This is a genomic window from Marinomonas sp. CT5, from assembly GCF_018336975.1.
Lineage (GTDB): Bacteria > Pseudomonadota > Gammaproteobacteria > Pseudomonadales > Marinomonadaceae > Marinomonas.
This window is the reverse complement of the sequence record NZ_CP025572.1, coordinates 2,198,384-2,313,726: the sequence shown is the minus strand read 5'-3', so window position 1 is coordinate 2,313,726 and position 115,343 is coordinate 2,198,384. Positions and strand designations below refer to the sequence as shown.

At 41.2% G+C, this 115,343-nt stretch carries 115 protein-coding genes (1 of these 115 cut by a window edge); 35 read left to right on the top strand and 80 right to left on the bottom strand.

Going from position 1 to position 115,343, the window contains the following annotated elements:
- Together cysD and C0J08_RS10810 are read right to left on the bottom strand one after the other, a co-directional pair.
- Positions 1-281 carry the beginning of a sulfate adenylyltransferase subunit CysD gene (gene cysD / locus C0J08_RS10815; protein ID WP_212656140.1) on the bottom strand. The gene continues 625 nt to the left of window position 1, outside the view, so 281 of the gene's 906 nt are visible here — the first part of the coding sequence; its start codon is at positions 279-281; its stop codon lies off the left edge, out of view.
- Between the two features lie 228 nt (positions 282-509).
- Positions 510-1,433 (bottom strand): hypothetical protein, encoded by a 924-nt coding sequence (locus C0J08_RS10810; protein WP_212656139.1) that lies wholly within the window; start codon positions 1,431-1,433, stop codon positions 510-512.
- A gap of 159 nt (positions 1,434-1,592) precedes the next feature.
- Between C0J08_RS10810 and C0J08_RS10805 the strand changes: the two genes are divergently transcribed.
- Complete coding sequence (locus C0J08_RS10805; protein ID WP_212656138.1) at positions 1,593-2,177, top strand: superoxide dismutase; 585 nt, start codon at positions 1,593-1,595, stop codon at positions 2,175-2,177.
- A 72-nt stretch (positions 2,178-2,249) separates the two neighbouring features.
- Here the strand turns inward: C0J08_RS10805 and C0J08_RS10800 are convergent, their stop codons facing one another.
- Both C0J08_RS10800 and C0J08_RS10795 read right to left on the bottom strand, forming a co-directional pair.
- A complete protein-coding gene (locus tag C0J08_RS10800) occupies positions 2,250-2,702 on the bottom strand; it encodes a tellurite resistance TerB family protein (protein ID WP_212656137.1) in 453 nt (150 codons plus the stop codon).
- Positions 2,687-3,166, bottom strand: a complete 480-nt coding sequence (locus tag C0J08_RS10795; RefSeq protein ID WP_212656136.1) for a DUF6942 family protein — start codon at positions 3,164-3,166, stop codon at positions 2,687-2,689. The genes C0J08_RS10800 and C0J08_RS10795 overlap by 16 nt, the downstream gene beginning before the upstream one ends.
- A gap of 213 nt (positions 3,167-3,379) precedes the next feature.
- Here C0J08_RS10795 and C0J08_RS10790 point away from each other — a divergent pair, with 213 nt between their 5' ends.
- From C0J08_RS10790 to C0J08_RS10775, 4 genes are all read left to right on the top strand, one after another.
- The gene (locus C0J08_RS10790; RefSeq protein ID WP_212656135.1) at positions 3,380-3,778 is read left to right on the top strand and encodes a YeeE/YedE family protein; all 399 of its coding nucleotides are present in this window, start codon (positions 3,380-3,382) and stop codon (positions 3,776-3,778) included.
- 12 nt (positions 3,779-3,790) lie between these two features.
- The gene (locus C0J08_RS10785; RefSeq protein ID WP_212656134.1) at positions 3,791-4,210 is read left to right on the top strand and encodes a DUF6691 family protein; all 420 of its coding nucleotides are present in this window, start codon (positions 3,791-3,793) and stop codon (positions 4,208-4,210) included.
- Positions 4,211-4,476: 266 nt separating this feature from the next.
- The gene (locus C0J08_RS10780) at positions 4,477-5,643 is read left to right on the top strand and encodes a type III PLP-dependent enzyme (protein WP_212656133.1); all 1,167 of its coding nucleotides are present in this window, start codon (positions 4,477-4,479) and stop codon (positions 5,641-5,643) included.
- 127 nt (positions 5,644-5,770) lie between these two features.
- Positions 5,771-6,613 (top strand): MOSC domain-containing protein, encoded by an 843-nt coding sequence (locus C0J08_RS10775; protein WP_212656132.1) that lies wholly within the window; start codon positions 5,771-5,773, stop codon positions 6,611-6,613.
- Between the two features lie 78 nt (positions 6,614-6,691).
- Here C0J08_RS10775 and C0J08_RS10770 read toward each other — a convergent pair whose 3' ends face one another.
- Complete coding sequence (locus C0J08_RS10770; protein ID WP_212656131.1) at positions 6,692-8,278, bottom strand: ABC-F family ATPase; 1,587 nt, start codon at positions 8,276-8,278, stop codon at positions 6,692-6,694.
- 299 nt (positions 8,279-8,577) lie between these two features.
- Between C0J08_RS10770 and C0J08_RS10765 the strand changes: the two genes are divergently transcribed.
- Positions 8,578-9,072 carry a Crp/Fnr family transcriptional regulator gene (locus C0J08_RS10765; protein WP_212656130.1) on the top strand — a complete coding sequence of 165 codons (495 nt, stop codon included), beginning with the start codon at positions 8,578-8,580 and terminating at the stop codon, positions 9,070-9,072.
- 68 nt (positions 9,073-9,140) lie between these two features.
- On the opposite strand, the gene C0J08_RS10760 is transcribed toward C0J08_RS10765, so the two are convergent.
- From C0J08_RS10760 to C0J08_RS10715, 10 genes are all read right to left on the bottom strand, one after another.
- Positions 9,141-9,497, bottom strand: a complete 357-nt coding sequence (locus C0J08_RS10760) for a RidA family protein (protein WP_212656129.1) — start codon at positions 9,495-9,497, stop codon at positions 9,141-9,143.
- A 107-nt stretch (positions 9,498-9,604) separates the two neighbouring features.
- Entirely contained in the window at positions 9,605-10,213 is a 609-nt protein-coding gene (gene cobO, locus C0J08_RS10755) for a cob(I)yrinic acid a,c-diamide adenosyltransferase (protein WP_212656128.1), read from the bottom strand.
- A gap of 78 nt (positions 10,214-10,291) precedes the next feature.
- On the bottom strand, positions 10,292-14,026 hold the full coding sequence (metH, locus tag C0J08_RS10750; RefSeq protein ID WP_212656127.1) for a methionine synthase: 3,735 nt from the start codon (positions 14,024-14,026) through the stop codon (positions 10,292-10,294).
- A gap of 159 nt (positions 14,027-14,185) precedes the next feature.
- Complete coding sequence (locus C0J08_RS10745) at positions 14,186-15,769, bottom strand: coiled-coil domain-containing protein (protein ID WP_212656126.1); 1,584 nt, start codon at positions 15,767-15,769, stop codon at positions 14,186-14,188.
- A 182-nt stretch (positions 15,770-15,951) separates the two neighbouring features.
- Complete coding sequence (gene pepN / locus C0J08_RS10740) at positions 15,952-18,585, bottom strand: aminopeptidase N (protein WP_212656125.1); 2,634 nt, start codon at positions 18,583-18,585, stop codon at positions 15,952-15,954.
- Between the two features lie 8 nt (positions 18,586-18,593).
- The gene (locus C0J08_RS10735; RefSeq protein ID WP_212656124.1) at positions 18,594-19,418 is read right to left on the bottom strand and encodes a DUF2797 domain-containing protein; all 825 of its coding nucleotides are present in this window, start codon (positions 19,416-19,418) and stop codon (positions 18,594-18,596) included.
- Positions 19,418-19,699: a YeaC family protein gene (locus tag C0J08_RS10730; RefSeq protein ID WP_212656123.1), complete on the bottom strand. Its 282-nt coding sequence runs from the start codon at positions 19,697-19,699 to the stop codon at positions 19,418-19,420. Before C0J08_RS10730 ends, C0J08_RS10735 begins: the two co-directional genes overlap by 1 nt.
- A gap of 69 nt (positions 19,700-19,768) precedes the next feature.
- A complete protein-coding gene (locus tag C0J08_RS10725) occupies positions 19,769-20,638 on the bottom strand; it encodes a rhomboid family intramembrane serine protease (RefSeq protein WP_212656122.1) in 870 nt (289 codons plus the stop codon).
- Between the two features lie 57 nt (positions 20,639-20,695).
- The gene (locus C0J08_RS10720) at positions 20,696-21,577 is read right to left on the bottom strand and encodes an NAD(+) kinase (protein WP_212656121.1); all 882 of its coding nucleotides are present in this window, start codon (positions 21,575-21,577) and stop codon (positions 20,696-20,698) included.
- 126 nt (positions 21,578-21,703) lie between these two features.
- Positions 21,704-22,639 (bottom strand): 1-aminocyclopropane-1-carboxylate deaminase/D-cysteine desulfhydrase, encoded by a 936-nt coding sequence (locus C0J08_RS10715; RefSeq protein ID WP_212656120.1) that lies wholly within the window; start codon positions 22,637-22,639, stop codon positions 21,704-21,706.
- A 150-nt stretch (positions 22,640-22,789) separates the two neighbouring features.
- Between C0J08_RS10715 and ydiJ the strand changes: the two genes are divergently transcribed.
- Together ydiJ and C0J08_RS10705 are read left to right on the top strand one after the other, a co-directional pair.
- The gene (gene ydiJ / locus C0J08_RS10710) at positions 22,790-25,864 is read left to right on the top strand and encodes a D-2-hydroxyglutarate dehydrogenase YdiJ (protein WP_212656119.1); all 3,075 of its coding nucleotides are present in this window, start codon (positions 22,790-22,792) and stop codon (positions 25,862-25,864) included.
- Between the two features lie 82 nt (positions 25,865-25,946).
- Entirely contained in the window at positions 25,947-26,687 is a 741-nt protein-coding gene (locus tag C0J08_RS10705; protein ID WP_212656118.1) for a spermidine synthase, read from the top strand.
- 84 nt (positions 26,688-26,771) lie between these two features.
- Here the strand turns inward: C0J08_RS10705 and pgm are convergent, their stop codons facing one another.
- Both pgm and C0J08_RS10695 read right to left on the bottom strand, forming a co-directional pair.
- Positions 26,772-28,415: a phosphoglucomutase (alpha-D-glucose-1,6-bisphosphate-dependent) gene (pgm, locus tag C0J08_RS10700; RefSeq protein ID WP_212656117.1), complete on the bottom strand. Its 1,644-nt coding sequence runs from the start codon at positions 28,413-28,415 to the stop codon at positions 26,772-26,774.
- 131 nt (positions 28,416-28,546) lie between these two features.
- On the bottom strand, positions 28,547-29,671 hold the full coding sequence (locus C0J08_RS10695) for a beta-ketoacyl-ACP synthase III (RefSeq protein WP_212656116.1): 1,125 nt from the start codon (positions 29,669-29,671) through the stop codon (positions 28,547-28,549).
- 273 nt (positions 29,672-29,944) lie between these two features.
- Between C0J08_RS10695 and C0J08_RS10690 the strand changes: the two genes are divergently transcribed.
- Complete coding sequence (locus C0J08_RS10690) at positions 29,945-31,090, top strand: patatin-like phospholipase family protein (protein WP_212656115.1); 1,146 nt, start codon at positions 29,945-29,947, stop codon at positions 31,088-31,090.
- A 4-nt stretch (positions 31,091-31,094) separates the two neighbouring features.
- On the opposite strand, the gene murI is transcribed toward C0J08_RS10690, so the two are convergent.
- The 8 genes from murI to C0J08_RS10650 are packed head-to-tail and all read right to left on the bottom strand — an operon-like array spanning position 31,095 to position 37,676.
- Positions 31,095-31,904 (bottom strand): glutamate racemase, encoded by an 810-nt coding sequence (murI, locus tag C0J08_RS10685; protein WP_212656114.1) that lies wholly within the window; start codon positions 31,902-31,904, stop codon positions 31,095-31,097.
- Positions 31,904-32,974, bottom strand: a complete 1,071-nt coding sequence (gene murB, locus C0J08_RS10680; protein ID WP_212656113.1) for a UDP-N-acetylmuramate dehydrogenase — start codon at positions 32,972-32,974, stop codon at positions 31,904-31,906. Before murB ends, murI begins: the two co-directional genes overlap by 1 nt.
- A gap of 8 nt (positions 32,975-32,982) precedes the next feature.
- Positions 32,983-33,459: a low molecular weight protein-tyrosine-phosphatase gene (locus tag C0J08_RS10675; RefSeq protein ID WP_212656112.1), complete on the bottom strand. Its 477-nt coding sequence runs from the start codon at positions 33,457-33,459 to the stop codon at positions 32,983-32,985.
- Positions 33,456-33,653 carry a Trm112 family protein gene (locus tag C0J08_RS10670; RefSeq protein ID WP_212656111.1) on the bottom strand — a complete coding sequence of 66 codons (198 nt, stop codon included), beginning with the start codon at positions 33,651-33,653 and terminating at the stop codon, positions 33,456-33,458. The genes C0J08_RS10675 and C0J08_RS10670 overlap by 4 nt, the downstream gene beginning before the upstream one ends.
- Positions 33,646-34,686 carry a tetraacyldisaccharide 4'-kinase gene (gene lpxK / locus C0J08_RS10665; RefSeq protein ID WP_212656110.1) on the bottom strand — a complete coding sequence of 347 codons (1,041 nt, stop codon included), beginning with the start codon at positions 34,684-34,686 and terminating at the stop codon, positions 33,646-33,648. Before lpxK ends, C0J08_RS10670 begins: the two co-directional genes overlap by 8 nt.
- Entirely contained in the window at positions 34,683-35,105 is a 423-nt protein-coding gene (locus tag C0J08_RS10660) for an ExbD/TolR family protein (protein WP_212656109.1), read from the bottom strand. Before C0J08_RS10660 ends, lpxK begins: the two co-directional genes overlap by 4 nt.
- Complete coding sequence (locus C0J08_RS10655; protein ID WP_212656108.1) at positions 35,102-35,728, bottom strand: MotA/TolQ/ExbB proton channel family protein; 627 nt, start codon at positions 35,726-35,728, stop codon at positions 35,102-35,104. The genes C0J08_RS10660 and C0J08_RS10655 overlap by 4 nt, the downstream gene beginning before the upstream one ends.
- Before the next feature lie 13 nt (positions 35,729-35,741).
- Positions 35,742-37,676 carry a ComEC/Rec2 family competence protein gene (locus C0J08_RS10650; protein ID WP_212656107.1) on the bottom strand — a complete coding sequence of 645 codons (1,935 nt, stop codon included), beginning with the start codon at positions 37,674-37,676 and terminating at the stop codon, positions 35,742-35,744.
- A gap of 44 nt (positions 37,677-37,720) precedes the next feature.
- Here C0J08_RS10650 and C0J08_RS10645 point away from each other — a divergent pair, with 44 nt between their 5' ends.
- Positions 37,721-38,239, top strand: a complete 519-nt coding sequence (locus tag C0J08_RS10645; RefSeq protein WP_212656106.1) for a DUF2062 domain-containing protein — start codon at positions 37,721-37,723, stop codon at positions 38,237-38,239.
- Positions 38,240-38,302: 63 nt separating this feature from the next.
- On the opposite strand, the gene C0J08_RS10640 is transcribed toward C0J08_RS10645, so the two are convergent.
- From C0J08_RS10640 to dapA, 5 genes are all read right to left on the bottom strand, one after another.
- A complete protein-coding gene (locus C0J08_RS10640) occupies positions 38,303-38,989 on the bottom strand; it encodes an ABC transporter ATP-binding protein (protein WP_212656105.1) in 687 nt (228 codons plus the stop codon).
- Positions 38,982-40,226 (bottom strand): lipoprotein-releasing ABC transporter permease subunit, encoded by a 1,245-nt coding sequence (locus tag C0J08_RS10635; protein WP_212656104.1) that lies wholly within the window; start codon positions 40,224-40,226, stop codon positions 38,982-38,984. Before C0J08_RS10635 ends, C0J08_RS10640 begins: the two co-directional genes overlap by 8 nt.
- Positions 40,227-40,294: 68 nt before the next feature.
- On the bottom strand, positions 40,295-41,011 hold the full coding sequence (gene purC, locus C0J08_RS10630) for a phosphoribosylaminoimidazolesuccinocarboxamide synthase (protein WP_212656103.1): 717 nt from the start codon (positions 41,009-41,011) through the stop codon (positions 40,295-40,297).
- A gap of 41 nt (positions 41,012-41,052) precedes the next feature.
- The gene (locus C0J08_RS10625) at positions 41,053-42,126 is read right to left on the bottom strand and encodes a hypothetical protein (protein ID WP_212656102.1); all 1,074 of its coding nucleotides are present in this window, start codon (positions 42,124-42,126) and stop codon (positions 41,053-41,055) included.
- Positions 42,123-43,004, bottom strand: coding sequence for a 4-hydroxy-tetrahydrodipicolinate synthase (gene dapA / locus C0J08_RS10620; RefSeq protein ID WP_212656101.1), 882 nt, complete (start codon positions 43,002-43,004; stop codon positions 42,123-42,125). The genes C0J08_RS10625 and dapA overlap by 4 nt, the downstream gene beginning before the upstream one ends.
- A 217-nt stretch (positions 43,005-43,221) precedes the next feature.
- Between dapA and bcp the strand changes: the two genes are divergently transcribed.
- Positions 43,222-43,671 (top strand): thioredoxin-dependent thiol peroxidase, encoded by a 450-nt coding sequence (bcp, locus tag C0J08_RS10615; RefSeq protein ID WP_212656100.1) that lies wholly within the window; start codon positions 43,222-43,224, stop codon positions 43,669-43,671.
- A gap of 54 nt (positions 43,672-43,725) precedes the next feature.
- Here the strand turns inward: bcp and C0J08_RS10610 are convergent, their stop codons facing one another.
- Positions 43,726-44,706, bottom strand: a complete 981-nt coding sequence (locus tag C0J08_RS10610) for an aldo/keto reductase (RefSeq protein WP_212656099.1) — start codon at positions 44,704-44,706, stop codon at positions 43,726-43,728.
- A 109-nt stretch (positions 44,707-44,815) separates the two neighbouring features.
- Between C0J08_RS10610 and C0J08_RS10605 the strand changes: the two genes are divergently transcribed.
- Both C0J08_RS10605 and C0J08_RS10600 read left to right on the top strand, forming a co-directional pair.
- Positions 44,816-45,703, top strand: a complete 888-nt coding sequence (locus tag C0J08_RS10605; RefSeq protein ID WP_212656098.1) for a LysR family transcriptional regulator — start codon at positions 44,816-44,818, stop codon at positions 45,701-45,703.
- A 42-nt stretch (positions 45,704-45,745) separates the two neighbouring features.
- Positions 45,746-46,630, top strand: a complete 885-nt coding sequence (locus C0J08_RS10600; protein WP_212656097.1) for an AEC family transporter — start codon at positions 45,746-45,748, stop codon at positions 46,628-46,630.
- A gap of 69 nt (positions 46,631-46,699) precedes the next feature.
- Here the strand turns inward: C0J08_RS10600 and queF are convergent, their stop codons facing one another.
- From queF to C0J08_RS10585, 3 genes are read right to left on the bottom strand one after another with little or no spacing between them, the layout of a single operon-like run.
- On the bottom strand, positions 46,700-47,515 hold the full coding sequence (queF, locus tag C0J08_RS10595) for an NADPH-dependent 7-cyano-7-deazaguanine reductase QueF (protein WP_212656096.1): 816 nt from the start codon (positions 47,513-47,515) through the stop codon (positions 46,700-46,702).
- A gap of 11 nt (positions 47,516-47,526) precedes the next feature.
- Positions 47,527-48,300 carry an ABC transporter permease gene (locus tag C0J08_RS10590; protein ID WP_212656095.1) on the bottom strand — a complete coding sequence of 258 codons (774 nt, stop codon included), beginning with the start codon at positions 48,298-48,300 and terminating at the stop codon, positions 47,527-47,529.
- Positions 48,301-48,304: 4 nt separating this feature from the next.
- On the bottom strand, positions 48,305-49,219 hold the full coding sequence (locus tag C0J08_RS10585; protein WP_212656094.1) for an ABC transporter ATP-binding protein: 915 nt from the start codon (positions 49,217-49,219) through the stop codon (positions 48,305-48,307).
- Positions 49,220-49,278: 59 nt separating this feature from the next.
- On the opposite strand from C0J08_RS10585, the gene C0J08_RS10580 reads away from it, so the two are divergent.
- The gene (locus tag C0J08_RS10580; protein WP_212656093.1) at positions 49,279-49,686 is read left to right on the top strand and encodes a PA2817 family protein; all 408 of its coding nucleotides are present in this window, start codon (positions 49,279-49,281) and stop codon (positions 49,684-49,686) included.
- A 41-nt stretch (positions 49,687-49,727) separates the two neighbouring features.
- Here C0J08_RS10580 and fabF read toward each other — a convergent pair whose 3' ends face one another.
- From fabF to C0J08_RS10545, 7 genes are all read right to left on the bottom strand, one after another.
- Positions 49,728-50,972: a beta-ketoacyl-ACP synthase II gene (gene fabF / locus C0J08_RS10575; protein ID WP_212656092.1), complete on the bottom strand. Its 1,245-nt coding sequence runs from the start codon at positions 50,970-50,972 to the stop codon at positions 49,728-49,730.
- Positions 50,973-51,076: 104 nt separating this feature from the next.
- On the bottom strand, positions 51,077-51,310 hold the full coding sequence (gene acpP / locus C0J08_RS10570; RefSeq protein WP_012069834.1) for an acyl carrier protein: 234 nt from the start codon (positions 51,308-51,310) through the stop codon (positions 51,077-51,079).
- A gap of 132 nt (positions 51,311-51,442) precedes the next feature.
- Positions 51,443-52,177 (bottom strand): 3-oxoacyl-ACP reductase FabG, encoded by a 735-nt coding sequence (gene fabG / locus C0J08_RS10565; RefSeq protein WP_212656091.1) that lies wholly within the window; start codon positions 52,175-52,177, stop codon positions 51,443-51,445.
- A 57-nt stretch (positions 52,178-52,234) separates the two neighbouring features.
- Positions 52,235-53,158 carry an ACP S-malonyltransferase gene (gene fabD / locus C0J08_RS10560; RefSeq protein WP_212656090.1) on the bottom strand — a complete coding sequence of 308 codons (924 nt, stop codon included), beginning with the start codon at positions 53,156-53,158 and terminating at the stop codon, positions 52,235-52,237.
- Entirely contained in the window at positions 53,155-54,102 is a 948-nt protein-coding gene (locus C0J08_RS10555; protein ID WP_212656089.1) for a fatty acid synthesis protein, read from the bottom strand. The genes fabD and C0J08_RS10555 overlap by 4 nt, the downstream gene beginning before the upstream one ends.
- Positions 54,103-54,113: 11 nt before the next feature.
- Positions 54,114-54,293 carry a 50S ribosomal protein L32 gene (rpmF, locus tag C0J08_RS10550; RefSeq protein ID WP_212656088.1) on the bottom strand — a complete coding sequence of 60 codons (180 nt, stop codon included), beginning with the start codon at positions 54,291-54,293 and terminating at the stop codon, positions 54,114-54,116.
- Between the two features lie 18 nt (positions 54,294-54,311).
- Positions 54,312-54,854, bottom strand: coding sequence for a YceD family protein (locus C0J08_RS10545; protein ID WP_249344618.1), 543 nt, complete (start codon positions 54,852-54,854; stop codon positions 54,312-54,314).
- A gap of 113 nt (positions 54,855-54,967) precedes the next feature.
- On the opposite strand from C0J08_RS10545, the gene C0J08_RS10540 reads away from it, so the two are divergent.
- Complete coding sequence (locus tag C0J08_RS10540; protein WP_349304786.1) at positions 54,968-55,570, top strand: Maf family protein; 603 nt, start codon at positions 54,968-54,970, stop codon at positions 55,568-55,570.
- A gap of 5 nt (positions 55,571-55,575) precedes the next feature.
- Here the strand turns inward: C0J08_RS10540 and C0J08_RS10535 are convergent, their stop codons facing one another.
- From C0J08_RS10535 to dinG, 9 genes are all read right to left on the bottom strand, one after another.
- Positions 55,576-56,499, bottom strand: a complete 924-nt coding sequence (locus C0J08_RS10535) for a patatin-like phospholipase family protein (protein WP_212656087.1) — start codon at positions 56,497-56,499, stop codon at positions 55,576-55,578.
- A 12-nt stretch (positions 56,500-56,511) separates the two neighbouring features.
- The gene (locus C0J08_RS10530; RefSeq protein WP_212656086.1) at positions 56,512-57,306 is read right to left on the bottom strand and encodes a DUF4892 domain-containing protein; all 795 of its coding nucleotides are present in this window, start codon (positions 57,304-57,306) and stop codon (positions 56,512-56,514) included.
- A gap of 38 nt (positions 57,307-57,344) precedes the next feature.
- Complete coding sequence (locus C0J08_RS10525; RefSeq protein ID WP_212656085.1) at positions 57,345-58,208, bottom strand: alpha/beta fold hydrolase; 864 nt, start codon at positions 58,206-58,208, stop codon at positions 57,345-57,347.
- Between the two features lie 41 nt (positions 58,209-58,249).
- Positions 58,250-58,729: a phosphohistidine phosphatase SixA gene (sixA, locus tag C0J08_RS10520; RefSeq protein WP_212656084.1), complete on the bottom strand. Its 480-nt coding sequence runs from the start codon at positions 58,727-58,729 to the stop codon at positions 58,250-58,252.
- Complete coding sequence (locus C0J08_RS10515) at positions 58,716-59,000, bottom strand: DUF4389 domain-containing protein (protein WP_212656083.1); 285 nt, start codon at positions 58,998-59,000, stop codon at positions 58,716-58,718. The genes sixA and C0J08_RS10515 overlap by 14 nt, the downstream gene beginning before the upstream one ends.
- Entirely contained in the window at positions 58,993-60,021 is a 1,029-nt protein-coding gene (locus C0J08_RS10510) for an NAD(P)H-dependent glycerol-3-phosphate dehydrogenase (protein WP_212656082.1), read from the bottom strand. Before C0J08_RS10510 ends, C0J08_RS10515 begins: the two co-directional genes overlap by 8 nt.
- A gap of 40 nt (positions 60,022-60,061) precedes the next feature.
- On the bottom strand, positions 60,062-61,483 hold the full coding sequence (locus C0J08_RS10505; protein WP_212656081.1) for a protein adenylyltransferase SelO: 1,422 nt from the start codon (positions 61,481-61,483) through the stop codon (positions 60,062-60,064).
- A gap of 26 nt (positions 61,484-61,509) precedes the next feature.
- The gene (locus C0J08_RS10500) at positions 61,510-62,844 is read right to left on the bottom strand and encodes a DEAD/DEAH box helicase (RefSeq protein ID WP_212656080.1); all 1,335 of its coding nucleotides are present in this window, start codon (positions 62,842-62,844) and stop codon (positions 61,510-61,512) included.
- A gap of 265 nt (positions 62,845-63,109) precedes the next feature.
- On the bottom strand, positions 63,110-65,233 hold the full coding sequence (gene dinG / locus C0J08_RS10495; RefSeq protein ID WP_212656079.1) for an ATP-dependent DNA helicase DinG: 2,124 nt from the start codon (positions 65,231-65,233) through the stop codon (positions 63,110-63,112).
- A gap of 69 nt (positions 65,234-65,302) precedes the next feature.
- Between dinG and lexA the strand changes: the two genes are divergently transcribed.
- Positions 65,303-65,926 carry a transcriptional repressor LexA gene (gene lexA / locus C0J08_RS10490; RefSeq protein ID WP_212656078.1) on the top strand — a complete coding sequence of 208 codons (624 nt, stop codon included), beginning with the start codon at positions 65,303-65,305 and terminating at the stop codon, positions 65,924-65,926.
- A 96-nt stretch (positions 65,927-66,022) separates the two neighbouring features.
- Here lexA and C0J08_RS10485 read toward each other — a convergent pair whose 3' ends face one another.
- From C0J08_RS10485 to topA, 3 genes are read right to left on the bottom strand one after another with little or no spacing between them, the layout of a single operon-like run.
- Entirely contained in the window at positions 66,023-66,283 is a 261-nt protein-coding gene (locus C0J08_RS10485) for a hypothetical protein (protein ID WP_212656077.1), read from the bottom strand.
- A gap of 2 nt (positions 66,284-66,285) precedes the next feature.
- The gene (locus C0J08_RS10480; RefSeq protein WP_212656076.1) at positions 66,286-66,753 is read right to left on the bottom strand and encodes a DUF6586 family protein; all 468 of its coding nucleotides are present in this window, start codon (positions 66,751-66,753) and stop codon (positions 66,286-66,288) included.
- A complete protein-coding gene (gene topA, locus C0J08_RS10475) occupies positions 66,750-69,380 on the bottom strand; it encodes a type I DNA topoisomerase (RefSeq protein WP_212656075.1) in 2,631 nt (876 codons plus the stop codon). Before topA ends, C0J08_RS10480 begins: the two co-directional genes overlap by 4 nt.
- A gap of 190 nt (positions 69,381-69,570) precedes the next feature.
- Here topA and C0J08_RS10470 point away from each other — a divergent pair, with 190 nt between their 5' ends.
- Positions 69,571-70,320, top strand: a complete 750-nt coding sequence (locus tag C0J08_RS10470; RefSeq protein ID WP_212656074.1) for a DNA topoisomerase I — start codon at positions 69,571-69,573, stop codon at positions 70,318-70,320.
- A gap of 20 nt (positions 70,321-70,340) precedes the next feature.
- Here C0J08_RS10470 and C0J08_RS10465 read toward each other — a convergent pair whose 3' ends face one another.
- Positions 70,341-70,826, bottom strand: coding sequence for a hypothetical protein (locus C0J08_RS10465; protein ID WP_212656073.1), 486 nt, complete (start codon positions 70,824-70,826; stop codon positions 70,341-70,343).
- Between the two features lie 64 nt (positions 70,827-70,890).
- Between C0J08_RS10465 and C0J08_RS10460 the strand changes: the two genes are divergently transcribed.
- The gene (locus tag C0J08_RS10460; protein ID WP_212656072.1) at positions 70,891-71,331 is read left to right on the top strand and encodes a universal stress protein; all 441 of its coding nucleotides are present in this window, start codon (positions 70,891-70,893) and stop codon (positions 71,329-71,331) included.
- Between the two features lie 67 nt (positions 71,332-71,398).
- On the opposite strand, the gene cysS is transcribed toward C0J08_RS10460, so the two are convergent.
- The 5 genes from cysS to C0J08_RS10435 all read right to left on the bottom strand — a co-directional run bounded on the left by cysS (position 71,399) and on the right by C0J08_RS10435 (position 76,614).
- Positions 71,399-72,781 (bottom strand): cysteine--tRNA ligase, encoded by a 1,383-nt coding sequence (gene cysS / locus C0J08_RS10455; protein ID WP_212656071.1) that lies wholly within the window; start codon positions 72,779-72,781, stop codon positions 71,399-71,401.
- Between the two features lie 4 nt (positions 72,782-72,785).
- Positions 72,786-74,459: a glutamine--tRNA ligase/YqeY domain fusion protein gene (locus C0J08_RS10450; protein ID WP_212656070.1), complete on the bottom strand. Its 1,674-nt coding sequence runs from the start codon at positions 74,457-74,459 to the stop codon at positions 72,786-72,788.
- Between the two features lie 119 nt (positions 74,460-74,578).
- Positions 74,579-74,908, bottom strand: coding sequence for an AzlD domain-containing protein (locus C0J08_RS10445; RefSeq protein WP_212656069.1), 330 nt, complete (start codon positions 74,906-74,908; stop codon positions 74,579-74,581).
- Entirely contained in the window at positions 74,905-75,633 is a 729-nt protein-coding gene (locus tag C0J08_RS10440) for an AzlC family ABC transporter permease (RefSeq protein WP_212656068.1), read from the bottom strand. Before C0J08_RS10440 ends, C0J08_RS10445 begins: the two co-directional genes overlap by 4 nt.
- 9 nt (positions 75,634-75,642) lie before the next feature.
- The gene (locus tag C0J08_RS10435) at positions 75,643-76,614 is read right to left on the bottom strand and encodes a bifunctional helix-turn-helix transcriptional regulator/GNAT family N-acetyltransferase (RefSeq protein WP_212656067.1); all 972 of its coding nucleotides are present in this window, start codon (positions 76,612-76,614) and stop codon (positions 75,643-75,645) included.
- Positions 76,615-76,843: 229 nt separating this feature from the next.
- Here C0J08_RS10435 and queC point away from each other — a divergent pair, with 229 nt between their 5' ends.
- The 4 genes from queC (at position 76,844) to C0J08_RS10415 (ending at position 79,646) form a co-directional block, all read left to right on the top strand.
- Complete coding sequence (gene queC / locus C0J08_RS10430) at positions 76,844-77,503, top strand: 7-cyano-7-deazaguanine synthase QueC (RefSeq protein WP_212656066.1); 660 nt, start codon at positions 76,844-76,846, stop codon at positions 77,501-77,503.
- Positions 77,504-77,675: 172 nt separating this feature from the next.
- Positions 77,676-78,326, top strand: a complete 651-nt coding sequence (gene queE / locus C0J08_RS10425; RefSeq protein WP_212656065.1) for a 7-carboxy-7-deazaguanine synthase — start codon at positions 77,676-77,678, stop codon at positions 78,324-78,326.
- Between the two features lie 49 nt (positions 78,327-78,375).
- Entirely contained in the window at positions 78,376-78,870 is a 495-nt protein-coding gene (locus C0J08_RS10420) for a peptidylprolyl isomerase (RefSeq protein WP_212656064.1), read from the top strand.
- Entirely contained in the window at positions 78,870-79,646 is a 777-nt protein-coding gene (locus tag C0J08_RS10415) for a UDP-2,3-diacylglucosamine diphosphatase (RefSeq protein WP_212656063.1), read from the top strand. The genes C0J08_RS10420 and C0J08_RS10415 overlap by 1 nt, the downstream gene beginning before the upstream one ends.
- A gap of 87 nt (positions 79,647-79,733) precedes the next feature.
- Here the strand turns inward: C0J08_RS10415 and C0J08_RS10410 are convergent, their stop codons facing one another.
- Positions 79,734-80,048, bottom strand: coding sequence for a hypothetical protein (locus C0J08_RS10410; protein WP_212656062.1), 315 nt, complete (start codon positions 80,046-80,048; stop codon positions 79,734-79,736).
- 110 nt (positions 80,049-80,158) lie between these two features.
- Positions 80,159-80,770 (bottom strand): MiaE family protein, encoded by a 612-nt coding sequence (locus tag C0J08_RS10405; protein WP_212656061.1) that lies wholly within the window; start codon positions 80,768-80,770, stop codon positions 80,159-80,161.
- 88 nt (positions 80,771-80,858) lie between these two features.
- Between C0J08_RS10405 and C0J08_RS10400 the strand changes: the two genes are divergently transcribed.
- Positions 80,859-82,610, top strand: coding sequence for an SUMF1/EgtB/PvdO family nonheme iron enzyme (locus C0J08_RS10400; RefSeq protein ID WP_212656060.1), 1,752 nt, complete (start codon positions 80,859-80,861; stop codon positions 82,608-82,610).
- A gap of 394 nt (positions 82,611-83,004) precedes the next feature.
- A complete protein-coding gene (locus C0J08_RS10395; RefSeq protein WP_212656059.1) occupies positions 83,005-85,806 on the top strand; it encodes a bifunctional aconitate hydratase 2/2-methylisocitrate dehydratase in 2,802 nt (933 codons plus the stop codon).
- Positions 85,807-85,986: 180 nt separating this feature from the next.
- Here the strand turns inward: C0J08_RS10395 and hpf are convergent, their stop codons facing one another.
- From hpf to leuC, 6 genes are all read right to left on the bottom strand, one after another.
- Complete coding sequence (gene hpf, locus C0J08_RS10390) at positions 85,987-86,379, bottom strand: ribosome hibernation-promoting factor, HPF/YfiA family (protein WP_212656058.1); 393 nt, start codon at positions 86,377-86,379, stop codon at positions 85,987-85,989.
- Positions 86,380-86,705: 326 nt separating this feature from the next.
- Positions 86,706-87,359: a YoaK family protein gene (locus C0J08_RS10385; RefSeq protein ID WP_212656057.1), complete on the bottom strand. Its 654-nt coding sequence runs from the start codon at positions 87,357-87,359 to the stop codon at positions 86,706-86,708.
- Between the two features lie 138 nt (positions 87,360-87,497).
- On the bottom strand, positions 87,498-88,616 hold the full coding sequence (gene asd / locus C0J08_RS10380) for an aspartate-semialdehyde dehydrogenase (protein ID WP_212656056.1): 1,119 nt from the start codon (positions 88,614-88,616) through the stop codon (positions 87,498-87,500).
- A gap of 78 nt (positions 88,617-88,694) precedes the next feature.
- On the bottom strand, positions 88,695-89,774 hold the full coding sequence (gene leuB / locus C0J08_RS10375) for a 3-isopropylmalate dehydrogenase (RefSeq protein ID WP_212656055.1): 1,080 nt from the start codon (positions 89,772-89,774) through the stop codon (positions 88,695-88,697).
- 29 nt (positions 89,775-89,803) lie between these two features.
- Positions 89,804-90,454, bottom strand: a complete 651-nt coding sequence (gene leuD / locus C0J08_RS10370; RefSeq protein ID WP_212656054.1) for a 3-isopropylmalate dehydratase small subunit — start codon at positions 90,452-90,454, stop codon at positions 89,804-89,806.
- Between the two features lie 11 nt (positions 90,455-90,465).
- Positions 90,466-91,893, bottom strand: coding sequence for a 3-isopropylmalate dehydratase large subunit (gene leuC / locus C0J08_RS10365; protein ID WP_212656053.1), 1,428 nt, complete (start codon positions 91,891-91,893; stop codon positions 90,466-90,468).
- A gap of 93 nt (positions 91,894-91,986) precedes the next feature.
- Between leuC and C0J08_RS10360 the strand changes: the two genes are divergently transcribed.
- Positions 91,987-92,868, top strand: coding sequence for a LysR family transcriptional regulator (locus tag C0J08_RS10360; protein WP_212656052.1), 882 nt, complete (start codon positions 91,987-91,989; stop codon positions 92,866-92,868).
- Between the two features lie 7 nt (positions 92,869-92,875).
- On the opposite strand, the gene C0J08_RS10355 is transcribed toward C0J08_RS10360, so the two are convergent.
- The gene (locus tag C0J08_RS10355) at positions 92,876-94,036 is read right to left on the bottom strand and encodes an MFS transporter (RefSeq protein WP_212656051.1); all 1,161 of its coding nucleotides are present in this window, start codon (positions 94,034-94,036) and stop codon (positions 92,876-92,878) included.
- A 190-nt stretch (positions 94,037-94,226) separates the two neighbouring features.
- Between C0J08_RS10355 and C0J08_RS10350 the strand changes: the two genes are divergently transcribed.
- On the top strand, positions 94,227-95,852 hold the full coding sequence (locus C0J08_RS10350; protein WP_212656050.1) for an alpha-amylase family glycosyl hydrolase: 1,626 nt from the start codon (positions 94,227-94,229) through the stop codon (positions 95,850-95,852).
- Between the two features lie 64 nt (positions 95,853-95,916).
- Here the strand turns inward: C0J08_RS10350 and C0J08_RS10345 are convergent, their stop codons facing one another.
- Together C0J08_RS10345 and C0J08_RS10340 are read right to left on the bottom strand one after the other, a co-directional pair.
- The gene (locus C0J08_RS10345; protein WP_212656049.1) at positions 95,917-96,978 is read right to left on the bottom strand and encodes an AI-2E family transporter; all 1,062 of its coding nucleotides are present in this window, start codon (positions 96,976-96,978) and stop codon (positions 95,917-95,919) included.
- Positions 96,979-96,991: 13 nt separating this feature from the next.
- Entirely contained in the window at positions 96,992-97,237 is a 246-nt protein-coding gene (locus C0J08_RS10340; RefSeq protein ID WP_212656048.1) for a sulfurtransferase TusA family protein, read from the bottom strand.
- 33 nt (positions 97,238-97,270) lie between these two features.
- Between C0J08_RS10340 and C0J08_RS10335 the strand changes: the two genes are divergently transcribed.
- Positions 97,271-98,692, top strand: coding sequence for a M48 family metallopeptidase (locus tag C0J08_RS10335; protein WP_212656047.1), 1,422 nt, complete (start codon positions 97,271-97,273; stop codon positions 98,690-98,692).
- 54 nt (positions 98,693-98,746) lie between these two features.
- On the opposite strand, the gene C0J08_RS10330 is transcribed toward C0J08_RS10335, so the two are convergent.
- Positions 98,747-99,019, bottom strand: a complete 273-nt coding sequence (locus tag C0J08_RS10330; RefSeq protein WP_212656046.1) for a hypothetical protein — start codon at positions 99,017-99,019, stop codon at positions 98,747-98,749.
- Between the two features lie 53 nt (positions 99,020-99,072).
- A complete protein-coding gene (locus tag C0J08_RS10325) occupies positions 99,073-99,345 on the bottom strand; it encodes a hypothetical protein (RefSeq protein WP_212656045.1) in 273 nt (90 codons plus the stop codon).
- A gap of 333 nt (positions 99,346-99,678) precedes the next feature.
- Here C0J08_RS10325 and C0J08_RS10320 point away from each other — a divergent pair, with 333 nt between their 5' ends.
- On the top strand, positions 99,679-100,926 hold the full coding sequence (locus tag C0J08_RS10320) for a tyrosine-type recombinase/integrase (RefSeq protein ID WP_212656044.1): 1,248 nt from the start codon (positions 99,679-99,681) through the stop codon (positions 100,924-100,926).
- A gap of 23 nt (positions 100,927-100,949) precedes the next feature.
- Here the strand turns inward: C0J08_RS10320 and C0J08_RS10315 are convergent, their stop codons facing one another.
- The 3 genes from C0J08_RS10315 to moaC are packed head-to-tail and all read right to left on the bottom strand — an operon-like array spanning position 100,950 to position 102,129.
- Entirely contained in the window at positions 100,950-101,399 is a 450-nt protein-coding gene (locus C0J08_RS10315; protein WP_212656043.1) for a molybdenum cofactor biosynthesis protein MoaE, read from the bottom strand.
- A complete protein-coding gene (locus tag C0J08_RS10310; RefSeq protein WP_212656042.1) occupies positions 101,400-101,654 on the bottom strand; it encodes a MoaD/ThiS family protein in 255 nt (84 codons plus the stop codon).
- Positions 101,647-102,129 (bottom strand): cyclic pyranopterin monophosphate synthase MoaC, encoded by a 483-nt coding sequence (moaC, locus tag C0J08_RS10305; RefSeq protein WP_212656041.1) that lies wholly within the window; start codon positions 102,127-102,129, stop codon positions 101,647-101,649. The genes C0J08_RS10310 and moaC overlap by 8 nt, the downstream gene beginning before the upstream one ends.
- Positions 102,130-102,291: 162 nt before the next feature.
- Here moaC and C0J08_RS10300 point away from each other — a divergent pair, with 162 nt between their 5' ends.
- From C0J08_RS10300 to trmJ, 3 genes are read left to right on the top strand one after another with little or no spacing between them, the layout of a single operon-like run.
- Complete coding sequence (locus C0J08_RS10300; RefSeq protein ID WP_212656040.1) at positions 102,292-104,802, top strand: EAL domain-containing protein; 2,511 nt, start codon at positions 102,292-102,294, stop codon at positions 104,800-104,802.
- Positions 104,803-104,851: 49 nt separating this feature from the next.
- On the top strand, positions 104,852-106,156 hold the full coding sequence (locus C0J08_RS10295) for a J domain-containing protein (protein ID WP_212656039.1): 1,305 nt from the start codon (positions 104,852-104,854) through the stop codon (positions 106,154-106,156).
- Positions 106,157-106,209: 53 nt separating this feature from the next.
- Positions 106,210-106,995 carry a tRNA (cytosine(32)/uridine(32)-2'-O)-methyltransferase TrmJ gene (trmJ, locus tag C0J08_RS10290; RefSeq protein ID WP_212656038.1) on the top strand — a complete coding sequence of 262 codons (786 nt, stop codon included), beginning with the start codon at positions 106,210-106,212 and terminating at the stop codon, positions 106,993-106,995.
- 62 nt (positions 106,996-107,057) lie between these two features.
- Here the strand turns inward: trmJ and C0J08_RS10285 are convergent, their stop codons facing one another.
- From C0J08_RS10285 to C0J08_RS10275, 3 genes are all read right to left on the bottom strand, one after another.
- Positions 107,058-108,947: a methyl-accepting chemotaxis protein gene (locus C0J08_RS10285; protein WP_212656037.1), complete on the bottom strand. Its 1,890-nt coding sequence runs from the start codon at positions 108,945-108,947 to the stop codon at positions 107,058-107,060.
- 264 nt (positions 108,948-109,211) lie between these two features.
- The gene (gene efpL, locus C0J08_RS10280; protein WP_212656036.1) at positions 109,212-109,784 is read right to left on the bottom strand and encodes an elongation factor P-like protein EfpL; all 573 of its coding nucleotides are present in this window, start codon (positions 109,782-109,784) and stop codon (positions 109,212-109,214) included.
- A gap of 161 nt (positions 109,785-109,945) precedes the next feature.
- Positions 109,946-111,100, bottom strand: a complete 1,155-nt coding sequence (locus C0J08_RS10275; RefSeq protein ID WP_212656035.1) for a M14 family metallopeptidase — start codon at positions 111,098-111,100, stop codon at positions 109,946-109,948.
- Positions 111,101-111,137: 37 nt separating this feature from the next.
- Here C0J08_RS10275 and C0J08_RS10270 point away from each other — a divergent pair, with 37 nt between their 5' ends.
- The 3 genes from C0J08_RS10270 to C0J08_RS10260 all read left to right on the top strand — a co-directional run bounded on the left by C0J08_RS10270 (position 111,138) and on the right by C0J08_RS10260 (position 113,624).
- Positions 111,138-111,653 carry a hypothetical protein gene (locus C0J08_RS10270; protein WP_212656034.1) on the top strand — a complete coding sequence of 172 codons (516 nt, stop codon included), beginning with the start codon at positions 111,138-111,140 and terminating at the stop codon, positions 111,651-111,653.
- Between the two features lie 101 nt (positions 111,654-111,754).
- On the top strand, positions 111,755-112,240 hold the full coding sequence (locus C0J08_RS10265) for a putative 4-hydroxy-4-methyl-2-oxoglutarate aldolase (protein WP_212656033.1): 486 nt from the start codon (positions 111,755-111,757) through the stop codon (positions 112,238-112,240).
- A gap of 325 nt (positions 112,241-112,565) precedes the next feature.
- A complete protein-coding gene (locus C0J08_RS10260; RefSeq protein WP_212656032.1) occupies positions 112,566-113,624 on the top strand; it encodes a 2,3-butanediol dehydrogenase in 1,059 nt (352 codons plus the stop codon).
- Positions 113,625-113,675: 51 nt separating this feature from the next.
- Here the strand turns inward: C0J08_RS10260 and C0J08_RS10255 are convergent, their stop codons facing one another.
- Together C0J08_RS10255 and C0J08_RS10250 are read right to left on the bottom strand one after the other, a co-directional pair.
- Complete coding sequence (locus C0J08_RS10255) at positions 113,676-114,287, bottom strand: MarC family protein (protein WP_212656031.1); 612 nt, start codon at positions 114,285-114,287, stop codon at positions 113,676-113,678.
- 147 nt (positions 114,288-114,434) lie between these two features.
- Complete coding sequence (locus C0J08_RS10250; RefSeq protein ID WP_212656030.1) at positions 114,435-114,899, bottom strand: GNAT family N-acetyltransferase; 465 nt, start codon at positions 114,897-114,899, stop codon at positions 114,435-114,437.
- A 186-nt stretch (positions 114,900-115,085) separates the two neighbouring features.
- Between C0J08_RS10250 and C0J08_RS10245 the strand changes: the two genes are divergently transcribed.
- Positions 115,086-115,343, top strand: a 258-nt coding sequence (locus C0J08_RS10245) for a helix-turn-helix domain-containing protein (RefSeq protein WP_212652675.1), incomplete at its 3' end; no start/stop codon positions are given.

The following is a 115,343-nucleotide window of genomic DNA, read 5'->3' as shown; positions in this document are numbered from 1 at the left end:
TCTTGGTTTTGGTGAACGATTAATTCCAAACCAAGCTTGGCAACTAATTCATCACGGAAGGAGATCATTTCTTTAAACTTCCAGCCTGTATCCACGTGCATTAGAGGGAACGGTGGTTTGCCTGGATAGAATGCTTTCATAGCAAGGTGCAGCATTACCGCTGAGTCCTTACCAATAGAATAAAGCATTACAGGGTTATCAAATTCAGCAGCAACCTCACGTATAATGTGAATACTTTCGGCTTCTAGCTGTTTTAAGTGAGTAAGTCTTGCCTCTGTCATAATCTCTCATCTCTGTTGTCAGGCTTCAGCATTTTTTGAACTATAGCATGCCTTTAGGTTATAAAAACCAACCTATCTAGACTTTAGTAGAATATGCATATTAAAAAAGGCTTATAACTAAAACCTTTATACGAATAAAAGAGAAAGATCTTAAAGTTCTAACTAAAGGAATACAAAACAAAAAAAGGCCGATAAATCGGCCTTTTAGAATCTCTCAGAAAAAATAGATTACTGGGAGTTTAGCTGCTGCTCCAGCATGAGCTGATTAATCTGCTTACGTAAACGAATAATTTCACCATTAACTTGAATTCTGAAGGCATCACTTGAATCAATTGCATCTTGGTGCTTGGCGAGTGTTTTCTGAATACTCTCTACATCAGCAGATCCAGTATCACTAACCTTTTTATCAAGTGCATTCACTTTCTTTTGCAGAACACTTAAATCTTGTAGAACTTGATCCAAGCTCAGAGCCTGTGCCTCATTTTGTCCCACTTGCTTAGCTATTGTATTTTCAGCCGACTCTAATTGCTTAGCTTGAGCATCTTGAGTAGATGCCAGCGCTTTAACAGTTTGATCAATAGAAGCAACAGTAGGTACCAATTTGTTATACCCTGCCTCTACTTCATTAAACGCCTCCGCTTGGACCGCAATACGTTTTGACTGAGTGGATACTGAGTCTCGCAATAAAGAAAGCTTCTTTTGTAGCTCTTTAATCGCATCATCATTTCTTGCTATCGATTTTCTATTCGTATCGTAAGAGACACCCCAAAGCTTTCTGATTTCACTATCGTGATTCTTCAGTGTTTCTTCTAGAGTTTCACCCTGTTTATTTGCTGACACATCCGCTGCTAAGAGCTGATGGTCTAAATTCTGTATCTCACTTTTAGCACCATATAACTCATTACGTAATTGCATATTCTGTTGCCATAACCAATACATGGCACCAGCAGAAGCAACCAAAATGAGTATTAATAAAATATAAATGCCCGCTAGGTTAGGTTTCTTGTGAACAATTGTGGGAGCATGAGCCGGTTTTGTAGGTGTTGGATTAACGGGACCTTTCGGGGCCGCTGCACTTACTGGCTTTCTTTCGCTGACTTCATCTTGATCCAGAGTCAGGCTTGGGATCTCAATATCATCGTCTCTACGCATGGATAATCTTAATATAGTCGCTATTTATAAAAATTATGGAAAATCATTAGTGAACACACCTAAATAATATTATCTTAGGTTGTTCAGTGCTACTATATAAGCACCATTAACTGCTTGATAACAAGCATTTTTCGTTAATACAAAGCAAGGAGAAAAGAAATGGCTTTTGAATTACCCGCTCTTCCTTACGCTAAAGACGCACTTGAGCCTCACATGTCTGTTGAGACTCTTGAGTACCATTACGGCAAGCACCACAACACCTATGTAACTAAATTAAATGGTCTTGTTCCTGGTACTGAATACGAGAACAAATCTTTAGAAGAGATCATTACTTCTGCTCCAGCTGGTGGCGTATTTAACAATGCTGCTCAAATCTGGAACCACACTTTCTTCTGGAACAGCCTAAGCCCTAACGGCGGTGGCGAGCCTACTGGCGCACTTGCTGATGCAATTAACGCAAAATGGGGTTCTTTCGCTGAATTCCAAGAAGCATTTAACGACAAAGCAGTAAACAACTTCGGCTCTAGCTGGACTTGGCTAGTAAAAAATGCTGATGGTTCTCTAGATATCGTGAATACAAGCAACGCTGGTACTCCAATGACTGATGGCCAAACAGCTATCATCACTGTGGATCTATGGGAACATGCTTACTACATTGATTACCGCAATGTACGTCCAGATTACCTTAAAGGTTTCTGGGCTCTTGCAAACTGGGAGTTCGCAGCGGCTAATTTTGCAGCATAATTTTACTGCTCTATTGGTTTAGAGCAGCAAAAAAGACCAGTCATAAAAAAACGCGGCTCTTGCCGCGTTTTTTTATTGAGACTTCTCAGATTTAATCTCTTCTTGTACAAATAATTTAGCCTGAATAAACTCAGAATGTGGCATAAAAAGAAGCTCACTAATTCGTCTAATGCGATGCTCCTCGTGTGAATCAACATCACCATCAGAAAAGGCCACTCGCCACAACGCCTTTAATAACAACATTTTTTGTTCTAACGATGCCGTGTCGTTAATGACTTTAGTAAATTGATATAGATCGTTGGCATCTTCTACACCGGAACGTGCTTCTTCATAAATAATATCAACATCATCTCCCAACTCACTAACTTCACGGAGAAAGCTTTTCACCTCATACTCTTCTTTCGCATCCACTTGGTAGTCGGCCAACATAACCTCCATCAATAGTGATGCTACGGCTTTTTGATATGATATCTGTTCCCCTTGCTCAACAGGCAAAGTAAAGAGATTTTTTAAAGCTTTAAACATTCTTTCTCCAAAATATGCTCACGTAGAGCTTCAATTAAAACATTAGGAAATTGTCGATAATCGAGGTAGGGGCACCAAATGAAAGGTAAACATGCATGGGCAACATGCTTCTCCCCTACAACTTTAGCTGAGCTAAATACTGGACAAACATCACGAAATCTATTGCCAACAATAAAAACAACACCTGAATACTCTTTAATTTGCTCTTCTGAAAAGACGACACCAACACTCTTAAATAAATCGGCATCACGAAACGCCTTCCAAGAAGGGTAATTAGGCACTGTCAATTTTGCCATAATAGTCAATATTTTACGCCAGTGGTTGCCATTCAACTCGACTAAACTAAACACATTAGGCTGCTTTAAAAATGCACTATCATAATTACTGGGCAATATCGGTTTATTTGGCAGCACAAAGATATATTCAGCTTGATCAGCATTGGCTCCCAACCACAATTCATTCATTACAATCTCCTTCATAAGTTACAGAATACAGTGAAGGTATTTTTATTTCTGCTATATCTAGGGTAAAAAGTGTGTAAGTCACCTTAGATCTATGATTTTACAAAACAAACAATCATTTAAAACCATCAAAATTAAGAAACTAGATAATTATATTAGATATTTCTAATTAACTTATATTAGAATAGCTTTATATACACTATGAGGACTCCCAATATGGAAACTATTTTTAACCCCTTAGTAGGCGGGTTGTTAATCGGACTTACTGCTACGTTCTACTTACTTAGTCTAGGTAAAGTGATTGGAATTAGCGGTATTTTATCGCAATTACTCTTTAACAAAGAACGCTTACTACCGTTTTTATTTATTGCAGGACTAATTATTGGCGGCAGTGCTTACGGTACCTTAACCGAACAAACCGTAGCATTTCCGGAAACACGAAGCCCACTTCTTTTAATCCTCTCTGGATTATTAGTTGGTTACGGAACAAGACTAGGTGGTGGCTGCACAAGTGGCCATGGGGTCTGTGGTATATCTCGACTCTCTCCTCGTTCCATTACTGCCACGATAATCTTTATGGTAGCGGCCATTGCTACTGTTGCCGTTGTTAATTAGAGGGAAATATATATGTACGCAATTATTACACTCGCTGCAGGATTATTATTTGGCTTAGGCTTAGCCTTCTCTGAGATGACAAATCCAGCTGTTGTTATTGGTTTTTTAGATATTTTCGGCAATTGGAACCCATCTTTAATCATTGTCATGGCTTCAGCCATTGCAGTGGGTATGGTGGGTTATGCCATTAAGAAAAGAAGCTTAAAGCCGCTTATAGCAAGTAAATGGCAAGTTCCTACCATTCGCCATATTGATTCCAAACTTATCATTGGATCGGTGCTTTTTGGCATTGGTTGGGGGATTAGCGGCTATTGCCCAGGCCCAGGATTAACGGCTCTGGTGAATAATCCAAGTGAAGGTTTTTACTTCGTTGGTGCGTTAATTATTGGTAGTGGAATTCATCATATTCAGACACGCCTGACGCAAAATTAGTTGAGCAATAGACCTCATAAAAAGGAGACTTTTATAGTCTCTTTTTTTTGTTTTAAAATAGTAAAAAAATACTTGACCTGTAGTTCATTGAGCCTTAAATTTCGCCCGCGTCATTGCTGAACATAATCCGCACCGCTTCAACTGCTGCGCTAGTCGCTTAAGGCCTAAGGCCGGATAAGTAACAGCCATAAGTAGGACGGGAAAAGGTAAAGACGTTTACTATTTTAATCGGTTTATGTTTTGCATAATTAAGGAGCTTCGCGCCCATGACTATTGACGTCAATTCTTTTTACACGCCTGAACGTTTTGCACGCTTTAAAGCGTTTGCAGAGACCAAAGAAACCCCTTTCGTTGTCATTGATACTGAAATCATTGATGAAGCTTATAGCGAGCTAACAAAGGGCTTTCCTATTGCGGATATTTTTTATGCGATAAAAGCCAATCCAGCACCAGAGATTCTGACTTTGCTTCGTGATCGTGGGTCTAATTTTGATGTGGCATCACGCTATGAGCTAGACAAACTTTTTGCCATTGGCGGTGTTTCTCCAGAAAGAGTGAGCTACGGCAATACCATCAAGAAAGCAAAAGACGTTCGCTACTTTTATGAAAAAGGCGTTCGCATGTTTGCCACTGACTCTGAAGCCGATTTGCGCAACATTGCAAAAGCCGCTCCGGGGTCACGGGTTTATGTACGAATATTGACGGAAGGGACGGTAACAGCAGACTGGCCTCTTTCTCGTAAATTTGGCTGTCGTCCTGACATGGCTATGGATCTACTTGTATTAGCAAAAGAACTTGGCCTAGTACCATATGGTATTTCTTTCCATGTTGGCTCCCAGCAGCGAGACATCGGTGCATGGGATGCGGCGATAGCGAGTGTTAAAGTTATTTTCGAACGCCTTAAAGAAGAAGATGGCATTGTTTTAGAAATGATCAATATGGGCGGAGGATTCCCGGCCAACTATATTGCCCGTACAAATGACTTAGCAACGTATGCAGAAGAGATTACCCGTTTCTTAGAAGAAGACTTTGGTGCAGAATTGCCACGTATCATTCTAGAACCTGGTCGCTCTTTGATCTCAAACGCCGGCGTTCTAGTAAGTGAAGTAGTTTTGATTTCTCGTAAATCACACACGGCATTAAACCGATGGGTATTTACTGACGTTGGCAAATTTTCTGGCCTGATTGAAACGCTTGATGAATCCATCAAATACCCAATTCATGTCGATAAGGGCGGAGAATTAGAAGAGGTTATTATTGCCGGTCCAACTTGTGATAGTGCCGATATTATGTATGAAAACTACAAATACGGTCTGCCACTAAACTTGGCCATTGGTGATCGTATGTATTGGCTTTCTACCGGTGCTTATACAACCACCTACAGTGCGGTTGAATTTAATGGCTTCCCTCCATTAGCTTCTTATTACTTATAAGACTCACGCTAAAATAGGGTTGAAGCGAAAGCCTCAGAAATTCTCTTTCTGAGGCTTTTTTATTGGAATCGGCTCTACTCTCAGTAATAATACCGTCCAACTAATATAAGCTCTAAAAGGGAATTTTATGTCGTATACCCTAAGTGATCTCTTTATCTACCCAATTAAGTCGATTCAGGGCATCCCTCTAGCCACCAGCCAAGTCGAATTAGCCGGACTTTATAACGATAGACGCTATATGCTTGTAAAGCCCGATGGAGAATTCATTACGGGACGCACGCACCCTAGTCTTACACTCGTTTCAGCTAAGCGTATTGACGAAGAATGTTGGCAACTTTCTCACCCAAACCAGCCAAAGACACTGACTATCTCCCCTGCCTCTTTCTCTCCTAACCATGCTGACGTTTTGATTTGGGATGATTATGTCAATGCTCAACTCGCACAAAAAGACGCTAACACTTGGTTTAGCGAAGTAGCAGGTGAGCCACTAAAACTGGTTTACTTTGGAGAAACCGCGGAGCGTTATACCAGCAGACGCCCAGAAGTGCCTGTCGCTTTTGCCGATGGCTACCCTTTTTTATTGACCACAGAAGCGTCTCTTTTTGAGCTTAATAGAACCTGTCCGAAAGAAATTAAAATGGCGCAATTTCGCCCTAATTTAGTCATTAAAGGCAACGTACCTTTTGAAGAAGACAGCTGGAAACGCATTCGCATAGGTGAAGTGGAGTTTGAAAATGTTAAACCTTGCGTACGATGCATTTTCACGACATTAGACCCCAATACAGCAGAACGTATCGGAAAAGGCGAACCACTAAAAACGCTCGGAAAATTTCGACTCTTAGAGCATCAAGGTGTTACCTTTGGTATTAATATGATTGCGCTAAACACTGGTAACATCCATGTAAATGACTCAGTTGAAGTCTTAGAATATAAAGAACCAGAGGTCTATTCAGATCGACGCAAAGCTTAATTAGCTAATGAGCAGACATAAAAAAAGAAGGCTCATGGCCTTCTTTTTTTAGCAAAAATATACGGCGGTTAGCTTAACTTACGCTTCGATTTTCGCTAAGTATTCATCATACGTTCCGTGGAAGTCGACAATACCGTCACTCGTCACTTCGACAATACGAGTCGCCAATGACGAAACAAACTCACGGTCATGACTGACAAAAATCAAAGTGCCCGGATAATTTTCAAGAGCCAAGTTCAATGATTCGATGGACTCCATATCCATATGGTTAGTTGGTTCATCCATAACCAGAACATTAGGTTTTTGCAGCATTAACTTACCAAACAGCATACGACCTTGCTCACCACCAGACAGTACTTTGACCGACTTTTTGATGTCACTTTGCGAGAATAATAAACGCCCCAAAGTACCTCGAATCACCTGCTCGTCGTCACCTTCCTGACCCCATTGCCCCATCCATTCGATCAGATCCACATCTTTTTCGAATTCGTGTGCATGGTCTTGAGCATAATAACCAATATTTGCATTTTCAGACCATTTAACCTCGCCTTTCGTTAAGTCGGTATCGCCAACCAAACATTTAAGCAAAGTTGTTTTACCAATACCGTTTGGACCGATAACCGCAATGCGCTCACCCACTTCTACCATCATATTCAAACCGCTAAAGATCTCTTCGTCATAGGATTTAGCAACGTCTTCAATTTGAACGGCCATACGATGTAGTTTCTTTTCTTGCTCAAAGCGAATGAATGGGTTCTGACGGCTTGAAGGCTTAACTTCTTCAAGTTGAATCTTATCAATTTGCTTAGCACGAGAAGTGGCTTGTTTGGATTTTGACGCGTTAGCAGAGAAGCGACTAACAAAAGATTTTAGCTCATTAATTTGCGCTTTTTTCTTAGCGTTATCTGATAACAAACGTTCACGAGCTTGAGTGGCCGCCGTCATGTATTCATCATAATTACCAGAGAACAGGCGTAACTCACCGTAGTCTAAATCGGCCATATTGGTACAAACAGAGTTTAGAAAGTGACGGTCATGGGAAATGATGATCATAGTGCAGTTACGCTCAACCAAAACACCCTCTAACCAACGAATCGTGTTGATGTCCAAGTTGTTTGTTGGTTCGTCTAGTAACAAGATATCTGGATCAGAAAACAACGCTTGAGCCAGCAAGACTCGAAGTTTTAAACCTGGAGCAACTTCACTCATCAATCCGTAATGCTGCTCAGTAGGGATTCCTACACCCAGCAATAGCTCACCGGCACGTGCATCGGCTGTGTAGCCATCCATTTCTGCAAATTCCGCTTCAAGATCACCCGCTCGCAAGCCATCTTCTTCCGTCATTTCTGGGTTAGCATAGATGGCATCTTTTTCAGACTTGATCGCCCAAAGTTCTGTGTGCCCCATGATAACGGTATCAATAACAGAGTATTCCTCATAGGCGAATTGGTCTTGCTTTAGTTTACCAAGACGCTCATTTGGATCTTTTGAAACATTGCCTGAACTTGGCTCTAGATCACCACCAAGGATTTTCATGAAAGTGGATTTACCACATCCATTCGCGCCAATAAGACCGTAGCGCTTTCCTTCTCCGAATTTAACAGAGACATTTTCAAAAAGGGGTTTTGCACCAAATTGCATGGTGATATTGGCCGTCGTTAACAAAGTATTCTTCCGTTTTTCATGAGGTAAAAATTGCGCTCTTCGAAGACTAAATCATCAGAGCAAGGTAGATGCGGGCATTATCGCACAAATTGGCTCTACTCTTTAAGGGTGAAAGCCATTATTACCAAAAAAAGCCCAACTTCCTTTAACATACAACATCATAAACACATAAATAGAATACAAAACTATACTGTTGTTTTTGTTGGAATAGGCCTAATACTAAGATATGCCATCTAGCTATTCAGAAAATAAAACTTTGGCCGATGACGTTAATACGAAGCAACTTGATGGAGGTTGCCATGAATACCGTCCTAGCAAAAGAATCAACATACGATATATCGCCAGCCCACTTGAAGGAAGGCTCTATTTTTGGTGCTTTATCAGAGGCGTCCATTCTATATTTATTGGAACATGGCGAACTTCATGAAGTGGCCAAGGGCGAAGAAATTTTTTCTTATGGCTGCAAGGGTGAAAGCTTTCACGCTGTATTACATGGCGTATTAGACTTTTACAAACAACACGGCAAAAAGAAAAGAAAAACTAGAACGATACGCTTTGGCGAAGCAATTGGCTTCGTATCTATGATTGCTTTGCATAAAAGAGTCGGTAGCGTGTGTGCTGTTGAGGACAGTCTATTATTGGAGATATCCAGCCACTTATTCAGCGATTTTCATGACCAATACCCATTCGATTTTGGTATTTTATTGATGAATCTTTCACGAGATATGGCAAGAACCATTAGAGTGTTGAGTAATGCCTTAGTAGAAAACGATGATGTAGTTAGTAAAGATTAAATCTACAAATAAGAAAAACAGAATTTGAAAAAGTAGACTGAAACCATCTGCTCCAGTCTACAACGAATTTAAGATTTTAAAGCGGCAACAACCGATATTTCGACCAATAGTTCAGGTCTAGCCAGTCTTGCTTCAACACAAGCTCTAGCAGGAGCATGCCCTTCTGGGATCCAAGAGTCCCAAACGGCGTTCATTGCAGCGAAGTCCTTCATATCGCGAAGGTAAATGGTAGCGGATAATATGTAGGATCTATCTGTACCTGCCTGATCCAATAGCACGTCCACTTTATCTAACATGGTACGAGTTTGTTCAGTAATGTCCGTATTTGCGTCTGCACCAACTTGGCCGCAAAGGTAGACCGTCTCATTGTGCTTAACGATACGACTCATGCGCTGACCAACTTCCATGCGCTCAATAGTAGCCATAAAAACCCCTGTTTTATTGAGAGTTAAAAAACATAAATTTATTATTAGAATGTGCTCTTTAGGATTCCGTTAAAATCGCTAGCGGACCAATATAAAACAACAAGACCTTAAAACTCCAGCCCTTTTTGAGCTTTAATGCCGCGCTTAAAAGCATGTTTAATTTCTTTCACCTCACTAACCGTATCCGCTAGCTCGACCAGACTTTCTGATGCACCGCGCCCTGTGACCACAAGATGCTGATTCTCAGGGCGATTCATTAGCGCATCAACTATCTTATCTTCTTGTAGATATTCGTAATGCAATAGATAGGTCAATTCATCTAGTACAACCAAATCAAAGCTTGGGTCAGCCAGCATTGCCTCCGCTTTTTCCCATGCTTGCTCAGATGAAGCGATATCCGATTCACGATTTTGAGTTTCCCATGTAAAGCCTGCGGGCATAATTTCCCACTGCACATTAGGCTGCCTTTTAAAAAAATCAATCTCTCCTGTGTTCCACTCGCCTTTCAAAAACTGTACGACACCAACTTTCATTCCATGCCCCAAACCGCGAGCAACCATTCCCAAAGCAGAACTAGACTTTCCTTTACCATTGCCTGTCAGCAAGACAAACGTACCTTTATCTTCTTGTGCTTTCGCAATGCGCTTGTCGACATGTGCTTTAATCGCCTGCATGCGCTTTTTATGCTGATCTGGATCTTTAATGTTCTTTGACATATCAACTTCCTTAAATAAAAAAACCTAATTTGCCCTGAATGATTAGGACAAATTAGGTTCTATAATTAATCGAACGATTTAAATTCTATCGTCCTCAGGATCATATCCAAGATTGGGCGCCAGCCATCTCTCCGCATCATCTTTACTCATTCCTTTGCGGTCTGCGTAATCATCCACTTGATCTGGACCAATTTTACCAATACCAAAGTAAGTCGCATCGGGATGAGCAAAGTACCAACCACTTACCGCTGCAGTTGGCAGCATGGCGAAGCTCTCAGTAATCTCCATATCGATTCTTTCTTTCACACCCAGTAATGACCACAATTTAGCTTTTTCTGTATGGTCTGGACAAGCTGGGTAGCCAGGCGCAGGACGAATACCTTGGTACTTCTCTTTAATAAGCTGCTCATTGGTTAATGCTTCATCTTTAGCATAACCCCAAAACTCCTTACGCACTTTTTCGTGGAGGAATTCTGCTGTTGCTTCTGCTAAGCGATCTGCCACCGCCTTAATCATAATAGAATTATAATCATCATGGTCCGCTTCATACTTCGCCACCAACGGATCTATACCAAAACCGGCTGCACACGCAAAGGCTCCAATATAATCCGCTACACCACTTTCTTTTGGCGCAACAAAATCCGCTAAGCTGTGATTGTATTTACCCGGTGCGGTCAGTTCATTCTGGATTCTTAAAAAAGCCAAGCTCTCTATTACATTACTACGTGATTCATCCGCATAAATTTCGATATCATCATGATTCACCTGGTTGGCTGGAAATAAACCAACAACAGCCCGTGCTTGCAAGCTCTTGGATGCAATCACTTCATCCAACATTTTTAAGGCATCTTGGTAAACTCGAGTCGCTTCAACACCGACAATTTCATCCGTTAAAATGCGTGGGTAAGCTCCAGCTAACTCCCAAGTTTGGAAGAATGGCGTCCAATCGATGTAATCTTTTACTTGATTCAGATCGATGTCGTTCTCCGTTAGAACGGTAATGCCAAGCTTCTTGGGTTGAACCACATTCTTATTGAATTCAATCGGCGCTTTATTCTGACGCGCCTTATCAAGCGAGACTCGACGCCCTGCTTTAGCTCTGTCTTTGTATCGAATACGAGTTTTTTCATAGTCTGCTTTAATTTCATCAACAAAACTCTGACGACGCTCTTTATCCTTACTCAGCAAGGCACTTGCCACCCCAACACTTCGTGACGCATTGGTAACATGCACGACCTGATTGCGTTTGTAGTTTTGCTCGATTTTAACCGCTGTGTGGGCTTTTGAGGTGGTTGCACCGCCTATCATAACGGGCAAATCAAATCCTTGACGCTCCATTTCTTTTGCCACATGAACCATCTCATCGAGAGACGGCGTGATCAAGCCAGACAAACCGATCATGTCCGCCCCTTCTTCTTTGGCTGTGCGCAAGATCTTTTCCGCTGGAACCATGACTCCAAGGTCAATCACTTCAAAATTATTACATTGCAAAACAACGCCAACGATATTCTTACCGATATCATGAACGTCACCTTTTACGGTCGCCATGACGATTTTGCCATTACTAGATGACGCTGTGTCCATGTTAAGACGTTTCTCTTCCTCGATGAAAGGCATCAAGTAAGCAACGGCTTTTTTCATTACGCGAGCGGATTTTACCACTTGTGGCAAGAACATTTTGCCAGAACCAAATAGATCACCAACGATGCCCATTCCATCCATTAATGGACCTTCGATCACTTCAAGAGGTCGAGCATAGGCTTGGCGGGCTTCTTCTGTATCTTCATCAATAAACTCGGTAATCCCTTTTACAAGAGCATGACTTAATCGCTCAGCAACAGGTAAACCGCGCCACTCTTGTGTTTCTTTCTCTGCGACTTCACCCGTACCAGCAAATTCACCAGCAATGGCAAGCAAGTTATCGGTGGCATCAGGCGTACGGTTAAGTACGGCATCCTCTACTGCATCACGTAATTTAACAGGAATATCTTCATATAACGCCAACTGACCAGCGTTGACGATACCCATTGTCATACCTTGTTTAATGGCGTGATATAGGAACACCGCGTGAATGGCTTCACGAACAGGGTTGTTACCACGAAACGAGAAGGAAACGTTAGAAACGCCACCGGATACCTTGGCATAAGGCAATTCACGGGTAATATCGCCTGTTGCCTCGATAAAATCCAACGCATAGCGGTTGTGTTCTTCTATACCTGTGGCGATGGCAAAGATATTAGGATCGAAGATAATGTCTTCTGGTGGGAATCCCACCTCGTCGACCAAAATATGATAAGAACGTCGACAAATCTCTATTTTGCGTGCGCGAGTGTCCGCTTGGCCAACTTCATCAAATGCCATCACGATGACAGCAGCACCATACTTCATCAGTTTACGAGCTTGCTCGCGAAATTTGTCTTCGCCCTCTTTCATACTGATAGAGTTAACAACACCCTTACCTTGAATCCATTTGAGACCTGCTTCTAATATTTCCCACTTAGAAGAGTCCAGCATAATTGGCACACGAGAAATATCTGGCTCAGAGGCAATCAGCTTAAGAAAACGCTCCATGGCCGCTTGCGAGTCCAACATGCCCTCATCCATGTTGATGTCGATAATCTGCGCGCCGTTTTCAACTTGCTGGCGGGCCACATCCAAAGCCGTATCGAAATCCCCTTCTTTAATCAGGCGTTTAAACATGGCAGAACCAGTAACATTGGTGCGCTCACCAACGTTCACAAACAGGCTATCACCATCGATATTGAACGGCTCTAGGCCAGATAAGCGACACGCTTTTTCAATCTCTGGAATAACCCTTGGTGTTGAATCTGCAAAGGCTTTTGCGAACGTGGCTATATGTTCTGGTGACGTACCACAACAACCACCAATGATGTTTAAAAAACCAGACTCTACCCAGCCTTGAATCTCTTCCAGCATTTCTTCTGGGGATTCATCATATTCACCAAAGGCATTTGGCAATCCAGCGTTCGGGTGAGCGGAAACATGTGTATCGGCAATGCGCGAAAGCTCTTCGACATACTGACGCAACTCTTTTGGACCAAGGGCACAATTTAAACCAACAGAAAGAGGCTTAGCATGAGAAATAGAATTCCAGAACGCTTCCGTAGTTTGTCCGGATAAGGTTCGTCCTGAGGCATCCGTAATGGTGCCAGAAATCATTATCGGATAACGCACACCCGTTTTTTCGAAATAATCCAAGACAGCATAAATAGCGGCTTTGGCGTTCAATGTATCAAAGATGGTTTCGATCAGGATGATATCCACCCCGCCTTTAATTAATCCGTCCACAGCCGTGGTATAAGCATCTACCAACTCATCAAAGTGAATGTTTCGAAAACCAGGGTCGTTAACATCAGGAGAGATTGTACAAGTACGACTGGTTGGCCCTACTGCACCCGCCACAAACCGTGGTTTATTTGGGTTCTGCTGAGTAAATTCATCTGCGGCTTCTCTAGCCAAACGAGCGGACTCAAAGTTCAGCTCATAGCTCAAGTCTTCCATGTGGTAATCCAGCATGGAGATATAGTTGGCGTTAAACGTATTGGTTTCAATAATGTCCGCGCCAGCATCAAGGTAGCTAGAGTAAATGTCTTTAATTATCTTGGGTTGAGTCAAAGAAAGCAGGTCATTATTGCCTTTTAAATCACTTTCCCAATTCGCAAAGCGTTCGCCACGATAATCTTTTTCTTCTAATTTATAGCCTTGAATCATGGTGCCCATAGCACCATCTAAAATTAATACGTTCTCAGCTAAACACTTCTCAATTATCGAATACGAATCAGACTTGACCACTCTCACCACCTCAAAAAAGAATATGCACAAGTACTATACCGAAAAGTTACGTTTGTCACGTTGAAAAAAAGTAATGCGGAGTTGAATGAACCGAGGAATAAAAAGCCCTAAATCCATTTTAAACTATGAATTTAGGGCTTAAGTGTTTTCTAATTTTATTTAACTATTAATATCTAGATTGTTTTTACCTTTATTGAGTCGACCAACTAAGAACCCACCCAATAAGCCAAGCAAAATAGCGATTCCCCAATAGCCATATTTCTCAAAAAGATTCGTATTAATAAGAGATAAGGCTTGGTTACCACGATACACTTGCCTTTGTATTTTCTGATCTTGGAAATTTATCTGCTGACTTACAAACAAATTCAACTGTGCTTCAGGCTTTTCATTTAACCCCGAAACACGCCAACGCCATTGTAAGAGGCCATCCTGAACCACCGCAGTAGCTACGGCATCGCTAATCATTTGGATGTCGCTGTCTGTAACCAATTCAGCCAAATACGTTTGTCCAGATAAAGATGGCTGTACGGTAGCCGAAACTAAAATTTCGAAGTTATTGTGTAAGGCTATTTCATTAGGAAGCTGCCATTGAATGTTCTCTAAAGCAGTAGCAAATTGAGATTGCAGCGATTCTATTTGAGCAGTGATTGAAATGCCGTTATTTTCATTTAGCTGCAAGGCTTGTTGAGTTTTATCTAGTTGAGCTGACAAATTCTTAATTTCATTTTGTTTGGCCGTTAACTCTGACTCAATAGCACCAATTTTTGCTGTTAACTTCGCATTTTCCTGTTGAGCTTGGGCGAGTTTTATATCTAACGCCTTCCATCTCGCTTCATAGTCCGCACCTTCATCTAAAGCCGCCTCTAACTTCAAAATTTCATTTTGATATTCTTCAATACGCTGCTTTTGATCTGACATCTCATTTTGCAGGGAAGCTAGCTCCATTTGAAGTTGAACATCATTATCCTGGAAATTAGCTGTTTCATTGCTTTCGGAAGAAATGGCTGGCTCAATAGGTTGATCTGGTAGCTCAGAACTCGTGGCTTTATCATCACTTAATGCGCGAATTTTATCCCATAACACTTGATGCTGAGCACGAGCATCCGATAATGCACCACCCAATATGAGATTTTCTTTTTTTAATTCTGCCAAGCGCTTTTGACTGGCTTGATTATCCGCTTCTAAATTAGCGTACTGACGTTTTAATTCAGTATTCTCACCCAGCAATGTCATATAGCTTTGCTTAAAATCATCTTGTGCTGTCGGCATACTCTCTAAATTAGAAACCAGCTGTTTTAAGGCCGTATTCTCATTTTCAAGCTGGTCAATACGGCGTAACAATAGATCATTATTTAGTTTTAACGCTGCGTAACGTGATTCAAGTGATTCGCGGATTTTTTTCTGCTCTTCTAATACAGCCAAAGATTCTGCGCTAGAAGATTTCTGTAACTTAGCAATAAGCGCATCTTTCTCATCTAGAGATTGATTAAGTAAAGCAAGTTGCTTTTTGTTTTCCGTTAATTCTTGTTGCAAAGAATCGATCAGTGAATTTTTTTCTTCTAGCGCTTTCTCAAGCTCAGCCTCTTTTGCATTTGATTGACTAACAGGTGTCGTAAGCGCTCGCTCACTCACACTAGCAGCCGGCTCTATGACAGAGCTGGTTTGTTGACTAGATGAAGTACTGCAGGCAGACACCATCAAGCCAAGGGTAAGAGGAATCAAAACCGTCGTACGTACTTTCATTTTTCGCTCCTTAATAAACTCAAGGTCGACAATAAGTTACCTCTCTTATGCCAGATTTACGTTTAGATTGCAAAGAACCAGTAAAGACACTTTGTAAATAGTAATACTAACAATATAAAAAAAGCCTTTGTAAAGAATTCTACAAAGGCTTTCAATATTACAAAAATAACGAATTAGGCTATTTAGGCAAGACTTTTAGAAATAACTTCATAAACGTCTTTAGAAAGATCCTCTGATAAAATACGCTCAAGCTCAGATTTCATTTTATTACTTAGCTCAGGCTGCATTTTTTTCCAGCGAGTCAAAGGCGTACATAGTCTAGAAGCAATTTGTGGGTTACGTTTATTTAACAAAATAATTTGATCAGCTAAGAAACGGTAACCACTACCATCAGCATTATGGAATCCAGTCACACTTTGGCCAAAGCCACCCAATACAGAACGTACTTTATTGGGGTTCTTCAAATCAAACGCAGGGTGTTCCATTAAACCTTTTACCGTATCTAGAGCTGTTTCCTGCTCTTGGCTAGCGCTAAGCATTAACCACTTGTTGACCACTAAAGGCTCATCCTTCCATTGCTCATAAAACGCGGCTAAAAGTTCTTGCGCTTTAGCATTTTGTGAATGAACTGCTGTTGATAAAGCCGCAAATTGATCCGTCATATTATTAGCGGTTTGGAATTGCATCAGCAATTCTTGCTGAGCAAGCTCACTATCGGTTTCTGCCAAGTAAGAAAGAGCGATATTCTTCAAAGATCGCTGCGCGATATCCTTCGCGGTTGCTTGATACTCATTTTGGTTTTTGTTTGCAAGATAGACTCTTTCAAAGTCCGAGCATAAAGCATTCGCCAGTTGTGCTTTCAGATACTGGCGCGCCTGCTTGATAGCGGCTGGATAAATTGGGTTAGCCAATTCTGATAAGTAAGCCTGACTCGGCAAGGCCAAAATAAGCGCTACCATTGCTGGGTCTAGTGTTTCATCACACAATAATGCCTTGAAGCCCTCAATGAGTTGAGAGTCAATCGACAGCGCTTGACCTTCAATCGCTTGGTTAATCAGCACCGTGAGCTCATTCACCGCTAATTGCTGGGAAGCACTCCAGCGATTAAACCCATCGCTATCAGACGACAGCAATAACAAGAGATCTTTTGTGGAATAGTCATAATGCAATTTAACGGGCGCAGAAAAACCACGTAACAATGAAGGCACAGGCTTGGCCGCTAACCCTTTAAAAACAAATTCTTGTTCGCTTGAAGTAAGGTGAAGTACATGATCCTCGGCTTTTACACCATCAATTTCAGCGGATAACACATTGCCCTGTTGATCAAGCAATCCCACACGAACAGGAATATGCAATGGAAGTTTCGTTGGCTGGCCTGGTGTTGCAGGAGTATCTTGCTGCATGGTTAAACGATAAGTTCCTGTTGACTCATCAAAACTATCAGCCACCTTTACAACGGGTGTACCGGCCTGCGAATACCAACGTTTGAATTGCGAAAGATCGACACCAGAAGCGTCTTCCATTGCCGCAACAAAATCATCACAGGTAACCGCTTGACCATCATGGCGTTCGAAATACAAATCAGAGCCTGCACGAAACTTTTCTGCCCCTAGCAATGTATGAATCATGCGAACAATTTCAGCCCCTTTCTCATACACGGTTAGGGTATAAAAATTAGAAATTTCAATGAAGGAAGCCGGACGTACTGGGTGTGCCATTGGGCCAGCATCTTCAGCAAATTGCGCGGTTTTTAGAAATGAAACATCTTCAACACGCTTTACTGTTTCTGAGTGCATATCCGCTGAGAAAGTTTGATCACGGAAAACTGTAAAGCCTTCTTTTAAACTAAGCTGAAACCAATCACGGCAAGTGACACGGTTTCCAGACCAGTTATGGAAGTATTCGTGGGCAACGATCGCTTCTACTCGTAAGTAAGTATCGTCGGTTGTGGTCTCTGGGCTAGCAAGTAAACAAGAGGAATTGAAAATATTCAGACCTTTGTTTTCCATTGCTCCCATATTGAAATCATCCACAGCAACAATCATAAAGATATCGAGATCGTATTCACGGCCGTAGGTTTCTTCATCCCAACGCATTGAACGCTTAAGCGCTTCCATTGCGTAATCCACTTTATCAATGTTGTGAGACTCAGTGAAAATTTGCAGTTTGATGTCGCGATTACTTTGCGTCGTAAAAACATCATTTTTAACGGCCAAATCCCCTGCTACCAAGGCAAAGAGGTAAGCTGGCTTAGGGAATGGGTCGTGCCAGACAACAACCGTTTTACCTTCGTCTGTTTTGCCGCGCTCTATTTCATTACCGTTAGACAGCATAACTGGGTAGCGAGCTTCGTCAGCAATGATAGTGGTTGTGAACACCGACATGACATCTGGACGATCTAAATAGTAGGTTATATGGCGAAAACCTTCTGCTTCACATTGGGTGCAAAACATGGAAGATGAACGATACAAACCTTCTAAGCGAGTATTATTTTGCGGCTCAATCAAGGTTTCACAAGTCAAAACAAACTCATCGGCTGTTGCCGTGATGATGAGTTTATCTTCACTGATGCGATATTCTTCTGGTGGCAACGGATAATCATCCATTGCGACACCAATCAATTTGACATCTTCCCCACCATCCAATACCAATGGCGCGGTGGATTTTCCAAATGCTGGGTTACGTCGCATATGCAAGCGTGACGTGACAATAGTGGTAGCTTCATCTAAATCAAATGTAAGTTCAGTTTTATCAATAAGAAAAGGAGGAACTGTATAGTCTTTCAAATAAATGGCTGAAGGTTGACTCTCTTTCATGTGCTCTCCTAAAAATTCAATGTCGCTTGATAACCAGTATATTTACGAATGTTTATGACACCCGTATCTAACATCCAATATTGACCTTTAATGCCCATCAGAGTCCCTTCAATAAGAGGTGTTTTCTCAGCATTGAGACTGGTGATTTTGGTTGGGTATTCTAAAACAGGATAGATAAATTCATGAGTTTCATTTTCATCGGATAAGTCAGTTATAGACTGCAAACCGAACTCATGTTGTAAGGAGTCTAGACCTTCATATAGGAGGTCAATTAGGCGCTCTTGTTCATGCTCAAGATCCATTTGAATGGAAGATCCTTTCAGCATATTCCGCCAATTGGTCTTATCTGCAACTTGGCTTTTAAATAGCGTTTCGACAAGACCAGACATTCTGCGGTTTTGCACCCTAAATAAGGCCCTAGCTTGTGTTGCGCCCTGATCAACCCAACGAGTAGGAAGCTGATCCCCTCTTGTAATGCCCACTTTGAGAGCTGAAGAATTAGCCAAATAGACATAATGACTTTGCATGCAATATTGCTCTGCCCACTCTGGCTCTCGACATGTCCCTAAATGAAAATGGCATTTTTCAGGGCTCATAATACAGGTGTCACAAGCGGCAAGCTTACGAAAACAATTATAGCAAAAACCCTGACTAAAAGACTTTTTCGTCACTTTATGGCAGTTGACACAATGAATCACACCATCAATATGCAAAGAGACTTTTTTACCTAGTAATTCATTAACCAGTACCTGATCATTGCCTAGCTTCAGATGGTAATTGACATGACCATCCTGAACATCGGTAGACATTTTTTTAAGGTTACCTTGTAACATTAAACCTGCCCCTCAGGCCCATCACCAACCCATTTGATCGTATCTTGCTCTTTAGCGGGGTCTTTTTTACCGACGTTTTTATGACCCGTTGTATCAATAAAGCCAACGCGATCTTTTTCTTCTTTATTTGAGTAGTCATAAGTGATGACCGCTTGCAAACACAATTCTGTTTGTTCTGGCGTTAACCTGACACCATTTGGCCATTTACCAAGCTCTACTGCTTGCTTAAGTTTGACATAAACTTCAGGCGACATATTGTCGATCATTTCTTTAAAATTCATTTTTCATCTCTCTGCTTTTATGCAGGCTCTAGTTGAAATCAATAATGTAAAATACCAGACAAAATAGAACTAGCTACGGCGATGTTTTGTTGCCAACCAGTAAATAAAACCCAGTACCAAGCCAGACATTAAACCGATTGTATGCGCAGTATTAGCAATACTCCCTAATCCAAGCATTTCGGGAAAAGGTGTGTAACCAATCGCTAGCCAAATGATAAAAAAGATCATTAGCTGCTTACTAATAATTGTAGGCCAATAATTACTTAAAATAGGCAAAAGCCAAGCAAATCCAATTAGCCCGTATACCACACCAGACAAGCCACCAAACAAAGGGTAGCCACTTATTTGATATTGAAAAATATTGCTTAATACCGCGATGATGACCACGCCGACACACCACAAGAGAGAACCTAAAAGTCGCTCTAATTTAGCGCCAATTTCCCAGACCCATAAGGTATTAAAAACAATATGCAAAACACTGAAATGTAACAAGGCAGGCGTAAAGAAGCGCCAATATTCACCTTTAGAAAAAACTTCAGTTAAATCATAAAAATATATATGACCATTTCTTATATCGAATGGGCTAATAGAAAAGTAGCCAACGATTTTAATCTCAGACCCTAGCTGAGTAATGAATGCCACAAGCAAAGTTAACAGCAGCAGCGTTGCAGTAACGGGTGCTTGTTTAAGTTTAGAAGCCCATTGCTCTTTATAAGTACTATCAGTTTCAACAGAGTTATGAGTTTGCTGTAGCAGAGTTGGGTCATCTTTCCATATGGTCATAAGCTGTTCGACAGCGGCCAATTGGCTTAGATCCAATATCCACAATTCATAATGGTCATCTTTGAAAACAATCTGATGAGCCACTTTATGGTGCCACAAGGCCTCACTTAACCCTTTAGGGTCTTCTGTTTCTTTAAACTGATAAACAAAATTCATGGAACCCCTAAAGAGGATATTTATAAAATGATAAAAATTTAACCATAACTTGACAGTTTAAGGGCGATAGCTGGATTGCCAACCTAGCTTATCTCGACATACATTATAAAAATCATGGTTTTTAGGGTGTATTAATCGAATACCACCTGATTTTTTAGTAATGAAAATTTCGTCGCCCGGTGCTGCGGTAATATTTAATTGACCATCACAGCTGACACTCGGATAAGTTAGGTTCGACTCGCAAACCACAATCCGAATACGAGCATTGGCGTCAATCACAATAGGTCGATTACTTAACGTATGAGGGTGCATAGGAACAAGTACCAAAGCGTCTAGTTTAGGCAGCATAATAGGACCGCCAGCAGACAAAGCGTAAGCGGTTGAACCAGTCGGCGTAGCAACGATTAGACCATCCGATTTTTGATTCATCACAAACTGATCATCTATGAATAAATCAAAGCGAATCATACGAGCCGACTTGCCAGGGTGAAGAACCAAATCATTCAGAGCAATCCCCTCACCACTTGGGCGGTTTTGTCGTTTGATTTTTGCTTCAATCATGAAACGCTTCTCTTCATGGTATTCACCACGAAAAATAGGGTCTAATTCTTCTTGAAGATTATGTGGTGAGATATCGGTTAGAAAACCTAGGGTGCCTCGGTTGATACCTAAAACCGGAATGTCATAATTACAAATTGCTCTAGCGGCACCAAGGAAACTACCATCTCCACCAACCACCATGACCATATCACAATGATCTCCTAGTTCCTTTAGGGGAGATGAGTCAACTTTCACACCAGGCATCATGGTAGCAAGTTGATCCTCAAGTACAGGCGCAATATTTTTTTCTTGGAGGTATTCCATCAGCTTCTTAACCGTATCAAGAATCTGAGTTTTATCTAATCGAGCAATAATACCAACACGTCTAAAAAGACTCATGTGTCATTCTCTTCCCGTCTATCAATGTAAACCAATCAACCCAACAAAGTATTTATAACGGTTTTTATTTTCTGTGGGTTTTACATAAGTTGCGCCACTTTAACATGAAGACGCCAACTATCGCCATCACGTGAATGGATTAGTAGCTTTTGAATACCCTCGCCAACCCTGCAAACCACCCGTATGAATAAATAATGTACGATGATAAGGCCATGAACCCTCTTCCATTGCTTTTAAAACGGCAAACATACTTTTACAAGTATAAACAGGGTCAAGTGGTCGCTCAGAATTCAGAATGGCAAACTCTCTCATAAAGGAAATTAGCTCTGAGCTTTGCTTTGCAAAACCTCCCTCGTGGCAATCCGAGTGAAAATAGAGCGCTTTATCAAGCTCTTCTTTTGACACAGACGCTTCCACAGCTAATTCATAGGCAAAATCCAAAATTAATTTTCGTTGAGCAGGCTCACCTTTTAACGCACTGAACACATGCAGATCAGGCACCTTAATATTAGATAATAAACCCGCAGCGGTTGTGCCTGTTCCGGATGAGACCACCCAAGCATCATAGTCACCACCTAAGGCATGAATATCATTCGCCCAATCCCGACAGCCCATTGCACCAAGTTCACCACCGCCACCTTCAGGAATCCAATAGACATTGTCATGGCACTGATTAATCTGTCTCACGATATTAGAATCCATTCCAAGTCGATAATCCGCTCGCAAAGATGGCCAGAGTTCCACACCGTCTTTTGCTAAATCGGTTAGGGTTGGCGTCAATTGAGGCTGCAATTCACCACGAACAACAGCAATAGCGTGAAAAGGTAAGGTTTTTAGCGTGGCCCCAAAAGCATGAAGGTGATTTGAAAAAGGCCCGCCAAAAGTGGCAATAGTTGAAGCTTGTTGCTTTCGGGCCTGTTTTAGGTGGTATTGTAATTTATGCCACTTATTTCCTGGAGCGCTGGGGTGCTCAAGATCGCCGCGATACATGTTCAGTATATAGTGCTCATTAGGATGTTTCTGGCAGGCTGGTGGCAAAACGATTGGTTCAATGGTGGACACAAATATCCCCAGTTAAAGATGATACATAGTAATGACATAGTAACATGACTTTTTAGAGGGAGATCATAGGTTTTTTTCAAGCTATAAAAATCGCTCTTTAAGACGTTTCTTTGTTAAAATCCCCGCACTCATCATATGTGGAGATGAAACATGATTCCAAAGCTTTCTGAAGTATCGCCAGTTCAGGCCAAATATCTTTCTTTTATCGAACGTCTGAAAACTTCAGGATTCTCAGGAGACACCAATCCTGATTATGCAAACCGTGTGGTTCTTTCAACGGACAACTCAATTTATCAAGTATTACCGCAAGGGGTAATCTACCCCAAAACGACTCAAGACATTCAATTGCTTGTACAATTGGCAAACCAAGACGAATTTAGCGATGTGGTGTTGAGTCCTAGAGGTGGCGGCACTGGTACCAATGGTCAATCATTAACGGATGGTTTGGTAGTCGATCTATCCAAGCATATGAATCGTATTTTAGAAATCAACGAAGCGGAAGGATGGGCACGCGTAGAAGCCGGTGTGGTAAAAGATCAGCTTAATAAAGCCATCAAACCACATGGTTTATTCTTTGCACCGGAACTGTCCACCAGCAATAGAGCAACAATTGGCGGCATGATAAACACGGACGCCAGTGGTCAAGGCTCAGTAATGTATGGCAAAACCCGCGATCATGTCCTCTCTCTAAAGACGGTTTTATTAGACGGCACTGTTCTCGACTCCTCTCCCATCAATGACGAGACACTTGCTAGTATTCAAAGCGGTAGTGATTATGCAGCTCATGCACATCGCATGGTTGATAGCATTCAGAAAAACAAAGCGCAACAAATCAAAGACACTTTCCCAGATCTTAACCGCTGCTTAACGGGTTACGATTTGGCTCACATTCGCACTGATGACGGCAAATTCGATATGAATTCCGTACTTTGTGGATCAGAGGGTACATTAGGATTTATTGTTGAAGCTAAAGTAAACCTTTTACCTATTCCGACATATGCAGCATTAGTTAACATTCGCTATGACAGTTTCGAGGGGTCGCTTCGTCATGCTCGTGAGCTGCTTTCGGCCAAACCGACCTCGATTGAGACAGTTGACTCCAAAGTACTTGGCCTTGCTAAAGGCGATATCATTTGGAATTCCGTGGCAGAATTCTTTCCAGAAAATGCGGATGAAAATATCCAAGGCATCAACCTAGTCGAATATACTGGTGACAATGAACAAGAAGTCGCAACGAAAGTTAAGGTTCTTACGGATAAACTGGATGCCTTAGCAGAACAAAGTAACAGCAGCGCCTTGGGCTATACTATTGCTATGGGCCATGAAAATGTTAATAAACTATGGGCTATGCGTAAAAAGTCGGTTGGTCTGCTAGGTAATGCCAAAGGTGAGCGACGCCCTATTCCTTTTGTTGAAGACACGGCTGTTCCTCCTGAAAACCTTGCGGATTTCATAATGGAGTTTCGTGCCGTTTTGGACAGCTATAAAGTTCAATATGGTATGTTCGGCCATGTGGATGCGGGAGTGCTTCATGTTCGCCCGGCTCTTGATCTTAAAGATGAATCACAAGAACCCATGATTAGAGAAATCACCGACAAGGTGGTTAGACTCACGCAGAAATACAATGGTCTCTTGTGGGGCGAGCATGGCAAAGGCGTTCGATCAGAATACGCCCCAGCCTTTTTTGGTGAACTCTACCCAAGTATTCAGCAAGTAAAAGGTGCTTTCGACCCAAGAAACCAACTGAATCCAGGTAAAATCGCTACGCCTTTTGAGCTAGGTAAAGACTTGCTTAAAATTGACGCCGTCTCTCTTCGTGGCCAATTTGATCGTCAGATCCCACTGCATAACCGAGATCAATTTCAAGAAGGTATGTATTGTAATGGCAACGGTGCTTGCTATAACTTTGATCCGAATGATGCCATGTGCCCTTCTTGGAAAGGCACTCGCGATCGCCGTCATTCACCAAAAGGCCGTGCCTCTTTAATGCGTGAGTGGTTGCGTGCCATGAGCCAACAAAACGTCAATACAGCCAAGGCAAGTAAAGAAGCCAAAGACAGCCGATTCCTCTTTAATTTCTTGCCCAGACTCAAAAACACACTAGCCAAACGCCGTGGAGACTACGATTTCTCAAACGAAGTCCATGAATCCATGATGGGCTGCTTAGCCTGTAAATCGTGTGTTGGACAATGCCCAATTAAAGTTGATGTTCCTGAATTCCGAGCTAAATTTTTAGAGCTTTATTACAGCCGCTATCTACGACCTGCCAAAGACTATCTTATTGGCTCACTAGAATTCATGATGCCAACAATGGCAGCAATACCTCAGCCATACAATTGGCTAGTTAGCCGCCGTTGGGTGAATCATTTTAGTAGCAAATATATAGGTCTAACCGACAACCCAAAACTGAGCAAGCTCAATTTAAAGAAGGAAATGTCCCGTCGCGGAATTCGATTGGCAACCCCTTTGGCGATTGAATCATTAAGCCCTAAAGATCGCTCACGTGCTGTGATTGTCGTGCAAGATGCTTTCACCAGTTATTTTGAAACGGAACTGGTATTGGATACGATGGAAGCCTTGAGTCGACTCGGCTTTCAAGCTTATTTAGCACCATACATGCCGAACGGTAAGCCATTGCACGTTCATGGTTTCATGAAAGCATTTAACCGCACCGCCCGTAAAAATTTAGACATGCTTCAAAGTTTGGCTTTTTATGGCCTGCCCTTTATTGGTATAGACCCTTCGATGACGTTAACCTATCGATCTGAGTACAGCAAAGCCTTTGCAGATACTCGACAGATTCCAAACATCCAACTAATGCAAGAATGGCTGAATAAAAAAAGCGAGCATCTCATAAAACAACCATTGAAGTGTGAAAGTGCTACCTACCACTTAATGACCCACTGCACAGAGAAAACGAATGCCGCAGCCTCCATTAAAGATTGGCAAGAGGTTTATCGTATTCTTGGTCTTGAGCTTAATGTCGAAAATGTGGGTTGCTGTGGCATGGCTGGTACTTATGGCCATGAAACAGCCAATAAAAATACGTCAAAAACAATTTATGACTTATCTTGGAAAGAAAAAGTGACCGAGCCCACTCTCAATAGCAAGTTAGTCGCCACTGGCTATTCTTGCCGTAGCCAAGCCAAACGTTTTGACGATGTGAACATCCCCCACCCGATACAGGTAATATTAAAACATTTGAGAGAAGCCACCGTTAATTAACCATATAGATTAAAAGGTATCTTGAAGGCTCGGTATTCCGAGCCTTCTTTTTATATATTTAAGTACATTTTTAAGGGACAACATGAGTCACCAGAACTTATTACATGACAGCGCCGATGAACTGGGCCCAATTCGTATATTTGATGATGGACAATATCGCATTCTGTCTTTTGCTGAAGGTGATGAACAAAGCCGAATCCGTCTCTCTACCCCACATGTTCTTCAACATGAATACACCCAAGCCATGATGCTGCCTTTACTTTTCTGCGAGCCCAAACGCGTCTGCATATTAGGGCTTGGTGGTGGCACATTACTCAATGCACTTCACCACACCGTTCCAGCTATTCACATCACCGCAATAGAGCTTAGACAGGAAGTACTGGATGCTGCAGAGATGTATTTCAAATTGCCAAAGGGGAAACGAATTCATTTAGAGGTGGCCAATGCGATCGATCGCATGGCTGAGGGTCTACCGAAAAAGGTGGATTTGTTGATGACTGATTTATATAACACAGATGGAATGGACCGTTCAGTACTGCAAGCAAGTTTTATTGAAAATTGCGCGAAAAATATCAAAGAAGATGGCTGGTTAGCGTTAAATTGTTGGGTTGATCAAAAAAACAACCACGATCTTACTGCCATCTTAAAACGACATTTCAATGACGTTCGTGCTTTGGATACAGGAACTGGCAACTGGGTAATCATCGCCGGTAAAAGAACAAACCACAACAACGCCAAAGAACTTAAAGTAGCCGCTCAGAAGCTAAGCGATAAAATGGGTTTTCAGTTAACAAAATGGCTCTCTCGACTCTCAGATATCTAATTGCTAGCCTTTAAAACTCAAAATGCCGCCTATCGATTAAATAAGCGGCATTTTGGTACTTTTCAAATAATCACTAGTGAGTAATTAGCGATCGAGCACAGTATCCACCAAGGCTTTTGCTTCGTTTTCAAGCTCAGACAAATGCTCTTCTGATATAAAACTTTCTAAATAGATTTTATAAACGTTTTCCGTACCAGATGGACGAGCGGCAAACCAACCATTTTCGGTAGAGACTTTTAAACCACCTATGGCGGCTTGATTACCTGGAGCATGCGTTAATACAGAGGTAATGGATTCGCCTGCTAATTGAGTTTGTGTGACATCCTTAACGTCTAGCGCTCCCAGCAAGGCTTTTTGGGCAGAAGTTGCGGCAACATCAATACGCTTGTAAAAAGGTTTTCCATATTTAGCAACTTTCGCCTCATAAAGTGTTTGTGGATCTTTACCAGTCACCGCCAAAATTTCGGCAGCAAGTAAGGCCATAATGAAACCATCTTTATCAGTCGACCAAACACTGGCATCTTTACGCAGAAACGACGCCCCTGCACTTTCTTCACCACCAAAAGCCATTGTGCCTTGATACAAACCTTCAACGTACCATTTAAAGCCAACAGGCACTTCACAAAGCTTGCGACCTAATCCCACCACCACGCGGTCTATCATCCCGCTAGAAACCAAAGTCTTGCCAAATTGAATATCTTGCGGCCACTGTTTTCTGTGTTGAGACAAATATTCAATGGCAACGGCCAAATAAGCATTTGGATTCATCAAGCCAAATTTAGCACAAACGATGCCATGACGATCATAGTCTGGATCATTACCTACTGCGATATCAAAGTCATCTTTTAGACTGAGCAAACCTTGCATTGAGTAAGGCGATGAACAGTCCATACGGATGCGTCCATCTTTATCACGAGGAACAAAACGGAAAGTTGAATCCACTTCCTTATTAACGACTGTGATGTCCAACCCATATTTTTTTGCTATTGGTTCCCAATAGTGGATACCAGAACCACCCATAGGATCAACACCAATACGAATTTTCGCTTCAGCAATTGCTTTCATATCAATGACATTTTCAAGGTCATTCACATAGTGATTAATATAATCAAACGGTTCAATCAGCCCACTTACTTCGATTTCTTCAGGAGTGAAACGCTTAACACCCTGTAAATCTGCTTCCAACAAGGCATTAGCTCTTTTTGCCACCCAATCAGTAATGTCTTTGTCAGCAGGACCACCTTTACTGGAATTGTATTTAATCCCCCCATCTTCCGGCGGATTATGAGATGGCGTGATCACGATACCATCACTCACATCTGAAGCAGATTTATTGTGCGTTAATATGGCATGGGAAATAACAGGAGTCGGCGTGTATCCTCCATTTAACTGTGTGCGAACACGAACACCATTCGCAGTGAGCACGCTCAAAGTTGTTTGAAATGCAGCCTCTGATAAAGCATGAGTATCTTTGCCCAAATATAAAGGGCCTGTTACTTGTTGTGACAAACGATATTCAGCGATCGCTTGTGCAATAGCAAGGATATGATTCTCATTGAAACTGACAGCAAAAGCACTACCACGATGACCCGATGTCCCAAAACTAACTCTTTCATCTGGATGAGTTTTCACTCGTGGCTTTTTAAGGTAATAAGCCGACATAAGTTCAGGAAGGTTTACTAATAAATCGTGAGAAGCAAGCTGCCCTGCTTGAGGATGTATTGCCATATTTAAAATGCCCTATATAAGTCATTGATAGCGATCTATTTAGTCTCCCTTATAATCACATCGGTTTCAATGACTTAACTTGGCTATTACTTAACTTAGACATTTAACATTGTTATGCAAAGTTTAAGTAGCTATCGCTTACGAAGAATCAAGCTACCAATAGAATAACCCGCCCCAAAAGAACAAATCACACCGAGATCACCAACATTTAAGTCTTCATGGTATTTTGCAAAGGCGATTATAGAACCTGCCGATGCCGTGTTAGCGTATTCATCAAGCACCACTGGCGCTTCTTCAAGTGTCGCGTCACGACCTAGCAATCGCTTACTGATTAACAAATTCATATTGATATTAGCTTGATGTAACCACCAACGTTTTAATTCAGACACTTGAATATTTAGACTTTTTAGGTGGGACTCAATATGCTCTGCCGCCATTGGACAGACCTCTTTAAACACTTTTCGGCCGTTTTGATGAAACAACATATCTGCTGAATAAGGATCTTCATCGGTTACTCGTGTGGTGTAGCCAAAATTAGAACGAATATTATTTGAGTATGAAGTAACACATTTTGTGCTTAGAACATCAAAAGAATGATCCGATTGACAAGTTTCACTACTTTCTACCACCACAGCAGTCGCCACATCACCAAATATAAAATGCGAATCTCTATCCATGTAATTCACTTGCGGTGAAGTCAGTTCTGGATTGATCACTAATACACCTTTGGAAGATCCCGCTTTTACGGCGTCAACCGCTCTTTGGATACCAAAAGTGGCCGCCGAGCAAGCGACCAGCATGTCGAAACCAAATCCCTCTATAGCCAATGCCGATTGCACTTCAATCGCAATTGCAGGATAAGAGCGTTGAGTGTAAGCGCAGGACACAATAACCATATCAATATCACTGGTCTTTTTGTTTGCCGCTGCAAGGGCTTTTTTTGCTGCGGCAATAGCCATTTCTGCTTGATGAGAAAGCTGTTCATCACTTCTAACTTCAAGCACTGGACGCATACGATCGATATCTAATGCGCCTTCTTTTGAATAAATGTAGCGGTTTTTTATGCCAGATGCTTTTTCGATAAATGCACTACTTGAAAAAGGCTTAGCCTCTAACTCCCCTTTCTCAATGGCATCGGCATTTTGGGCATTAAATTGTTCAGCCCAAGCATTATAACTATCAACCAGCTCTTCATTACTTATTTTGTTTTCTGGGGTCCATAGACCAACACCACTAATGACAACAGAAGAATCCATGGCACTATCCTTTTTTTTATTATTCAAAAATATCTTTTTTCTTTTTATCGACTGATTTAAAAAGTATAGAAGAGATTGTGGAGTAGATTGCTTAGACAGTCCAGAATTTGTAATAACTAGAGCGATAATTTATTCGATTTAATTATATCAAGAGATTGTATTTTGGACTAAATCAACCATACTCCCTATAAGGGAGTGATTGTTTTAATAGAAAAAACCTGTACTTATAAGATACATTGACCATCTATGCCATTTCAAAATAAGCGAACCTTTATGAAAAATAATAACGCATTAATTTTATCAGGTGGTGGTGCTCGTGCTGCATATCAAGTCGGTGTCTTATCCGCAATGGGTAGAATGCTACCTAAACGCTCCTCTCTTCCTTTCTCGATACTATGCGGCACATCGGCTGGAGCTTTAAATGCCACTATGCTGGCGTGCTATGCCGATAACTTTTCTAAAGCGGCATCATCTCTTGCTTTTGTCTGGCGTCACTTAACACCGGATCAAATTTATACAGTAGGTCGATGGCCTGTGGCGAGTTCACTGACTAAAACCTTGCTATCCCTATTTCATCTTCATAATCACGACAACTCGATAGCTTTGATGGACAACACACCATTAAAAGAGCTATTAACAAATCATTTGGATTTTTCGAGTATTAACAAGGCAATTGATAACAATCAGCTAAAAGCATTAGCGGTTACAGCAATGAGCTACAGTACAGGAGAATCCACCACTTTTTTTCAAGGGGCTCATGATATAAAAGCTTGGCAAGATAATAGAAGAAAAGGAGTGTCCGCTGAGTTAGGTGTTGATCATCTACTAGCCTCCAGCGCCATTCCAACAATCTTCCCTGCTCATAGAATACAAAATCATTACTATGGTGATGGTGCAATCCGCCAGAAATCCGCCATTTATCCAGCTTTAAAGCTTGGTGCAGAAAAGCTTTTCATTATAGGCGTAAGCGGCAATCGAAGTGCGAAAAAATGGGCTCCCCAAGAAAAAGATATCGAGAAAAACGCGCCAAGCATGGCCCAAATACTCGGACAGCTCTTAAATAGCGCTTTTATTGATAATCTGGAAGACGATATTTATCAATTAGAAATAATGAATCGCCTTATTCGAGACCTTCCTGAAGATAAAAAAATTAACCACCCTAACCTTCCAACCGAAACATTAATTATTTCACCTTCAGAAGAACTGAATGAAATCGCTTATCAATACATAGGAACATTGCCAAAAAAGATTCGAGTCCTATTGAAGGCGGCTGGAGGCTCAACAACAGAAAAAATAAGCTCCGCAGCAAGTTACCTACTCTTTACACCACAATACTGTCGTGCACTCATTGAATTAGGTTACCAAGATGCGATGTGGGAGAAAGATAGGATTATTAATTTCTTTGAAGATAGCTATTAATGCACTAAATCAATATATGCCTATGCTCTTTGATAACACTTGAAGACTTCACCCATGAAGCTAGACGCGGCATATTCTGAAAGCCCAGAGAGCTACAAAGCTCAATATGACCAAGTTTATCTACATCTTGATCCAACAAAATTCTCATTTCATCTGGATAAGAGTCTTTGAGTCGGCGAATCAACTGAGCCGTTACTCCTTCACTCGGCTCTATAATTTCGCATTCGCTACCCAAAAACTGCTCAAATACATTTTTAACCAGTGGATAATGCGTACAAGCGAGCACCAAAGTATCAATACTTTCAGCCATCATTTGTTGGCTTAATTGCTGAACCGTTTCACTCACTTTATCTTTTGATTGCGGCCAAGCATCAATATCGAAAGCCAAAGTAGAACTGGACATAATCGAAACATGACTGTCCGCTTTCCAAAGTTCAATCAATTGATTTAAACGTTTACTCTGAGCGGTTACTGGTGTTGCTAACACCGCCACCCGACGCTTCTTGCTTAGACGAAAAGCGGGCTTTACCGCAGGCTCTACCCCAATAATTGGTAATGATGTACTGGCACGCAATGCATCAATTGCAGCCACCGTGGCGGTATTGCAGGCAACAACAATCGCGCTGACCTTCTCATGCTCAAAGAAGCGTGCAATTTTTACCAGTCGTTCTTCTAGCTGCTCGACACTTTTACTGCCATAGGGAGCAAAAGCATCATCCGCTAAATACACTAAATCTAGATAGGGATGTTTTTGGTTAATCGCATTTAGAATAGTCAGCCCACCTGCGCCAGAGTCCATAACACCAACTTTCATTAGTGCTCCTCCGTTTCCAAAGGCAGCTGTACAGGCTCTCGCTCCAGTTTGACACCGTAGCGATTCCAAATAGACTGTTTTATTTGGGCTTCTAGTTCTAACAAAGGTACAGCTTTGGTTTCAGAATGATTTACCAAAACCAAAGCCTGTTTGTCGTAAACCCCCACTCCTTGATAATGCTTTCCTTTCCAACCGGCTTGCTCTATCAACCAACCCGCCGCTAATTTGAAGTTTTCGTCAAATGGAAATGAGACTAGATTTGGGAACTGCTCTTTTAGCTTATGATGCTGTGCAGAATTAACGATTGGATTTTTAAAGAAACTGCCCGAATTTGCTAGTAGGGATGGATCAGGCAGTTTTTCACTCCTAACATGGCAAACCGTGTCGAACACAGACTGTAGACTCGCTTTTCCTTCTATACGGTCAGACAATCCACCATAACTCAATAACAATTCAGAACGTTTTTTTAACGACAATTCCACACAAGTAATGATCAACAAATCCTTCCATTGACCTTTGAAATGACTATCTCGATAAGCAAATCCGCAATCTCGCCCATTGATCCAGTAAACATCACCCGTCTTTCTATTAATCACTTGGACACGAGCTAGAACGTCTTTTATTTCAACACCATAAGCCCCTATGTTTTGAACGGGGGCTGCACCTGCCGTCCCCGGAATTAAAGCGAGATTTTCAATTCCATACCAACCTTGTTCAACAACATGCTTTACGACTTGATGCCAGTTCTCACCTGAAGACACCGTTAAACTAACTAGGTTACCCGCTTGCTCTCTAGAACTAATTCCAGTCAAACGATTAATGATCACCAAGCCAGTAATGTCTGCAGATATCAGTAAATTACTTCCTCCACCAATGATAGTAACCGCTTGTTTGAAATGCTTTGCCCAAGCCAACAAGGCTTTCAACCCATCGAGACTGTCTGCAATAGCGAAATATTCGGCAAGATAGTCAAAACGAAAAGTATTGTAGTTGGTTAAAGAAACGTTTTCTTGAATGGAGTTTTCAATGCGCAGGGCAAAAGCATCCTCGGTGTTAAATCGCATTTTCATTATCAGATTTAATCTTCTGTTTTAGTTTGGAGGTAATGGACAAACGCTTCAGAAATTTCATTCAGATGGAGTCTCATTGTTTCGAAGCCTTCGTCGCCACCATAATAAGGATCTGCCACTTCACCGAATGCACTTTGACGATTAAATTCTCCGAACATTACCAATTTGGCTCTGTTGTTTTCGGGCTGTATTTTCTTAAGGTTAGCGAGGTTAGCCCTGTCCATAGCAAGAATCCAGTCGAACTTATTAAAATCAGCCGAGGTTACTTGACGAGCTTTCTGTTGAGAAATGTCGATACCGGCTCGTTGAAGTGTTTTTATCGAACGAGAGTCTGGTGGGTTACCCACGTGGTAAGCAGCGGTTCCGGCAGAATCGATCTCTAGAAATAGCTCATTCTGAGCCGCAATATGTTCTAAAATACCCTGAGCGGCGGGCGATCGACAGATATTGCCCAAACACACCGTCAATATTTTATACGACTTCACTTTGAAGAACCTGAATCTAAACGTTCATCTGTAGTTAATGTACGAGCCTCGCTTTCTAATAAAACCGGAATGCCATCACGTACCGGATACGCCATACCGCCCATTTTACTAATCAGCTCTGTTCCATCTTCATTTAATGTTAAAGGAGCTTTAGTAACTGGGCATACAAGAATATCTAATAAAGTTTTATTCATGGGAATTATCCACTTTTTTTATACAGTTTAATTTTTTAAGAAAGGCTTCCTTAAAGCTGTCAGGCAATGCTAAGGAAACTGGTAAATACCAAACATTAGAATTTGATATTTTCAACGACTGACACTTTACCGCATCTTTCTCTGTCATAATAACCGATCCATGGGAAGGAATGTCATCGGCTTTGAATTCATAATGATCAGCAAACCATTGATAAGTACTATTAGAAGCCTGCAAACCTAACCGATTTAACGTATCTTTAAAGCGCTCAGGGTTTCCTATTCCTGCCATGACATGCCACTTCTTCTCAGCAAAAAATGCATCATGACAATTCAAGCTTTTTGTGCCATCCAAAGACTCTAGATGAGTTGATACAAGAGGAGCAAACTGTATAGGTAAGTTTAACTTTTTAAGAGAATGAGTCATCTGATTTGAAACACTGAAAACAAAATCCACATCAAGAAGTCGCTCAACCGGCTCTCTTAAAGGACCAACAGGTAACAACTGAGCATTTCCAATACCACGGTTAGCATCTAGCATGGCAATCTCAATATCTCGATTAAGCCGATAATGCTGCATACCATCGTCACTCACAATGACGTCAACATCACTATTCAAAAGTAGAAATTTTACCGCTTCGTCTCGCTTTGGAAATACCACCATAGGACAAGCAGTGCGTCGAACCAACATAACTGGCTCATCTCCAACTTTGTTAGGAGAGCTATTAGAGTAAACAAATGTTGGTGCCTCAACTTTGACGCCATGTCCTCGAGAAACAATACCTGGCCGATAGCCTTGCTCTTTTAGTAGCTGACATAACGCCACTACCATTGGAGACTTACCGGTTCCACCAACCGTGATATTTCCTACAACTATAACTGGAACAGGGGCTTTATAGGACTGTTCGGGGTGTTCTAAAAAATGTGCTCTTTTTTTCAGAACCGTTTTTTTTATCATAGGCTGCAGTGGACGAAATACATTTGTCCACCCACAACGAGCGTACCACGATCGAGTAAATAAAGACTCAAGACTCACTTGGCAGGCTCTTTTTGAGCTGTATGAGCAAGCTTTGTTATACCAAGACTTGCAGCCGCATCATAGACCCTTAGCACCATATCGTATGAGGCTTTAGCGTCAGCCGTGATAATAAGCGGACGCGAGTAATCCCCTCCCATTACCTCTTTCAAGCCTTGAACAAGTGTGCTTACTTTTTCATTTATTAGCGTTTGCCCATTGATAACATATTGTCCATCAGCGGTAATTACTAGTTCGACATTCTTGGAGCGATCTGAACTAGGAGCATTTGAAGTTGCGGTCGGCAAATCAATCGTCAACTCAGTACTTTGATTAAACGTGGTACTAACCATAAAGAAAATAAGCAATAAAAAGACGACATCGATCAGTGGCGTTAAATTGATTTGCACGTCATCTATTTTTTGACGGCGAAACTTCACTGTGCTGCTCCTGATTTATCTCGATCACCATGCAGCGAGTCTATCAATTTAGTAGATTGTTGTTCCATACTCACAACTAGCTCATCAATTTTGCGACTAAAAAAACGATGAAAAATTAATGCTGGAATCGCAACACCTAAACCCGCGGCGGTTGTGAGTAGGGCTTCGGAGATACCTCCAGCCAACAAAGCAGTATTGCCTGCACCACTTTCCATAAGAACTGAAAAGACTTTAATCATTCCAACAACCGTTCCTAAAAGACCAAGCAATGGCGATATGGCAGCAATCGTACCTAATGTATTCATAAAACGTTCTAATTCATGAATCACATGACTAGCGGCTTCTTGAATGCTTTCTTTCATTGCACCACGCCCGTGTTTAGAGTTAATAAGCCCCGCCGCAAATATAGAAGACAAACCTGATTTAGCTTGCATCGAACGAATATAATCTATCGTCATACGGTCATCACGCAATCTCGTCATCACATCTGATAGTAGATCTTTTGGTGCAACAGCCGATTTACGAAGAGTCCAAAAACGCTCCAAGATAATAGCCAACGTTAGAATGGAACAGGCCATTAATGGCCACATAAAAAAACCACCAGTTTGAATAAAGGCTAACACTTCGCTCTCCATTTTAAATTTGACTGTAATTTAACACACTCTCTAACTTTTCTACACGTTTGCAAGTGTCAGATTTTAAGAGAAAAAATGAATAAAGACAGGAAGAATGCCGAAGTGAAACAGCAGCATGATCAAAATAAAAATTTAGCACTTCTCCTTTTTTAAGAACAAGCCAATTTACTTGCAGGGCATTCAACCTCGCCATGACGGGCAATGTTGGCAGCTGTTTTAAAACTACCCACTCCACGTCATAATTTAACAGCATTCTGGCTGTAAGCTTTGATATGTCGGATGGCGATATAAAGTAACCACTTTGTTGAAACTGATTTATATATTGCCCTATCCGCAAACGCTCAATATCTTCTCTGATCCATGAATCCACCAGCAAAACCTCATTCCCTTTCATCATAGTTAACTTATAATCGTAATTACGGATGCTAAAATCAGCCCCAGTGGGTTTAAACAACATTGACGAAAACAAAACACACCAAATCCCCAATAGACTAATCATTCCCCGTTTTAAAGGACTTTGGTAAACCCAATAGCCCACTAAGAACAGCATTACCCACTTTGGAATAGACGATGAAAATGACTCAAACTCCAGCAAAGGCATACCAAAAGCCACCTTTTCAATAAAGAGCATCAGATAGTCTAAAAACCAATTTAATAACGCATAAAAATAATTTGAGCCAATAACCAAGACCTCAAAGCAAGCCATTAAACACCATGGAAACCAGATGAAGGCAGCACAAGGAATCAGCAGTAGGTTTATAAAAATCGAAACGATGGAGATTGCATCTTGCCAGCCCAATATCAAAACCATCGACACGGTACTAAGCATTACTTGCAACATGATTAACCGAATCAACTTAGTTGAGGTCTGACAATAGCCAATGAGTAAATAAACCATACTAAAGGATAACCACAAACCAGGGCTCAAGATTGATCGAGGATTAAAGAGAAGTATCAACCACAGAGCGAAGGTAATAATACCGTAGGCCGTTACTTTGATCGCCATCATACGAGCACATAAATATAATCCCAACATTATCGATGCTCGTATTACAGGCTCTCCCCAATTAGTCATGTAGGCATAGAGAAATAATAATGGGATGATCACTAAAGCGTCACAATACCATCGCGTAATGCTCGAAAGCATCACTCGGTTTGGACAGCATTGCCAAATAATTCGGCTTAAAATACAGCCAATGGCGAACATAAAACCCGTATGTAGGCCAGATACCACAAAAAGATGAGCCAACCCAAGAGTACGAATCATCCAAGTATCACGATCACTCCATAAATCATCGTCACCAATCAACAGCGCCTTAGAAAAACGCCAACTGCTAAACACTTGCAGAGCTTGATCTAACTTTGCAACCACTCGATTTCTAAAAGAAAAAACTGCATCGTCCTCTGGCATTGAGGATGTGTCTAAAATACGAAGAGAAATCTGGGCTAATTGTCGATTAATATATAGACGACGCTGCCACCAAGAACCTTGTTTATCGGCTATCAATACATTCGTTATGGTTGCTTTCGTTAGAGCGCGGCCACGCTCATGAAAAAGGTTCTGGCTGTCATTCAATTCGAGGGTAAAATTATCGAGTACTGTCCTGTCACCAGAAGAACTAGAGAATTGAATACTTATATGTTGACTTGTTGTAAGTAAATAACGACCAGAACCACTTAACGTTGAACTTATGATCTTTTTTTCATCAAAGTCAATAAGCAGTTCATCGCCCACAGCAAATTGCACTTCTGAATCAGGCAACCATTCACTGACAACAACGCAAACCAAGGACAAAAGTGTGAAAAATAAAATTAATAAACGCTTAGACCATATTAAGTAGAGACACAAGATTACGATATGAGTAGAATAAACCCACAAATAATCACTCGGCACCAATATGGCGCCCATCAATATGGACAAACTACTTAGTAGCATAAGACCTCCTTGTCTTACATTGCTAACCTACTTTTTACCCAATTATGCCGAAGAATTATCTTAAAAAATTCATCCCGAACCCAGAAAAGTTAAAACAAAGTAAGGCATTAGGCTTACTTGGCTCGCAAATTTATGAAGCCAATTTATGGCATCTAAACCGAAAATCGGTTGCTCGTGCGTTTTTTAACGGTTTATTCTGGGCGTTTATCCCAATGCCTTTTCAAATGTTCGCTTCTGCTTTAACAGCAATTCCTATACGAGCAAATATCCCTTTGTCTATCGCACTTGTATGGATTACAAACCCATTAACCATGCCTTTTGTTTTTTTCTTTAACTACAAAGTAGGCTCGTTAATTTTGGGTTATCACAGCGAAAAAGACTTCCAACTCTCCGTGGAATGGATTTGGGACAAAATGGAACATATATGGCTACCATTATATACTGGCTCCATTGTATCTGGTCTGGTTGTTGGTGCAATTAGTTACATAGCCATCATTATATTATGGCGATTACATGTCATAAGACGCTGGAAAGAACGAAAGCTACGTAACATTAGCAAATAATCTAAAAAAAGGGTCTGAGTTAAAACTCAGACCCTTTTTTTAGATTGGCATTAGATCACTAAACTACTTCAAAATCCGTAGTTCCCCTTGAGATAACCGATAAGCCGAATCCATCCAGTCCAGCATTTTTTCGTCGTGAGTAACAACCAAAAAGGCCATGCCATAAGTTGTCTTTAATTCATTAATCAAGTTCTGAATTTCTAACGATGTCGCCTCATCTAGGTTACCCGTTGGCTCATCCATCAAAACACAAGCAGGACGATTCGCCAGAGCCCGAGCTATAGCCACTCGTTGTCGCTCACCACCAGATAACTGCGAAGGCTTGTGGTTGAAACGGTCTTTTAGACCAACCTGAGTCAGTAACTCTTCACCGCGCAGTTTTGCTTCTCTCTTATTCATGCCTGCTATCCACATAGGCATCAATACGTTTTCCAACGCTGTAAATTCGGGCAACAAGTGATGAAATTGATAGACAAATCCCATCTCTTTATTACGCATTTTTGCACGTCTAGAATCTTTTACGCTAGACCAGGAAACGCCGGCCAAACTTACTTCACCAGTGGTCGCTAAGTCCAAACCTGCAAGTAAGTTCAACAAGGTTGTTTTGCCTGAACCTGATGACCCAACAATAGCACAAGCTTGTCCTTTATTTAGGGCGAGATCTATTGACTGAAAAACATCAATCGTTTGCTTTCCATCTTGATACTGTTTAGATAATGAGCGGCACTCTAAAACAACACTATTATTCATAACGCAATGCCTCTGCTGGCTCTACTTTAGAGGCCCGCCATGCTGGGTAAATCGTAGCCGCAACGGTCATTATGAAGGCGGAAGTCACAATCAATTCCACATCTGACCAAAGAAGCTCAGAAGGCAAATAATTTATAAAATAAACATCTGCACTTAAAAACTGAACATTCAATAATGACTGTAAAGCAGCAATAATTTCGCTTACGTTAAGCGCCAAAGTAACGCCTAATACAACCCCTATCAGGGTTCCTAACATACCGATAAACATACCTTGTACTACAAAAACCCACATCACCTGACCGGAAGTAAGCCCCATTGTTCTTAAAATCGCAATATCATTACGCTTATCTGTCACCACCATAACAAGAGTCGAAACGATATTAAAAGCAGCCACAGCAACAATCAGCAATAACAACAAGCCAATCATGGTTTTTTCCATTTTTATCGCTTGAAAAAGACTGCCATGAGTTCGCGTCCAATCACTGACCCTATTTTGGCCCGGCACAGCACGAGCAATATCCCAAATACGAGTTGAAGCTAAAAATAAATCATCAAAAGATATTCTAAGCGCTTCCACTTCACCTGCTTTATAACGCTTTAATTTTGCCGCATCTTTTATATTAATATAAGCAAGACTACTGTCTAATTCCGCCCCAACTTCAAAAGTTCCGACGACAGTAAATCGCTTTAAGACAGGAGCAACACCAGCAATGGAGACATTAGCTTTAGGTAGAATTGCGGTGACTTTGTCGCCAATATCAACACGCAACATCCGTGCTAATTGAGCTCCCAGAACGATACCAAAATGCGTCTTATTAAGTGCATCTAATGACCCTGAGGCCATATTTTCACCAATGATTGACACTTTTTTTTCCATTTCAGGATCAATACCATTGAGTATCGCACCATGAACACTCTGACCAGATTGAAACATGACTTGAGCTTGTGTATGTGGTGCAACAGCAACCACATTAGGCATTTTCTCAACCAACTTAGCCGTTGCCTGCCAATCATCTAAGACTGGGCTCCCCCAAAGAGTCGCCTGAGGCACCATACCAAGAATACGTTGACGTAACTCACGATCAAACCCATTCATCACGGACAAAACCGTGATTAAAACCATGACGCCGAGCGCAAGCCCTGCAATAGAAGAGAAACTAATAAAAGAAATGAAGTGATTGGAGCGTTTTGCCCGAGCATATCTTAGGCCGATGGCAACAGGGAGGAAATTAATCAAAGTATATCCTTGCGTGGCTAAGATGAAGGAACATTGTTCCTCCATCATGAACTAAATCATTAATCCACTTAGGCGTCGAAATCGATACCTATACGACGACCTACATCTTCGTACGCTTCAATTACGCCGCCCAAGCCTTGACGGAAGCGGTCTTTATCCAATTTTTCTTTGGTTTTGGCATCCCATAAACGACACCCATCAGGAGAAAACTCATCACCTAATAAAACCTCGCCCTTATATAGGCCGAATTCTAGCTTGTAATCAACTAGAATCATGCCACCTTCAGCAAAAATCGCTTTTAATACATCATTCACCTTGAATGTAAGTTCTTTGGCTTTCGCTAAATCCGCTGCTTTCGCCCAACCAAATGATTCAACATGAGACTCGTTGATCATTGGATCTCCTAGAGCATCGTTTTTTAAAAATAACTCAAACGTTGGTGGAGACAACTCAATACCTTCTTCAACACCTAATCGACGACATAAACTGCCGGCGGCAACATTGCGAACGACACACTCAACAGGCATCATATCAAGACACTTAACCAATGATTCTGTATCACTTAAAAGCTTCTCAAAATGAGTTGGAATACCTGCTTCTTGTAGTTTTGTCATGATGAAAGCATTGAACTTGTTGTTGACCATACCTTTACGATCAAGCTGTTCAATTCTTTTGCCGTCAAATGCAGAAGTATCATCACGAAATACTAGAACCATCTTGTCAGGATCATCTGTACGAAATACAGATTTTGCCTTACCTGCATATAGCTCTTGTCGTTTTTCCATTGGAGGGTCTCCAGTTTTCTTTTATGAGGGGTTAAACTTACTTAATTTACAAAACGTTGTGCTAAGTGATAAGAAACCACTTCTGGCATATCCATCTTGGAAACATCAATAACTAAAAAATCGCCAACTTTTTGATGCGAGATTTCGTAGTGATACTCACGTAAATCCCAGCTAACATCATCTAAGTTACGACGACGAACATTAAATAGTTTTTGCTTTTCACCATTACCAGTCGGAATACTAAAGTCAACAACATCACCAATTCGTGCAACATCTTCGGATGGTACTGGTGCTAGCATATGATCTTCACCTGGCATTAAATACATATCAGCAGCTGATAGCTTAGCTTCAACATCAGAAGTTGTAACATTATTACCCAGATATATAGCGAAAGTTCCGTGATGGTCGACCCAAATAGGGAAAGAAGACTCCTCATTGAGGTTAGAAAGATAAGCCGAAGACTGTTTCAACTGACGCCCCATCACGCCCCATAGACGAACAGCTACAGAGTAAGCATCATCATTTTGAACTGGGCTAAGCCAATCGCTTGGCTCTGTATCTTTTTGCTCATCACGAAATTGTATACTGACGGCTGTTTTTTCACCCTGCTCTTTAAATTGAAACAAGAAAGCCGTTTGAGCAGGATAAACTCTCGTTATACTGCTCCACAACGATGCCCACCAACCTTGCTGATGAAAATCAAAAGGCACAGACACAATCTCATTCTCTGTCTCAGAGGCAACAGATTCACCAGCACCATGCAGTGCGGTAAGAAAATCGGTTACAATGCGTTTGGCATGCTCCTTTGAGGTAGGTACAGAGAAGACCATAAGGTCACTTTGTTCATCTACATCAATGGCCACCATAGGATAATATACAAATGGCGCTCTCGGTATAGTAAAAGATTTAGTCGGCTCTAAATCAGCAATCTTGTCTTCATTTGGTATCACTAAGACATCTTGAGAAGGCTCAGAGCCTTTTGGGACCACTAGTGTGGAACTGACCGCCTTTTCTTCTTGATAATCAACTGAATGATCCGTAAAAAAAGTACTACAGCCTGATAGTAAAATGGTCAGCGAGCTTACTCCCACCAATTTCATCGTTGATTTATTCATACTAATAATACTCCAGCTTCTATTAAGGCCTGTCTAACAGCCGCATGGTATTGTTCAGAAAGAGGCGTCAAAGGCAGTCGGATGCCCTCCTCACATAAGCCCAACTGGCTACATGCCCATTTCACAGGGATAGGATTCGACTCTAAAAATAAATTCTTATGAAGCGAAGAAATGGTTGTGTCTGTTGAGTGAGCTTGATCAGCTTTACCAGCTAATGCAAGCTCCGCTGCTTGAGCTACCGCCTTGGGAGCAACATTCGCCGTTACAGAAATATTGCCTTTGCCACCTAATAACATTAGGGCAACGGCGGTTGGGTCATCGCCCGAATAGACCGCAAAACCGTCTGGCAAAGCGTTGATTAATGCTTCCCCTCGCTCCAGATCCCCCGTAGCATCTTTTATACCAACGATATTATTCACCGATGCCAAACGAATCACCGTTTCGTTGTGCATATCACAGGCTGTTCTGCCCGGTACATTATATAGAATCTGAGGGATATCAACGGCGTCGGCGATTGCTTTAAAGTGCTGAAACAAGCCTTCTTGTGTTGGCTTGTTATAATAAGGAGTGACCAGTAGACAAGCGTCTGCACCAGCCTCTTTTGCACTTCGAGTTAAGTCTATAGCCTCATGAGTTGCGTTTGCGCCAGTACCTGCAATGACTGGTACACGACCATTCACTGTCTTGACTACCTGACGAATAACGTTTGCATGTTCTGTTGGAGTAAGCGTTGAAGATTCGCCTGTTGTTCCTACCGCAACAATGCCATGAGTCCCTTCATTAATATGAAACTCAATAAGATCATCTAATTTTTTAGTATCTACAGCGCCATCAGGTGACATAGGAGTGATAAGCGCGACTAAACTACCTGTGATCATTTCAAGTCTCCGTTAAAAATATAAGCGCGCCTATAGTACCGTCCAGACTCTGGTTTAACAATAATTGACAGACGTAAAGCAGGAGTAAATTCACAAGAATCAGTATTCTAGAGGATTTTTCTTTGTTGTCTTGTTAAGCTAATTACTGTTTATCAAATATCAGAAGCTAGACAAGCTATTTTTCTTTCACTTTTTCAATGAACAGTAGAGAAATTTTATGACAATTGAAATCGGACAAAAAGCACCTGACTTTAGTGCTAAAGACCAAAACGGTGACACCATTACACTTAGCCAATTTAAAGGCAAAAAAGTCGTTCTATATTTCTATCCAAGAGATAATACGCCAGGCTGTACTGCCCAAGCTTGTGACTTACGCGACAATTATCAGGCGTTGTTAGATCAAGGATTTGTCGTTCTTGGAATAAGCACAGATACGGAGAAAAAGCACCAAAACTTTATTGCAAAGTACGACCTACCTTTTCCTTTGATTGCTGACACAGAGAAAGAAGTCCATGAACTATATGGCACTTGGCAACTGAAAAAATTCATGGGGCGTGAATCAATGGGAACAGTAAGAACCACTTTTATCATTAATGAAGATGGCGTTATTTCAGACATTATCGGCAAGGTGAAAACAAAAACCCATGCTGAACAGATCCTAAAATAGATAAAAAGCAAAATGGCGCGATTGTTAATCGCGCCATTTTTTCACCTTACAATTTTAGATGCCACCACGGATGTGTGATCTTACTTCTTGACGATAAAACTCAGATAATAATGCATGCAGCTCTTCACTTAATGGAGATAAAGAAGACGCAGCAGCATTTCTGATCACTTGAGAAGAGCGACTAGCGCCGGCAATAATACTTGAAACCTGCGGCTGATCTAGAATCCAGCGCAGAGATACATCTAATATGTTTTGCCCAGCAGGTAATTTCTCTTTTAACGCCTCTACCAACTCCACCCCTTTTCCAAAGGGTAGACCATTAAACGTCTCACCCACATGAAATGCCGCACCATCTTTGTTATATGAGCGATGATCCTGTTCATTAAAAACATGATCGACCGTCATTTTACCCGTCAGCAATCCACTTGCTAGGGGCAAGCGCACAATAATACCAACATCATTTTTCTCGGCCAAAGGCAATAAAGACTGAACAGCATCTTGGCGAAAAACATTAAAGAGTATTTGTAAACTGGCCAATTCTGGATGCCCACAACAAAATGTCGCTTCATCCAGCATTTCAACACTCGCTCCAAAGTGTTTAATAATGCCTTCTTTTTTCAAGTCTTCCATCCAAGCCAATATATCACCTGAAAATAACACATCCCTTGGTACACAATGCAATTGAGCAAGGTCTATCGCTTCTACACCAAGACGCCGTGCCGAAGCTTGCAAACTCTTCTTCACTGACGCCTTGCTGTAACCATCTGGATACAATTCGGCATTGCGTCCAACTTTAGTCGCAATAATAGGCTGTTTAGTTAACGTTTTACGCCATCGCCCTATTCTTTCTTCACTCAAGCCACCGCCATAGACATCCGCCGTATCAAAAAAATGGATGCCTTCATCAAGTGCTGTTTGCAGTATTGCATTTGCTTCCTGATCTTCTACTGGCCCAAAATCATTACCAAGCTGCCAACATCCTAATCCAATTTCAGAAACTTCAAAGCCAGTCTTACCCAATACTCTTGTTTTCATCAAAAACTCCTTAAAAACTATTTAATCACCCATTTCACTACTATACGAACCTTTGGACTGTTTATAATTACCAATACATTAAATTCATTGTTTAACAGAGCTTAACAATATGAACTCTCAGTTACCTGAAGGCATAAAAGAATTTCTTGCTGTCGTCGAAGCACATAGCTTTACCAAGGCCGCCGAGCAACTCAACATTTCAAGAGCCAGAATGTCACAAATTATCAGTCGACTAGAGAAAAATTTAGGCGTCCAGTTATTGCATCGGTCAACACGTTCATTGTCACTGTCTCCCGCTGGTGAAACTTTTTACCAGCTCTCACGCCAAGGAATGAATCAACTAGAGTATGCCATTTCATCCGCGCAGAATGCCCACTCAAGTATTGGGGGTCAAATTCGAGTAAATTCTGTGGGTGGACTTTTTGGTGAAGCGATACTGGCTCCAATTCTGATCGATTTCATGAACAAAAACCCGAAAATAGAGATAGACCTCAGCTTTTCAAGCACAAGAGAAGACTTGATTGAATCCCAATATGACCTAGTCATCCGTATGGGAGCGTTAAGTAACTCTAATTTGATTGGCCGAAAACTCACCAGCTACAAGAATTATCTTGTTGCCAGTCCAGCCTATATTGAAACCATGCCTACACTCGTAAGCCCAAAAGACTTGTTGGACCACTCATTAATCAATGGTTCGGTCAAAAGGTGGTCATTCTCTCATATCAACGGCGAGGAAAAGTACGAGCTTCCTGTTCATGGAAAGCTTAAATGCACCAATGGGCACGTAGTCAAAAAAGCGACGTTGGAAGGAACTGGAATTTCAAGGCAACCAGCCTACTATGTTGAAAACGAAATACGCTCTCATCATCTAATTGAATTATTACCAGATTGGCGGCTCCCAAATTCTGATGTCACGTTACTGTATCCACAATCAAGAAACATCAGCCTAAGAGTAAAAGCATTGGTGCAATACTTAATGAGCGCCTTTACTATTTAAGTAAATCATCCTCAAACTGAATATGATCTCCTAAGGACTTTTATGCTATCGGCCTTAGCCAACTCACTAATCCCTATTTTATTAATTATTGCTCTTGGCTTTTTTCTTGGTAAAAAAACACGTTATTTGGAAAATCCCTCATTAGGTGCTTTGGTTTCAAATATAGGATTGCCAGCATTAATGCTGCATTCCATATTATCGATACAAATGCAGGCTTCTAGCATGCTCAGCATCATCATTGCGACGATCCTGATCTTAACTTTAGTTTCAGTCATTTCGTTTATTTTTCTAAAGACTTTAAATTTGCCTACTCGTTATTACTTACCACCTCTAGTAAACCCAAATACGGGCAATCTTGGCCTTCCTGTCGCCTACGCACTATTTGGTGAAGAAGGTATGGCTATAGCGGTCGTAATTTCATCTGTTGTCCAAATTAGCCATTTTACTTTAGGCGTTGGTTTTATGTCTGGATCCTATCAACCTAAGCAATTGTTAAAAAACGGCACTGTCATTTATCTTCTAGTTGGAGGACTTTTTTTAAGCTTAGGGATCAATTTACCTACCCCCATTATGGGCACCTTAAATATGCTTAGCCATATCACTCTGCCAATAATGCTCTTACTTCTTGGCAAGTCTATTAGTAGCTTGTCAGTTAAAGAAAACAGTAAGATAGGTCGTGCCACGTTACTCTCATTATTCCGGCCTTTTGTCGGCGCAATAAGTGCATGTGCTGTTGTCTCTATTTTCCCTCTTAATCAATTGGAAGCATCTGTACTGATAGTCCTTAATGCCATGCCCGTAGCCGTTATTAGCTATATGCTTGCCAATAAATATCAAGGACCGATTGATGAAATTGCACTGATGATTCTTATTTCTTTACCTATGTCTTTCTGTGTCGTTAGCCTGCTATGGTGGCTCTACATTTAGGCAAGAAAATAAAAAAACCGCATAATGAAAATCATGCGGTTTTATAACCCCCAATAACGAAGAGTTACTTTACTGGCGTGTTAATCGATCATTACCTAACACCAATGGTGCCGTTGACCGATAAGGGTTGATATCTAACCCTCCGCGTCTAACATAACGCGCATAGACAGTTAAACTTTCTGGCTTACACTGACGCATAATATCAATGAAAATTCGCTCAACGCATTGCTCATGAAAATCCGTATGCTCACGGAAAGAAACGACATACTTTAACAAACTCTCATGGTTGATTTTCGGCCCTTTATAGTCAATAAAAACCGAGCCCCAATCAGGTTGATTGGTCACAGGGCAGTTCGATTTTAAAAGGTGGCTCACTAACCTTTCCTCAACGATCCCTGCTGATAAATCTGTGTCTAACAAATTTGCATTAGGATGATATTCGGTTATATCTACATCTACCTCATCGATACAATAATCTGGTGTCAAAACGACCAATGAAGCCATCGAGTCAACATCACGGATAATAACCGTAACCTTAGCTCCTGCAGCACTAGACAGATCACGTTCCAATATGGACTGCACTTCTTCCATTGATTCATAGCGCATTTGATTTAATGAATTCAAATATAATTTAAATGATTTAGATTCGATAATATTTGGCGAATCGCAAGGTAAACGAAATTCAGCCAAAGCTACAATCGGCTTTCCTTTCTTATTTAACCATGACAATTCATAGGCATTCCAAACATCCTCACCATAAAATGGTAGACGCTCAGATTCAATTGCCATTTCAGTCCATTTATCAACTCTTGCAATGGGGTAAAGCAACCCTGCATCGTACTCAGAAACATATTCTGTTTGCTGACCTAAGGGTAAAAAGCCCATATATCACAACCTTAATTTCTAATACCTTTGCCCTGATTGAGCAAACGTAGACCAATACTAAATAGCACTACAATAAATGCAGACACAATGACGAGTGCCCAATAAACATTTATGTCAGAAACACCCAAAACCCCATAACGGAACGCATTCACCATATAAAGAACAGGATTTAATAACGACACAGATTGCCAGAAATCTGGCAGCAGATCGATGGAGTAGAACACCCCACCTAAATAGGTAAGCGGCGTTAAAATAAATGTTGGAACAATAGAAACATCATCGAAACTTCGGGCAAAAATTGCGTTAACAAAACCACCAAGTGAGAACATTACCGCGGTCAAACACACAACTAAGATCGTTAGGAATAAATTCTCTAGCGCTAAGTGAGTAAAAAATAATGATAGAACCGTCACTATTAAGCCAACACACAAACCACGAGCAACACCGCCAAGTGTATAGCCAAGCAAAATCACCCAATTTGGTGTTGGAGAAACCAGTAGCTCTTGGATACTATGCTGAAATTTCGCAGAAAAAAACGACGATGAAACATTTGAGTAAGAGTTAGTAATAACAGACATCATAATCAACCCCGGTACGATATACTGCATATAACTAAAACCACCCATTTCACCTATTCGACTACCAATCAAATTGCCGAAAATAGCAAAATACAAGCTCATTGTAATAGCTGGTGGTAACAATGTTTGTGGCCAAATACGAGTAAAGCGACGAATTTCTCTTACTAAAATCGTATAAAAAGCGATCCAAATTTCCGAATTTTTCATCTATCTAGCCTTTAATTAATTTAACGAAGAGTTCTTCGAGTCGATTAGACTTGTTACGCATACTGACTACATTGACAGATACGTCATCAAGCGCTTTAAAAATGGCATTGATAGACTGCCCTTTTATTACTTCCACTTCGATCGTACTTGCATCATTGCTAATCGATATATTGAATTCAGGCAAACTCCAATTATCCGGTAAGTTAGTATCTAGATCTAAAATAAAAGTTTCTTGGTTGAGTGTCTTTAACAAAGCCTTAACACTCGTATTTTCAACTATCTCACCAGCATTGATAATGGCAATGTTTCGGCACAATTGCTCTGCTTCTTCAAGATAATGAGTTGTTAAGATAATAGTTGTGCCCTGCTCATTTAATTTCTTAATGAACTCCCACATAGAGCGACGAAGCTCAATATCAACCCCAGCTGTGGGCTCATCTAAAATAAGCACTTCTGGTTCATGAATCAAAGCTCTTGCGATCATTAAACGCCGCTTCATACCTCCAGATAACATACGAGACTGATCATTCCGTTTATCCCATAGGTCAAGTTGCTTTAAATACTTTTCAGCACGTTCTTCAGCAACAGCGCGACTAATCCCATAAAAACCTGCTTGTGTGACCACTACGTTAAACACGGTCTCAAAAACATTGAAATTGAATTCCTGAGGAACAACGCCTAGATATTTCTTGGCTCTAGCAAAATCTTGATCTATATCCGTACCAAAAATAGACACCTTGCCCGAAGTTTTATTTACTAACGAACACAAAATACCAATGGTGGTAGACTTGCCCGCTCCATTTGGGCCGAGTAACGCAAAGAAATCTCCTTTTTCAACTTTTAAATCGATAGATTTTAGTGCTTCAAAGCCACTATCATAGCGCTTTTTAAGGTCACTAATTTCGATTGCATATGTCATAATTGAAGCTCTTACGGCAATTGCCGATTAAATAGTTACTTACATGAATAGGGTTTTACGTGGAATCACGCACACAATACATACTTGATGCTTTTGCCGATTTACGCCTGCGCATCTCAGAGCACGCACCGTTTAATCAACCAGATCTAGCGGAAGAAGAAATAGACTTCTTGGAAAAGTGGGATGATCTGACAAAAAAGATCCAGAGCAATACCCATGACTACACTTTCGATGCACAAAAAGTATTATCACGTTTCATTCGTTGCTACGCAAATCTGGTCCCTCTTATAAAGAGAGAATTATTATGGTTCGTGGGTGGCGAATGCCTGCACTTTCTAGGTGACGAGGAAATTGCTCTGTATCAGCAGCTAGAAGATCATTTATATGAACTAGACAACCAAAACAAAAGCTATGATATATCAAAAGAAATTAGTGCATTACGAGGCACACCAACTCAAATCCATTAATAAACAAACTCAGGTGGGCAGATAAACCGTCCACCTAGTCATCATGACGACACTTTCTTAAACACTAAAGTGCCATTCGTTCCACCAAAACCAAACGAATTATTTAAAACAACATCGATCTTACGTTTTTGCGGTGTTCCTGGAACATAATTTAGATCACAACCTTCACCAGGCTCATCCAAATTAATGGTTGGTGGTGCGACTTGGTCACGAATAGCTAAAATCGAAAATATAGACTCGACTGCCCCCGAAGCACCAAGCAAATGCCCAATCATAGATTTAGTTGAACTAATAGCCACATCCGATGCGTCTTCCCCCATTAAAGATTTAACAGCTTGGGTTTCTGCAAGGTCACCTGCAGGTGTAGAGGTACCATGGGCGTTAATATAATCAACATCTTGTGGTGTTAAATTAGCATCACTCAAAGCTGCCCGCATTGCTGACTCTGCACCTTCCCCTCCTTCTGGAGGAGCGGTCATATGATGAGCATCGTCACTCATACCAAAACCAATCAATTCACCATAAATATTTGCACCACGAGCAACCGCATGCTCATATTCTTCTAAAACTAAAATACCTGCGCCATCTCCCATTACAAAACCATCTCGGTCTTTATCCCATGGACGACTTGCTGTTTTGTGATCATCATTACGTGTCGATAATGCTCTTGCTGCACCGAAGCCACCAATACCTAATGGTGTAATGGCCATTTCAGCACCGCCAGCAATCATCACATCAGCGTCGCCATAGGAAATCATTCTCCCAGCCATACCAATATTATGAGTACCTGTAGTACAAGCAGTCACAATAGAAATATTGGGGCCCTTAAAGCCAAAGCGAATGGCAACATGACCAGAAATCATATTTATAATCGCGCCAGGAACAAAAAATGGAGAAATACGCTTTGGACCAGATTCATTCAATAGTTCGAGATTTTTTTCAATCATTGGCAAACCGCCGATGCCAGAACCGATAGCACAACCAACACGATTTAAATTTGCTGTTTCAGCATTTAAATTGGCATCTTCTAATGCTTGCACAGTGGCTGCAATACCATATTGAATGAAAAGATCCATTTTGCGGGCTTCTTTAACACTCATATATTGAGTGGCATCAAAATCAGTTACCTGAGCCGCAAAACGAGTGGAAAATTGGCTAGGATCAAAAGAGGTGATCTCCGATACACCGCTTTTACCTTCCAATATATTATCCCACGTATCTTTCACATTATTGCCAAGGGGTGTCACCATTCCCATTCCTGTGACTACAACCCGACGACGAGACATAAGATTTCTCCAACAATTTACCTTCGTTCTTGAAGGCCTATTAATAAGAAAAGCCGCTGTAACAAATACAAGCGGCTTTTCGGGAAACTCAGTTCACCAATATCTTACAAGTTAGCGTTGATGTAGTCGTTCGCTGCTTGTACGGTAGTGATTTTTTCAGCTTCTTCGTCAGGGATTTCAGTATCAAATTCCTCTTCAAGAGCCATAACAAGCTCTACAGTATCTAGGGAATCTGCACCTAGGTCATCAACGAAAGATGCTGAAGCAACAACATCTTCTTCTTTAACGCCTAGTTGTTCACAAACGATTTTCTTAACGCGTTCTTCAATGCTACTCATTAGAAGTTCCTACTCTACTCATTAACAGCTCAGTGTGAGCATATTATAAAAATTCGACCACCCGTAAGGCGTGATTCTCAACATGAACCGGAGACGTATTTTCGTTGAATTAAATATAAAATTCAACTCAAATTACGACATATACATACCGCCATTGACGTGTATTGTTTCTCCAGTGATGTAAGAAGCGCCATTTGACGCCAAAAATGCGACTGCTGCCGCAATTTCTTCTGGTTGACCAAGACGTGATGAAGGCACTTTTTCGACCAATTTAGCCTTATGCTCTTCAGGTAACACCTTAGTCATATCTGTTTCAATAAATCCTGGAGCGACACAATTGACAGTGACACCACGGGACGCAATCTCTGCTGCTAAAGAACGGCTAAAGCCCTCTAAGCCAGATTTAGCTGCTGAATAATTTGCTTGCCCACCATTACCCATCGAAGCAACAACAGAGCTGATACTAATTACACGACCAAATTTTGCTTTAGTCATACCGCGTAAGCAAGCTTTTGTCACACGAAAAACAGATGTTAAGTTGGTATTAATCACTTGATCCCAGTCATCTTCCTTCATTCGCATCATCAAGTTATCGCGTGTTATGCCAGCGTTGTTTACAAGAACCGTTGGCGCACCAAATTCAGTCGTAATCTCTTTAACAACGGTATCAACTGACTCACTTGATGACACATCAAGCACCCAGCCTTTACCATTAGCACCCAAATACTCAGAAATACTTTGTGCTCCAGATTCGCTAGTCGCTGTGCCAATAACCGTAGCCCCCTGCTCAACTAGAGCTAGAGCAATCGCTTTACCAATACCGCGAGTTGCTCCAGTTACTAGAGCAATTTTTCCTTCAAGACTCATGCTGTCTCCTACAATCTATTTCGAATCGTATATTCTCTTACAAATAATATAATTCAATTACGCAGACAAAGCCGCTTCAAATCCAGCCAAATCACCTAGAGAAGAAGTCTCCAAGCCCTTAACTATACGTTTATTTAGACCACTTAAAACTTTACCTGGACCACACTCAACAGTAGAAGTTACACCCAATTCGGAAAGTAACACAACAGATTGCGTCCATAAAACTGGCTCGCTTAACTGAGAAACCAGATTTTCTTTAATCACTGAAGGGTCTGAAACAGCCTGCGCACTTACATTTTGCACTAAAGTACAAGAAGGAGCGCTAAATGCAATTGTCTCAAGCTTTTCAGCTAACTTAGTACCCGCAGGAATCATAAGTTCACAATGCGATGGAACACTCACAGGTAGAGGTAAGGCACGCTTAGCACCCGCTTCTTTGGCATTGACCATTGCCGCTTCTACAGCAGCAACATTGCCTGCAATAACTACCTGACCTGGGGAGTTGAAGTTAACCGCACTTACTATTCCTGAAACAGCTTCACAAGCCGCTATCACCTTATCATCATCAAGACCAATAATAGCCGCCATTGCGCCTTCGCCAGCAGGAACCGCTTGCTGCATATACTCACCGCGCAACTTTACTAGCTCAACAGCATCAGTAAACTCAATAACACCAGCACACACTAAAGCCGAATACTCACCAAGACTGTGTCCAGCCACATAATCAGGCTTAGCACCACCTTGTTGCTCCCACAAACGCCACAAAGCGACACTTGCCGTCAAAAGTGCTGGCTGAGTTTTATCTGTTTGACTAAGTTTCTCAGCATCATTTTGCACAAGATCCCATAAGTCATAACCCAAAACGCTCGACGCTTCAGCAAAAGTTTGCTCAATTATTTCATGTTTCTCCGCTAAATCTGCCAACATTCCCAATTGCTGAGAACCCTGCCCAGGAAAAACAAAAGCTGATGTAGTGCTCATTTTATTTCCTCATTACAAAGACGCGTTTTGATAGCAGAACACAAATCTGCTCGCGCAATATCAATTCCATACTCAATCGCACCAACCATAGCAGGCAAATCCGAACGACCATGACCTTTTACCAAATTGCCACAAACACCCACCAAACATGCACCATGTCTATGTTCAGTTTGGTAAAAAGTCTCAACCAAAGAAGATGCACCCTCCACTCCTTTAAAGCGCCCCATCAGAAAAGAAAAGAGCCCCTCTGAGGCTTTTAATACAGCATTCCCCACCATACCGTCACACACAATAACGTTCTTATTACCCTCAAATAACTCTGTGCCTTCTGCATAACCTAAATAATGTGGCCACACCTTAGCAGACAAAAGTCGATTCGTTTCTCGAATAACAACACTACCTTTAGAACTCTCGACACCCACATTCAACAAACCAACTCGCGCCACTTCATTACTCAAAGCTTCAACGTACGCAGCACCTAATTCTGCAAACCCTACCAACATGGATGGAGGACAGTGAACATTGGCACCTAGATCGACTAAACACTTTAGAGGTTTTGAATATAGTTCCCTCATTAATGCAGGGTAAAGTTTCGGACGCAACACGCCTAGAATATGTCTAGCTAATGCTACCATAGCTCCAGTATTACCCAAGGTAACCGTTACATCTGAAGTTTGCTGGGACAGAGCGCTCAATGATTGATAAAGGGTAGAATTTTGACGTCGAAACAAAGAAAGGACAATCTCTTCATCTCCACCGATAACATCAGAACATTCAACTAACAACAAACGTTCATGTGATTCAGGAATTTCCAAATCACTACTGGGGAAGTAGTAGATTGTGATGGTGACGTCTTTATGGCAGGCCAGCACCTGCTGCGCACCTTCGAAAGCAATGCGGGGACCTAAGTCCCCGCCCATAGCGTCTAAAGCTACCCTAATCATGGGTATCTTAGTTACTCACCTTTAGGGGTGACAACTTGACGGCCACGGTAAAAACCGTCTGCAGAAACGTGGTGACGACGGTGAAGTTCACCAGTTGTCTTTTCTACAGATAGAGTTGGACCAGTCAAAGCATCGTGTGAACGGCGCTGGCCGCGACGTGAACGAGTTACTTTACTTTTTTGTACTGCCATTTTTTGGAGCTCCTAACTTTACTTGGCCTTTAATTGGGCCAATATACTAAATGGATTCGGTTTTTCGTCATCCGGTGCGTCATCGGTAGACGAGGCATACTTTACAGCTGTTGGGTTGCAACCACTTTCTTCGTGATAAGCGACAATAGGCAGAGCAAGTATAATTTCTTGCTCAACCATATCTGCCAAAATTACTTCACCATCGGTCATGACAACAGGATCGTAATTGTCCGGTAGATTCTTAGCATGATCTTCGTCGTAAACAAAGGCCAAGGACAAATCTAACGCTAAATCATGTGAAACAGCCCCCATACAACGCTGACAAACAACCTGTACTTGGGCAGTTAATGATCCAGTGGCAATGTAGCGCCTATCCTCATCAACTCTAAAGTCTAGATGAATAAAAGCATTACCCTCATCAGAGGCTAATATAGCACAAAGCTCCTTAAACTGGTTAAGAGGCAGGCACCCATCTAACGCCGACTCATGGCTAGCGTATTTACGAGGGTCAAAATATTTAGGTAATGTATCATTCAACATGGCGGGGAATAATATTGCCAAGGGCCCTTATTGTCAAAGTCTAAGTGCTCTTAAAGCATATTTTTTCGCTCTTTTAGTCTATTCCCACAAAAAAACAGTAAAATATCATCACTCACATACATGACGATCAAGAAATGATGCAAAAAAAACTTATTCTAGGCTCTTCATCCCCCTACCGAAAAGAGTTACTTAAACGCTTAAAAATACCGTTTGAGTGCCAATCCCCTGACATAGATGAAACACCACTCCCAAAGGAATCTCCTCAAGACTTAGTGAAAAGACTTACCATTACCAAAGCCAATGCCGTTCATGCTGAGCGACAACAATGTAATCAAGCAGATGGAATAATTATCACATCTGACCAAGTCGCCGTTTTGGGCGATGACATTTTGGGTAAACCAAATACAGAAGACAATGCAATAAGGCAACTAAGCCGCTTCAGCGGCCAAAAAGTCAGTTTTTTAACAGGCCTTTGCACTTTTAATCAAGAAAACCAAATCCATCAGTATTCATTAAGTTCATACCATGTATATTTTAGACACCTGACACAGAAAGAGATTTTGAACTATATTACAATCGAGCAGCCTTTAGATTGTGCCGGGAGCTTTAAATGCGAGGGGTTAGGTGTTTGCTTATTTGAAAAGATGGAAGGAGAGGACCCGAATAGCCTCATAGGCTTACCTCTTATTTCTCTATGTAAACAACTGAAAAGTCTAGGGATAAACCCTATCGGTTAGACTACCTAATACCCCTTAGGAAAGGAATAATAACTTGAGGCTGGCGACTCTAAACCATCGATGGCCTTTAATCCCACATCATAACCAAATTCAATTAATTCCTTAGCACGCCAGAACTCATAAAATCCGGAAACATCTTTAGGAATGGAAATAAGCAGATCGGGCGGATAACCAGCTAACTTATATTGAGTTAAAGATTCCTGCATGGTTTCAAACATCATATTGATTGTTTGCAAACGCCCCCAGCTTTCAGGAGAGTACTTAGTCTTACTCTCCACATCTTCTTCTTTTCCCTTACCAAAAAAACCTTTGGTACTTAGCCACCAAGCAGGCACATTTTTTGATTCGTCAGTTATATCCTCAAGCACTCTCTCAGCAGGACCGTTCAAATCAACGGCCACTATGTAATCTGCACCAGCCGGTACCGAAGGAATAATAGGTAAAGGATTCAGCACACCACCATCAACATACATTCTGCTGTTGAGATTAACGGGTGAAACTAGTGAAGGAATAGCCGAAGAAGCCCTCATTGCACTAATTAAATCCCCTCGTTGAAACCAGAACTCTTTCTGATTCAACAAATCAACCGCGACGGAAGTGTAAGCAATAGGCAAAGATTCAATAGTAGGCTCACCTATCATCCCTTGAACCTTCTCAAAAAAACGATCCCCTTTGATGTATCCGCCATTTAATATAGACATATCTAGCAGTCGAATCACACTCATGCGGTCCAATGATTCCGCCCATTCTTGGTATTCGGACAATTTTCCCGCCGCAAAAACGCCACCAACTATTGCCCCAATAGAACAACCAGAAATACTAATAATCTCATAATCGCGTTCCTCAAGAGCTCGAATCACACCAATATGCGCATGCCCACGTGCCGCACCACTCCCCAAAACAAGAGCAACTGTTTTTTTTGCTTTCACCACTACTTCCGCCTATGGACGAACATATACAAATGAAACTTGATTCACACCGAGCGACTCTCGCCCGAAATCGGCCAAATTAATAAATCTAACTTTAGTTTTAAGCTGATCACCAAGCCCTGCTAACGCCGAAGCAATAAGCAGGTCTCCAGACTCAATTGCGCTTAACGCCCCCTCTCTTTGACTTGTCACAAAGCCAACTACGTTTTGTCCCGGCGGTAAATTTCTGACAAAACGACGAATTCTCGGAATATCTTCAACATCCATCTGAGCCACAATCTCGAAGCCATCGCCATTCTCTTCTTCCGTCTTAACCTTATCAAGACGAACCATCACATCCCCGGCACCACGACGATTCAAATATAAAATTTGATAAACTCCTTGCTTGCTTTTAACCACCAGCAAAAATTGGCTCTGATCTGAACCATAAAGAAGATAGTCACCAAAAAAGTTATTTGCCCAAGCATTACTACTACCACAACTTCTACTTGCACATTCAAATACGATACTGCGGCCATCTAATAACATTTGAGAACGATAATGCTGATAAACGTCTGGCAGCAAAGCATTACGGTTAATTTTATAAAGAGAGGAAAAATAGTCTCCTTTTAAACGAATTACCGATTCAGGCTCCCAGCCACTTCCCGCGCGACGAATTTTGCTTAAAGGGACTTCAACCATTATCTCAGCCTCAGAATGACTTTTGATCAGCTGAGCATCTCGATAAGGCTCAATAGCAGCCAATGCAGAAAAAGAACTACAAGCTAAAATCGACACCACAAACACAAAACCACGGAAATTAGCCATAAACACTTCCCTACCCCAAGTCATTAGGGATTATCGTTCTAGTTTAAATCAATAAATCGCTGGATTTCGCCTGCAACTGCTAAGCAAGTTTTTGGTTCAAGATGAAAGTGATGATTTCCTTCCAACCACTTCAACTTAATCCAGGGAAATTGTGCTGCTCGCTGGTCAACAAATTGAGGGTTATTGTGATAGATACCATCCTTCGCCAGCAACGCCAGTGTGGGACATTTAATTTCCTTTATAAAGGCTTCTACACTCGCTTCATCCATACGAAATGGCGAAGGAAGTGTCAGTTTTCTATCATGACGCCATACCCAAACACCCTCTTTATTTTGACTCGCTCCTCGCTCAACTAATAGCCTTGAAGCTGGGTTGGAAAGTGTCGTGAAGCCATCCATTCTAGCCAGCACCATCTCTTCTTTTGTTGAATAACTCGTATCCCCACCAGGACGAAGTTTAGCCATTTTACTAACGGCACGTTGCAGAGTAAGCACACGACTTTCTGGACTACCGGATAAAGGCCCAATATTATCGAGTACAATCAATCCACGAACTTTTTCTGGAGCAATAGCCGCTACCAGCATTGCGACAGCTCCCCCCATACTATGACCAATTAACCACACGCTTTGCTTGGACTGGTTTAAAATAGACACCACATCCAAAACATAGTCCCATAAATGATAAAAACTGCCTGCTGGTCGGTGCATTGACAAACCATGCCCAGCTAAATCTAGTGCAACATGGGTATACTCATGCAAGTGCGGTGATAAATTAATAAAGCTAGCAGCATTATCTAACCAGCCATGCAATGAAAGAACCTTTAAAGCACAGTTATTTTTTGGTAGCCACTGTAAGCCAGCCAGCTCTGTATGGGCTAGCTTATAAACAATTTCATTTCCCATAGCGAATATTGTTACCAATAAATTAAATGAAAACTAAAAGATTATGAAGGAGAGATATGCCAACGAAACTGACAACATGCTCCATCAAAAAAATCACCTTCAACCGAAGCCAAGGTAGCGGTTGTCATAGCGAAACTTACAGGGAGTGGTTCATCTACTAAAAAATCGATCAGCTGATGAGCAAAAGGCTGATGAGTAACAAGTAAAATCGACTGATAAGGCTGCATTTCCAGCCAACTCGACACATCTGACGCCCGACCTGCTGGCGTAATAAGTAAGCTATCCATTGCCTTGACCGAAATATCAAGCTCTGCCAAAAAAATTTTCGCAGTTTGTTGAGCTCGAATATAAGGACTAACAAAAACCGCATCGAACATTTCCTCTTTAGCAAGAAATGAACGAGCAGCCACCTTAACCTCAGCGGCCCCAAGCTCAGTTAACTCTCGGAGCTCATCATGGTCATAACCATATGGTTGAGCATTACCGTGCCGTAACACATAAAGACGCTTAGGCTTCTTCATCCGAATTCACCTGAGGCCATGGCTGAAATGGAAAAGGTTTTTCCTCTGTCTTATAGGACATAAATAAAAAAATCTGACCAATAAAAGATGCCACACTTTTCAGCCAAGAAGATAAAGTAACTGGCTCATGTTTTGAACCTAATTTCACTAAACTTACCAGCACCAGCAAAACACCAAATATCGTTATCGTAATATTCAACACCACCCAATATAGCAGCATAAAAATCACTCGAAACCAAAATCCTTGATCAGCATAACCTGGCTTAGACATTCTTACTCTCCTCATTTGTCGCAAATTCGACATCCCATTTTTGCTCGCCTGTCATCATGGAACCTATCAAAGATTCCAGTTTAGCGTTTTCGAACAACAATTTAGACAAACCTTCTGCAAGTGGCATATACAAACCATTTTTATGGGCTTCATCCACAACCATTTTAAGAGTATTCACCCCTTCTGCAACCTCTCCAATCCCCCCTACCGCTTCAGTTAAATTCTGACCGGAACCGATAGCAAATCCTACTCGATAATTTCGACTTAAGGGTGAAGTACAAGTTGCGATTAAATCTCCCATACCTGCTAAACCAAGAAAAGTCATCGGGTTAGCTCCAAAATGCACGGCAAATCGGCTCATTTCAGCAAGACTTCTTGTCATAATCATCGACATGGTGTTTTCGCCAACATTCAGCGCTTTAGCTAGCCCACATACAATCGCATAAATATTCTTTAATGCACCAGCCAATTCCACACCCGTACTATCAGTATTTTCATATACTCGAAAAGTCGGCGATTTTAGCAACTCAATGACACGTTGACGCACATTATCGTCTGCACTGGCAATGACAGAACCAGTCATTTGCCCTGCAGCTATCTCTTTCGCTAAGTTTGGACCACTTAACACACCGATTTTTTGTGTTATGGGGTTTCGACGCAAAACATCACTCATAAGTTCAAAGCGATTTGGATTAAAACCTTTCGTCGTGCTGATTAAAATTTTATCGGCTGTTAATAATGGTTCAATGCGCTGAACAACCTGCTCGAACGATTTGGAGGGAATAGACACAAACACAGTATCGCTGTCACGAATTGCCTGTTCTAAATTACTGGTCGCCAACAACTCACGGTGCAAAGGTGCGTTCGGTAAATATCGACTATTCAACCCCGTTAAATTAATCTCTTCGACCTGTTCTTCATTGCGCATCCACTGGCTAACTTGGTGACCATTTTTAGCCATAATATTTGCTAAGGCCGTACCAAAACTACCACCACCCAACACACATACAGAATGCTTCATACTGACTATTTCTCTTTTAAAAATTATTGTCTTTAAAATACTAAGAAGAGCAACTAACTTCTAACGATTTAGCCCATTCTGGCGATCTTTGTGCTAGTTCGTTTGACTCTACATGTTCATCAAATGGATGGTTTAAAACATTCAACAAACGTCGAAACGGCAAATAATCACCTTGCTCTGCGGCCAAAATCACATCATGCGCTAAATAATTTCTTAATATAAATTTAGGATTAACGGCCAACATAGCGTCACTGACCTGAGACCAAGATAAGTTGTGCTTATTACGTGCCACTTCATAATTTTCAAGCCATACAGACAAGCGCTCACGATCAACCACCTCATCAAGCAAAAGATTAAAATCCCCTTGCTGATAATGACTTAATAAACGAAAGAATACCGTGTAATCCATTTTTTCCGCTTCCAGAATCGTAAATAGTTGTGGTAACAACACCTGCAGATCTTGCTCATCGTGCAAGCCTATTTTATTCATCATAAGCGAGTCATAGTGAGACTGCAGCTCCAGTTCATAGCGCTGCAAAATAGCAATCAACCGATCCCTTTCTAGATGCTTGGAAAAGCATCTCATCAAACAATTTAAATTCCATAAGCCAACACCCGGCTGTCGAGAAAACGCATAACGACCTTCATAATCAGAGTGATTGCATACCCAATTCGGCTGATACTCTTCCATAAAGCCGTATGGACCATAATCAATACTCTCTCCAGTAAAAGAAAAATTATCCGTATTCATAACACCATGCTGAAAACCAACGGCTTGCCATTGAGCAATCATTCGAGCGGTACGCTTTACCACCTCAATTAACATACTTTCTATAGGTGAATCTGTGTCTAAACAATCTGGATAATAATGCTCAAGGCAATAATCAATGAGCTGGTCCAACTCAGCATGCTTGCCCTGATAAAAAAAGTATTCAAAATGACCAAAACGAATATGCCCTTGCGCCACTCTAAGCAACATAGCTCCTGGTTCTGGTGTTTCTCGATACACGGCCTCACGGCTATCATATAACGCCAAAGCACGTGAAGAAGGGATAGACAAAGCCGCCATTGCTTCACTGGCCAAATATTCACGTATACATGAACGCAAAACAGCACGACCATCACCACGGCGAGAATAAGGCGTCGGTCCAGCTCCTTTCATATGCAAGTCATACAAAAGCCCGTCTTGACCACGAACCTCACCTAAAAGAATCCCCCTGCCATCGCCCAATTGAGGCGAGAAACCACCAAATTGATGGCCCGCATAAACCATACTTAGACTGGAAGAAAGAGGCTCTTCACCACTTAAGATACGCTTGGTATCATTAGATTTAATATCAATAGACAGAAAGGCAGCAAGAGACTGATTAAACTCAACCAGCCGCTGCTCAAGAAGTGGTTGGATAAGGCCCTTCGAATAAAAGGCCTCACCCAAGTTTGCAAAATGGTGCTCTAAATACATATTATCTCACTTAAAAAGTAAGCGTTTTATAGAGAGCTATCAACCATGTATTCACAGCGAATACTCTCACCTACGACCCTTTCAATTTCAGGAATCATGAAAGCATCATCTTCACTTGCAAAACTTACCGATTTTCCAGTTTCGCCACCGCGACCAGTTCGACCAATGCGGTGCACGTAATCCTCAGGATCTTCTGGTAGTGAATAATTAACAACTAACTCGACGTTATCTACGTGGATACCTCGACCAGCAACATCCGTTGCCACGAGTACTTGGATAGCGCCATCTTTAAAGTTCTTTAATGTTTTTACGCGCTTATCTTGGGCGACTTCACCTGATAAAATCGCACAATTGATATTAGCTTTACGTAAACGTTCGTACAAATCACGAGTTTCATCACGACGATTTGCAAAAATAATAGTACGCTGACCACCATTCTTTTCAATCAATTGCTGCAATACTGGCCACTTTTGATCCGCTTCAACAGTATAGATAACCTGATCGATATTTTGATTCGTCGCTTCCTTTGGAACAACCGACACTTCTTTCGGGAAATAAGTCCATTGCTGAGCCAATGCTTGAATATCTTTTGGAAAGGTCGCACTAAACAACATTGTTTGCCTTGTTTCTTTATGCGGAGTCATGCGAATAATACTTTTCACATCAGGAATAAAGCCCATAGACAACATACGGTCAGCTTCATCCAATACTAAACACTCTACTTTGCCCAGCTGCACTTTACGACTACGAGCAAAATCTAACAGTCGTCCTGGAGTAGCAACCAAAATATCAACATTTTCAGTTGCTAGGGCGATCTTTTGCTTTTCGTAACTTAAACCTCCAACTAAGGTCACTACGTTCAAATGACAATTTGATGTTAGTTTGACTGCTTCATCGGCGATTTGTATTGCCAACTCACGCGTCGGTGCAATAATTAAACCTCGGGCAAAATTATTGGCTCGCTTTTCTTCCAAAGGGTAATCAAGAAAATCACTGATCATGGCTATCAAAAAAGCCGCTGTTTTCCCTGTCCCTGTTTGAGCCTGACCAATTATATCGTAACCCAACAAAGTCGTTGGTAACGTTTCGGCCTGGATCTCACTGCAATATTCAAAGCCCATTTCGGCAATAGACTTAATAACTCGGTCAGGAAGGTTCAAATCATGGAAGCGCATCTTGCCTTCAACTTCAGCAACCGGAAAGTCTTCTATAGACCAAACCTTAGCGTTTGTATTCTCAGTGGCCTTAGCTTCAGGACGTGATTGAGCATCATCATTATTTTTTGGACGCTTATTAGGGCGACGAGTACGCTTAGGTTTTGTAGTGATTTCTGCTGGAGCTTCTTGAGTTTGTTTTTCCATATTGGAATCTATACGCTTCTATTGTGATTTGAGGTTAATAATCTGAGCAAGGAGTGTACCTAATTGGTAAAGCTTTATCACCCCTTGCTTCCGCTTTGTTAAGCCTAGGAAGGATACGAATAAGTTCTCTTTCTTGAGGGCGAATAAAAATTCGTTATTGAAAGAGAGTGCAGGCTTTTGGGTTATGCCCTACTATTTTTTCAGAATAACGTTTTATTTAACCACTTCTCTGAAAGATTGAGGATTAATAAACCTACCTCCCTGACTACTGATACTTATAAGGAGGTAAACTATTAATCAATTGAGATCCATAACGCTTTGTTTTTAAACGTTTATCTAAAATATGTATTTCACCAGAATCTTTTTCGCTTCTCAATAACCGCCCAGTTGCTTGCACCAAACGCAACGAAGCATCTGGAATAGTAATTTCCATGAATGGATTGCCACCACGTTTCTGAATCCATTCAGCCAGCGTCGCTTCAACCGGATCATCCGGTACAGCAAATGGAATTTTAGCGATATACACACAAGTTAAATAATTGCCAGGTAAATCCACGCCTTCAGCAAAGCTTGCTAAGCCAAGCAATAAGCTTCCTTTTCCATCATCAATACGAGACTTGTGTGAGTCCAAAATAACACGCTTAGACTGCTCACCTTGCATCAAAAGTATTTCCTGCAATCCTGCTGAAACGGACTGGGCCACCTCTTCCATCTGTCGACGAGAAGAGAATAACACCAAGCTTCCTTTCTCCGTATTCACATGCTCATCTAAATAGGCAACAATTTCAGCAGTGTGCTGATCAACCCGATTGGGTTCATGCTCCATATCCGGTACGACCAACAGACCATTTTCTTGAAAATTAAAGGGACTCATAACTCGTAAATATTCGCTTTCCCTAGGCACCCCTGATCGCATATTAAAACGGTGGAATTGATTCAGCGCTGTCAATGTCGCGGAAGTCACCACCGCACCAAAACACTTATCCCACAACTGCTGCCTTAAAGTATTCGCAGCTAGGATAGGAGATCCTCCAAGTTCAATGTCTTGTTCCATTCCTTGACCAGACAAAATCAACCAGCGTGCATTAGGCGGATAATTTTGGTCATCGACAGTTGAATACAAACGCCACAAACCAATACAAACCTCTAAACGTCCAAGAATCACCCCAAGTATTGGCTGCCAGGTTTCAGCGGTCTCCGCGGTCACTCCCATTCCTTCGTTTTGCTTGGTCTTTTTACATTCTTCTTGAATACTTTCAATACTGTTAAATAGTTTTTGATACGTTGTTTGTAGACTGTAAGCAAGCTGACGCAATTCATCTGGAATAAGCCCGAACTCAAACCTATGCTGATTATTCTCTTGATCCAGTCCTAAACCTTGGATGTAAGGCGCCAAACCCTGCTGCGCATACTGGATAAAGTTGACAATATTCTGTATTTGCTGAGGAATCTTAAGTAATAACTGCCCAGTTACACTTACGGCATCAGTAAGTTCCTGCTTTAAATTCACCAAATTTTTTTCTAATTGACGCAACCAAGTAATACTTTGCTGTAAACGAACTTCATGACGAAAATGCCCTATTGCCTTATCTGGAAGGTGATGCCCCTCATCAAAAACATAAATTGTTTCTTTAGGCGGTGTAAGTATTGCCCCTCCACCCAAAGACAAATCAGCCAACACCAAATCATGGTTAGCAACAATCACATCCGCTACTTCGATTTCAGCACGGGCTTTAAAGAATGGGCAAGCTGAATAGTTTGCACAATTACGGTTAGTACATTGCTGATGATCTGTGGTTAAACGACGCCAATCTTGATCACGAACCACCCCGGACCAATTATCTTTATCGCCATCCCACTCCCCTTTTGACAGAGCAACATCCATTTCTTGATATAAAACGGTATTAACATCATCAGAATGCAAGTGTTGTTCAAACAGACCGGCAAACATATCGTCCATAGCTTGCTCTTCAGAACTCAAAAAACTCTCAAGATTGTTCAAACACAAATAACGCCCTCGCCCCTTCGCGAGCGTATATTTAAAGCTCAACTCAGTATGCTCGAGCAGATCCGGCAATTCTTTGTGTAAAATTTGCTCTTGTAGCGCCACCGTAGCGGTTGAAATGATTAATTTGAGGCCACGTGCTTTAGCGATAGGAATTGCTGCAAGACAATAAGACAAGGTTTTTCCTGTCCCCGTACCGGCTTCAATAACAGCAACATGTTTTTCTTCAAGTCGCTCACCTTCCGAGCCTTGTTTAATATTACCTAAAGTACGAGCAATCGCACCAATCATTTGGCGCTGTCCAGCCCTTGGTTTATGGGACTTCGCATCCAAAGAGGCTCGATATGCAAGTTGAATTTGTGTTTTTAGTTCGTCTGAAAGCATTTATATCATTGAGTATAGTTAGGAATGCTGTATATAATAACAGTAACTGTATAAACAACCAGATACCCTATGATTAAATTAACCAAAAGACAATCTGACGTTCTAGAAACCATTCGCGATTTTATTAGTGAAACTGGTTTTCCACCCACTCGAGCAGAAATTGCACGCAGGCTTGGATTTAAATCTCCCAATGCAGCAGAAGAGCACCTTAAAGCCCTTTGTAAAAAAGGCGCTATAGAGATGCTATCTGGCGCCTCTCGTGGCATTCGCCTTATTGATATGGCCTCTAATGATGAATCAAAAGACGACCTAGGTTTACCCGTTATTGGCAAAGTTGCAGCAGGGTACCCTATTTTAGCCCAAGAAAACATTCATTCTCATGTCGGCATACCTGCCAGTATGTTTTCCCCCCATGCTGACTACTTCTTGTCTGTCTCGGGAACCAGCATGAAAGATATTGGCATAATGGAAGGCGATTTACTCGCCGTTCATAAAACCACCACGGTACGGAATGGCCAAATTGTGGTTGCACGAATAGGCGATGAAGTCACAGTGAAACGATTCGAGCAAAAAGGCAGCATCGTCCGTCTAATCCCTGAAAATGAAGAATTTGATGACATTATTGTCAATTTAGAAAGTGAAGACTTTGCCATCGAAGGTTTATCAGTAGGGGTAATTAGACAAGGTATTTGATTAGATTAACCCTTATCAAATATTGTAAAAATTAAAGGCGAAGCATGAGCTTCGCCTTTAATTTAACTTCCTTATACACCTTTCGATCTCACACCCTTAATGTAAAATTTTAGGACGGTAGTCATCAAGATACTCTGATTCGTCTTCAAGAAAGGCTTCATCTGAATATACATAATCAATACCCGCATGAAACATACATTTCGCCATTTCAAAATAACGATCTTTTAAATAAGACCGAGTGTCATCGGAAATTTTAAGCGTTGCCAATGGCACTGTTTCCTCACCATCTTCACTGGCCGGACGCAGCACGATATCGCCGTTATCAAGCTCAACAATTTCTAGGTAGGATTCTTTCATATTCAATACTCTGATGACTCTTCTCTAAAACGTAATACTAATTCGACTAGCTTGGTCAAATAGAAACTCACTGACGCCCCAGCGTCATCTCCACGACCGATTAAATCATCGGCTTGAACCATAGACATTGAAGCGCGACACTCATACTGAACCAAATAAGCCTGGTTCAATAGAAAGCACCAAGAATCCTGCCGAGAAAGCAAATCATCTAACTCACCTAACACTGGCACAGCCATTTGCTTTTTTTCAGATTCAGCCAATAACTTAGCCACTTCCAGAGAGCCAGATAAAGAATAGGCAGCGGAGACTTCTTTCAATAGCCCATTCAACGCACTTCTTAATTGGAAAATAGCCGAACTTTCAAGGCCAACCTTCAGCCATGCTTCATTACAATCCTGACTTTGCTGTATAAAGCGTCTTGCCGTATCCAACTTTTGATTGGTTAGGCTAGCTAAACTGGCACTGGTCATTTCTTTTTACCTTCCTCAATCACCCATTTAGAACCAACATAAAAGGCTTTCCAGCCAGTTGGCTTACCTTCTTCGTTTTCCGTCATAACATATTGCTCTTTTGTTTTACGGCTATAACGAATAATCGTTGGGCGACCTTCGGAATCCTTTACTGGAGCATTCGCAAAGAAGTGATACTTAGAATCTATCTGATCCATATAAGGCAATAATTCTTTGACAAGAGGCGCTCTAGTTTCTCGTTTGCGTGGAAACTGACTCGCCGCTAGGAACAGCCCTGTTGCGCCATCACGAAGAACATAATGATCTTCTACTTTTTGACAAGCTAGATCGGGCATAGGCACAGGGTCCATCTTTGGTGGAGCCGCCTCTCCATTCTTCAGCAACTTACGAGTATTTTTACATTCCTCATTCGTGCAACCAAAGTACTTACCAAAACGCCCTGTTTTTAATTGCATTTCTGAACCACACTTATCACATTCAAGCGTTGGCCCATCGTAACCTTTTATTTTAAAAGTCCCATGTTCGACTTCAAAGCCAGAACAAGATGGATTGTTACCACATACGTGAAGCTTGCGATGCTCATCCATTAAATAACTATCCATGGCTGAACCACAAATTTTACAGCGATGTTTATTAATCAGCGCTTTAGATTCACCTTCTTCATCGTCTACAGCGACAGCTTCATCGCCTCGAACAAGGTTAATCGTTGCTTTACAGCGCTCTTTTGGCGGTAACGCATAGCCCGAACAGGATAAAAAGACCCCCGTACTGGCTGTACGAATCTGCATAGGTCGAGAACAAGTTGGGCATTCAACATCCGTAGGTGTCGGCTCATTCGGCATCATACCGCCATCTGGCGCTTCAGCCTTAGCAAGTACCGAACTAAAATCTTTATAAAAAGCATTCAGCGTTTTAATCCAATCTTTGTGACCTTCAGCAATATCATCCAACTGCTCTTCCATTTGCGCAGTAAAACTAAAGTTCATTAACGAATTAAAACTATCAACCAAACGTTCAGTAACGATATCACCCATTTTTTCAGCATAAAACCGGCGATTTTCAACACGCACATAACCACGATCTTGGATGGTAGAAATGATAGACGCATAAGTAGAAGGACGACCAATTCCACGTTTTTCAAGCTCTTTAACCAAGCTAGCTTCACTAAAACGAGCTATGGGTTTTGTAAAATGTTGCTCAGGAAGTAACTCTTGGAGTGTTAAGTACTCCCCTTTACCCACATCGGGCAACGTATTGTCTTCGCCTTTTTTTGCCACTGTTTGCATGGCCCGAGTGTAACCATCAAAGCGTAAAATTCGACCTTTCGCTTTAAACTCATACTCGCCAGAGGTAACCGTAATCGTGGTAGATGTATACTCAGCAGGTGTCATTTGACATGCCATGAACTGACTACGAATTAAGTCGTACAAACGATGAGCATCTTTTTCCATACCCTGTAAGTCATCTACTCGCACGTTAACATCAGAAGGTCGAATCGCTTCGTGTGCCTCTTGAGCACCTTCCTTACTGCTGTAACGTATCGGTTCTGCTGGCAAGTATGCCTCACCGAAATTCGACAAAATATAGTCTCGTAAGGAATCAACCGCCTCAGCACTTAAATTTGTCGAGTCAGTACGCATGTAGGTGATATAACCACCCTCATACAAGCGCTGAGCCAACATCATGGTTTTCTTAACGCCGTAACCCAAACGCGTACTGGCGGCTTGTTGTAAGGTAGAAGTAATAAAAGGTGCAGATGGTTTACTGCTAGTCGGTTTATCTTCACGACTACTAACTAGATATTTCGCACCTTTTAAGCGATCAACATGCTCATCGGATTGCGATTTATTAACAGGGCGATATTCTTTATCTTGGTATTTTGCGGCTTCAAACTTGATTACGTCTTTTGAAGGCGTTTCAAGCATGGCATCCAATTCCCAGAACTCATCAGGAACAAATGCACGAATTTCTTTTTCTCGCTCAACGATAAGACGCACAGCAACGGATTGGACGCGACCTGCGGACAAACCACGAGCAACCTTAGCCCAAAGCAATGGGGATACCATAAAACCTACAACACGATCCAAGAATCGGCGGGCCTGCTGAGCATTTACACGATCCATATCTAATTCAGAAGGGGTTTCAAATGCGGCTTTAATGGCTTTTTTAGTAATTTCGTTAAACACCACACGCTTATAACGACTATCATCTCCACCTATTGCTTCACGCAAATGCCAAGCAATAGCCTCCCCTTCTCTATCCAAATCGGTCGCGAGATAGATGGTGTCAGCGTTTTTAGCCAAACGTTTTAATTCATCAACAACCTTCTCTTTGCCGGGTAAAATCTCATAATGGGCTTGCCAGTTACTCTCAGGATCAACCCCCATTCTTGAAATCAACTGCTGACGAGATTTTTTACTTTTATACTCAAGCTTTTCTTCTGGACTCATTTTTCGAGTCAAAGCCGCCTGCTTAGCTCGCTCTTGAGGCGTAGAAGTCGAAGTCGTACCTGTAGGTAAGTCTCGAATGTGTCCCACACTCGATTTAACAATAAAGTCATTACCCAAGTATTTGTTGATGGTCTTCGCCTTAGCAGGCGATTCCACGATAACCAGTGATTTTCCCATTGAACTGTGTAAGCCTTTTATAAAAGTAGGTCTGCAAATCCACGTTGCACGAAGTTTAATCTCTAGGGGCGCTGATATTAAGCAAACACCTTTTATATGACAAGTGATCCCTGTATTGTTTCACATATTAAATCTTGCGGAACTTAGTATTTCTTATTTAACATACTGAATTCATCGCTTAAGGACAATCATGGCTACACTTCAAATATTAACCATTGCTTTTTTGATCATCATTGTACTTTTGTCAGTGGTCATTGGATCACGCGCTCACCAAAAAGAAAAAGAAATAACAGAGCGTCGCGTAAAACAATTACAACTGTCAAACCGAGCCGATCGCGTTGAACAACACATCCGTGGCCTAAAAGACATTAACACAGACACAATTGCAACCGATGTGCTTTATGATTTCTATCTAGACACACTTCGAGAGCTTCTGCAATATTCAGATGACCCTGAAAAAATCGAAGTTCGCATAGCCACAGCCGAAGAAGGTCGTAACGAAGAGCCTTTAGAATTCACCCCAGAGCCAGAGTTATTAAGCTTCCAAGAAAAAACCAACTACAAAGAACGCCTGACAAAGCTTGCTAAAATGTTACTTTACCTACGCCGCAAAGGTAGAATAAGCAACGCTCACTATCAAGCCTGTTATGAATATTTACGTTGGCTTAATTTATGGATTCAAATAAACCGCCAAATAGTGCAAGCCAATAAAAACTTTGATAGCGGCGATATGCGTGTTGCACAAACACTATATGGCGTAATTTTGTCGCACATTAAATCCGATGCAACAGAAAGGCCAGAAAAGAATGCATTAAAAACGTTCATTACAGACAGAATGAAGGAAATTCTATCTCCAAAAATAGCTGCAATGAAAGACAGTGAACACCCTGAAGACGTTTTAAGTGAACTCCTGCATAATTTGGAACTCCCTAAACAATAAAGCGATCACATATCATGCTTTTACTTAACACTTTTTAATTCGGCTAACCCAAAAATCAAATGCGCCAAGTCTTTCAAAACCGTCTCATCCCCAGCTTCCCCCCAATAAAAAGAAACACTTTCTGGTGTAATCTTGATACCTATGATGACATCACGATATTGTTCAAGCATTCTTTTAGCCTCATCAGAAAGCGAAATATCATAACTAGCCCACCAAGCGTCCGCTATTAAGTGATATTTCCATACTTCGTAAGGCAGCAGCCACACAGATTCTGGCAATGTTTGAACTGGTTTTGAACGATATACAGAATACGCTATTGTTTTTTGATGATTGATTGACTTATCCCACTTGTCAGGAAGGTCAATTGATGTAAGCTGAACAGTAAGACCCAGTTGACGAGCTTGCATACGTAGCGCCATGCGTTGACGCTCTTTTTTAGGAGGCATAATCCATAAAGCAGACCCCATTAAAGATAATGTAATAAAAATAACAATAAGAGCAGTCATATTTTAATGTCTCTCTAGTTTTAAACTAAAATTAATGAATTGAGCCAATTTTCGGAGGTGTTCTATGATGTATAACAGAATTCTACTCGCTGTTGATCTAACGGATGAAAGTATCAAGGTGGCCAATAAGGCCGTATCATTGTGCAAAACTACCGGTGCGGAACTTACCATACTCCACGTTATCGAGTCTTTAAATTACGCCTACGGCGGTGATGTTCCGATTGATATCACCGACATTCAAGCGCAACTACAAGAAACAGCCAAAGAACGCATTGCCATTCTAGAAGCTCAATTAGATTTCCCTGTGCAAGAGAGCTGCATCTCACAAGGTGGTATTGAAAGTGAAATCCACCGCATCGCAGAAGAAAAGAAAGTCGACCTCATCGTTGTCGGTAGTCACGGACGCCATGGCCTTGCCCTTCTATTAGGCTCAACCGCTAACGGTGTTTTACACGGCGCACCTTGCGATGTTTTAGCCGTTAAAGTGGTAAAAGACCAAGAATAACGCCCTAGCGACACGATATAAAAAAGGCGATGTGACCACATCGCCTTTTACATTTCCAATCAGCAACTTAACTTCGTGTCCAAGTAGTGCCTTCTCGACTATCGAGCAATTCAATACCTTGACCAGCTAATTCATCACGAATTTCATCACTGCGAGCAAAGTTTTTATCTTTACGGGCTTGTGTTCTTTCATCAATCAAAGCCTGAATAGAGGCTTCATCCAGCCCTTCTGACAGAGTACTGTTTTGCAAAAAATACTCGGGATCTTGATAGAGTAAACCAAGCAAGCCTGCCAAGGAGCGTAACTCAGCCGCTAACAATGATGCCTTACCAGCATCTTCTGTTTTGGCTTTATTTAGCTCGCGAACAAGCTCAAACAAGACAGACACAGCAACAGCGGTATTGAAGTCGTCTTTCATCGCCTCTTCAAAGCGCCCAGTAAAGGCCGTAGGCTCAAATGATGCAGCAACTTCCTGTTGACGCAAGGCGGTGTACAATCGCTCCAAAGCAACCTTAGCCTCAGACAAACTTTGATCCGAATAATCAATCGCACTACGGTATTGGCTTGAAACCATAAGATAACGAACAACTTCAGGATTAAATTTTTCCAGCACATCACGTACTGTAAAAAAGTTCCCTAGAGATTTTGACATTTTCTCATTGTTAACGCGCACCGCTCCACAGTGCATCCAATAATTCACATAATCTTTGCCTGTCGCGGCTTCAGACTGAGCGATCTCATTTTCATGGTGCGGAAACTTAAGGTCAGGTCCACCACCATGAATATCAAAATGGCTACCAAGGCAATTAGTCGACATAGCAGAACATTCAATATGCCAACCTGGGCGACCATCGCCCCAAGGGGACGACCAAGACACCTCACCTTGTTTTGCTTGCTTCCACAAAACAAAGTCAGCTGGGTGCTCTTTTGACACTTCAACATCGATGCGCGCACCTGCCAACATATCTTCAAGTTTACGGTTATTTAATTTACCGTACTCCTTGAACTTGGTTGCTCGATAATACACATCACCAGAAGCCCCTTGATAAGCAAAATCTTTATCGATCAAGGTTTGCACCATATCAATAATTTCTTGCATAAACTCTGTGGCTTTCGGCTCGCGATCCGGCATTTTATTACCAAGACGCAATTCATCTTCACGTTGAGCTGCAATCATACGCTCAGTCAGAGACTGTGTTGTCTCGTTATTTTCTTCAGCACGTTTTATGATCTTGTCATCAACATCTGTAATATTACGAACATAATTCAATTCGTAACCTAGATGACGAATGAAACGAGAGATGATGTCAAAAGAAATCATGGCGCGCGCATGACCAATATGGCAAAAGTCATAGACGGTGTTACCACACACGTACATACCAACCTTGCCTTCTTCAATTGGTTTGAAAACTTCTTTCTTCCCACTGAGGGTATTATAAATTTTCAGCATTCGCTTAGTTCCCTTTTGCTTCGATTTTCGCCCAAGAATCTCGTAACGTTACGGTACGGTTAAATACAATACCTTCTTCATTTAGATCTCTGCAAAAATACCCCTCACGCTCAAACTGGAAACCTTGTCCTTTATGAGATTCCAACAAGGACGGTTCAACTTTCGCGTTTGTTAACACGGTTAATGAATCTGGGTTAATAAAGTCCAAGAAAGTTTTATCTTCATGATTAGCATCTGGTGCTTCATTAATGAACAAACGATCATATAAGTTAACAGTCGCATCAACGGCATGTTTAGCGCTTACCCAATGAATCACACCTTTTGGCTTATAACCTTCAGGGTTAACACCAAGGGTATTTTCATCATAACGACAAAGTAGCTCAACAACTTCTCCCGCTTCGTTCTTAATCGCCTCATCACAGGTAATCACATAACCACCACGTAAACGAACAGCACCTTCTAGCGTTAAGCGTTTCCATTTGCGCGGTGGAACTTCTGCAAAGTCTGCGGCATCAATGTATAACTCTTTGCTAAATGGCACCTGACGAGTACCAGCCTCTTCATTTTTAGGGTGATTGCTTACCGTAAAAATTTCTTCTTTATCTTCTGGATAGTTCGTCAACGTCACTTTAATTGGGTTAAGAACCGCCATAGCACGGTTAGCATTCGCATCTAAGTCTTCACGAATGGCATGCTCTAACATTCCCATATCCACAACACTGTCCGATTTGGTTACACCAATGCGCTCACAGAAGTTACGAATTGACAGCGCTGTATATCCTCGGCGGCGCAAACCAGAGATCGTTGGCATACGAGGATCGTCCCAGCCATGCACATGTTTCTCGTCCACTAGCTGCTTCAACTTACGCTTACTTGTTACTGTGTAGTTTAGGTTCAAGCGAGCAAATTCGATTTGCTGAGGATGTACCGTATTTAATGTTTCTAACACCCAATCATACAATGGACGATGGTCTTGGAATTCTAACGTACACACAGAGTGTGTAATTCCTTCAATAGCATCAGATAAACAGTGAGTGAAGTCGTACATTGGGTAAACACACCACTTATCACCTGTTTGATGATGATGCACATGACGGACACGATAAATAATAGGATCACGAAGATTAATGTTAGGGCTAGCCATATCAATCTTCGCACGCAAGACTACTTCACCGTCTTTGTATTTGCCGTTTTTCATGTCCATGAAAATGGCCATATTTTCTTCAACGCTTCGGTCGCGGTATGGGCTATTTTTACCTGGCTCTTTTAAAGTGCCACGGTATTCGCGCATCTGCTCTCCATTAAGCTCGCAAGTATAAGCTTTACCAGCCTGAATAAGCTGTACAGCAAAATCAAACAACTGATCAAAATAATCAGAAGCGTATTTTGGTTCATCTTTCCATTCAAAGCCCAACCACTCAACATCACCTTTAATGGATTCAATATATTCAACACTTTCCTTTTCAGGGTTAGTGTCATCGAAACGTAGATTACATTGACCGTTGTAACGTTGCGCTAAGCCGAAATTTAAGCATATAGATTTCGCATGACCTATGTGCAAATAGCCATTTGGTTCAGGTGGAAAGCGCGTAAGAACCTTGCCGCCATGCTTGCCTGATTCGTTATCTTTATCAATGATTTGGGTAATGAAATTACCTGGTTTAGACGTTTCTGACATGTTTGATGTAAGTCCCGATAAGTGTTGATCTAAATATTGTTACTTTGACTGGCAAGTATATAGTATTTAGGTTTCCATGGGATATTGAGCAGAAAATCTTTTCTGTCTTTTTTACTTTTTTATAAAGAAAAACCATATTTCGCCACGAAAAAAACTACAACGCCGACGAGAATTGTTAGTAATTGCTGTTGACGCCAAATTCCAACAATAAAAGAAGTTAGTGCCCCGAGCAGCCATGGATTAGACAATGAAATTTCCATTTGATGATTAGGTGTTAGTATCATTGGAGTAATAATCGCTGTTAGAACCGCCACAGGCACAAACTTCAAAGCCTTCTCAACAAAAGCAGGCATTACCACTCTATCGGCCCTTGCGAACAACGCAAACCGAATACCAAAAGTCACAACAAACATCCCCAGAATGATCAAAAAACTTTGCCAAAATGTCATTCTTTTACCTCACCATTATCATTTGAATGAACAATGGGTCTAGGTAAATCCGCAATATAGCCCATTACTACACCAATTAATGCAGAGACCAGTAATCCCAAATTATTAGGCAACTCCGACAAAATAACCGAAGCCCCTCCTGCGCTCAGCAAACAAAGCCAAAAAGCTTTTTGCTTTAAATAAGGAGTAATAATGCCGATGAAAGTCGCCACCATAGCAAACTCCAGCCCCCACTCACTCATTCCAGGAATAAGCTCCCCAGACAACACACCTAAAATAGTTGTGATGTTCCACATAAGATAAAACGAAAGGAATGAGCCCAGATAAACCTTATGACCATTTTGCTTATCGGCTGAACCTATTTCATACATTGGACGTACAGCGGCATAAGTTTCATCAATTAACCCAAATCCCATCACTATCCTCAAAGGTATAGGCAGATGCTTAACAAATTTCACCATGTCCGCGGCATACAAAAGATGACGCAGATTCACAATAAAAGTGGTCGACACAATCACCCAAATTGGCGCATGCAATGCAATTAAACCAAGCGCTACAAATTGCGCTGAACCAGCAAAAACAAAAACAGACATGGCAATAGCAAACCAAGGACTTAAACCATTGCTTGAAGCCAAGGATCCAAACAGTAAACCAAAAGGAATTCCGCCCACGATCATAGGAATCGACGCCACACCACCACGCTGCATCTCATTCAACATACTCATCCCCCCTCCTTAGACGCACGGGTTATTAATGATTTTTTCCATATAAACATCCGCTCTTTCATAAAGGGATGGACTAGGAAATGGCTTTTCAACAAAACCATTTCTGTCATACAGTCGTCTTGCAGAAAGCAAAGATGATGCAGTCTCTAATACCAAAGTCTGAAAATCGTTTTTGACGGCAAACTCTATTGCCGTGGAGAGTAAAGACTGAGCCACACCTCTTTCCTGAGCGTGCTCAGCTACGGAAAGTTTAAATATCTCAGCGCTTTTTACATTCATTTCGCTATTCGCTACAGGCGCAAAAGCAAGAGTACCAACAACAGAGTCTAAACCTTGTTTCTTTCGTATGGCGACCCAAACGGTGCCGCCTTTTTCAATAATTTCGTTGTCTGGATCACTTAATATGATGCGATCTTTATTCGCAATTTGATCAGGAAAATAATGCTCTAGCCACGCCATATTGAGGTCATAAAAGGCTTTCTTGTGCTGTTCTTCCATCATCACAATCTGAATAGGCTCTAAACGATCTAAAACCTTATCAGCCAAACTCCCGTTTAAAACTTGTGACTCCAAGTTAGACAAGCCTTCCATGAAATGAGAACTTGAAAAAGCCGTCATTTTCTCAAGCACGAATTTCATCTCTAAAAGTACTGGCTCTACGCTCTGCATAGCACTCAAACCAAACTGTGATAATCGCAACGCCGACCTTCGCTGATCCTGCTCATCCAGTGTTTTTTCTAGCAATTCTTCTTTGATCATCTTGGTGGTTTGTTTGCTCACCGCAGGATGACTTAAGTGCAAGCGCTCAGCGATTTCTACCACAGACAAACTGCCTGTCTTCTGCAACAAGCGCAAAATAGGGAAATACGTTGAAGAAATGGGGATGTCACACTGAGAATAAATTTCTTGTACTTGAATAAACAAATGGTCACTTAACCGCTTTAGTCGACTGCCAAGTGTCAGTACTCCGAACTGTTCCATGAAGTTTCCAACATATAAAAGTTTCACAATAGATTAAGGTTACCAAAAATTAGGTAACCAGTTACGGATATAAAAATATCGTAAACTTCCAGCCGTTACAAGCCCTGTTTCCTCTTAGATTTCTAGTTTGTGTGATTGCCTGTCTGCTATACTCCGCGCTTTATCAACCCTCGCCTAGTTACTGTTGTTTTTGCAGCAACAGATAAGGCTTATTTTGAGGAACCAAAAGATGTCTGAAAAAGCCGTCGTTGTGTATTCAGGAGGAATGGATTCATTTACCGTTCTGAATACAGCAATTCAAAACGGACTGGATGTTTATGCTTTATCCTTTAACTATGGACAAAAGCACAGTAAGGAATTAGAAGTCGCTGCACGTGTCTGTCGTGAGTTAGGCGTTTCCCATAAAGTTGTCGATATCACTGCAATTAATAGTTTAATGGCTAACTCATCGCTAACTGGCGATGCAGAAATTCCTGAAGGCCATTACGAAGACGACAACATGAAGTCCACCGTAGTGCCTAACCGCAACATGGTTTTGCTTTCTATGGCGATTGCTTATGCCGTTTCCCTAGAAGCTGGCAAAGTGTATTACGGTGCTCATTCTGGCGATCATCATATTTACCCTGATTGCCGTCCAGAATTTGTGGAAGCCATGAACGCGGTATCTAAAATTGCCAATTACCAATCGGTAGAAATCGTCACACCGTTTTTACATTCTTCAAAAGGCGAAATTTTGAAAGCCGGATTGGATATGGATCTTAACTATGCCAATACATGGACTTGTTATAATGGCCGTAAAAAGTCTTGTGGGAAATGTGGTGCCTGCTATGAACGCTTAGAAGCGTTTGCTGAACAAGGTAAAACAGATCCATTAGATTACGAAGTTTAACCACCGAGTTAGACAAATAACTTATTCTGATTTTAGTGTGTTTGCTTTAGTGCTAATTGGTTTTTGTTCCACAAATGCCCAGTTTAGCCATTAAATTATCAACTAAAGTTATAACCCTTACCTCGACTGTTTTTCGAGACACTGCTTGTCAGTATGTAAATGGTGTAACCCAATGTATTCTATTAAAGAAGCCTTTTATTCGTTGCAAGGCGAAGGCGCTCACGCAGGACGCCCTGCTCTATTTTGTCGTTTTACTGGCTGCAACTTGTGGTCCGGTCTAGAAAAAACTCGCTCTAAGTCGGAATGCCAATTTTGTGATACAGATTTTATTGGCACTGATGGCCAGAACGGCGGAAAATTTAAAACCGCTGAACAACTACGAATTCATATTGATGCTCTATGGCCAGAAGGCCAAGCGCATAAATACGTTGTATTTACGGGCGGCGAGCCCGCACTGCAACTTGATGATGACATTATTACTGAAATGAAATCACACGGATACACGATTGCCATAGAAACAAATGGCACTCAACCATTACCTCAAGGCATCGATTGGATCTGTGTTAGCCCGAAAACAGCAAAACCTTTAATTGTAACCAGAGGCGATGAACTTAAACTGGTTTATCCTCAATCTCATATTTCACCAGAACTGTTTGAAGCATTAAATTTTTCACACTTCTATTTACAACCTATGGACCAAAGTCACTTATCGAAGGACCAAATTCCATTAATGGATACCCAGCAAGCCACTTTAAAGTATTGTTTATCACATCCAAGGTGGCGTCTTAGCTTACAAACACATAAAATGCTCAACATTGACTGAACATGAATATATTTTTACATTAACACGTTAATTTTATAAGGAATCTTAAATGATCATTCTACATACGAATCACGGCGACATTCATATTGAACTAGACTACGAAAAAGCCCCAAAATCAGCAAAGAACTTTGAAGAGTATGTTACCTCTGGCTATTACGATGGTGTTATTTTTCACCGTGTAATCAATGGCTTCATGGTTCAAGGCGGTGGTTTTGAGCCAGGAATGACGCAAAAAGAATCTCGCACAGCAATCGAAAACGAAGCAGATAACGGCCTTAAAAACGAAGTTGGCACATTAGCGATGGCTCGTACAATGGATCCACATTCCGCTTCTGCGCAATTCTTTATTAACGTAGCCGACAACAGCTTCCTAAACCACCGTAGCAAAACGCCAGATGGCTGGGGTTATGCGGTATTTGGCAAAGTAACAGAAGGTATGGACGTGGTTAATAAAATCAAAGAAGTAAAAACTACCATGAAGTCAGGCCATCAAGATGTGCCTGTTGAAGACGTTATCATTGAAAGCGCTGAATTAGTCAAATAATGATCCGTTATTTTATTTCAGATTTGCATCTTAGCGATAAACGCCCGGATTTAATCCGAGCGTTTATCCAAATGAGTAAAGCATTAATTGACCTTAATGAAAAAGCAGAACTTTACATTTTAGGTGACTTCTATGAGGCTTGGATCGGCGACGATTTTCAGGCTGACTGGAATACTCCAATAGAAAATGCGTTAGCAGAAGTGTCACGATCTGGAATCGCTTTGTATTTTTTACATGGCAATAGGGATTTTTTGATTGGTAACGATTGGATCAATCGGATTGGCGCAACACTTATTCCTGAGCAAACGAAGCTTTCCCTTGGTAATCTTTCTGTTTTATTAACTCATGGCGACGAATATTGCCTATCTGACACCGAATATCAGGCCTTTAGAAAAACCGTCCGTTCTAGTACATGGCAAGAATATATTTTAGCCCTGCCACTTGAACAGCGTTTAGCTTTAGCCGCTCAACTTCGTAATGACAGCAAATCCATGGCTTCAGAAAAATCGATGTCAATAATGGACGTTACTGCATCAGCTGTCGAGAGCTCTCTAGCTAAGCACCATTGCAAAACCGTCATACACGGACACACACATCGACCTGATGTTCATAAAAATGATCAATATCTACGCTGTGTTTTAGGTGATTGGGATCAATTTGTTTGGTTAGCAAGAATAAATGGAAACACCTTTATTCAAGAAAAAGCAACGGTCAATGAATTCGAACTCCATGGCCTTACAAGTCTTAAAGAGACCCATAAAGAAACTCTTCTCTAAATATAAGGCTTATTGAGTTCATAACCTTGTTATACAAATCGGTGACTAAAAATAAAGCCAGTATTTACTGGCTTTATTTTTAGTCAATCATTCGAGATGAAGAAGCTCTCTTACCCACACTGTCTCATCTAGATTTCGAGATCGGTTAAACTCAACACTTCGATTATGCAACATAGCAATAGCTCTAAAAAAAGCATTATTGACAATAACTGGACTTAATTGAACCCCATGATGCTGCCACCAGTGCTGCTGAGCTTTTGTTGTTAGTAGCTGATATATAAAATCTAATTCCAAAGAGCCCTTGTACATGACATCCAAGTCAACAACAGGATCTACTTTTGCAATTTCCAAAGCAAGCCAGTAAGTCACATCTGGTAATGTTTCGCTTTTATGTACGCTCATAAATCCTCCGGAAGCAAGAGATATTTTATGAGTGTAGCATCCAACTCAAAAGTCACCATTAATATACGTAACAAGATTGTGGCATTTTGTAACTTGGCTTTTGATAAATTTTAAGATTGCTTTGGTGGACCACTATGTACACGAAATTCGGCGTCAGGCTCAACAATTAATTGATGCTCCAACTCTCGGAAAAACGTTACGCGTTCATCAATAGGTTCATTAGCATATTCTTGAGCCAGTGCCAGATAATCTTCAAAATGGCGAGCTTCTGATTTGAGTAAGGAAATATAGAACTTAGACAGCTCTTCATCTAAATGCGGAGCTAAAACAGCAAAGCGCTCACAAGAGCGCGCCTCAACAAAGGCCCCTATTATTAAAGTATCTACCAGCCTTGCAGGTTCATGAGTACGAATATGCTTTCGCATGCCATCAGCATAACGAGATGCCGTTAAATGCTCATAAGCAATACCACGTTTCTTCATTAGCTTATGCACTTGCTCAAAATGCAAAAGCTCTTCTCTTGCCAATCGGGACATTTTATGGAGTAAATTATCACGATCAACATAACGGTACATCAGGCTCATCGCCGTTGAAGCCGCCTTTTTCTCGCAGTGAGCATGATCATTTAATAGCAAAGTTTGGTTCTCAATTGCCCAATTTACCCACGCTTCAGGGGATTCACAGGGAAGAAACTCAACAAGCTCTGGGTACGCTGATAACATTACTCTACCTTTTTGTGTTAAAAAACGTGATTATACGCAATATTAAGCACTTAGGCAGCAACGTCTTGATTTGGATATCTTATTCGTAATGAATGATTTTTATGACCCCAAGAAACTAAAAATTGGCCAACATGTCGGCATCGAACTAGACCCCTATGTTTTAAACTATCCTATGGATAGTCATAAATGTACTTGGGTTGCAGACCAAGGTGGACGACCTTTTGTCCTTCGCTTCTTCCAACCAGATAAAGGCAAAGTAGAAGACTTTTTACAAAACGCCAGAAGATACGCCAGTGTTAAGCATCCAGCAATAACACCAAACTACCCCCCTTTCTACTCAAATTTATGGGTGTTTTCTTGTTCTGCGGTTTGCGGTGGGGAAAATCTGTATAGCTTTTTAGGTAAATATCCTGATGGCGCTCCCCTTAATGTTGTCATTAGTTTATTTGACAACATTGCCAAAGCTTTAGATCAAGTTCACAAAAATGGTCTTTTTCATGGGCATTTAGATTTAAGCTCAATCCATGTTGTGAATGGCCTTGGCCTAATGACTGGCTTTGGGTCTCACAATTGGATGAAAAAGATTACAGACAGTGAAATGGACCCACGTTTATTTCCACCAGAATATTTAAAGCCAGAGAAAAAACGCGATACATCTGCGGACAGTTTCGCCTTTATGAGGTTGCTCATGGCGGCGCTATTGGGTGAATCTATACTGGATAAAAACATACCAACAGACTTGCCTGATTCCCACCCAAATTTAAGTGACTCTACTTGGGAGCGTTTAGTTAAGTGGTGTCGTGAGAACGAACGACATAGACCTAAATCATTAACCGAAGTTATTCGAATTATTCGCGCCAATTTATACAAACCAGAAGCAAGTGATGGCTCAAAAACTAAACAAGCCATCAAACGCTCTATGCGAGCTATCTCACCAAAAGTCATAGTCGTTGTTAGTGTTATTGCAATCGGAGCCATCGCGGTGGGTATTTTATGGCCAGAACCAACACCAGAACCTAAAAAAGCGCCTAAAACTACCAACAAAAAAATAGAAGACCCAACGCCATTTGAAACACTTCCTCAAGTGTTAGAAGAACCTCTTGCCTCAGGGGGAACAGCCCCCAAGGTAGAAAAAATCCCTCCTGCAACCTTCATAATGGGTGATCAAGGTCATTTAGGGGACGATAATGAAAAACCAGCCCATGAAGTTGATATACCAGATGGTTTTTACATAAGTAAATATGAAGTTACCTTTGACCAATACGATAAGTTCGCTAAAGCCACTAACAGAGCTCTACCACCGGACAATGGATGGGGACGCGGACAACGCCCTGTTATAAATATTAGCTGGTACGATGCAAAAGCATACACAGCATGGCTTTCTGGTGAAACGGACCAAGAGTATCGCCTACCAACCGAAATTGAATGGGAATATTCAGCCAGAGCCGACTCGAATACCGCATTTTGGTACGGCGATAATGTCAAACAAGGCTACAGTGTTTGTGACAGCTGTGGCAGTCAATGGGATGGAGTATCTACTGCACCAGTAGGTAGCCAAGCCAGCAACCCTCTAGGTTTATTTGACATGCACGGCAATGTTGCGGAGTGGGTCGAAGATTGCTACCACGACACTTATGAAGGTGCACCAACAAAGAACCAAGTTTGGTTAGCCAACCAATGTGACAATCGAGTCCTAAGAGGCGGTTCTTGGTTTGATATCCCAAGAGTGGGCCGCAGCTCTACTCGTTACAGAGCTCAACCAGACCTGAAAGCCAGCAACTGGGGATTCAGAGTGGTAAGGATTATTCAGCAGCCTGATGATGTAGCTAAATCAGAATAATTCCGCTAAATGTCACCTATTCGAAATTGTTATGGTGCATAGTAAGCCTTACGCTGTTTTTTTCGATAAAATAAATACATCAAAAAATGGTAAAAGTATCATTTAAATTGATTTTGCTTTAGATCCAATCGACTTTTAAAACTTTGCGATATGTAAAGTCGATCATGCAAATACGGAGCAGCGGCATGTAACTCGCACTTTTTGTGCAGGATACAAAATAGTATCTGGGTTAATTCATGCACTCAGCTCCTTAATGAACACAATCTATACAGCAAACGCTAACCAAGGGAATGAAGCAATACGTTTAGCTATGTTTTCTTTAGGGGAAATATAGCCAACCTAAATTCCATTATTAGCACATAACATTATCGTAAATAATTATTCAGAGGTGCGAATGAGCTTATATTTAGAATACTTACAAGAAATTGAGAGTCGTAAAGGCCAAGGACTGCATCCTAAACCAATTGATGATGGCAACCTATTGTCAGAAATCATTGCTCAAATCAAAGACACAAACCATGAGCACCGTAAAGATTCTCTATCCTTTTTTATCTACAACACACTACCAGGTACAACTAGTGCTGCCGTTGTTAAAGCAAAATTTCTAAAAGAAATTATTTTAGGCGAAAGCAAAGTAGAAGAAATTACACCTGAGTTTGCTCTAGAGCTACTTTCTCACATGAAAGGCGGCCCTTCTGTTGAAGTATTAATTGACCTTGCATTATCTGATGACAAAACTATTGCAGCGCAAGCCGCTGATGTTTTGAAAACTCAAGTTTTCTTGTACGAAGCAGACATGGAGCGCCTAGAAGCCGCTTACAAAGCTGGTAATACCATCGCTAAAGAAATTCTTGAAAGCTATGCAAAAGCAGAGTTTTTCACCAAACTTCCTGACATCAGCGAAAAAATCGAAGTCGTAACTTATATTGCAGCGGAAGGTGACATCTCTACCGACTTGCTATCTCCAGGTAATCAAGCACACTCTCGCTCTGACCGTGAACTTCACGGCAAGTGCATGATTTCTCCAGAAGCACAACAAGACATTAAAGACCTACAAATCAAACACCCTACAGCTAAAGTTATGCTAATTGCTGAAAAAGGCACCATGGGGGTTGGTTCTTCTCGTATGTCTGGTGTTAATAACGTTGCTCTTTGGGCTGGTCAGCAAGCAAGTCCATACATTCCTTTTGTAAACTACGCGCCTATCGTAGCAGGAACCAACGGCATCTCTCCTATCTTCATGACAACCGTTGGTGTAACTGGCGGTATTGGTCTAGACCTTAAAAACTGGGTTAAAAAAGTAGATACCGATGGCAAACCTGTTCTTGACGCTAATGGTGACACCATTCTTGAACAAGTTTACTCTGTAGAAACAGGTACGATTTTAACAATCAACACCAAAGAGAAAAAACTTTATAACGGTGATAAAGAGCTAGCTGACATTTCTTCTGCTTTTACACCTCAGCAAGTCGAATTCATGAAAGCGGGTAGCTCTTACGCTGTTGTATTCGGTAAGAAACTACAAACCTTTGCAGCAGAAACTTTAGGCATCACGGCTCCAACTGTATATGCCCCAGCTCAAGAAATCTCTAATGATGATCAAGGCTTGACTGCTGTTGAGAAAATCTTCAACAAGAACGCTGTAGGTGTTAAATCTAAAAAAGCACTTCATGCTGGGTCTGACGTTCGCGTAAGAGTCAACATTGTAGGCTCTCAAGACACAACAGGTTTGATGACAGCGCAAGAGTTGGAGTCAATGGCTGCTACTGTTATTTCTCCAAGCGTAGACGGTGCATACCAATCTGGCTGTCACACAGCCTCTGTTTGGGACTCAAAAGCACAAGCTAACATTCCAAAGCTAATGTCTTTCATGCACAAATTTGGTCTGATCACTGGTCGTGACCCGAAAGGCGTTTACCCTCCAATGACCGACGTTATTCATAAAGTTTTGAATGACATTACTGTCGATGATTCAGCCATCATCATTGGTGGTGACTCTCATACTCGTATGTCTAAAGGTGTGGCTTTCGGTGCTGACTCTGGAACCGTCGCCTTAGCTCTAGCAACAGGTGAAGCAACAATGCCAATCCCTGAGTCTGTTAAAGTAACCTTTAAAGGTGAAATGAAGAGCTACATGGACTTCCGTGATATTGTTCACGCAACACAAGCACAAATGCTTAAGCAATTCGGCGGCGAAAACGTTTTCCAAGGCCGTGTAATTGAAGTTCACATCGGTACTCTGATGGCTGACCAAGCTTTCACCTTTACTGACTGGACTGCAGAGATGAAGGCAAAAGCGTCAATCTGTATCTCTCAAGATGAAACGCTAATCAAATCACTTGAGCTGGCTAAAAAGCGTATCCAAATCATGATCGATAAAGGCATGGAGAATGAGGCACAAACGCTACATGGCCTAATCAAACTTGCAGACAAGCGTATTGCTGGTATCAAGTCAGTTGAGCAACCGGCCCTAGTTCCAGATAACAACGCTAAGTACTATGCAGACGTTGTTGTAGATCTTGATCAAATCACTGAACCAATGATTGCCGATCCAGATGTTAATAACGAAGATGTATCTAAGCGTTATACCCATGACGTGATTCGTCAAGTATCTTTCTATAAAGATAAGCCTGTTGACCTTGGCTTCGTTGGCTCTTGCATGGTTCACAAAGGTGACATCCAAATCATCGCTCAAATGTTGCGTAATCTTGAAAAACAAAATGGTAGCATCTCTTTTAAAGTGCCACTTGTTGTTGCGCCACCAACTTACAACATCGTTGATGAGTTAAAAGCGGAAGGTGATTGGGATATTCTTAAGAAATACGCTGGTTTCGAATTTGATGACAGCAACCCTAAAGGCCAAGCTCGTACTAAGTACGAAAACATCCTTTACTTGGAACGTCCTGGGTGTAACCTTTGTATGGGTAACCAAGAGAAAGCAGCACCTGGTGATACCGTTATTGCTACCTCTACTCGTTTGTTCCAAGGTCGCGTTGTAGCTGACTCTGCCGAGAAGAAAGGCGAGTCTTTACTTGGCTCAACACCAATCGTTGTACTTTCCACAATCTTGGGTCGTTTCCCAACATTGGAGGAATACAAAGCCGCTGTTGATGGCATCACTTTAACAGACTTTGCTCCACCACTAGACGAAATGACTATGGCGCCAGTAGAGTTTATTCCTGTTAATAACATCTAAGTGCTACTAACAAAATCGTACTAACAGTATGATTTAAAATGCCGGTGTTAAATCGCAAACGCTTTAAAAGCCACTTTGCAATTTACACCGGCATTTTTATTGGCAATTTTGTAGATTAGTATTCGCTAAAAACAAAAAAGCCCCGCACATGCGAGGCTTTATCCTGAAATAAGTAATTAACTAAATAACTTCGCGCTCAACCAGTTCATCAAATTCAGCCTGTAACTGACGCTCAACTGGACTTTCAACATCTTGAGCATTTATATGGTGCTGTCTACCAGCATGTTTTGCTTTATGCTTAACCAATTGCTTCTCTAATTTACCAACCAGAAGGTCAAGGGCTGGTTTAAGTTGTTTCTCCGTTTTAACGGTGGCAAAAAGATCATGGCCAGGAATATGAACACTGGCTTCTACAATTAATTCATGAGTCTCGTGCTTCTCTGTATTTAAAATCACTTTAATGGTGGTGATCTGATTATTGATACGCGCCAAGTGATCCATTTTTTCTTTTACTACTTCTTGAACTTCTTCACCAGACTGAACATGGTGACCACTAATATTCAATGTATACATAGAGAATTTCCTTCTGTTTAAATCAGGTTTTTTTATTAACTTAAGTCTTAGTTCTCCTTTGCTGCCGTTAACTATAATCTAAGGGTGATTTGAACCAATTTCAATGCAGATAATGTAAATACTTGTTCAAGATCATGAATGAACTAAAGCAACTACATGAAATACCGCTAAACACTTTATTTATCAATATCATACCTCTAAAAATCTAGCAAACTTTTCATTCATACAAGTAGAAAAATAATCCTGTCTTTACAACTATTTGAAGTCTTATAACGTAAAGTATCTCTCACAAAACTCCCCCTTTAAATTAGCTCAGTTACCTAAGCTTATCGACTACTATACAATCGATATACAATAGCCAAAATAAAACAAATTACGGCAGGTACAGACAAAGCCCAAAAGCCTAATTGATAAAAAAGCCAAGCCCCCAGAACGCCACCAGTTATAAAACCTACAACGATTACAATAAACAAAAATGCCTTTCTTTTATCTAATGCTTTACCTTGCAAAGCACCGCCTAACATAATCCCTAAATCCGTAAAAATACCGGTCAAATGAGTAGTACGAACAACTGCACCGCTGTATGTTGTTGCAAGGGCATTTTGCAGTCCGCACGCTGCTGACGCAAAATAATGACCAGAAGTCTGGCCATTCAGCAAAAGATACATTGAAATCAATAAAAAAATAGCTTCAATAAACAAAAGCACATCATATAACCGCCCTAGCTTTAATGATGTTCCAGATAACGTAAACCCAGAAAATGCAGAACCGAATAGAAAGCTTAGCAGTATTCCAAATAGATGCAAAAGTGTCTCAGGATTAGGGGTTAACAAAGCACTGCCTAGTAGTGTAGCAGTCCCTGACAAATGTGAGACAGCCTGATGCTGAAAGCCCAATAGTGCAACAGCGTTTACACTACCAGCTACTAAAGCAAGTAGAAACGCGCCATATTCAACCCATTTTGGCAAACGCGATAACACAAATACTCCTCATTTTATTAATTAGCATGCAAAAATCACCACCCCTTAAATGATCACATCACGCCACCGGCGGCTAATCAAGCAAAAAAAAGCGCCAGTCACGAATGAGTGGCGCCTTATTGGATATCTTAAAATCAATTAGTCATCTAACAGGATTCGCAGCATACGACGCAAAGGCTCCGCAGCTCCCCAAAGCAGCTGATCACCAACAGAGAAAGCACTAATATACTCAGGTCCCATATTTAGCTTGCGAATACGTCCAACAGGAATATTCAAAGTGCCAGTCGCCGCCGTAGGCGTCAAACGCTCCATAGTTGCTTGCTTATCATTAGGAACGACACTCACCCAATCATTATGCTCAGCAAGCATTCCTTCAATTTCAGCAACAGGAATGTCTTTGTTAAGTTTGATTGTGTAAGCCTGACTGTGGCAACGCATAGCACCAATACGAACACACAGACCATCTACAGGAATCGGGTTTCCATCGATGCCTAGGATCTTGTTACATTCAGCTTGAGCCTTCCACTCTTCGCGGCTTTGACCGTTATCAAGTTGACTATCAATATAAGGAATCAAAGAGCCAGCTAATGGCACACCAAATTGATCCGTTGGCAAAGCACCAGAACGCATTGTTTCTGCTACTTTACGATCAATTTCAAGGATGGCGCTTGCAGGATCTGCAAGTTCATCAGCAACAGAACCTTGCAACATTCCCATTTGATTAATCAGCTCACGCATGTGGCGCGCACCACCACCAGAAGCAGCCTGATAAGTCATAGAGGTCATCCAGTCAATGTGACCTTTTTCGAACAAACCACCAAGCGCCAATAGCATTAAGCTAACAGTACAATTACCACCTACGAAGGTTTTTACACCATTACTTAACCCTTGTTTGATAACATTCAAGTTAACAGGGTCAAGAACGATGATCGCGTCTTTATCCATACGCAATGAAGACGCGGCATCAATCCAGTAACCTTTCCAACCAGCATTGCGCAACTGCGGGTAAATAGCCTTGGTATAATCCCCGCCTTGGCAGGTAATAATAATATCCATCTTCTTCAATGCTTCGATATCGGTTGCATCTTGAAGTAGTGGAATATCTTTACCAATTTCTGGACCTTTCTGCCCCGTCTGAGATGTCGTGAAGAAAACAGGATCAATATGATCAAAGTCTTTTTCTTCCATCATTCGTTGCATCAACACGGAACCGACCATTCCGCGCCATCCGACTAAACCTACAGTTTGTTTTGACATGGTTAACGTTACCTTTTTTTGTGGGGCCACTCATACCAAGAGCAGTATCCCTAATGAATGCCTAATATCGTTATGATATTAAGCTTTTAATGCTGCTAGAACGGCATCACCCATGGCTTGCGTACTAACAGTTTCGCACCCTTCTGATGCAATATCAGCCGTTCTTAGACCCAAGTCTAGAACGTTACTTACTGCGGCTTCTATCGCGTCTGCCGCTTCTTTCGCATCCAATGAGTAGCGCAACATCATAGCAACTGACAAAATTGTTGCCAATGGGTTGGCGATTCCCTTACCTGCGATATCTGGCGCAGAGCCATGACAAGGTTCATACATACCACGACCTTGCTCATTCAAAGAAGCCGATGGCAGCATACCAATCGAACCGGTCAACATAGCAGCGGCATCAGATAGAATATCACCAAACATATTGCCAGTAACCATTACATCGAACTGTTTTGGGGCACGAACAAGCTGCATTGCAGCATTATCTACTAGCATATGAGTCAATTCGACATCAGGATACTCTTTCGCTACTTCCTCCATGATTTCTTTCCAAAGTACTGTCACTTCTAGCACATTGGATTTATCGATAGAGCACACTCTTTTGCCTCGTTGACGAGCCGCTTCAAAAGCAGAACGACCGATGCGACGAATTTCTGATTCGCTATAAACGTATGTGTTAAAGCCTTCACGTTCACCATTTTCTAACGTACGAATACCACGTGGTTGACCAAAGTAGATGCCGCCCGTTAATTCACGAACAATCAGAATATCTAAACCCGCAACGATTTCGGGCTTTAAACTAGATGCTTCGGCCAATTGTGGGTACAAGATTGCAGGACGAAGGTTTGAAAATAGTTCAAGGTTGGAACGCAAGCCAAGCAGGCCTTTCTCAGGACGAACCGACATATCCAAACCGTCCCACTTAGGACCACCAACCGCACCAAGTAAAATGGCGTCAGCATTTTTAGCTTTTTCCAATGTTTCTTCTGGAAGTGGAGAACCCGTTTCATCATAGGCAGATCCACCCACCAGCGCACTTTCATGCTGAATGTTTAATGAAAACTGATCGTTCACAGCCTCTAGAACACGAACGGCTTGCGATACGATCTCTGGACCAATTCCATCCCCTGGCAACACCAATACATTTTTTGTCATTTTAAACCCTTAACACCTGTGTCTTTTGATTACTGACCACGTGGCAAGAAAAGCCATGGAGCCTCATTCATTCTTTTTTCTTCGTAGCGACGGATTGCAGCATCTTGCTGTAATGTCAAACCGATGTCATCCAAACCATTTAAAAGGCAATGTTTACGGAAATTATCGACATTAAACTCAAATGTTGCACCAGAAGGAGAAGTTACCGTTTGATTTTCTAAATCGATGGTGATTTCAGCACCTTCGCGCAAAGCCACTTCAGCGAACAATTGGTCTACTTCTTCCGCCTGTAAAACAATTGGAAGCAAACCGTTTTTAAAACAGTTGTTATAGAAAATATCCGCAAAGCTAGGCGCGATAATAGAACGGAAACCGTAGTCATCTAAAGCCCAAGGGGCATGTTCACGGCTTGATCCACAACCAAAGTTTTGACGAGCTAAAAGAACACTTGATCCTTTATAGCGGGCTTGGTTTAACACAAAATCATTGCGTAGTGGGCGACCGTCACATTCTTGATCCGGTTGACCTTCGTCTTCATAACGAAGCTCATCAAATAGATTTTTACCAAAGCCAGTTCTCTTGATGGATTTCAAGAACTGCTTTGGAATAATCATGTCTGTATCAACGTTTGCCAAATCCAAAGGAGCGGCTAAACCTGTGTGTTTAGTAAAGGGACGCATGCTCTTCTCTCCTAGTGTTTAACAAACTCATTAACATCAACAAAGTGACCTGCAATAGCCGCCGCAGCCGCCATAGCCGGACTAACCAAATGCGTACGACCACCAAACCCTTGACGACCTTCAAAGTTGCGGTTCGACGTAGAAGCACAGTGCTCGCCAGCGCCTAATTTATCGGCATTCATCGCTAAACACATGGAACACCCAGGTTCACGCCACTCTAAACCAGCCGCTTCAAAAATTTCGTGCAAACCTTCTTTTTCCGCCTGCGCTTTGACCAAACCAGAGCCAGGAACAACGATCGCTTGCTTCAGTGTCGACGCCACTTTACGGCCTTCTACTACTTTTGCAGCAATACGCAAATCTTCAATACGTGAATTGGTACAAGAACCAATGAAAACACGGTCAAGCGTAACGTCAGACAACATGGTTTTACCTTCTAACCCCATGTAATTCCAAGCACGAGCATAACCCTCTTTCTTCACTGGATCCTTTTGATCTTCTGGGCGAGGAATCGGCTCATCAATCGCAATAACCATTTCAGGAGAAGTGCCCCAGGTTACTTGTGGTTTAATATCTTCTGCCTTTATAACAACGACTTCATCGAATTGCGCATCTTTGTCAGAAACAAGCTCTTTCCATGCTTCTACTGCCATATCCCAATGCTCGCCCTTTGGCGCATAAGGACGGTTTTTCACATATTCAATCGTGGTGTCATCCACAGCAATCAAGCCAACACGAGCACCCGCTTCGATCGCCATGTTACAAACCGTCATACGACCTTCCATGGATAATGATTGGATACCTGTGCCACCAAACTCAATCGCGTAGCCAGTGCCACCAGCGGTACCAATTGCACCTATAATGGCCAAAACAACGTCTTTTGCTGAAACCCATGGGGACAGCTCACCATCTACACGAACCAACATATTACGGCTTTTCTTTTGTACTAGACACTGTGTCGCTAATACGTGCTCTACTTCAGATGTACCGATACCATGTGCTAAAGCACCAAAGGCACCATGAGTCGAAGTATGCGAATCCCCACAAACGACAGTCATACCTGGCAGCGTCGCACCTTGCTCTGGCCCAACAACGTGAACGATACCTTGACGAATGTCTTTCATGTTGAATTCAGTGATACCAAATTCATTACAGTTATCATCCAAGGTAGTGACTTGGATTTTGGAAACTGGGTCTTCGATACCATCTACACCAGAAATTCGCTCTTTCTTGGTGGTTGGTACGTTATGATCTGGCGTTGCCAAGCTGGAAGATACACGCCAAGGCTTACGTCCAGCCAAGCGAAGGCCTTCAAACGCTTGTGGTGATGTCACTTCGTGAAGTAATTGTAAATCGATATAAATTAGTGCACTGCCATCATCTCGTTGTTGAACAAGGTGGCTATCCCACAACTTGTCATAAAGGGTTTTGCCTGACATAAGTTCTCTCCTCAGAAATCTATTGCGCTATCCTAAAACTTTGGCTTAAATTACTCAAATTCATATTTTTCATGTTTTGGATAATTTTTTGGAATGATTGATATAGCCGAGCTCATTACGTTTATCAAAGTCGCAGAAACGGGCTCCTTTTCGGAGGCGGGAGATCAACTCTTTGTGACTCAGCCAGCAGTCAGCAAGCGTGTTGCCTCATTGGAAAGTAGTCTTGGCGTTAAATTATTTGACCGTATTGGCCGTCAGGTTCAATTAACAGAAGCCGGCATTCGCTTATTGCCCAAAGCCAGAAAAATGGCCGAAGATTTACAAGACATCAAACGCAGCATGACATTGCAGATGCAGGATGTAAGCGGTGAATTGCGTATATCCACAGGTCATCACATCGGCTTACATCGCTTACCAAAATCACTTAAGCGATTTCAAGAAGACTATCCCAGCGCACACCTAGAAATCGAATTTGTGCAATCAGAAGAAGCCTACCAAGATGTTTTGAAAGGACGTGCTGAATTAGGAATCATTACTTTATCGAATAAAGAAAACCCATTAATTGAAGCGTTGCCAATATGGTCTGACCCACTCACCTGTGTCGTGAGTAAAGACCACCCTCTCGCATTTTCGAAAAAATTAAGCTTAATTGAATTAGCTCAGCACGCTTGCATCTTGCCGAATAAAAATACTTTTACTAGACAAATTGTTGAACAAGCTTTTGGGAAACAAGGGCTAAAACCTCAAGTTCGTATGAACACAAACAACCTTGAAACCTTAGCAATGCTAGTAAACATTGGGTGGGGCTGGTCATTGCTTCCATCAACACTAGTCGACGAAAAATTCATCGTACTAAATTTGCCCGATTTGAACGTAGAAAGAAAACTGGGGGTTATTCATCATAAACAAAGAACACTCAGTCGTGCCGCCATCGCCTTTATCGAGCTACTAAAAAGTGACAGCACGAGTTTATAGAGAGGAATCAAAAAAACCAACGGCGCTGACTAACAAAAAGAATACTTAGCGCTAAAGCGCTCGTGCAAGCAGCCAAGGTAAACACCCAAGCGCCCCCCATCCATTCCCATAAGTATCCAGTAATCACCATTCCTAAGCCACCACCCAGACCAATAGCAAAGGCGCTGTACATGGCTTGACCTTGACCTGCAAAACGTTCCGGAAAAAGTCGTCTGATTTGTTCAATAGACACCATATGGAACAAAGCGAAGGTAATACAATGAAGCAGTTGTGTGAAAATTAGCACCCATGCTATAGAGGCAAACCAACCGACTAATAACCAACGTACGATGCCGCATATAAAACAAAGCGTGATGATATGCACAACGTCAAAGCGCTTAATTGTATTACCAAAAAATAGAAATAAGAAAATCTCAATAACGACACCCAGCGCCATTAATAAGCCTATTTCTTCACCATTGTAACCATAATTAGACAAATGCACGGCAAAGAAAACATTAAATGGCGCATGTGACATGAAGGCCAGAAACGCTAAAATAAAAAACAACATCGATTCAGGTGTTTTTACTAATGTAAAAAAAGACGTTGTCTCTTTTTGTTGGTTGTTTTCATAAGCTTGCTCTTTCAGAAAGAAAGAAGTAATAACAGCAAGTGCCATAAATGCGCAAATAGTTGGAATAACAACTACAATGCCGAATTGACCAATTAAAAAACCAGCACCCGTCACAGCAAACACATAACCAATCGATCCACCGACTCTTAAACGCGTATACGGTACATCCAACTGCCTAATACTTCTCACTGCCAGAGAGTCGGTCATTGGAATAAGCGCCGAATAGAACAGCGCCATCGTACAGGTCAATAGCCATAAGGTTTCAAACTGATCACTCCAATTAAATGGAATGACGGCAATAAAGCATCCTAAAATGGCTAGCTGAAGTATACGTTTTGGCAAACCGACTTTTGCCGTTAGCCAGCCCCAAAAATGCGGCACTAAAATACCTGATAAGGTAAAAGTAGACATCAAACGACCAATTTCAGAAGCTGACAAACCAATGGATTTATAATACATCGAGATATAAGGCATCATCACACCAATAACGGCGCAGAAGAAAAAATAAAAGAAGAATAAGGGCCAAGCAACAGGGCGAGCATTCTCAGAAAACATCATGACTCCCAAAATTTAGATGTTTAATGCCAAATAAGACAACAAAGATCATGCATTCATTATAATGATTAAGTATGCTGGAAATGTTGAAAAAAAGCACGACAGATAATAACGTAAAACCACTATAGTTTTATTTAATCCTATTCCTATTGAAATTAAAAAAACGTCTTACTTTAGCGCGAGGATAATCATGACAAAGCATCAAGAATGGTGGCGTGGCGCCGTAATTTATCAGGTTTATCCCCGTAGTTTTTTTGACTCTAATGGTGATGGTATTGGCGATCTTCCAGGCATTACCGCTAAGATGAGTTATATCGCGTCACTGGGAGTTGACGCTATTTGGCTGTCGCCGTTTTTCACCTCTCCAATGAAAGACTTTGGTTACGATGTTTCCGACTACTGTGACGTTGATCCTATTTTTGGATCTCTTGCTGATTTTGATGAACTGATTACTTCTGCTCATCATCACGGTCTTAAAGTGATGATTGATCAAGTGCTTAACCATAGTTCAGATCAACATCCTTGGTTTGTTGAATCTCGCAGCAGCCACGATAACGAAAAAGCAGATTGGTATGTTTGGGCAGATGCAAAACCCGATGGAACAGTACCTAATAATTGGTTATCTGTTTTTGGTGGCCCTGCTTGGCATTGGGACAGTCGTCGCAAACAATATTACCTTCACAACTTTTTGGACAGCCAACCCGATTTAAACTTTCACAACCCAGACGTTATTGATGCGTTACTTGAAACGGTAGAGTTTTGGCTTAAGCGTGGTGTCGATGGATTCCGATTAGATACGGCAAACTATTATTACCACGATTTAGAACTTCGAAATAACCCTCCCAAAGAAGAAGTCGTTGAAGGAAGTATTGGGGTACGCCTCGATAACCCTTACGCCTACCAACTGCATATCTATGACAAATCTAGACCTGAGAACATCGGGTTCCTCCAACGTTTGCGCAGTTTGCTTGATCAATACCCCAATACCACAACCGTCGGAGAAGTGGGTTGCGATTTTGCATTAGAAACGATGGCCGCCTACACACAAGGCAAAGATAAGCTACATATGTGCTACTCCTTCGACTTGCTCACTCATGATGCATCCATGACGCATATCCGAAATACAATGGAAACCATCGAGGCAGGATTAGGCGATGGTTGGCCATGCTGGTCGATTGGAAACCATGATGTAGAACGTGTCGCGACACGCTGGGGAAATAATCATGATTCCATTGCGAAAAGCAAAGTCTATATGGCAATGCTTTTAACCTTACGAGGCAGTGTTTGCTTATATCAAGGAGAAGAACTTGGCTTACCCGAAGCGGAGTTAGAATTTAATCAATTGGTCGACCCTTTTGGTATCGCCTTTTGGCCAGAATTTAAAGGTCGAGATGGATGTAGAACGCCCCTTCCATGGAAAAACGACGAGCTAGGTGGATTTACCCAATCAAACCAGCCTTGGCTACCTATTGCGGAAAGCCAGCGGGCTCTCGCTGTAGAAGAGCAAGAAGGTAACCGACACTCGGTCTTACACGCTTACCGTGACTTCCTTCATGTTCGACGCAACCATCCGGAATTACATCACGGCGACATCAAATTTGTTTATAACGATGAAACAACGCTAACGTTCATACGCAGCTATAACGATAGTCAGCTGTTTGTGGCCATCAACACGGCAGGCCAAGATGTCATTTTACCCATCGAATATAACCTTTCAGTATTCACTTTACCTGAAGGTATAAACAGCGGCTACATGGATGGCAATACAGCGGTACTTCCCCCTTTCAGCATTTTACTCGCATCCATTCAACCATAGACCCACCTACAAAAAGGCCCGTTCTTAATCATGATAAGAACGGGCCTTTACCGATATAAAATGTCTAGGACGATAATTGCTCTTGGCTTGGCCAAGCATTAATGATGGCTTTGACCAAGGTTGCTAAAGGAATGGCAAAAAATATTCCCCAGAACCCCCATATTCCCCCAAAAAACAGAACCGCAACAATAATCGCTAATGGATGAAGGTTTACCGCTTCTGAAAACAACAAAGGCACCAACACGTTGCCATCCAATGCTTGCACAATGAGATAAGCCACAACCACGTAGATAAATTCATTCTGAGTGCCATATTGATAAAAAGCCACCAAGACAACGGGAATAGTGACGGCCGCGGCACCGATATAAGGAATTAAAACAGACAACCCCACTAACAATGCCAATAATTCAGCATACTTCAGACCAAATATCAAAAAGACGATATAGGTCACCACGCCAACCACTATCATTTCAATAAACTTACCACGAATGTAATTGGCAATTTGATCATTCATCTCATGAGCAATATTACGCATCATTTTTCTTTCTTTCGGAAGCCAAGATGTCAAATAACCCAATATTTTATCTTGATCCTTCAATAAGAAAAAAATGACTAAAGGGACTAAAACCAAATAAATGACGACAGAGAATAATGAAGGGATACTCGATAATGAAAAGGAGACCAACCATTGACCAAGATTTGTGGACTCATTCGCCAATGAATTGGTTATTTCATCTATCGCCGCTTGACTAACTAACTCACTGTGACCTTCCGCGAACTGCTGAACCTCATCTCGAATAACAACAAACATACGAGGTGCATCTTGCACTAACTTAACAGCTTGGCGCCAAATAATAGGCACCATCACCCCAATAAAAACACCACACGCCGATAAAAAGCTGAAAAACACAATAAAAACAGAAGTGACATGACCAAGACCAAAACGCTGTAACCGGTCCACTAATCCCTGTAGAAGAAATGCCAAAACAATGGCAATCAAAATAGGCGCTAAAATACCTCCCCAAAAGGCTAAAACACACATAGTTGCAATCAGCAACAGAAGGAAAACCACCACTTCTTCATTGGAAAAATATCGCTTAATTAGCGTATCAACAATCTTAAACATATCGCATCCATTTTTAATTTTTCTGAATCACAAAGGTATAGACATCATTATCATCATCAACCGATAACAGGGTAGAACCCACCAAATTTATATATTGAGGTATATCCTTTAGTGAACCTGCGTCTGTGGCTTTAACACATAAACAATCCCCTACAGACATTTTGCTTAATGCCACTTTTGTTTTAAGTAATGGCATCGGACAACGATCTTCTCTTGCATCTAAGATTGCGTCATACTGATTACCTAGATTGATCATCATTTTTTAATTTCCAAAGAATTCATTAGCCGTATTATGAGACTATTTTCAACCGTTACAACACGTCTTTCTATCTTCATATTTGTTTTTGCGAGCATTTTTTCCAACATTAGCAATGCAGGTATCCCAGACTTAGAAGCAAACAAAGACGAGAGATCACTATCAAATCCCTCCTATATTCTGGGTCAATATTGGTTTAGGAAGCTGAATGGAAGCCGCGCACTCATCGACTTCCCCCCCGCCTATGATTACTTAAAAGAAGCCCTATCTAAAATTTTGCCACAGACAGATTTGTATAATACTACGATTGAGATGACACTTTTAAACAGCTCCAAAAGCAACGCTTTTGTCATCCCCGGCAATCATCTTTTTATATACTCCGACATCATGGAAATAATTACCAGCGAAGACATGCTATTTGGATTGTTAGCACATGAAACGGCTCACTTAGACCTAAGACACTATGAACGTCAATCAAAACACTCCGGAGAAGAACTACAAAAAACATTAGTAATGCTAGGCGCAGGCTTAGCCGCAGCACTCTCTGGAGCAAGTACAGATGCCACCACAGCCCTTTGGCTAGGAGGCATCGCCAACCAAGCAGAAAACACACTGACTTATAGTCGCAACCAAGAACAAGAAGCAGATCGGCGAGGTCGCCAATATTTATCCGATGCAGGAATTGCGCCGCAAGGCATGAGTAAACTTTTCCAAGCATTTTTTAAACAAGCACTGGGGAGGCCAAAACTTGAATTCCTATCAACTCACCCATTACCAGACTCTAGGCTATCTGACTCATTTAACACCGACACTAAAGAAACTATCTTACGCAACACCCAAAACAGTGATTTTGATTTTTTTCGAGCAAGTTTGTTGGCTTATAGAGCTGGCATTGAAGACAAACCGCTCGCCTATTTAGACCAAAACATTATAAATGCAGACGCTAAAAACTTTGCAAAAGCCCTTTTTTCTTATCTTGTGCAATCCCCAGCGCGAGCTATCAGCTTTTTAGGTAAACTCAAGAAACATAACCAATTCACCGATTATCTTGAAGCACTGAGTTACGCGGCACTAGGAAAAACAAATGAAGCACTTAATATTATTCATACCGAGCTAGAGCTCAACCCTAAGAACATCATTTTCTCCATGTTAAATGCACAGTTAACTCAATCCAAACCCATTACCGTATATTCAAATTATTTATATGAAAAGCGATTAGTTTGGCGCGCCAATATCCAATATTATCAATCAAGAAACAACATCCCTATGGCTTTAAATTATCGAGCATTATTAGACTTTAGTCAGGGCAAAGACAAAACAGCGCAGTATCTCATTATCCGTGCAGAACGTGATGCAAAAGAAAATGAAAAAAACACAATTAAAGACACGGCCAATTATTTTGAAATGATAAAACAGGCAGAAAAACAAGAAGACTTAGAAGAAGACAATATTAATTAGATAAAAGAAAGGCCAAACAAAGTGTTTGGCCTTTTCTTATTATAACGACAAGTGCTATTCAGCAGATGGTGTGTGCAAAGCATCAAATTGAGCCTGCAATTCAGCGTGTTTCTCTTTGTATGCGCCCAATTTCTGATTATAGGTATAATCACCTTTCAAATTGACGCTCGTATCAACATCTGCTCCCATATTTTCAAGAGTGACACCTAAGGCTTCAACACTACCTCGGGCACTTTGTAAACGCTCAGAAGCGGTTTCCGCAAAAGCAGAAGTTGTCATAACAGAAGCGGCTAATAAAGCTAAAGCAGTTTTAGTAAAAGTATTCATAACATTCTCCTTAATTGTAATATTAAATAATGCACTTACTTTATTTAAATATATTATTCAGAAATTTGGTTGTGTAGTTGATTAAATTGCTGTTGTAGCTCAGCATGTTTTTCTGAATAAATCGCTGTTTTTTGACCATAACTATAAGCGCCATTCAGATTTACACTAGTATCAACATTTGCTCCCATGTTCTCTAAAGTAACGCCTAAAGCTTCAACACTACCGCGAGCACTTTGAAGACGTTCAGAAGGTGTTTCTGCAAAAGCAGAAGTCGCCATTACAGAAGCAGTTAATAAAGACAAAGTAGTTTTAGTGATAGTTTTCATATTTATCTCCTTATAGAGAGTCATCATTAATATTTAAAAACAGAGCTGTGCTTTGCTTCGATGTGTTTATAGTAGTCCTTTAAATTAAATAAAAAAGTATCTAACTGGTGATTTCACCTTTGTTTCAAATACGTACCAATAAGCGCAAGATGGCACCAAAATCACACTAAAAAGGCAAAAGTAAAAAAATTAAGATAGAAAAGGATTGGATTAAGGAATAACAATACAAAACATGCCTTTTTCAACAGAACGCATGTTAACCATGAAGGACAAAACAATAGGGATAGATTTAAAAATTTGCTAATATGCACCAATTCATTGGATATAAAGATTATGACACCACTTGCTTTAATAGATAACTTAGAACATTTGCCTAATCCGTTTACTCAATTCGAGAGTATTGCAACTCACTTAGAGGCAACCACACCACAACTTAGAACAAGCGAGTACCGTCGGGACTTACAACTAGCACTCTGCTTTATCTATAGCTACAACGGTTCTCAGGCAACATTCAATTCTTATCGTCGAGAAGTTGAACGTTTATTACTATGGTCGTGGAACATAGCACACTGCCCAACGACTGATTTACGAAGAGATCAGATAGAAGAATTTATTCATTTTTGCATAACGCCACCAGAAAACTGGATAGGTACCAAAAACGTCGCAAGGTTTAAATGGCATATGGGGCAAAGAAATGCCAATAAAGAATGGCGCCCTTTTGTTGCTCATGTCAGCAAATTAGAGTTCAAAAATGGTGATGTGCCTGTCGCCAAGCAACATTCTTTATCCCAATCTGCAATAAGAGCCACCTTCTCAATTTTATCGTCTTACTATGGCTTTTTAATGCAGGAAGATGCGGCACAACAAAACCCCGTAGCGCTCATTCGACAAAAGAGTAAATTTGTAAAAAAAGAAGTCACACGCAAACAAGTAAGACGCATCTCGAATTTACAGTGGGATTATGTCATTGAAACTGCCGAGCAACTGGCTGAAGACGACCCAGTACAACATGAACGTACTCTTTTCATTATGAATGCACTGCTAGGTATGTATCTACGAATTTCAGAACTTGTTGCTGATGAAAGGTCTGCACCTGTTATGGGGGATTTTATTAAAGATTCTGATGGTCATTGGTGGTTTAAAGTACTTTCTAAAGGTAACAAAGAACGTCTTGTTGCTGTCTCTGACGATATGCTCAATGCCTTGAAGCGCTATAGAAAATTCCGCGACTTACCACTGTTACCAACCATTGCAGAGAATACTCCCCTCGTCCCCAAAAACCGTGGCCAAGGTGCGATGACAAGTTCTAGGCAAGTCCGCAACATAGTGCAATTATGTTTTGATCAAGCCTATAAACGTATGTGTGAAGATGGTATGCAAGCAGATGCTGACGACCTTCGTGTCGCAACCGTTCACTGGTTACGCCATACTGGAATATCAGAAGACGTAAAAACACGGCCAAAGGAGCATGTTAGAGAGGACGCAGGACATGCCAGTATGGCCACCACTGACAAATATATTGACACAGAATATCGTGAACGTCATGCAAGCGGTCGTAAGAAAACGCTTAGACCGCACTGATCAACGAATGAGAATTTTTTTAATTACTTCTTCCAACGATCAAGGCTCTTTAAATCTTCTGCATTGGCTTCTACCCAATGACTCTGTGAGCCTTGAGACTCTTTTTTCCAAAAAGCCGCGCGGCTTTTTAAATAATCCATAATAAAGTCACAAGCTTGAAAGGCCTCCGCTCGGTGTGCAGCACTTACACCAACAAACACAATTTGGTCGTCAACCTTTAGTTTCCCGACTCGGTGGACCACGCATACATCCAATAAAGGCCAGCGAGTATTCGCTTCATTAACAATTGCCTGCAAATTGCGCTCCGTCATTCCAGGATAATGTTCCAACTCAAAGCTACACTCTTCTTTTGATAAGTCGGCAAATTGACGCACCAAACCAACAAAGATAGCCACAGCGCCCGTCGTGTTGGCTTTCAATAAGCCTTTATACAAATCCTCTACTTGAAAATCTTCCTGCTGAATTTTAATCATTTAACCTCCTGTTACTGGCGGAAAAAAAGCCACTTCGGTAACCTCATCCGTCAAAACATCAGCGTCTCTTGCAAATTCATAGTTAACCGAAGATTGGATATTTTTCTCAAGCAAAGCTTGCCCATTATCCAACTCCGCAGCCAACTTTTGTTTTAACTGTGCAATAGTTGAAGGCAGTGTCAAATCAATAACATATTCGTTAATCCCTATTACATCTTTCAGCGAAGCAAAAAAAACCACTTTAATACTAGGCATTCCCTTGACTCCAATCTCCACTTTTACCACCTGTCTTTTCTAACAAAGAGACCTTATTGATAACAATCCCTTTATCAACCGCTTTGCACATATCATAAAGAGTCAACGCTGCAACACTTGCCCCTGTTAAGGCTTCCATTTCCACTCCAGTTTTACCAGCCAATGCACAAGTACATAAGACTTCTAATTCACAATCGCTTATCACTGTAATATCAATGGAGACCTTGGTTAGCATTAAAGGGTGGCATAACGGAATCAGATCTGAAGTCTTTTTAGCAGCCTGAATTCCAGCAATTCTCGCTGTCGCCAAAACATCTCCCTTAGGTAAGCCACCTTCAATAATCTTTGTTAATGTCGTTGGTTGCATTAACAAAATTGCCTGTGCCGTCGCACTGCGTTTCGTCAAAGCCTTATCAGAAACATCGACCATGTGGGCATGACCCTGATGATCCAAGTGTGTCAATTTATCACTCATAAAAAACCTTAAGATTATACATAGATCGAAAATGTCGCCTATATTTTAAGAAGCCCAGCACTATTACAAGCACAGTCTGCTAAGACACTGCCGTAATGTCATGATGAGATGACTATATAGGAATCATACTACTTATTAAATTATCAATTAGGGATAGCAAAAATGGTATTCAAGTGGCTCTGTTTTTTCTTTCTTCTTACAACACCATTGTGGGCAAACAACGCATTCATATCTGAGAATAAGATTAATACATACTCTCACTTTCCCATTCCGACTTTTAAAGAGACACATTCTATTTCAGCTCAAGAAGCCCTTCATTCCGATAAATTTCAAAAAGAAATGTATGATGAATCCCAAGGCTTCTCACAAAACGCCTATTGGCATAAATTACAGTTTTCAAAGAATTTAACACCTAACTCAGAGAGAATACTTTACCTCGGCTTGAATTATTATGTTATCGAACACCTTGATTTCTATTTATTTCACGGTGATCAGCTACAAAATAGCTGGACAAGGGGCGCATTAGATAATTGGAACGAAACCAGCAATTACAAGGGTATTTGGATACCACTCCCTCTATCCAATCAGCAAGAAACAACGCTATTGGTTCGTAAACAAGGCAATAGCCCTCTTCTTACTCCTTTTGAGCTGTTTGACAAAAACATCGCGGAACAAGAGCAGCTCCAAAATCAACTGCTCTGGACATTTATCATCAGCAGCCTATCGATTCTCCTTGCTCACAATATCATTATTTTTATTCTACTTAGACAACCAGGTTCCCTTTATTATCTAAACTTAAACATCGTCGTCATTGTTGCTCTTTCTATCATCACAGGCTTCAGCCGTTGGACTTTTTCTGAAGAGTTAAGCCAGTGGTTGGTGGAAAACATTTTTTCCATATTTGGGATCGGCGCTTGGCTGCTGTTTCGTTTTAGCCTACATTTTCTTAAAGAAATTGGAGTCCCTTCACCGGATTCATTGATCAGAAAATATGGTGATGGAATTTTCATTGTCTTTTTTGCCTGCACTCAAATCCTATCAGTAAAAACATCAGCTCTGCTGTTTGCATCACTAGAAATTTTTATGTTTGTCATCTGTATTTACTGGGGAATTGCAGCCTATCTAAAAGGTTTTATTGCAGCCCGTTTCTATTTGATTTCTTGGGTTATTTTAATCGTTGGCAGCATTCTTAATACGCTTATATTCTGGAGAATTTTACCTATTAACGTCATGACTCAAGCCATCTTCCCCATCGCTTGTTTATTACAATTATTTTGTTTCTCTTTTGCACTTTCTGATAAAGCAAAACAAATCGAACGCGCCAGAAAAATGGAAGCGATGACAGACTCCTCAACAGGGCTACCAAATCGCGCCTATTTCTTCGAGAAAATTCCAAAAGTACTAATAGAAGCGGAGGTCAAACAAGAAAAGCTTGCACTCATTATGATAGATATCAGTAACTACCAATCGTTAAGTCAGGCTTTTGGCCCTGCCAAAGCGGATAAATCCATCTACGAAGCCATTAATGCAATCCATACTAAAGTTGCAACAATGCCTGAAATGATGTCGTTTCCGCTCCCCAATAAAACATCCAAAAAAATCATTCGCACAACAACAAAAACCATCGTGTTGTTTAGTAAGGCCCCGAGCCAGTTCAAAGAGCAAATTCAATATATTCAAATCGCTCTAAACAACCCAGACCTAATCAGTAAAACCCATTTCCGTCATCAATATAAAATTGGTAGTGCTCTCTACCCTACTCAAGGCCATCATTTAGATAAACTTTATCAAAATGCATTAATCGCCAGCCAATCCGTAAAATATTCATCTGGCAATTGGGCTCCTTTTACAAACAATCTAAAAAGCAATCATGCTCAACAAATTGAGCTAATAACACTCTTAACGAATGACTTACAACACAACAAGCTCTACTTTGAAATACAACCACAGATCGAGCTAATCAGTCGAAAAATAATAGGTGGTGAAGTATTAATTCGCTGGAAAAATGAGTCGCTTGGACAAGTATCACCAGGTGAATTCATTCCTCTGGCAGAACAAACAGGCTTAATCTATCAACTCACCAATATGATGCTAAAAAAAGTGTTTCTTTGGGCTTCTAAACACGCTCAAACACTATCCCAGAAAAGCTTATCAATAAATATTTCAGCTCAAGACTTACTTCAAGAGCACTTTGCTTCTATGGTTATTGAACAACTTAATAGTCATCAATTACATGCCAATCAGTTCACTATAGAAATTACAGAAACCAGTGTTTTTCAAAACAGCGATACAGTTCATCATAACGTCAAACAACTTCATCAAGCGGGATTTAAATTAGCGATTGATGATTTTGGCGTTGGTTATAGCTCAATGCAAAACCTTATCGCACTTGAAACCGACGAATTAAAAATAGATCAGTTCTTTGTCATGAAGCTAATTAACGACCTACCCAGTCAGCTTTTATGCCGAAATATGATTGATCTTAGTGAGTCTCTTGGCATCATCAGTGTTGCCGAAGGTATTGAGTCCGAAGAAATATTAACCTTATTAACCAAGTGGGGATGCAAAGTAGGTCAAGGCTACCATCTTTTTCGGCCCATGCCAGCAGAGCAATTTCTTAAACTCATACTCGACAGTGATCCACCTTTGTCACCGCCAGTAAATCGTGCATAATGCACTATTACTTTTCTTATCCTTAAACACGGTTAGTAGCTAACAACGCATGAGCCTAATAGACGACTATCAATTGCTGGAAATTCCAACAAATGCCAGCGAGCAGGAAGCAAAAACCGCGTTTAGACGTTTGGCAAGGCGCTACCATCCAGATAAAAATCCACAAACAGACACCACTGAGCTATTCCAACAGCTTCAAGCCGCTTATGAAAATGTCATTAATGCCATTCGACAAGGCGCACAAGTAAGCGACTGGAAGCCTTTTACTTTTACCAAAGAAAATACCCAAAGCTCTAGTGCCAAAAATCGTTACAGAAACTTTTCGACGGCTACTGATAAAGAACAAGAAGCCTATGTAAAAGAACGACAGCGTGCATATGAAGAAATGAAGCGTAACAACGCTCACCATGAAAAAACCCGCAACGACGCCATTAACGCAGCAAGAAACACTCTCAACGAAAAACGTATTAAAGCCCTTTACGAGGAAGCTTTTAAAGCCTCAAAAAATTTCACATCTCAAGGTTACAGTTATTCAGACGACCAATATCAAGAAAAAACAGATATTCCACCTTACCAATCATTTGTGGATGATGAAGAAGAGTTCACCCAATCAACACAGTCATTTTATGAAGAGCCTGTTAGCCAACCGATTCGTCTAGACGCAGCAAAAGCCGCTTTTCGTGTGGCTACTTATATAGCGTGCTTTGCGGCGGGGATATACAGCACCCTGTATTGGCAATCATCAAAACAGGAAACTGTCTCAGAGCAAAAAGCTACCACGTACGTAAGAGGTTTATACCCACAGTTTCGTTATGGCATAAGCTACACAATAAAAGACACTCCCCTTTATGCCGAACCGGATTTATCAAGTGCGTTATTGCGAACCATCCCTGCAAAATCAGATATACAAAGCATTAAATTACAAGGAGACTGGCTCACAATACGATTTAAAGGGATTAACGGCTGGGTACAAGCCAAAGATATAGGCTTTGGAAGCGTATCGCAGGCAATTCAAACTGGATGTTTTGGCCAACCAGGCATTGCGCCTCAGCATGGTCAGTTAATTGGTGAAGCAGATGGAGCCAGTCGTTTACGAATTCTAAATCAATTACCAGAGCACAGTATGCTGACCTTTCAGTCTTACGATGGAAAGCCGCCTTTTTCTATTTATTTATATGGAAAACAAGCTTACGCCGCAAATTACATTCCAAGAGGACGCTATAGGTTGGTGTTAGAGACAGGTTCCCTGTATCATCACGCCTGCAATCAATTCCTCTTTAATGACACAACTAAAGTCATCTTAGATAACGTTGATTTTGGCAGTACAGAACAATCTCTGACGCTAAAACCATAATCTGACATTAAAAAAACACTAAAAGACAAATAACCCTGAGTATTTCAAGACCCATGCTAAGTAACATCCGAATTGTACTGATCAACACTTTTCACCCTGGTAACGTTGGTGCCATTGCCCGAGCCATGAAGAACATGGGATTAACCAATCTTTATCTGGTTGATCCAAATGACTATCCGTCAGATGAAGCCACCAGCCGTGCCGCTGGTGCCGTTGATCTACTTGAAAATGCTACCATCGTTTCTACCTTGGAAGACGCCATCGCAGATTGCAGTCTTGTGATTGGAACAAGTGCACGTCATCGTACTTTTCAACTTCCTATTATGAATGCGCGAGAATGTGCTGAAAGCGTTATTCCAGAAGCCGTCAATCATAATGTAGCGATTGTTTTTGGACGAGAAACAACAGGGTTATTAAACGATGAGATAGCTCAATGCCATCGTCAAGTGTATATCGATGCGAATGATGAGTATCCCGTTTTAAATATTTCACAAGCGGTTCAAATTGTTGCTTACGAAATTTGGATGGCTAACCAAAACAAAGCAAGTTACAAAAAAGAAACACCAGAATATCCCCATAAAAAAGACATGGACCTTTTCTACAACCACCTGGAAGAAACCCTATACGGTATCAACTTCATTATCCGTAATCATCCAGGCAAGGTATTAGACAAGCTGCATAGATTCTTCAATCGTTCTCGCCCAGAGAAACAAGAGTTAGGGATTTTACGTGGTGTGCTTGCCGCCGTTCAACGAGAAGCAGGACTGACTGAAGCCAACAACCATCCAGAGAAGAAAGCCAAAGCGAACATGAATGAATCTAAAAAAGATTCCCTATAGAAAGCCAATACAAAATCCAAAAAAATGCAGCCACATGGCTGCATTTTTTCTAGCTTAAACACTTACAATTTAAATTTCTGAACTTGTTCACGTAATGACTCAGCCAGCTTCTTCAGGTTATGAGCTTGCTCTAAGCCATGATCCATTTCTTCTTGTAATTCAGAAGATACATCACGTATGGCTTGAGTGTTACGAGCAATTTCCGCGGTAACACTGGTTTGCTCTTCCGCTGCCGTTGCGATCTGAGCCGTCATATTATCAATCGTATCAATCGCGTTTGCGATCTCAGCAAAACTATCACCCGACTTCTCTGTGTCACTCACACTCGTACTGGCCAATGTATGACATAGATCCATCACTTTCACCGCTTTAGATGTAGTGGTTTGAAGCATATTGATCATAGAAGAGATCTCTTCAGTTGAAGTGTGTGTTCGTTGAGACAACACTCGAACTTCATCCGCCACAACCGCAAAGCCACGCCCTTGTTCACCCGCTCGCGCCGCTTCAATCGCGGCGTTTAACGCCAATAAATTTGTTTGTTCAGCTATATCACTAATCGTGGATACAATGGTGTTTATTTTATCGCCCTGTTGGCTTAACTCAGTAATGACCTGACTAGCAAGCGATACTTCTTGTGCAAGCTGATTAATAGAAGTCAAACTGGTGTTGGCTAGGTTCTGACCTGTGGCGCTAATTGTCACAGTTTCATTAGCTCGCTGCGCCGTTTGCTCAGCATTCCCCGCAATTTCTTGTGTGGCCGTGGTCATCTCTTCGACAGCCGCCGCAACTGAGACAATTTCATTTTGTTGAATATTAAGGCGTTTGGTACTTTGCTCTACCGAAGAAGCGCTTATCTTAGACTGATCTGAAAGCACATTACTCAGTCCATCAATACTTTTGATGATGTCTCGAAGCTTGAGCACAAAGTTATTGAAGTTCTGCGCTAACTTGCCAACCTCATCTTTACTCTTAGTTTCAATTTTAACCGTTAAATCACCATGTCCTTGCGCAATATCTTCCAAAGCATTAGAGACCAATACAAGATCAGCCAATAGGAAACGAATTAATAAGCCTAGAACAATGATAGATAAAACAATTAAGACAATCGCTGTAGCAATTTGATAGGTAATTAAATCAGAGATAGGCGCCATCAGTACTTTCTTATTACCCAATGAAACCAAAGACCAATTGGTTCCCTGAATTCTCACCGAAGACATCATGTACTCTGTATTCTTAACCGATACATCAACAATACTTTCCGATGCCACATTTTGATTAATGGCTTCTAAGGTAATGTTCGAGTCTAAATTAGATAAAAGTTTATTATTATAACTTTCGTCTGGGTAAGAAATAATTTCACCTGAATCGGATACGACGAAAGCATAGCCACTACCAGGAATTTTTAAACTAGAAACAACATCATTCACACCAGAAAGTGAAACATTGCCTGATACTACGCCTTTAACTTGACCATTAACGATAACTTGATCAGAAATAGAAAATATAAGGGACTTAGAACTTGAACCCATAAAAGGTTGGGAAATAGTCGCGCCACCTTTTTCTTGTGATGCTATATACCAATCTCGGACTCTAGGATCATAACCTGCTTTTGTATTTTTACCATTGGTTCGGTATGCATCACCATTATCCACGCCATACAAGACACTAATTAGGTCTCCCGCTGTATGCGCTTGATTAAGAGCCTGAACAATATAGTCATCATTGTTTGGATGCGCTTCCACGGCCTCTTTCAAAGAAGAAACCACCCTTTGTTTACTTTTTATCCAAGCACTTACTCTACTTGCTCCACTTTCACCATAACTGTTCATCGTATGTTCTAAATCATTCAGAACTTGTTTATGCATAGAAAGCGTTGATATTACAGAAATAATACAAGCTGCGAGGATGAGTATTGAACAACTGGCGAATATAAGCTTGCGATGTAATGACATTTTAACCTCTTAATAATTTTTACAATTTTTTTAACAGCAACATCCTTAGCACCTGCTTAATTTCCTTTTTTATTTTTCATCTATGCCAGCATAGAAACTCAGAAAACTATTACACTATAATGACAAAAGAATAATAATTTCATTTTGAAAAAATGACTTTAATCTAATCTTAGACCTTATCTATACCCCTAAACTGATATAAAAAAACGCAGTAAATAACTGCGTTTTTTATTATGGCATCTAAAGTCAAATAATGCCTATTTATTATTTATCTGCTCGTCCAGCAAACTTTCTTTCCTCAACATTAACCTTAATACGGTCACCCGTAGAAATATGTTCAGGCACTTGAATGACAGCGCCTGTAGACAGCTTAGCTGGCTTATTACGAGAAGTTGCTGAAGCACCTTTAATGGAAGGGTCTGTTTCAACCACCTCTAGTTCAACGTTTGTCGGCAATTCAATAACAACAGGAACATCATCAACCAAAACCACTTGAATACCCGCCGTAGCTTCATTCATAAACAAAATTTCGTCTTCAATGGCGCTCTTATTCAAGCTATAAGGGGTATAATCTTCGTTATCCATGAAAACATATTCATCACCATCAGAATATGAAAACATCACTGGACGACGAATCAGATCAGCAAGGTCAATCATGTCTGAATCTTTGAATGTCTCATCCAATTTACGCCCTGTAACCACATCGTACATACGCATACGATAAAGGCTGCCACCAGCACGGCCCTGAGGAACAGAGCGCTCAATATCTTTTACTATGTATGTTTTATTGTCATAACTAATAGCAATATTTTTTTTAATCTCACTTGCCTTAGGCATTTTTCTTCGTCCTAAAATCACGTTCTATAAAATAAAAATGGGTATTAAATTCATTGCAATTTTGAAAGCAAGATCCTAATCGAGTTTGCCAATATTCGCTAGATAATAAATCACCATTTTTACCAGCAAATAAAGCAAAAGCATTAAAGCGTCGACGACACTCAATCCTCGGCTTTCATTTGAGCGCTCATAATCACCTGATGAATGGGGTACAAAACATCAGCGCCTAAAATTTTGGCGCGCTCTGGTGACCAACCAACCATATCGTCTGGTAGGTTTTTATTATCTTTGAATGGCATTTCTAAGGTAAAAGACAAACATTTGTAGGTTTCGCCTACCCATTTGGTCGCAACCGTTAAATTCGCTTCGCCAAATTGATCTGGGGTATAACCAATTTCTGTCTGAAAATCTGGACTAACTGCCGTAAAGACATCTTTAAACAAGGTTTCCATTGCTTCCATTCGAGCATCAAAAGACGGAACACCTTGGCAACCGTCAACAAAGTTAACTGGCAAGGCTTCATCTCCGTGAATATCCAAGAAAAGGTCCACACCGGTTTCCGCCATTTTATTTTGCACTGCCAATACTTCTGGACTGAATTCTGCCGTTGGATTCTTCCACTCTCGGTTCAAGTTTACGCCTTTTGAATTCACTCGCAAATTCCCATGAACCGCACCGTCTGGATTCATATTTGGCACAACATAGAAGCGACAGTGCTTTAGAAGAGAGCGAGCGATGGGGTGAGATTCGTCAAATAAACGCTCAAGCAAACCTTCAACAAACCATTCCGCCATCGTTTCACCAGGGTGTTGACGCGCAATGATCCAAATGTTTTTGGCTAAGCCTTGAGTCTTACTGATTTCCAATAAAGTGATATCACGACCTTCCGCCGTTTCCCCTAAATGATCAGTAATACAGTCTTCATTACTGGCCGCCCAAGCCATCATGTCTGAATGACGTTCATAACTATAAGGGGCAAAATACGCGTAATACACGCTATCTTGTTCAGGCTGATGCGTTATCACAAGTTTGCCATCGACATATTCTGTAGGAACACGAAACCAGTATTCTCGATCATAAGAGGCTACCGCTTGGTAATCGACCCAACCATCTGGGTAAGCCGCGTCACTGGCATTGTCAAACTGGATGACACATTGCTCACCCATTCCACCCTGTAATCGAAAATAAAACCACTGCAAAAATTTAGAGTTTGTATCATTAGGGATCTTTACTCTAATATTGTCCGGCTCCGAAGCATTAATAACGGAGATGTTACCGCCATCAAACGCACTACTGATCTTGATTCGGCTGGTCATTTATTCTTCCTTAACAATCAAACATTGGTTCTAAATTATGGCAAGTTTACCTATATTCATGACGGCTGTCGCCAACTCTTCCGACGAGCCAGCCTTTCCATTACTTTTCACATGGTCTACACACGAAGCACAAGTCAAAGAAGTCTTGGTGACCCCTGATGATGAATGGCTAGAAAACCATCAAATCGAGCCTAACGCACTCGACTTAGACGAGCAACAGCTCTACCAATTCGGTTATGAAGCCAGTGATATCTTAGCCGAGTGGATTAATGAATTTGATACAGATGTCATCTATGCGCTTGAACCAGAGCCCCTCAGCCTTCTTATAGAAGCCACTTATGACATTAAAGGCTTAGAGCCGAGCTTTGAAGTACAAAGCATTCACTCTTGGTTTCAAGAGCGAGATGTGAATTTGGATGAAGCCGTTGCCGAACAAGGCCAGACCTCACCTTTGCACTTATTACCACCAGATGAACTCATCGTTCTGCTGTTACAAACGGCCGTAGAACACAGCCTCATCGATCAAAATGACATTCCAGCGATAGAAGACTAATCACATCAATGAATACTGAATATGCAATCCTGAAACTGGCTTTTTAACTTTTACCTACTTAAAGTCAAAAATACATTTTTTGACTTTAAGTAGGTGCCAAGATGAAAGATCTCCTGCCCGATCTATGCGACCTTTATCCAGACAAATTACAAATTGCTGAGCCTATTTTCACCTCTTACGGCAAACGAACGCACTTTTATGGCGAAGTTGTTTCCGTCTATTGCTTTGAGGACAACAGCCGTGTTCGCGAATTAGTCGCTCAGAATGGCAAAGGTAAAGTCATGGTTATTGATGGCGGCGGCAGTAAAAGAAGAGCCTTACTTGGCGATATGCTGGCAGAAAAAGCAGCAAACAATGGCTGGGAAGGATTTGTTATCAATGGAGCCATCCGAGATATTGCCGCCCAATCACAATTAAACATCGGCATTCATGCACTATGCCCTCACCCTATGCCAACCGAAAAACGCGGTTTAGGAGATTTAGGAAAAACACTAAGTTTCGCGGGAATCACCATCGCTGATGGCGATTACATTTATTGTGATCTAAACGGTATTGCTGTTTCCAAACAGCCATTAGCCCTTCCTTAATGAAGGGCTCATTATTTATAAAGCAAGAAACCTTCTCTACTTTTAACATCACCACAGTTATAAAAACCAATCTCTAAACGGGCTTCTTCCAAAATCCTTTTTTAAACAATCACCAACAATAATATATAGAACATACCTCTCCTTCCTGAATCAAAAGAAAGCATGCTTAATCAACACCGTGATATTAAACCAGTAATGCTCTTACTCAAATTAATTGATAATTGTCAGTAATAGGTGTGATTTTTCTCATTCGCTTTGACTTAGATAGGTACGCTTAGTAGCTTGACTTAGTCATTTTTTAAAAATCAAACACAAGGAAAATTAAATGAAAGCTGCTCGTTTTTACGATAAAGGTGACATCCGTATAGAGGACATTCCTGAGCCTAGTGTTGAGCCAGGTACAGTAGGTATTGATGTTGCTTGGTGTGGTATTTGTGGCACAGATCTACATGAATTCATGGAAGGGCCTATTTTTATTCCACCTTGCGGCCACCCACACCCTATTTCAGGAGAGTCAGCCCCTGTCACCATGGGACATGAATTCTCGGGGGTTGTTTACGCTGTAGGAGAAGGCGTGGAAGATATTAAAGTCGGTCAGCATGTTGTCGTTGAACCTTACATTATTGCTGATGACGTACCAACCGGACCAGGTGAAAATTATCACCTGTCTAAAAATATGAACTTTATTGGGCTTGGAGGATGTGGCGGTGGCCTATCCGAAAAAATCGCTGTAAAACGCCGTTGGGTCCACCCTATTGCCAATACAATTCCTTTGGATCAAGCGGCCTTGATAGAGCCATTGGCTGTTGGCTACCATGCATTTGTTCGCAGCGGAGCAAAAACAGGAGATATTGCACTCGTTGGCGGCGGCGGTCCTATTGGTTTACTGTTGTCTGCTGTACTAAAAGCAAAAGGAATTACTGTCATTCTGACTGAGCTAAGTGCTAAGCGAAAAGAAAAAGCACATGATACAGGTGTAGCAGATTACATTTTGGATCCAACCGAAGTGAACGTCACCGATGAAGTAATGAAAATTACAGAGGGCCGCGGTGTAGATATTGCCTTCGAATGTACCAGTAACAACAAGGTATTGGATACATTAGTGGAGAGTACAAAAGCGACAGGCGCAATTGTAATAGTCTCTATTTGGAGTCACCCGGCAACAATGAACGTTCATAGTGTAGTCATGAAAGAACTAGATATTCGTGGCACTATTGCTTATGTAAATAACCATGAAGAAACCATTAAATTGGTAGAAGAAGGCAAAGTGAATTTAGAGCCTTTTATTACTCAGAGAATAGAATTAGATGACTTGATTTCTCAGGGCTTTGATACACTAATTCATAATAATGAATCCGCTGTAAAAATCATTGTTCGTCCATAAAACACTTAGGATGGTATTGAATTACCTCAAATACCATCCTTTCTAGAAAACTTACAATGCAGCCAACGTATGAGTAAATAAGCTACGAACGCCGTTTACTAACATTTGAACTGACATCATTAAAAGTAACATGCCCATCAAACGCTCTAAGGCAGCTAAGCCCTTCTCTCGCAACACGCGATTAAGTAAAGGTGCCATGGCTAAAATCATGACAGAAATAGCCCATGCTGCACCGACCGAGATAAGAAGATTTTGCTGATCATTTGGGTAACTCTTAACCATCACCAATAAAGTCGCCAAAGTGGATGGCCCTGCTAACATAGGGATAGAAATTGGCACAATAAAAGGCTCCACCACTGGACCAGCCTCTTTTGTATAGGCTGAAGGGAAGATCATCTTCAACGCGATGACAAACAACACCACACCACCAGCAATCGAAATAGACTCGGTTTCCAAATGCAACAGTGCCAAAAATTCAGCACCGAAAAATAGAAAACTCACCAAAATAACTAAACCAATCAAACCATCACGTACGACGATTTGATATTGACGCTTCTGTGCAACGCCCTTCATCACAGACAATAAGATAGGAATATTGCCAAACGGGTCGATAACAAACAAAAATAATAACGTGGCAGATAAAATAGAAAACTCGGCGTTCATCAGGTCGGATACTCAGATTAATCTTACAGAAATTTTAAAGCGCGTAGTCTACCGAATAAATAGAGCGGGAGTAAAATTAAACATCTCAATATTTCTGCAAACAATCTAAATACAGAAGGAAACCAACGTTTCCTCCATTATTGAACTCTAAAGCCACTTTTCCATCTCGAAATTAATCAAAGCTTCTCCACGAACCTTAACATTTTGTTCACTTACTACTCGAAAGCCAAAACGTTCGAAAAAAGGTTTCGCAGTAAGACTCACATGAGAATAAATACGAGCAATATTCCTTTCGATAGCTAATGACACAATATGACTCATTAACCGTCTCCCCACACCTTTACCCTGATACTGATGATGACAAAAGAAGTGATCAATTAATCCATCAGATTGTAAATCACAATACCCTACAATTATATTGTCCAGCTCCGCCACGAATGGCTTAATTTCATCCATCTTTCTTTCCCAAACAGACATATCAAACGATTCAGGAGCCCAAGCTTGAACCTGAGCAAGGGAATAATCTTGAGTATTCACTGTACGAACGGTATTAAAAAAAATATCCCACAGGACAATAGAATCTACCTGTTCATATCGTCTTACCTTAATCAAAACACCTCCTAAGACTCACAATGCATACTGAACAATCTAATCAACAAGAAAGCTAATCGGATACTCTATTTTAGCGAACATTACCGCAAACTCGAAAAATAAAAAAAGGCCTTGTCATTATTGCACAAAGCCTTTTTAACTCATTTTGTCCCGTCCTGAAATAGGTTTACACCTAGGAGACCTATTATGGGGACATCAAGTAATACCAAGCGCAAGCGTACTCAACGTGACTACACAATGGGCTTTAAATTACAGATAGTGATGGCCGTCGAAAAAGGCGACATGACTTATAAGCAAGCTCAAAAAATCTATGGAATCCAAGGGCGATCAACGGTGCTGACTTGGCTTCGAAAACACGGCAAAATGGATTGGTCTACCAAAGTGAGGCTACCCATGTCTAAATCCCCGAAAGCCAAAGAGACACCTGCTCAAACAATCAAAAGA

Coding starts and splice junctions, on each gene's coding strand:
- C0J08_RS10405 (WP_212656061.1), bottom strand. CDS start 80,770: ATGTTATCAGCGTACCCAGAGCTTGTTGAGTTTCTTCCCTGTGAATCC.
- C0J08_RS10260 (WP_212656032.1), top strand. CDS start 112,566: ATGAAAGCTGCTCGTTTTTACGATAAAGGTGACATCCGTATAGAGGAC.
- efpL (WP_212656036.1), bottom strand. CDS start 109,784: ATGCCTAAGGCAAGTGAGATTAAAAAAAATATTGCTATTAGTTATGAC.
- C0J08_RS10510 (WP_212656082.1), bottom strand. CDS start 60,021: ATGAAGCATTCTGTATGTGTGTTGGGTGGTGGTAGTTTTGGTACGGCC.
- C0J08_RS10765 (WP_212656130.1), top strand. CDS start 8,578: ATGAATACCGTCCTAGCAAAAGAATCAACATACGATATATCGCCAGCC.
- C0J08_RS10610 (WP_212656099.1), bottom strand. CDS start 44,706: ATGAAAACAAGAGTATTGGGTAAGACTGGCTTTGAAGTTTCTGAAATT.
- ydiJ (WP_212656119.1), top strand. CDS start 22,790: ATGATTCCAAAGCTTTCTGAAGTATCGCCAGTTCAGGCCAAATATCTT.
- C0J08_RS10285 (WP_212656037.1), bottom strand. CDS start 108,947: ATGTCATTACATCGCAAGCTTATATTCGCCAGTTGTTCAATACTCATC.
- C0J08_RS10330 (WP_212656046.1), bottom strand. CDS start 99,019: ATGAATACTTTTACTAAAACTGCTTTAGCTTTATTAGCCGCTTCTGTT.
- C0J08_RS10270 (WP_212656034.1), top strand. CDS start 111,138: ATGGCAAGTTTACCTATATTCATGACGGCTGTCGCCAACTCTTCCGAC.
- C0J08_RS10515 (WP_212656083.1), bottom strand. CDS start 59,000: ATGTCTAAGCCAGGTTATGCTGATCAAGGATTTTGGTTTCGAGTGATT.
- C0J08_RS10485 (WP_212656077.1), bottom strand. CDS start 66,283: ATGAAAGAATCCTACCTAGAAATTGTTGAGCTTGATAACGGCGATATC.
- pepN (WP_212656125.1), bottom strand. CDS start 18,585: ATGAAAGAGAGTCAACCTTCAGCCATTTATTTGAAAGACTATACAGTT.
- moaC (WP_212656041.1), bottom strand. CDS start 102,129: ATGAGTGATAAATTGACACACTTGGATCATCAGGGTCATGCCCACATG.
- C0J08_RS10695 (WP_212656116.1), bottom strand. CDS start 29,671: ATGGATTCTTCTGTTGTCATTAGTGGTGTTGGTCTATGGACCCCAGAA.
- acpP (WP_012069834.1), bottom strand. CDS start 51,310: ATGAGTAGCATTGAAGAACGCGTTAAGAAAATCGTTTGTGAACAACTA.
- C0J08_RS10730 (WP_212656123.1), bottom strand. CDS start 19,699: ATGAATTTTAAAGAAATGATCGACAATATGTCGCCTGAAGTTTATGTC.
- hpf (WP_212656058.1), bottom strand. CDS start 86,379: ATGTATACATTGAATATTAGTGGTCACCATGTTCAGTCTGGTGAAGAA.
- C0J08_RS10795 (WP_212656136.1), bottom strand. CDS start 3,166: ATGAATGAATTGTGGTTGGGAGCCAATGCTGATCAAGCTGAATATATC.
- C0J08_RS10720 (WP_212656121.1), bottom strand. CDS start 21,577: ATGAGTCTTTTTAGACGTGTTGGTATTATTGCTCGATTAGATAAAACT.
- C0J08_RS10325 (WP_212656045.1), bottom strand. CDS start 99,345: ATGAAAACTATCACTAAAACTACTTTGTCTTTATTAACTGCTTCTGTA.
- rpmF (WP_212656088.1), bottom strand. CDS start 54,293: ATGGCAGTACAAAAAAGTAAAGTAACTCGTTCACGTCGCGGCCAGCGC.
- C0J08_RS10335 (WP_212656047.1), top strand. CDS start 97,271: ATGAGACTATTTTCAACCGTTACAACACGTCTTTCTATCTTCATATTT.
- trmJ (WP_212656038.1), top strand. CDS start 106,210: ATGCTAAGTAACATCCGAATTGTACTGATCAACACTTTTCACCCTGGT.
- C0J08_RS10590 (WP_212656095.1), bottom strand. CDS start 48,300: ATGAAAAATTCGGAAATTTGGATCGCTTTTTATACGATTTTAGTAAGA.
- C0J08_RS10650 (WP_212656107.1), bottom strand. CDS start 37,676: ATGCTACTAAGTAGTTTGTCCATATTGATGGGCGCCATATTGGTGCCG.
- topA (WP_212656075.1), bottom strand. CDS start 69,380: ATGGGAAAATCACTGGTTATCGTGGAATCGCCTGCTAAGGCGAAGACC.
- cysS (WP_212656071.1), bottom strand. CDS start 72,781: ATGCTGAAAATTTATAATACCCTCAGTGGGAAGAAAGAAGTTTTCAAA.
- C0J08_RS10340 (WP_212656048.1), bottom strand. CDS start 97,237: ATGATGATCAATCTAGGTAATCAGTATGACGCAATCTTAGATGCAAGA.
- pgm (WP_212656117.1), bottom strand. CDS start 28,415: ATGGCAATACATCCTCAAGCAGGGCAGCTTGCTTCTCACGATTTATTA.
- C0J08_RS10790 (WP_212656135.1), top strand. CDS start 3,380: ATGGAAACTATTTTTAACCCCTTAGTAGGCGGGTTGTTAATCGGACTT.
- C0J08_RS10725 (WP_212656122.1), bottom strand. CDS start 20,638: ATGAATTTTGTTTATCAGTTTAAAGAAACAGAAGACCCTAAAGGGTTA.
- C0J08_RS10355 (WP_212656051.1), bottom strand. CDS start 94,036: ATGTTTTCTGAGAATGCTCGCCCTGTTGCTTGGCCCTTATTCTTCTTT.
- C0J08_RS10410 (WP_212656062.1), bottom strand. CDS start 80,048: ATGAGCGTACATAAAAGCGAAACATTACCAGATGTGACTTACTGGCTT.
- C0J08_RS10810 (WP_212656139.1), bottom strand. CDS start 1,433: ATGCGTAGAGACGATGATATTGAGATCCCAAGCCTGACTCTGGATCAA.
- C0J08_RS10400 (WP_212656060.1), top strand. CDS start 80,859: ATGAATGATTTTTATGACCCCAAGAAACTAAAAATTGGCCAACATGTC.
- fabF (WP_212656092.1), bottom strand. CDS start 50,972: ATGTCTCGTCGTCGGGTTGTAGTCACAGGAATGGGAATGGTGACACCC.
- C0J08_RS10440 (WP_212656068.1), bottom strand. CDS start 75,633: ATGAGTATGTTGAATGAGATGCAGCGTGGTGGTGTGGCGTCGATTCCT.
- C0J08_RS10735 (WP_212656124.1), bottom strand. CDS start 19,418: ATGTTACAAGGTAACCTTAAAAAAATGTCTACCGATGTTCAGGATGGT.
- asd (WP_212656056.1), bottom strand. CDS start 88,616: ATGTCAAAACAAACTGTAGGTTTAGTCGGATGGCGCGGAATGGTCGGT.
- C0J08_RS10760 (WP_212656129.1), bottom strand. CDS start 9,497: ATGGCTACTATTGAGCGCATGGAAGTTGGTCAGCGCATGAGTCGTATC.
- C0J08_RS10435 (WP_212656067.1), bottom strand. CDS start 76,614: ATGGAACAGTTCGGAGTACTGACACTTGGCAGTCGACTAAAGCGGTTA.
- C0J08_RS10640 (WP_212656105.1), bottom strand. CDS start 38,989: ATGAATAATAGTGTTGTTTTAGAGTGCCGCTCATTATCTAAACAGTAT.
- C0J08_RS10315 (WP_212656043.1), bottom strand. CDS start 101,399: ATGATTAAAATTCAGCAGGAAGATTTTCAAGTAGAGGATTTGTATAAA.
- C0J08_RS10780 (WP_212656133.1), top strand. CDS start 4,477: ATGACTATTGACGTCAATTCTTTTTACACGCCTGAACGTTTTGCACGC.
- C0J08_RS10420 (WP_212656064.1), top strand. CDS start 78,376: ATGATCATTCTACATACGAATCACGGCGACATTCATATTGAACTAGAC.
- C0J08_RS10345 (WP_212656049.1), bottom strand. CDS start 96,978: ATGTTTAAGATTGTTGATACGCTAATTAAGCGATATTTTTCCAATGAA.
- queF (WP_212656096.1), bottom strand. CDS start 47,515: ATGGGCTTTTTACCCTTAGGTCAGCAAACAGAATATGTTTCTGAGTAC.
- C0J08_RS10600 (WP_212656097.1), top strand. CDS start 45,746: ATGCTATCGGCCTTAGCCAACTCACTAATCCCTATTTTATTAATTATT.
- C0J08_RS10295 (WP_212656039.1), top strand. CDS start 104,852: ATGAGCCTAATAGACGACTATCAATTGCTGGAAATTCCAACAAATGCC.
- C0J08_RS10645 (WP_212656106.1), top strand. CDS start 37,721: ATGCCGAAGAATTATCTTAAAAAATTCATCCCGAACCCAGAAAAGTTA.
- C0J08_RS10445 (WP_212656069.1), bottom strand. CDS start 74,908: ATGACATTTTGGCAAAGTTTTTTGATCATTCTGGGGATGTTTGTTGTG.
- C0J08_RS10785 (WP_212656134.1), top strand. CDS start 3,791: ATGTACGCAATTATTACACTCGCTGCAGGATTATTATTTGGCTTAGGC.
- dinG (WP_212656079.1), bottom strand. CDS start 65,233: ATGCTTTCAGACGAACTAAAAACACAAATTCAACTTGCATATCGAGCC.
- C0J08_RS10310 (WP_212656042.1), bottom strand. CDS start 101,654: ATGCCTAGTATTAAAGTGGTTTTTTTTGCTTCGCTGAAAGATGTAATA.
- lexA (WP_212656078.1), top strand. CDS start 65,303: ATGATTAAATTAACCAAAAGACAATCTGACGTTCTAGAAACCATTCGC.
- bcp (WP_212656100.1), top strand. CDS start 43,222: ATGACAATTGAAATCGGACAAAAAGCACCTGACTTTAGTGCTAAAGAC.
- C0J08_RS10320 (WP_212656044.1), top strand. CDS start 99,679: ATGACACCACTTGCTTTAATAGATAACTTAGAACATTTGCCTAATCCG.
- C0J08_RS10800 (WP_212656137.1), bottom strand. CDS start 2,702: ATGTTTAAAGCTTTAAAAAATCTCTTTACTTTGCCTGTTGAGCAAGGG.
- C0J08_RS10265 (WP_212656033.1), top strand. CDS start 111,755: ATGAAAGATCTCCTGCCCGATCTATGCGACCTTTATCCAGACAAATTA.
- leuB (WP_212656055.1), bottom strand. CDS start 89,774: ATGACAAAAAATGTATTGGTGTTGCCAGGGGATGGAATTGGTCCAGAG.
- C0J08_RS10300 (WP_212656040.1), top strand. CDS start 102,292: ATGGTATTCAAGTGGCTCTGTTTTTTCTTTCTTCTTACAACACCATTG.
- C0J08_RS10465 (WP_212656073.1), bottom strand. CDS start 70,826: ATGACTGCTCTTATTGTTATTTTTATTACATTATCTTTAATGGGGTCT.
- C0J08_RS10530 (WP_212656086.1), bottom strand. CDS start 57,306: ATGGCTAATTTCCGTGGTTTTGTGTTTGTGGTGTCGATTTTAGCTTGT.
- murB (WP_212656113.1), bottom strand. CDS start 32,974: ATGAAAATGCGATTTAACACCGAGGATGCTTTTGCCCTGCGCATTGAA.
- C0J08_RS10670 (WP_212656111.1), bottom strand. CDS start 33,653: ATGAATAAAACTTTATTAGATATTCTTGTATGCCCAGTTACTAAAGCT.
- C0J08_RS10450 (WP_212656070.1), bottom strand. CDS start 74,459: ATGTCAGAAACGTCTAAACCAGGTAATTTCATTACCCAAATCATTGAT.
- purC (WP_212656103.1), bottom strand. CDS start 41,011: ATGGAAAAACGACAAGAGCTATATGCAGGTAAGGCAAAATCTGTATTT.
- C0J08_RS10690 (WP_212656115.1), top strand. CDS start 29,945: ATGAAAAATAATAACGCATTAATTTTATCAGGTGGTGGTGCTCGTGCT.
- C0J08_RS10775 (WP_212656132.1), top strand. CDS start 5,771: ATGTCGTATACCCTAAGTGATCTCTTTATCTACCCAATTAAGTCGATT.
- fabG (WP_212656091.1), bottom strand. CDS start 52,177: ATGAGTCTTGAAGGAAAAATTGCTCTAGTAACTGGAGCAACTCGCGGT.
- C0J08_RS10480 (WP_212656076.1), bottom strand. CDS start 66,753: ATGACCAGTGCCAGTTTAGCTAGCCTAACCAATCAAAAGTTGGATACG.
- fabD (WP_212656090.1), bottom strand. CDS start 53,158: ATGAGCACTACATCAGCTTTTGTTTTTCCTGGGCAGGGTTCTCAGCAA.
- leuC (WP_212656053.1), bottom strand. CDS start 91,893: ATGTCAGGCAAAACCCTTTATGACAAGTTGTGGGATAGCCACCTTGTT.
- C0J08_RS10605 (WP_212656098.1), top strand. CDS start 44,816: ATGAACTCTCAGTTACCTGAAGGCATAAAAGAATTTCTTGCTGTCGTC.
- queC (WP_212656066.1), top strand. CDS start 76,844: ATGTCTGAAAAAGCCGTCGTTGTGTATTCAGGAGGAATGGATTCATTT.
- C0J08_RS10275 (WP_212656035.1), bottom strand. CDS start 111,100: ATGACCAGCCGAATCAAGATCAGTAGTGCGTTTGATGGCGGTAACATC.
- C0J08_RS10460 (WP_212656072.1), top strand. CDS start 70,891: ATGATGTATAACAGAATTCTACTCGCTGTTGATCTAACGGATGAAAGT.
- C0J08_RS10705 (WP_212656118.1), top strand. CDS start 25,947: ATGAGTCACCAGAACTTATTACATGACAGCGCCGATGAACTGGGCCCA.
- C0J08_RS10470 (WP_212656074.1), top strand. CDS start 69,571: ATGGCTACACTTCAAATATTAACCATTGCTTTTTTGATCATCATTGTA.
- C0J08_RS10350 (WP_212656050.1), top strand. CDS start 94,227: ATGACAAAGCATCAAGAATGGTGGCGTGGCGCCGTAATTTATCAGGTT.
- C0J08_RS10585 (WP_212656094.1), bottom strand. CDS start 49,219: ATGACATATGCAATCGAAATTAGTGACCTTAAAAAGCGCTATGATAGT.
- cobO (WP_212656128.1), bottom strand. CDS start 10,213: ATGTCAAAGAACATTAAAGATCCAGATCAGCATAAAAAGCGCATGCAG.
- sixA (WP_212656084.1), bottom strand. CDS start 58,729: ATGAAGAAGCCTAAGCGTCTTTATGTGTTACGGCACGGTAATGCTCAA.
- dapA (WP_212656101.1), bottom strand. CDS start 43,004: ATGATCACAGGTAGTTTAGTCGCGCTTATCACTCCTATGTCACCTGAT.
- C0J08_RS10745 (WP_212656126.1), bottom strand. CDS start 15,769: ATGAAAGTACGTACGACGGTTTTGATTCCTCTTACCCTTGGCTTGATG.
- C0J08_RS10555 (WP_212656089.1), bottom strand. CDS start 54,102: ATGATTAGGGTAGCTTTAGACGCTATGGGCGGGGACTTAGGTCCCCGC.
- C0J08_RS10415 (WP_212656063.1), top strand. CDS start 78,870: ATGATCCGTTATTTTATTTCAGATTTGCATCTTAGCGATAAACGCCCG.
- C0J08_RS10805 (WP_212656138.1), top strand. CDS start 1,593: ATGGCTTTTGAATTACCCGCTCTTCCTTACGCTAAAGACGCACTTGAG.
- C0J08_RS10500 (WP_212656080.1), bottom strand. CDS start 62,844: ATGGAAAAACAAACTCAAGAAGCTCCAGCAGAAATCACTACAAAACCT.
- C0J08_RS10395 (WP_212656059.1), top strand. CDS start 83,005: ATGAGCTTATATTTAGAATACTTACAAGAAATTGAGAGTCGTAAAGGC.
- murI (WP_212656114.1), bottom strand. CDS start 31,904: ATGAAAGTTGGTGTTATGGACTCTGGCGCAGGTGGGCTGACTATTCTA.
- C0J08_RS10540 (WP_349304786.1), top strand. CDS start 54,968: ATGATGCAAAAAAAACTTATTCTAGGCTCTTCATCCCCCTACCGAAAA.
- C0J08_RS10525 (WP_212656085.1), bottom strand. CDS start 58,208: ATGGGAAATGAAATTGTTTATAAGCTAGCCCATACAGAGCTGGCTGGC.
- queE (WP_212656065.1), top strand. CDS start 77,676: ATGTATTCTATTAAAGAAGCCTTTTATTCGTTGCAAGGCGAAGGCGCT.
- C0J08_RS10255 (WP_212656031.1), bottom strand. CDS start 114,287: ATGAACGCCGAGTTTTCTATTTTATCTGCCACGTTATTATTTTTGTTT.
- C0J08_RS10360 (WP_212656052.1), top strand. CDS start 91,987: ATGATTGATATAGCCGAGCTCATTACGTTTATCAAAGTCGCAGAAACG.
- C0J08_RS10505 (WP_212656081.1), bottom strand. CDS start 61,483: ATGTATTTAGAGCACCATTTTGCAAACTTGGGTGAGGCCTTTTATTCG.
- C0J08_RS10625 (WP_212656102.1), bottom strand. CDS start 42,126: ATGAATAAATCAACGATGAAATTGGTGGGAGTAAGCTCGCTGACCATT.
- leuD (WP_212656054.1), bottom strand. CDS start 90,454: ATGCGTCCCTTTACTAAACACACAGGTTTAGCCGCTCCTTTGGATTTG.